Below are 107,345 nucleotides of genomic sequence, written 5' to 3'. Positions count from 1 at the left end.
CCCAGCTTCCCAAATCAGGAACGGATGAACAACCTATCGGAACGTCACAGCTAGCTCCCGATCACCCCCCCGTCCCGCCTCCGCACCACCAGCGTCGCCGACCGCGGCCGGCCGCCCGCGCCATGCTCCTGCGGCCAGCTCGAGTGCCGCGTCGGCGCTCCCGGATCGCTGCGATCACCCGGCGACTCGCCCGGGTGCTGGATGTTGACGAACAGCGTGCGCAGGTCGGGGGTCATCACCGCGCCGGCGATCTCGCTACCCACCGGCCCGGTCAGGAAGCGCCGCACTTCGCCGCTCACCGGGTCGGCCGCCAGCATCATGTTGTTGCCCAGGCGCGCGTAGTCACCGCGGCCGAGCGCGGTGCTCGAGGCGTCGGTCTGGATCCACAGCACGCCGCGCGGGTCGACGTACAGGCCGTCGGGGCTGCCGAAGGCATCGCCGCGCACGTTGCCGCGCGCCTCGGGCCGTTCGTTGGCCGGGTCGCCGGCCAGCACGAAGTGCTCCCAGGTGAAGCGCGTGCCGGCGAAGCCGCCGTCTTCCTTCCAGCGCAGGATCTGGCCCATGCTGTTGCCGGCGCGCGGGTTGGCGGCATCGACCGGCGGCTGGCCGGCCTGGCCGCGCGCGCGGTTGTTGGTGAGGCTGCAGTAGACCTCGCCGGTGCGCGGATCGCCGGCCGTCCACTCGGGCCGGTCCAGGCGCGTCGCGCCGACGCGGTCGGCGGCCTGGCGCGTCTTCACCAGCAGCTCGCCCTGGCTGCCGAAGCCGGCCTCGGCATCGAGCCCGCCCTGCCCGGCGACCAGCGGGATCCACTCGCCGCGCCCGTCGGCGTCGAAGCGCGCGACATGGAGCGTGCCGTGATCCAGCAGCGTGCGATTGGCGGCGTAGCCACCGGGCCGCACCGCGTCGCGCGAGACGAACTTGTAGAGGTACTCGAAGCGCGCGTCCTCGCCCATGTAGACGGCGACGCGGCCGTCGGGCGCCTGCGCGACCCAGGCCCCCTCGTGCGCGGCGCGGCCGAGCGCGGTGCGCTTGACCGGCGTGCTGTCCGGATCGAAGGGATCGATCTCGACGACCCAGCCGTGGCGGTTGAACTCGTTCGGATGGCGGCGCGCATCGAAGCGCTCGTCGTGCTCGTGCCAGCGGTACCAGCCGCCGCTGCTGGCGCGCAAACCCCAGCGGCGCTGGTGCGCATCGAGCGGCTCGGGCGCGCGGAAGTAGTCGACGAAGTTCTCCTCGCAGGCGAGGTAGGTGCCCCAGGGCGTGACGCCGTGGGCGCAGTTGTTGAACGTCCCCAGCACCTGCGTGCCGCCGGGGTCGAGTGCGGTCTGCATCAGCGCGTGGCCGGCGGCCGGGCCGGCGATGCGCATCGGCGTCGTCGCGGTGATGCGGCGCGCGTGGCGCGAAGGCCGCAGCACGTGCCAGCGCCCGCCGCGCCTGCGCACGATCTCGATCACCGACACGCCGTGCGCCGCCTGCGACTTGCGCACCTTGTCGGCGCTCCAGTTCGCCAGGCCGTCGGCGTGCAGCAGGCCGTCGTCGACGTACTCGTGGTTGGTCACCAGCAGGCCGCGCGTGGCCGAGACCGGAAAGAAGTGCATGCCGTCGTGGTGCATGCCCGACTGCAGCGCCTGCTCGTCGGCGCCCTGGCTCGCGTCGGACGCGAAGGCCGGCTGACCGGCCGCTGCGCCGATCGGGTCGCCCCAGGCGATCAGCACCTCGGCCACGTAGCCGGGCGGCACGACGACCGTGTCGGCGACGGACGTCGGCACCGAGTCGAAGCCCAGCAGGGGCCGCCGGCGAGCCGCCACGGCGCCGGCCGACGCCAGCCCGGCCAGCGGCGCCAGCACGCGCCGCAGCGCCGCCGCCAGACCGCCGCCCACGACGACGCGGCGCGCCGGATCGCTCAGCGCGTGGAGGTCGGGCGCGGTCGACGGATTCGAATCCTCCATCGACGCAAAGTCCTTGGGCATCGCCGCTCCGTCGTCGGCCGCGCTACCCTCGCGGCCATGAAACCCGTGTTGCTCGTCACCGGCGCCAGCCGCGGCATCGGTCGCGCCGTCGCCGAACTCGCCGCGGCCCGCGGCTGGGCCGTGGCCCTGAACTATGCCCGCGACGAGCGCGCCGCCGCGGCGCTGGTCGAGCGCCTGCGCGCCGCCGGCGCCGAGACCGCGGCCTTCCGCGCCGACGTCGCCGACGACGCGGCCGTGGTGCGCCTGTTCGCCACGGTCGACGCGCACTTCGGCGCCGGGCCCGACGGGCGCTCGCGCCTGCGCGGCCTGGTCAACAACGCCGGCGTCGTCGACGTCGCCGCGCGCGTCGACGAGATGGACGCCGCGCGCCTGCAGCGCATGTTCGCGGTCAACGTCTTTGGCAGCTTCGCCTGCGCGCGCGAGGCCGTGCGGCGCCTGAGCACGCGCCACGGCGGCGCGGGCGGCGCGATCGTCAACGTCTCGTCGGCCGCGGCGCGCCTGGGCTCGCCGGGGCAGTACGTCGACTACGCCGCGGCCAAGGCCGCGATCGACACCTTCACGCTCGGCCTCGCGCGCGAGGTGGCGGCCGAGGGCGTGCGCGTCAACGCGGTGCGGCCCGGCATCATCGAGACCGACATCCACGCGTCCGGCGGCCAGCCCGATCGGGCCCGCGAGCTGGCGCCGCAGCTGCCGATGCAGCGCGCCGGCACCGCCGACGAAGTGGCACGCAGCATCGTCTGGCTGCTGTCGGACGAGGCGAGCTACGTGACCGGCGCGGTGCTCGACGTCGCCGGCGGCCGCTAGCGCGCGAGCCTAGCGCCGCTCGACGATCACCGGCACCAGCTGCAGCGCCTCGCGCACGCGCTGCGCGGCGCCCTGGGCCTCGTCGCGCGAGGCATAGGGTCCCGCCTGCAGGCGGAACAGCGGCGCGTCGCTGAAGACCGCCATGCGCGGCGCCAGCCAGTCCAGCTCGACCGCGACGCGCTGCTGGAAGTCCTCGGCCCCGCCGCGTTCGCGGAAGGCGCCCAGCTGCACCCAGAAGCCGCGCGCGGGCGGCGTCGCGGCGGGCGGTCCGCCGTCGCCGGCCTCGGCCGTGTCCGGCGTGCGCGGCAATTCGATGGCGGGCGGCGCGACGGCCACCTCGGCCGGCGCCGGCTCGACCGGCCGCGGCGGTCCGTCGCGCCGCCACGCACCGCTGCGGATCTCGTCGAAGCGCAGGCGCTCGACCTCGACCGGCGCCACGCCGCGCAGCAGGTCGAGCTTGAGCGCCGCGGTGTAGCTCAGGTCGATGATGCGGCCGGCGACGAAGGGCCCGCGGTCGTTGACGCGCACGATGATCTCGCGGCCGTTGGCCGGATTGCGCACGCGCGCATAGCTGGGCAGCGGCATGGTCTTGTGGGCCGCCGTCATCGCGTGCATGTCGTAGATCTCGCCGCTGGCGGTCTTGCGACCGTGGAACTTGCGGCCGTACCACGAGGCCAGGCCCTTCTCCCGGAGCGGCACGTCGCGCGCCAGCGGCGTGTAGCTGCGGCCCAGCACCTCGTAGGGCTTGTTGGGCCCGCCGCTGCGGATCGGCTCGACGCGCGGTTCGGCGTCGGGCACGCGGGCCAGGTCGGCCGGGATCTCGGCGGCCGGGCCGTCGCGGCCGGGCAGCGGCGCCGGCGACTTCGGCCCGGATGCGCAGCCGGCGATCAGCGCAGCGCCCAGCACGGCCAGGGCGCGATGCGACACGCTCACGAACATTCGCATGGCGCGCACCATACCCGAGGCCGCGCCTGCGGGTGTGTCCGGTGCCGAAGCCCCGCGCGGCTGCGGCATCATCCGCCCGCGCCTGCGGCGCCGCCAACCGACCCCGCCTCCATGGACCTCACCATCGCCAGCATCCTGGCCCTCGACGGCCTGACCAACGGCGCCGTCTACGCGCTGCTGGCGCTGGCCACGGTGCTGGTGTTCGCGGTGACGCGCGTGATCTTCATTCCGCAGGGCGAGTTCGTCGCCTTCGCGGCGCTGACCGTCGGCGTGTTCCAGCTCGGCAAGGTGCCGGGCACGGTGTGGCTGCTGCTGGCGATGGCCGCGGCGGTGGTCGTGCTCGACGCCGTCGCCGGCTGGCGCCGCGGCGCGGCGCCGCGGCGCCTCGCGCTCGGTGCGCTGCGCACGCTGGCCGTGCCGCTGCCGGCCGCGGCGCTGTCGATCTGGCTGGCGCCGCAGCAGCCGCCGCTGATGCTGCAGGCGCTGCTGACGCTGGCGCTGATCACGCCGATGGGGCCGCTGGTCTATCGCCTGGCCTACCAGTCGCTGGCTGGCGCCAGCGTGCTGGTGCTGCTGATCGTCTCGGTCGGCGTGCACTTCGCGCTGACCGGCATCGGCCTCGTCGCCTTCGGTGCCGAGGGCTCGCGCAACCCCAGCTTCTGGGACGCGCGCTTCGCGCTCGGGCCGCTGGCGATCAGCGGCCAGACCGTCATCATCTTCGGCGTCTCGGCGGCGCTGATCGTGCTGCTGTTCCTGTACTTCGAGCGCTCGCTGCAGGGCAAGGCGCTGCGCGCCACCGCGGTCAACCGGCTGGGCGCCCGGCTGATGGGCATCTCCAGCGACACGGCCGGTCGCCTGTCGTTCACGATGGCCGCCTTCATCGGCGCGCTCTCGGGCCTGCTGATCGGGCCCAACCTGACGATGGTCTACGACAGCGGCTTCCTGATCGGCCTGAAGGGCTTCGTCGCCGCGGTCTTCGCCGGGCTGGCGAGCTACCCGCTGGCCTTCGTCGGCGCGCTCGGCGTCGGGCTGCTCGAGAGCTTCGGCTCCTTCTGGGCCAGCGCCTACAAGGAAGTCATCGTCTTCACCGCGATCCTGCCGGTGCTGCTGTGGCGCTCGCTGCGCGACCGCCACTCCGATGAAGAGTAGTTCGATGCTGCGCACGCGCTGGCCCCTGCTGGCCTTCCTCGCCATCGTCGCGGCCCTGCCGCTGCTGCCGGTGCCCGAGTTCTGGATCACCCAGCTCAACTACATCGGCCTGTACGCGCTGGTGGTGCTGGGCCTGGTGCTGCTGACCGGCGTCGGCGGGCTCACCTCCTTCGGCCAGGCGGCCTTCGTCGGCATCGGCGCCTACACGACGGCCTGGCTCAGCACGCAGACGGGCGTCTCGCCGTGGCTCGCGCTGTGGGTCGGCCTGGGCCTCACGCTGCTGGCTGCGCTGGTGCTGGCCTGGCTGACGCTGCGCATGTCGGGCCACTACCTGCCGCTCGCGACCATCGCCTGGGGCCTGTCGATCTACTACCTGATGGGCACCAGCGAGGCGCTCGGCAAGTACGACGGCCTGCTGGGCGTGCCGGCGCTGTCGCTCGGCGGCATCGACTTCAACCAGGGCCGCAGCATCTACTACCTGATCTGGGGCCTGGCGCTGCTGGGGGCGCTGGCGCTGACGCGCTTGCTCGACTCGCGCGTCGGCCGCGCGATCCGCGCCAGCAAGGCCGGCCCGGGCGGCAGCGCGGTGATGGCCGAGGCGATGGGGGTGTCGAGCTTCCGCTGCAAGGTCGTGATCTTCGTCATCGCGGCGCTGTTCGCCGCCGTGTCGGGCTGGCTGTTCGCGCATTTCCAGCGCACGGTGAACCCCTCGCCCTTCAGCCTGAAGATGGGCATCGAGTACCTCTTCATGGCGGTGGTCGGCGGCGTCGGCCAGGTCGGCGGCGCCTTCGCCGGCGCGGCCATCGTCAAGCTGATCGAGGAGCAGCTGCAGGTCTGGCTGCCGGCCCTGCTGGGCGGCAGCGGCAGCTACGAGATCATCGTCTTCGGCATCGTGCTGGTGCTGGCGCTGAAGTACGCGCCCGACGGCCTGTGGCCGATGGCGGTGAAGGCGCTGCGCCGCCGCGTGCCGGCGCGCGAACGCGCGCGCGACTGGGCCGATGCACCGCCGCTGCCGGCGCGCAGCAAGCCGACGCCCGGCGAGCTGCTGCTCGACGCGCAGGCGGTGCGCAAGGAGTTCGGCGGCCTGGTCGCCGTCAACGACGTCAGCTTCCAGGTGCGCGCCGGACAGATCGTCGGCCTGATCGGACCCAACGGCGCCGGCAAGTCCACCACCTTCAACCTCGTCTCCGGCGTGCTGCCGCTGACGCGCGGCGCGGTGCGCTTCCGCGGCCAGCCGGTCGGCGCGCTCGGCTCGCGGCAGATCGCCGAGCGCGGCATGTCGCGCACCTTCCAGCACGTCAAGCTGATCCCCGAGATGACGGTGCTCGAGAACGTCGCCCTCGGCGGCCACCTGCGCAGCCGCAAGGGCACGCTCGCGGCGATGCTGCGCCTGGACCGCGCCGAGGAGCGCCAGCTGTTCCGCGAGGCCGAGACCCAGCTCGCGCGCATCGGCCTGGGCGCGCAGGGGCACGAGCTGGCCGGCAACCTGGCGCTCGGCCCGCAGCGCCTGGTCGAGATCGCGCGCGCGCTGGCCACCGACCCGGCGCTGCTGCTGCTGGACGAGCCGGCCGCCGGCCTGCGCCTGAAGGAGAAGCAGGCGCTGGCCGCGGTGCTGCGGCAGCTCAAGGCCGAGGGTCTTTCGATCCTGCTCGTCGAGCACGACATGGACTTCGTGATGGGCCTCGTGGACCGCATCGTCGTGATGGAGTTCGGCACGCTGCTGATGGAAGGCACGCCGGCCGAGGTGCAGGCCAGCCCGGCGGTCCGCGCCGCCTACTTGGGGACGGAACACTGATGGGCGCGCCGCTGCTCGAGGTGCACGACCTGCACGCCGGCTACGGCAAGGCCGAGGTGCTGTCCGGGCTGAGGCTGCAGGCGGCCGAGGGCAGCGTCGTCACCGTGATCGGCCCCAACGGCGCCGGCAAGTCGACGCTGCTCAACGCGCTGATGGGCGTGCTGCCGGCCCGCGGCCGCATCCTGCACGGCGGCGAGGACATCGCCGCGCTGACGCTGGAGGAGCGCGTGATGCGCGGCATCGCGCTGGTGCCCGAGAAGCGCGAGCTCTTCGCCACGATGCCGGTCGAGGACAACCTGCTGCTGGGGGGCTACCGGCAGATGCGCCTGGGTCGCCAGGACTGGCAGGGCGAGATGGCGCGCGTCTACGAGCTGTTCCCGCGCCTGAAGGAGCGGCGCAGCCAGCTCGCCGGCACCTTGTCGGGCGGCGAACGCCAGATGCTGGCGATCGGCCGTGCGCTGATGAGCCGGCCGGCGCTGCTGATGCTCGACGAACCCAGCCTGGGACTGGCGCCGCTGGTCGTGAAGGACATCTTCCGCACCATCGCGCAGCTGCGCGAGACCGGCGTCACGATCCTGCTGATCGAGCAGAACGCGCGCGCCGCGCTCGAGGTGGCCGATCACGGCTACGTGCTCGAGACCGGCGAGATCGCGCTCGAGGGGCCGGCCGCCGCGCTGCGCGACGACCCGCGCGTGGTCGAGACCTACCTCGGCGCAGCGGGACGCTAGGGCCTCAGGCCGCCAGCGGCGCGATCCGCCAGGCCTGCGGCGCGAGCGGCCGGATCTCGACCTCGGGCAGGTCGGCCACCGCATAGAGGTCGACCGTCGCGCGCAGGTGATCGTCCAGCGCCGGCAGCACGCCCCAGGCCAGCTTGTCGGCCACCGCGGCCTCGATGGCGGCCTGGATCGCCGGGGCCAGCTGGCGGTCGCCGCGATAGGCCTCGACGAGCCGGTGTGCGCGCCGTGCGCTGCCGCTGCCGTTTCGTTCCCAGAGTCTCATCGTGCTCTCCCCGATCGTCGCTTCGCCGTGAACGAAGCTTCGGCGACGAAGCCGGCTGTCGCCATCCACCGGATGAGCTAGGTCGAACGGGGGGGTCGGTGCTCGCGGCGTGATGCAGTTGGCAACAGCGACGCTCCAGGCCCTAGCGCAGGCAGACCGCCTCGACGTTGTTGCCGTCGGGATCGATCAGGAAGGCCGCGTAGTACTGCGGGCTGTAGTCGCTGCGCAGGCCGGGCTTGCCGTTGTCGCTGCCGCCGGCTTTCAGGCCCAGGGCATGGAAGCGATCGACCGCGGCGCGGTCCGGGGCGCTGAAGGCCACGTGCGTGCCGCGGCCCGGCGCCTTGCTGCGGTAGAGCCACAGCGCCGGCGCGCCCGGCGGGCCGAGGCCCGCGCCGTCGTCGTCGCGCGAGGCCAGCTCGTGGCCCAGCGCCGACAGCGCGGCCTCGTAGAAACGCACGCTGGCGTCGAGGTTGCCGACTTTCAATCCGAGGTGGTCGTACATGCTCGTCTCCTTGAGTGGAGACGATGCTAGGCAGGGTCGGCCAGGCGTTCTTGGAGAAAATTGCGCTCGCCGCGCGACAGCCGCGTGAACTGCCGCGGCGACAGGCCGGCCGCACGACGGAAGCTGCGCACGAAGTTCGACAGGTCGGCGAAACCGACGTCGAGCGCGATCTCGGTCACCGGACCGGCATCCTCGGCCAGCAGGCGCGCGGCGCGGCGCAGCCGGGCCCGCACCAGGTACTGGTGCGGCGTGACGCCGAGCGCGCGGCCGAACACGCGCAGGAAGTGATAGGGGCTGAGCCCGGCCTCGCGCGCCGCGGCCTCCAGGTCGATGGGCTGGTCGGCGTGCGCGTCGATCCACAGCGCGGTGCGCGCGGCGCGGCCGCGGTCCTGCGCGCTCGCGTGCAGCGGCGGCTTGTCGGCGCCGGTCATCAGCTCGACGTAGCGGCGCGCCAGCAGCAGACCGGCCTCGTCGAGGCCGATCTCGCTGCGGCCGTCGGCCGCCGCCTGGGCCAGCTCGCCCAGCACCATCAGCTCGGGCAGCGGCGGCAGCGCGGTGCTGCGCCAGCGCCCGCGATCGCCGCCGACCGAGTCGATCACCTCGGGCGCCAGCCGGAACGACAGGCATTCGTCGCCGCAGCAGTGGTGTTCGTGGCTGCAGACGAACTCGTCGCCGGCGCGGCCCGCCAGCACCGAGCCGGCCACCAGCTCGTAGGACCGACCGCGGCTGCGGTAGCCGAAGCCGCCGCGCCGCACGTAGGACACGGCATCGCCGCCGTGCAGCTCGGTCTCGGGGCGGTCGTCGGGGCCGGCGCTGCAGCGGTACTCGCTGACCGCGATCGCGCCCTGCCTCAGTTCGGTGACCTTCAGCATGGACGCATGATGCCGCGGCCGGGCCGCCACGGGCGCTACAGGGTCTGCAGGTAGAACCGGTAGTCCAGGTTGTCGTGCAGCATGCCGAACGCCGACAGGTCGCTGTTGGCCGGCGTGCCCACCAGGGTCAGCATGGGGATCGAGTTGAAGGCGTACTGGTAGGCATTGGCCGCGCGGTTGAACGAACCTTGATAGAACTCGGTGTTGCTGCCGAGCCTGAAGGCATAGATCCGGTAGGCCAGTCCGTCGTGCAGCATGCCCCAGCGCGACCAGTCGGTGTCGGGCGGGAAGCCGGTCACCGGGATGACGGGCAGGGAGTGATGGCCGTGGCGGTAGGTCGTGCTGCCGGCCACCCAGGCCGCCTGGTAGAGCGTGCGGCGGTCGCCCAGGCGGCGCATGTAGAGCCGGTAGTCGGCGCCGTCGTGCAGCATCTGGAAGCTGCTGGCATCGGTGTCGGCCGGAAAACCGGCGAGCGTCAGGATCGGAATGGAGTTGTGGCCGAAGGCGTAGGACGCGCCGTTGAAGCCGAACTGGTACAGCGTGTCGCTGCTGCTGCCGCGGAAGCAGTAGAAGCGGTAGGTCGTGCCGTCGTGAAGCATGGCCCAGCGCGCCAGGTTGGCGTCGGCCGGCGCACCGGTGATCGGGATGTTGGGGATCGAGCGGTGACCGTAGCGGTAGGTCGACGTTCCGCTCACCCACGCGAACTGGTTCAGTGATGGCATGGTGCACTCCTCGGTTCGCCCGTACAGGGCGGGCACGTCCAAGCTAGCAGAGCCGTGCCGGCGCCACCATCACCACCCGCGCTTCCGTGCGCTTCAAACTGGGGAGGCTGCTGTGTTCAGCCTTCGAAGGGCAGGCCCACGTAGTTCTCGGCCATCACCGTCTGCGCAGCGCGCGAGCCGGCCAGGTAGTCGAGCTCGGCCTGCTGCAGCTTGTGGCCGATCTCGCCGCCGTCGGGGAAGCGGTGCATCAGCGAGGTGAACCACCACGAGAAGCGCGAGGCCTTCCAGACGCGGCGCAGGCAGCGGTCGGAGTAGGCAGCCAGCCCCGCTTCGCTGCGCTCGGCGTAGTGCTCGACCAGCGCGCGGGCCAGCGTGCGCACGTCGGCGGCGGCGAGGTTCAGGCCCTTGGCACCCGTCGGCGGCACGATGTGCGCGGCATCGCCGGCGAGGAACAGCCGCCCGAAGCGCATCGGCTCGGCGACGAAGCTGCGCAGCGGCGCGATGCTCTTCTCGAGCGACGGACCGGTGACCAGGGCTTCGGCGGCCGCCGGGTCGAGGCGACGTCGCAGCTCGTCCCAGAAGGCCTCGTCGCTCCAGCGGTCGACGTGGTCGTCCAGCGCGCATTGCAGGTAGTAGCGACTGCGCGTCGGCGAGCGCATGCTGGCCAGCGCGAAGCCGCGTTCGTGGTTGGCGTAGACCAGCTCGTGCGCGACCGGCGGCGTGTCCGACAGCAGGCCGAGCCAGCCGAAGGGGTAGACGCGCTCGTAGGTCGTCAGCGCCGCGGCCGGCACGCTGGCGCGGCTGACGCCGTGGTAGCCGTCGCAGCCGGCGATGAAGTCGCACGCGAGCTCGTGCGTCGTGCCGCCGCTGGCGTAGCGAATCCTCGGCCGGGCGCCGTCGAAGTCGTGCAGGCTCACGTCGTCGGCCTCGTAGACGGTGGGCGCCTCGGCGGCGCGGCGCGCGTCCATCAGGTCGCGCGTCAACTCGGTCTGGCCGTAGACGACGACGTGCTTGCCACCGGTGAGCTGCCGCAGGTCGATACGGTGGCGCATGCCACCGAAAGCGAGCTCGTAACCCTCGTGCACCAGGCCCTCGCGGTGCATGCGCGCGCCGACCCCCGCCTCGTCCAGCAGGTCCGCGGTGGTCTGCTCCAGCACGCCGGCGCGGATGCGGCCCAGCACGTGTTCGGCGCTCGATCGCTCGACGATCAGGTTGGCGATGCCGGCGCGCGTGAGTAATTGGCCGAGCAGCAGCCCGGCAGGCCCGGCGCCAATGATTGCGACTTGAGTGCGCATCAGAGCAGGGTGCGCAGCTGCGCCTGCGCATGCAGCAGCGGCGGCAGGCACTGCTCGACCAGCTGCTCCATGCGCATGCGCGTCGCGTGGACGCTGACGTTCATCGCCGCGACGGTGTCGCCGCGGTAGTTCTTCAGCGGCACGGCGATCGTGCGCAGGCCGAGCTCCAGCTCCTGGTCGATCGTGGTGTAGCCGTTGGCGCGCGTGCGCAGCAGCTCGAGGCGCAGACGCTCGCGGTTCGTCACGGTGTGCGGCGTCAGCGGCTGCAGCGACTGGCGCGCCAGCCAGGCGTCCATCGCCTCGTCCGGCATCGCGGCCACCAGCACGCGGCCGTTGCTGGTGCAGTAGGCCGGCACGCGCGTGCCGGGCTGCAGCGTCGCCGACACCACGCGGCCGGCGCTCGCCGCCGCCACCGCGATCACGTCGTCGTGGTCCAGCACCCCCGCCGAGCTGGCCTCCTGCAGCGCATACGCCAGCTTCTGCAGCAGCGGCTGGATCACGCGCGGCAGCCGCGCCGAATGCATGTAGCTCTGCCCCAGCCGCAGCACCTTGGGCGTCAGGCCGTAGAGCTTGCGGTCCTGCTGCACATAGCCCAGGTGGGCCAGGGTGATCAGGTAGCGGCGCGCGGCGGCGCGGGTCAGGCCAGTGCGCTCGGCCACCTCGGTGATCGACAGGCGCGGGCGTTCCTGATCGAAGGCCTCGATCACCGCCAGGCCCTTCTCCAGGCCGGCGATCAGGTCGCGCTGCAGCGGCGCGCCGCCGCCCGGCAGCGGCGATGGCGGCGCGTCGGGCTCGGCCGGGTCGGCGGCCGCGGGGTCCAGGCTCATGACCATGTGAAGTTCGTTGATCGCACGATCTGCGCGTTTACCGCGCACACCGGCATTCATTGCCTTGTTTTGCAGCAGCTTAGCGATAAGCTCCAGCCTGACAAGCCCGACGATCCCGCAATCAGTGCGGCAATCGCACAAACCGGGCGAGGAGACACCTGCGATGGACTTCCAGCCCCTGCCTGCCGGAACCGATGCGGACCTGCTGCACCCGGCCTACCGGTCGACCGCCCGGCGCGGCCCGCGCCAGCCGCCGCTGCGCGTGCGCCTGCCGGCCGCCACCGAGGCCGGCCTCGCACTGCCGCCGTCGTTGCTGCTGCCCCGCGACGCCGACCTGACGGCGCGCGGCGCCTCGGCCCCGCTGGGCGAGAAGATCGCCGTCGTCGGCCGCGTCGTCGACGAGGACGGCCGGCCGGTGCGCGACTCGCTGATCGAGGTCTGGCAGTGCAACGCGGCCGGCCGCTACTGGCACGCCAAGGACCAGCACGACGCGCCGCTGGACCCCAACTTCTTCGGCTTCGGCAAGTGCTTCACCGACGGCGACGGGCGCTTCCGCTTCGTCACCATCAAGCCCGGCCCCTACCCCTGGGGCAATCACGACAAGGCCTGGCGGCCGGCGCACATCCACTTCTCGCTGTTCGGCAACGTGCTGGCGCAGAGGCTGGTGACACAGATGTATTTCGCGGGCGATCCGCTGCTGGCGCTGGACCCGATCGTGCAGAGCATCCCCGACGCGACGGCGCGCACGCGGCTCGACGCCCACCTCGACATGGACGCGACCGTCGGCGCCGAGATGCTGGGCTGGCGCTTCGACATCGTGCTGCGGGGCCGGGGCGCCACGCCTTTCGGACTGTGATCATGAGCGGACCCACCCCTTCACAGACCATCGGCCCGTTTCCTCACGAGGGCTGGCGCTGGGCCTTCGACGGCGGCGAAGGCGCGTTGCTGCTGGACGGCCGCGTGCTCGACGGCGACGGCCAGCCGGTCGGCGATGCCGTCGTCGAGGCCTGGCCGAGCGGCGCCGAGCGCACGCACTTCCTGCGCGTGCCGACCGACGAGCAAGGCGCCTTCCGCCTCGCCTTCGCGTCGCGTCCGGCGCCGGGCGAGCCGCTCGCGCACCTCGTCGTGTTCGCGCGCGGTCTGCTGCGGCATCAGTTCACCGCGGTCTTCCTCGCCGACGACGCCGGCCTGGCGTCGTCGCCGCTGCTGGCCCAGGTACCGGTCGCGCGCCGTGCCACGCTGCTGGCGCTGGCGGAGGTCGAGGGCCGCTACCGCTGGGACCTGCATCTGCAAGGCCCGCAGGAAACCGTGTTCTTCGATCCCGCGTAGTTGCGCCTCACCCCCATGTCCGCCTTCGACGGCTTCCTGATCCCGCGCGACGTCGCCGCGCTGTTCGACGCGCCGGCCATCGCGCAGGCGATGTTCGACTTCGAGGCGGCGCTGGCACGCGCGCAGGCCGCCGAGGGCCTGATCCCGGCCGCGGCCGCGCAGGCGATCGCCGGCGTGTGCAAGGCCGAGCTGCACGACCTGGACGCACTGGTCGCGGCCAGCGCGCGCGCCGGCAGCCTGGCGATCCCGCTGGTGGCGGAGCTGAAGAAGACGGTCGCGCTGTTCGACGCGCCGGCCGCTGCCTGCGTGCACTTCGGCAGCACCAGCCAGGACGCGATCGACACCGCGCTGGCGCTGGCGACGCGGCGCGCGCTCGCGCTGATCGACGCCGAGCTGGCGCAGCTCTGCGAGTCGCTGCTCGCGCTGGCCGAGGCGCATGCCGCCACGCCGGTGCTGGCCCGCACGCTGATGCAGCCCGCGGCGGTGACGAGCTTCGGCCTCAAGTGCGCGAACTGGCTCGCGCCGCTGCTGCGCGCGCGGCTGCGGCTGCGCGAGGCGGCAGCGCGTGGCCTCGCGCTGCAGCTCGGCGGCGCGATCGGCACGCTGTCGGCGATGGACGGCCGCGGCCCGGCCGTCGCGCGCCGCATGGCCGATGCGCTGGGCCTGGCCTTGCCGCCGGCGCCCTGGCACACGCAGCGCGACGACTGGGTGCGCCTGGGCCTGGAAGCCGCGGTGCTGACCGGCAGCCTGGGCAAGATCGCCACCGACCTGGCGCTGATGGCGCAGGGCGAGGTGGCCGAGCTGGCCGAGCCGGCGGCGCCCGGCCGCGGCGGGTCGACCGCGATGCCGCACAAGCGCAATCCGGTCGCCGCGCTGACCGCGCTGGCCGCCGCGCAGCGCGCGCCGCAGCGCGCCGCCGCGTTGCTGGCCGCGATGCCGCAGCAGCACGAGCGCGGCCTGGGCAACTGGCAGGCCGAGCTGGCCGAATGGCCCGGGCTCTTCACCGGGGCCTGCGCCGCCGCGCGCGCGCTGGCCGAAGCCTTTGCGGGGCTCGAGGTCGATGACGCACGCATGCGCCGCAACGTCGTCGAGGTCGGCGGCCCGGCCTTCGCCGACGCGCTGCAACCCGACGAGGCCGCGGCACCGGCCGCCGCGCTGGCGCGCGAGCGCCTGCCCGGGCTTCGCGCGACACTCGCGGCGATGCCGGCCGCGCCCTGGTCGGCCGCCGACCCTGTTGCAGACTGAACCCATGGATCCCTACGACCACGACCTCGAACGCGGCCTGCGCAACCGCCGCGCCATCCTCGGCGACGCCTGGGTCGACAAGTCGGTCGCCAACGCGAACGCCTTCAGCGCCGACTTCCAGAACTTCATCACCCGCTACGCCTGGCACGAGGTCTGGGGCCGGCCCGGCCTGCCCGCGAAGACGCGCCGCGTCATCGTGCTGGCGATCACCTGCGCGCTGGGCCGCTGGGAGGAGTTCGAGCTGCACCTGCGCGCCGCGCTGGCCGGCGGCTCCGGTGCCAGCCTGGGCGCCGGCGACGACGCGAGCACCGCGCTGACGCCCGACGAGGTGAAGGAAGTGCTGATGCAGGCCGCCATCTACGCCGGCGTGCCGGCCGCCAACACCGGCATGGCGATCGCGGCGAAGCTGCTGCGCGAGCTGGGCCACGCGCTGCCGCCGCTGCCGGCCACCGAGGTGGCGCACACCGGCAGCGGCCGCTCGTTCCGCTCGGCCGGCACGCCGGCGCTGCACTACACGGTGCGCGAGGCGCGCAGCGGCCTTGCGAAGCACACGATCGTCTTCAGCCACGCGCTCGGCTGCGACGTGAGCATGTGGGACCCGGTCGCCAACGCGCTGGCCGCCGATCACCGCGTGATCTGCTTCGACCACCGCGGTCACGGCGACTCCGACGCGCCGGCCGGCCCGTACTCCATGACCGCGATGGCCGACGACGCGGCGCGGCTGCTGGACGAACTGAAGGCGCTGACAAACAGCGGACCGGTGGTCTGGGTCGGCCTCTCGCTCGGCGGCATGGTCGGCCAGGAGCTGGCGCTCGCGCGGCCCGATCTGCTGAAGGCGCTGGTCATCGCCAACTCCACCTCGGGCTACGACACGGCCGGCCGCGAGGCCTGGGTCCAGCGCATCGCGGCGATCGAGTCCGGCGGGCTGGAGGCGATCGCCGACGGCGCGATGCAGCGCTGGTTCAGCGAGAGCTTTCGCGCCGCGCAACCGGCCGCCGTGGCGCGCTGGCGGCGCCGCGTCGTCAGCAACACGGCGACCGGCTACATCGCGGCCTGCCACGCCGTGGCCGCGCACGACGCCACCGCGCGCCTGCCGCAGCTGAAGCTGCCGACGCTGGTGATCGCCGGGGGCCTTGATCTGGGCACGCCCGTCGCCATGTCTCAGACCATCGTCGAGAACCTGCCCGGCGCCCGCCTGGTCGTCATCGACGATGCGGCGCACCTGAGCGTGCTGGAGCAGCCCGAGGTCTTCGGCGCCGCGCTGCGCGACTTCATCGATGCTCTGAACTGACCAAGGATCCCACTGCCGCATGGAAGCCCTCACCGCCCTGATCCCCGGCATCCCGCCGCTCGTGTGGTGGCTGCTCGCCGCCGGCATGGTGCTGACCGGCCTGGCCGGCACCATCCTGCCGGTGCTGCCCGGCACGCTGCTGGTGCTGGGCGGGCTGTTCGTCGGCGCGTGGATCGACGGCTTCGCCAAGGTGGGCGGCTGGTCGCTCGCCGTCATCGCGGCACTCGCGGTGTTGGCGTGGGCCACCGACTACGTGGCCGCGCTGCTGGGCGCCAGGAAGGTGGGGGCCAGCCGCTGGGCGCTGATCGGCGCCGCGCTGGGCACGCTGCTCGGGCTCTTCATGGGCCTGGTCGGCGTGCTCTTCATGCCCTTCGTCGGCGCGGTGGCCGGCGAGCTGTACGCGCGGCGCGAGCAGGCGACCACTGCGGGCGCCTATGCGACCCAGCAGGCGCTGAAGGTCGGCACCGCGACCTGGATCGGCATGCTGGTCGGCACCGCAGTGAAGATCGCGCTGGTGTTCCTGATGATCGGCGTGTTCGTCGCCGCGCTGCTGGTGAAGTGAGGACCAGGTGAGCCGCGATGATCGACAAGATCTGCCCCAGCGTCGAAGCCGCGCTCGCCGACGTGCCCGACGGCGCCACGGTGATGATCGGCGGCTTCGGCACCGCCGGCATCCCGACGCAGCTGATCGACGGCCTGATCGCGCAGGGCGCGAAAGGGCTCACCGTCGTCAACAACAACGCCGGCAACGGCGAGACCGGTCTGGCCGCGCTGCTGAAGGCCGGCCGCGTGCGCAAGATCATCTGCAGCTTTCCGCGCCAGGCCGACTCGCAGGTCTTCGACGCGCTCTACCGCGCGGGAAAGATCGAGCTGGAGCTGGTGCCGCAGGGCAACCTGGCCGAGCGCATCCGTGCTGCCGGCGCCGGCATCGGCGCCTTCTTCACGCCCACCGGCTACGGGACCGAGCTGGCGAAGGGAAAAGAGACGCGCGAGATCGATGGTCGCCCGTACGTGCTGGAGCATCCGATCCACGCCGACTTCGCGCTGATCAAGGCCGAGCGCGCCGACCGCTGGGGCAACCTGAGCTACCGCATGACCGCGCGCAACTTCGGCCCGGTGATGGCGACCGCCGCCAAGTGCACCGTGGTCGAGGTGCCGGAGATCGTGGCGCTGGGCGCGCTCGATCCGGAGACGGTGGTGACGCCGGGCCTCTTCGTGCAGCGCGTGGTGAAGGTCGAGCGCAGCGTGACGCAGGCGGGTGGGTTTGCCGCGGGCAAGACCGAGCGAGGTGCCGCATGAAGCGCTGGACCCGCGACCAGATGGCGCAACGCGTGGCCCGCGACATCGCCGACGGCATGGTCGTCAACCTCGGCATCGGCCTGCCCACGCTGGTGGCCAACCACATCCCCGCCGACCGCGAGGTGGTGCTGCACTCCGAGAACGGCGTGCTCGGCATGGGCCCGGCGCCCGCGCCCGGCGCCGAGGACTACGACCTCATCAACGCCGGCAAGCAGCCCGTGACGCTGCGGGCCGGCGGCTGCTACTTCCACCACGCCGACAGCTTCGGGATGATGCGCGGCGGCCACCTCGACGTCTGCGTGCTCGGCGCCTTCCAGGTCGCCGCCAACGGCGACCTCGCCAACTGGCACACCGGCGCGCCCGACGCCATCCCCGCCGTCGGCGGCGCGATGGACCTGGCGATCGGCGCGAAGAAGACCTTCGTGATGATGGAGCACCTGACCAAGTCCGGCGAGAGCAAGCTGGTCGAGCGCTGCACCTATCCGCTGACCGGCATCGGCTGCGTCAGCCGGGTCTACACGGACCTGGCGGTGATCGATCTGGGGCCGGACGGCGCGCGGGTCATCGATGTGGTCGAGGGGCTGGACTTCGCGGCGTTGCAGGCGGTGACGGGAATCGCGCTGGTCGACGCCCGCTAGGCGCAAGGACTCCCTAGCGCGTCGAGCGCCAGCCCAGCCCTTCGCTCGTGCTCCCCCGCGGCCGATACTCGCACCCGATCCAGCCATCCCAGCCGAGCTCGTCGATCACGTCGAACAGGTAGCGACAGTTCAGCTCGCCGACGTCGGGCTCCTGGCGCTCGGGCACGCCGGCCACCTGCAGATGACCGACGCGGCCGGTCGGCAGGTAGCTGCGCAGCTTGGTGGCGACGTCGCCCTCGACGACCTGGCAGTGGTAGAGGTCCATCTGCACCTTCAGGTTGGGCGCGCCGACCGCGGCCACGATCTCGTGGGCGTGGTCCTGGCGGTTGAGGAAGTAGCCGGGGATGTCGCGGCCGTTGATCGGCTCGATCAGCAGCGTGACGCCGGCGGCGGCGGCGCGCGGCGCGGCCCAGGCCAGGTTGGCCACGAAGGTGGGCTGCAGCGCGGCGCGCTCGGTGCCGGGCGGCATGCGCCCGGCCAGCACGTGCACGCGCGGGCAGCGCAGCGCCTCGGCGAGGTCGAGCGCCTGCGCGATGCTGCGGCGGAAGTCTTCTTCGCGCCCCGGCAGCGCGGCGAGGCCGCGCTCGCCGGCGGCCGCATCGCCGGGCGGCGCGTTCATGAGCACCAGCGGCAGGCCGCCCAGCGCGCTGCGCAGCGCGGCCGGCGCGTGCTCGTAGGCGAACTGCCACTCGACGGCCTCGAAGCCGTCGCGTGCGGCGGCGGCCGCACGTTCGAGGAAGGGATGCTCGGTGTAGAGCATCGACAGGTTGGCGGCAAGGCGGGGCATGGCAGCGAATGCTGCCAGAGCTTGCTCGATGCCGTTCGGGCTGAGCTCGTCGAAGCCCTGCGCCGGCGGTTCGACAAGCTCACCGCGAACGGGTGGTTCCGGCCGACGGGAAAGCGCCGGCCTCAGTCGCCCGGCCGCCAGCGCTTCAGCAGCAGCGCATTGCCCAGCACGCTGACGCTGGACAGCGCCATCGCGGCGCCGGCCACCACCGGGTTCAGCAGCCCGAAGGCGGCGAGCGGGATGCCGACCACGTTGTAGACGAAGGCCCAGAACAGGTTCTGGTGGATCTTGCGCGTGGTGCGGCGCGAGATCGCGATCGCGTCGGCCACCAGCGCGGGCTCGCCGCGCATCAGCGTGATGCCGGCGGCGTGCATGGCGACGTCGGTGCCGCCTCCGTCCGGGTTGGCCATCGCGATGCCGACGTCGGCCGCGGCGAGCGCCGGCGCGTCGTTGAGCCCGTCGCCGACCATCGCGACCGGGCCGCCGGCGCCGTGACGCAGGCCGGCGATCACGGCGGCCTTGTCGGCCGGCAGCACCTCGGCACGCACGTCGGCGATGCCGAGCCGCGCGGCGATCGCGCCGGCCGCGCCGCGGTGGTCGCCGCTGACGAGCACGGTGCGCACGCCCAGCGCGTGCAGGCGGTCGACGGCGGCCCGCGCGTCGAGCTTGAGTTCGTCGCCGAAGGCCAGCAGGGCCAGCAGGCGCGGTGCGGCTCCACCGGTCTCGGCCAGCCACGAGATGCTGCGGCCCTGCTGCGCGTGCGCGTCGGCCTGCGGCTGCAGCGGTGCGAGGTCGACACCCAGCTCCTGCATCCAGCGCGTGCTGCCGAGCCGCAGCGCGCGCCCGTCGACCCGGCCCTGGACGCCGCGGCCGGCGACGGCCTGCACCTCGGTCGCGGGCGACAGGGCCAGACCCACGCCGGCCTGCCGCACGGCGCGCGCCAGCGGGTGCTCGCTGCCGGCCTGCAGCGCGGCGGCCAGCGCGAGGGCCTGGTCGCGCGTCGTCCCGGCGGCGGGCCGCAGTTCGGCCAGCGTCGGGCGGCCGACGGTCAAGGTGCCGGTCTTGTCGAAGGCAACGACGCGCAGAGCGTGCGCGGCCTCCAGCGCCGCCGCGTCCTTGACCAGGATGCCGTGGCGCGCGGCCACGCCGGTGCCGGCCATCAGCGCGGCGGGCGTGGCCAGTCCCAGCGCGCAGGGGCAGGCGATGACCAGCACCGCGACGGCGTTGAGCGTCGCCGCCGACCAGTCGCCCACCGCGAGGCCCCAGCCCAGCCAGGTGACGAAGGCGATCGCAACGACGACGGGCACGAAGACCGCGCTCACCTTGTCGACGGTCTGCTGGATCGGCGCCTTGGCGGCCTGTGCCGTCTCGACCAGGCGCACGATGCGCGCGAGCGTCGATTCGGCCCCGAGCGCGGTGGCGCGCACCTGCAGCAGGCCCTCGCCGTTGAGCGAGCCGCCGATGACGCGCTCGCCGACGCCGCGCGCGACCGGCAGGCTCTCGCCGGTGAGCAGCGATTCGTCGACATGGCTGGCGCCTTCGGCGATCGTGCCGTCGACCGGCAGGCGCTCGCCGGGGCGCACGATCACGACATCGCCGCGGGTCAGCTCACCGATCGGCAACGTGGACTCGACGCCGTCGCGCAGCACGCGCGCGGTCTCGGGCCGCAGCGCCTGCAGCGCGCGGATGGCCTCGGTGGTCTGGCGCCTGGCGCGCGCCTCCAGCCACTTGCCCAGCAGCACCAGCGTGATGACGGCCGCGGAGGCCTCGAAGTACAGGTGCGGCGCGCCCTCGTGGCCGGCATGCACGAACAGCAGCCAGACGCTCAGGCCGTAGGCGGCACTGGTGCCCAGCGCCACCAGCAGGTCCATGTTGCCGCTGCCGGCGCGCAGCGCAGCCCAGCCATGGCGGTAGAAGCGCGCGCCGGCCCAGAACTGAACGGGGGTGGCCAGCAGCCACTGCAGCCAGCCGGGCAGCATCCAGTGCGCACCCCACAGCAGCGCGACCATCGGCAGGGCCAGCGGCAGCGTCAGCAGGGCCGCCACCGCGACCGGCCAGCCCAGCGCTGCCTCGGACGGCGCGCGCGCGGCCGCGGGCGCGTCGGCGGCCTGCAGGTGGGCGGCGTAGCCGGCCGCCTGGACCGCGGCCTCCAGGTCGCTGGGCAGCGTGCCCGGGGCCGCCTGGACGCTGGCCGTCTCGGTGGCCAGGTTCACCGCGGCGTCGGTCACGCCCGGCACCTTCTTCAGCGCCTTCTCGACGCGCAGCACGCAGGAGGCGCAGGTCATGCCCTCGATGGCCAGGGTCAGCGGGGCAGCGGCGAGGGTGTTCATGGCGGGCAGTCTCGACCTTGCCATCATGTCAAAGTCAAGGCCCCGGGGCTTGACCCTGAGCAAGGCAGGGCGTGCTTGACCTTGCCACCATGGCAGGGACGATGCTGCGTGCATCCATGCATTCCACGGAGATTCCGATGCTCGAGTTCGAGATCCCGGCCATGAGCTGCGGCCACTGCGTCCAGGCGATCACCCGCACCATCGCCGCGCTCGACCCGGCGGCCAAGGTGCAGGCCGAGTTGCCGACGCACCGCGTGCGCGTCGAGACGACGATGCCGCGCGCCCAGGTCGAGCGAGCGCTGCGCGAGGCGGACTATCCGCCGACGCCGGTGTTGTGAATCCAGGGGGAGTGAAGCTGCTGCGAGGGGTGGCGCGCCCGGCTGGGATCGAACCAGCAACCCCTGCCTTCGGAGGGCAGTACTCTATCCATTGAGCTACGGACGCAGCGCTCTGATTCTATCAGCGGGGTCCCGTGTGCAGCCCCATGTGCAGGCGTTTGCGAGTGGGTCGCAGGGGGGCGGCTCATATAATCGCGCGCCCTTGACGGCGGCCGCTCGACGCAGCGGCCGCGCCCCGCACCGATAGCCCGAGGACCCCATGAGCGACGCGCACCACGACGACCACTACGAGGCCAACCACGAAGGCCCGATCCGCACACCGAAGCAGCTGATCGTCGCGGTGATCCTGGCCTTCGTGGTGCCGATCACGATCATCGTGCTGCTGGCCGGCTACGTGTCGTCCAGCACCAAGCCCTCGGCCGGCAGCGACGGCCTCGGCCCGCAGGCCACGGCGGCGCGCATCGCGCCGGTCGGCCAGGTGACGGTGAAGGATGCTTCGGACACCAGCGCGCTCAAGAGCGGCACCGAGGTCTACACGGCCGTCTGCGCCGCCTGCCATGCGGCCGGCGTGGCCAACGCACCCAAGCTCGGCGACGCCGCGGCCTGGGGCCCGCGCATCGCGACCGGCTACGAGACGCTGCTGACGTCCGCGCTCAAGGGCAAGGGCGCGATGGGTGCGCAGGGCGGCGGCGACTTCAGCGACGTGGAGATCGCGCGTGCGGTCGTTCACATGGCCAATGCCGGCGGTGCGAAGTTCGAGGAACCCAAGGTCGCGGCGACGCCGGCCAGCGCGCCGCAGTAAGCGCCCCGCACCATCGACACGAGCCGGTCCGCGCGACCGGCTTTTTCTTGCGCGCGGCTCGGCGCGGCTTGCGCTCAGGCCAGGTCGCGCTGCGGGCTGAGCCGGTAGCCGAAGCGGCGCGGCAGCTCGGCGAAGGCGATCTCGGCGGGCTGCCACAGGCCCTCCGTCACCGCGTCGGCGGCAGCGTCCATGTCCAGCGATCGCAGCAGGCCGAAGCCGGCCGCGGTGTCGAGGAAGAGCCGGCCGTGCTCGTCGACCCAGGCGCTGCGGACCGCGCCGGCGTCGCCGTCGACGTGCGTGCGCACCGCGTAGCCGTCGGCGCCGTGCTGCACGCCCAGCACCAGCGGCGCCGCCTCGAGCTCGACGTAGACGCGCTGCGGGCCGTTCTGGAAGAACCAGGCACCGTCCGCGTCGGCCTCGTAGTTGCGGGCGATGAAGTCGCACAGCTTGCGGTGCAGCAGCCGGCTGCCCTTGACCTGCGGAAAGGGGCCGGCGGCCTGCACGCGGTCGTCACGCATGTACCAGTCGCCGCGCGCATCGAGGCCGAGCCAGCCGTGGCAGGCCGGCACCTGCGGCCACTTCTTCAGCGCGGCACGGACGATCTCATCCATGCGGGCATTGTGAGCTTGCGGGCCGGCCGAAGCTCAGACGCCGGCGGCGGCGCGCATCCAGGACATCACGGCCTGCGGCAGGCCCAGCACCTCGCCGGGGAAACCGCCGCCCGGGAAGCCGACATGCCCACCGTGCGCCGGTTGCCACAGCGTGACGTGGCGGCCGACCTCGTGCACGCCCGGCAGGCAGGCGGCCGGCACGAAGGGGTCGTTGCGCGCATTGAGCACCAGCGCCGGGATGCGGATGCGCGCGAGATGCGGCTTGGCCGAGCCGCGCGCCCAGTAGTCGTCGGTACCGGCAAATCCGTGCAGCGGACCGGTGAAGACATCGTCGAACTCGTAGAGGTCGCGCGCGGCGACGAGCCGCTCGCGGTCGAAGAGCCCGGGGTGCTGGCGCAGCTTCGCCAGGGCCTTGGGCTTCATCGAGCGCAGGAACATGCGGTTGTAGACCTGCCGGTTGAAGCCGCGGCAGATGGCCCGGCCGCCGGCGGCCAGGTCGATGGGCGACGAGATCGCGCACACCGCGCGGGCCGTCGCCGCGGCGCTGGTCTCGGCCTCCTCGGCCCAGCGCAGCAGCGCGTTGCCGCCGAGCGAGACGCCGGCCGCGAGCAGCGGTGCGCCGTGCTGCGCACGCAGGCGATCGAGGATCCAGCCGATCTCCTCGTGATCGCCCGAGTGGTAGGCGCGCGGCCCGAGGTTGAGCTCCCCGGAGCAGCCGCGAAAGTGCGGCAGCGCGAAGCGCCAGCCCTGCGCACGCGCCCAGTCGGCGAAGGCCTGCGCGTAGTGGCTGCCCGACGAGCCCTCGAGGCCGTGGAACAGCACCAGCAGCGGAGCTGCCGGCGGCGCATCGAGAAAGTCGACGTCGATGAAGTCGGCGTCCGGCGTCGTCCAGCGCTCGCGCCGGAACGCCAGCGGCGGCCCGGCGCGGCGGCGCGAGAACAGCGCCGGCCAGATGGTCTGCGCGTTGCCGCCGGGCAGCCACCACGGGGCGGCCCACTGCGCGGCGTTCGGCGTCACGGGTTCGAGGACGGCCGACATCCGCACCGCGTTCAGTGCAGCGTGGCGGGCGCTTCGGAGATCTCCTGCAACTCGCGCGCCATGCCCGGGCTCGCGTGGTGCAGCACCATGCGCCAGCCCTGCGGCGTCAGGATGTAGACGTTGGTGACGATGGCGTAGGCCTTCTGCGGTCCTTCGTCGCCCATCACCTGCACCTGCTCGAGCACGTGATGGATCGCGCTGGCATGCGTGTGCAGGCGGCGGACCTTCTCGGGCTGCACGTCGATCGCGCCGTTGGAGAAGATGGCCTCGAAGGCAGCGCGGATCGCGCCGGCACCGACCATGCGCGGCCCGCCGGGGTGCACGCAGGCGATGTCCTCGTCGTCGGACCAGACGGCCATCAGCTTGTCGATGTCGGCCTGCTGCAAGGCCTCGTAGAACTGCGCCTCGATGTCGTCGGGCGAAGAGGGTGGGGCCTTGGGCTTGGGCGACATGCGGATGCGGGGCGGTCTTCGACAGCCGGTGGATTGTAAGGAGCGTGCCCTCGGCGCGACGCAGGATCGCGGGCTTGCATCGCACGCGACCCTATCGCTCACTAGAATCCGCAACCCATGGCCACCTCGCCCCAGGACTGGACCGAACGCAGCCGCGAACTCGCCGCGGTGCTGTCGCGTGTGGCACTCGGCGATCGTGCGGCATTTGCCACGCTCTACCAGCGCACCAGCTCGCATCTGCTGGGCGTCGTGCTGCGTATCCAGAAAGACCGGGCCCAGGCCGAGGACGTGCTGCAGGAGGTCTACGTGAACGTCTGGCGCGCCGCGCAGGGCTTCGATGCCACGCTGAGCCAGCCTCTCACTTGGCTGACCAGCATTGCCCGCAACCGGGCGATCGACAGCCTGCGCCGGCGCCAGAGCGAGCCGCAGACCGTCAGCACCTCGGTGGGCCTGGGCGACGACGACGAACACGACATGCTGCAGGACTTCGCTTCCCCCGATGCCGGCCCGCTCGACCTGCTGGGCCAGGCCGCGGATGCGCGCGCGCTTCAGGGCTGCATGAAGGCCCTGAGCGGCGAGCAGCAGCAGAGTCTCGCGCTGGCCTTCTACCAGGGCCTGTCGCACGCCGAGGTGGCCGACCACCTGAAGCAGCCGCTCGGCACCGTGAAGAGCTGGGTGCGGCGGGCATTGATCTCGCTGAGGGGCTGCCTGGAGCGGGCCCACGGCACCGCAACCTGAAGCATGGACTACGGCCGCCCTTCCCTCGTCGACCGCCTGGCGGCCGAGCACGTGCTCGGCACGCTGCGCGGACCGGCGCGGCGCCGCTTCGAGTCGCTGCTGCCGGCCCACCCGGCCCTGCGCGCCGCCGTGGCGGCCTGGCAGGCGCGGCTGATCCCGCTGAGTGCGGCAGTGACGCCGGTGCAGCCGTCGGCCACGGTGTGGTCGCGGGTCGAGCAACGGCTGTTCGCCAGCGCAGCCGCGCCGCTGCGCTGGTGGCAGAAGCTGGGTCTGTGGCAGGGCGTGTCGGCGTTCGCGACGGTGGCGGCGCTGGCTTTCGGCCTGGTGCTGTCGCAGCCGCAACCGGTCCAGCCGCCGATCGTGATCGTGATCGCCCCCAACCCCGAAGCCGCCGGCGTGCTGCAGGCCGGCTTCGCGGCCGGCCTCACGCGCGACGGCCGGGCGCTGGTGCTGCAGCCGATCCAGGCGGTCGCGCCCGGTGCGGGACGCGCCTTCGAGCTGTGGGCGGTGCCGCCGCAGGGGGCGCCGCGCTCGCTGGGCCTGGTCTCCGGCCAGCAGGCGACCACGGTGCAGCGCGCGCTGCTGCTGAAGGACACCGCGGCCTTCGCGGTGAGCCTCGAGCCGAGCGGCGGCTCGCCGACCGGCGCGCCGACCGGGCCGATCCTGTCGGTCGGCAAGCTGCAGATCTGATCTCGATCGGCGTGCCTCCAGGGGTGCATCCGCGCGGGCGGTCCGTCCCGTAGTGGATGGCAGAAGGCATGGGCCTTCGCGCAAGTCATCCAAGGAGAACTCGCTATGCACACCCCCCTGACGCTGGGCACCGCTGCCCTGGCCCTGGGCCTCGCCGCCTGCAGCGGCATGCCGACGGCATCGATGAAGGTCGACAACGCCGCCCTGCCCGAAGCCGTGCGCGTCCCGGCCGGCGAAAGCCAGAAGCTGTGGACCACCACCGACGCCGGCCAGATCACCTACGAATGCCGCGACAAGAAGGACATGGCCGGCCAGCACGAATGGGTCTTCGTCGGCCCGGTCGCGAAGCTCAAGGACGCGAGCGGCAAGGAGGTCGGCAGCTACTTCGGTCCGCCGGCCACCTGGGTCTCCAGCGACGGTTCGCGCGTCGTCGGCAAGCAGGTCGCGGTGGCGCCCAACGCGGGCACGCCGGGCAGCATTCCGCTGCAACTGGTGAAGGCCGACCCGGCGACCGGCAACGGCGTGATGCAGGGCGTGAGCTACATCCAGCGCCTGAAGACCGTCGGCGGTGTCGCACCCGCCCAGGCCTGCGCCGAGGCCAACAAGGGCGAGAAGAAGATCGTCAGCTACGCCGCCGACTACGTGTTCTACGGTCGCTGATCGACGTCCGACCCCGGCCCGGGTCTCAGATCGCGGCAGGCGTCTCGCTGGCCGCCTTCGCGAGCGCGTCGCCTAGCGCGGCGTCGACGCGCTCGGGCCGGATGTCGACCAGGCAGCGCAGATGGCCGTAGCGACAGTCGCGCTCGAAGCAGGGCTGGCAGTCCAGCTCGGCCTCGCCCCGCATCGTCTTGAGCCACAGCACGCGCGCGCGCGGATTGAGCGGCGGCGTGTGCTGCGGACTGGTGGATCCGAACACGGCCGCCTGCGGCTTGCCGAAGGCGGCCGCCACGTGCATGAGGCCGGAATCGTTGCTGACCACGCCGCGTGCCGCAGCGATCAGCGCCATCGCGTCGTCGAGCGAGGTGCGGCCCGCCAGCACGCGGCAGGCGCCGGGCGCCAGGGCGGCGATCTCCTCGCAGATCGGCGCCTCCTTGGCCGAACCGAGCAAGAGCACCGGCAGCCCATGGAGTTCCTGGAGCTGCCGCGCCAGCGCGGCGTAGTGCGGCGCCGGCCAGCGCTTGGCCGCGCCGTACTCGGCGCCGGGGGCGAACACCCAGTAGCTGCCGGGTTCGAGGTCCAGACGACCGAGCGCCGTCGTGATGGCCGACGCCGCCATCTGCAGCCGGGGCCGTGCGCCGGCCGGCAGCCCACCGGCCAGGGCGCCGTAGAAGTCCACCATCGGCGGCTTGCCGACCGGGTTGGCGGTGCGCTCGTTCAGCAGCACGAAGCGGCCCTCGCCCTGGTAGCCGACCCGGCGCGGCACGCGCGCGAGCCACGGCACCAGCGCGGACTTCAGCGAGTTCGGCAGCACGTAGGCCGCGTCGAAGCGATCCTTCAACGTGCGGGCGAGCGCGCGGCGAGCCGCCCAGTCGAGCTTGCCATGCGCGAAAGGCACGTCGATCACGGCGCCGACCTGCGGCATCGCGCGCAGCACCGGGGCCACCCACGGCAGGGCCGCGACCGTGAGCTGCTCGCCGCGTGCGGCCAGCGCCGCCAGCAGGGGCTCGGCCATCACGGCATCGCCGATCCATTGCGGCGCGATGACGAGCGAGCGGGTCATCGCAGCGACGCGGCCGGGCGGGGGCGTCAGCGCAGGCGCATCAATGCGCGTGCAGCTTCTCGCCGGCCTGGAGGCGATAGACCGTGCCGCAGTACGGGCACTTGCCCTCGCCATCGGCGACGGCGATGAAGACGCGCGGGTGGTTGCTCCACAGCGGCATCTTCGGGTTCGGGCAGAACACCACGCCCGGACCTTGCAGGTCCGCGGCAGTGACCTCGACGACGGCCTTGGGTTCGTTCATGGCGCTCAGACCGCGGTCAGCCATTCGGCGTACTTGGGGTTGCGGCCGTTGACGATGTCGAAGAAGGCCGACTGGATCTTCTCGGTGATCGGGCCGCGTGTGCCCACGTAGGAGCCGGCGCCCAGCTCGATGCGGTCCAGCTCGCGGATCGGCGTCACTTCCGCAGCCGTGCCGGTGAAGAAGGCCTCGTCGCAGATGTAGACCTCGTCGCGGGTGATGCGCTTCTCGACCAGCTTGAGGCCCAGGTCCTGGCAGATCGCGAACACGGTGTTGCGCGTGATGCCGTTCAGCGCGCCGGCCGACAGGTCGGGGGTGTAGACCACGCCGTTCTTGATGACGAACAGGTTCTCGCCCGCGCCTTCGGAGACGAAACCCGATGCGTCCAGCAGCAGGGCCTCGTCGTAGCCGTCGTCGGTGGCTTCCATGTTGGCGAGGATGGAATTGGTGTAGTTGCTGACCGCCTTGGCCTGCGTCATCGTGATGTTGACGTGGTGGCGGGTGTAGCTGCTGGTCTTGACGCGGATGCCGCGCTTCAGGCCCTCTTCGCCGAGGTAGGCGCCCCAGGCCCAGGCCGCGACCATCAGGTGGATGGTGTTGCCCTTGGGGCTGACCCCCAGCTTCTGGTCGCCGATCCAGGTCAGCGGACGCAGGTAGCAGCTCTCCAGCTGGTTGGCCCTGACCACCGCGCGCTGGGCGTCCATCACCTGCTCCAGCGAGAAGGGAATCTTCATGCGCAGGATCTTGGCGCTGTTGAACAGGCGCTCGGTGTGCTCGCGCAAGCGGAAGATCGCCGTGCCCTTGACCGTGTTGTAAGCGCGCACTCCCTCGAAGGCGCCACAGCCGTAGTGCAGCGTATGGCTCAGCACGTGGATCTTGGCGTCGCGCCAGTCGACGAGCTCGCCGTCCATCCAGATCTTGCCGTCACGGTCGGACATCGACATCGCAGTTCCCCGGTTCGAAAGAGCGCAAATTCTACGAGTCCGCGGACTGTGGCCTGCCGGTCACAGCCTGCCCGTCGGCGCCCCCCGGATCGCGGGGGTTGGACCCCGATGGGGGATTGCTGCGGCGCATGGCGGCGCATAAGTTCACCTCCTCCGCAGCCACCCGTGCTGCTGGATGCCAGTCCGACCGGACGCTCCTTCTCGCCCATGAAGCCTCTGCCCAAGATCCTGCTGAGCCTGCTGTCGAACCTGCTGTTCGTCGGCCTGGTTCAGGCGCAACCCGAAGCCGCGGCCCCGACGCCGTCCTGGATGGGCGTCGACAGCTTCGCTGGTACGGCCGAGCTCCGCTCCGCGACGCCGACCGATGTCGATGCCGGCCGTTCGCCCTTCTCGACAACGACCCCGGTCTCTGCGGATGCGATGGGCTCCTTCCGGATGCTCAGTCTCCAGGGCGCCGCGGTCCTCCCTGGCGACGACGCGAGCGAGGGTGTCGCCTTCGAGGCCAGCACGTCACCCGTGCCGGAACTGCACACCTACGCCCTGATCCTCGCCGGGCTGGGCGTGGTCGGCTTCATGGCACGGCGCCGCAGCGGACAGTAGCGCGAGTCGCCTCCACTCAAGCCGTCCGCGAAGGGCCCTCATCGGGTCCTTCGTTCGTTTCAGGGCGCTGCAAGTCCCAGGACTGCAGACGCGCGCCGCCGAAGATCGCGACGACCGCACTGCCACCGGCATCCGTCCAGCGGTAGTGCTCCCCGGCGACCCCGCTCACCGGCTCGCCCAGGCTGCCCGCCAGCGGCAGCACGTCGACCATCGTCATGCCGGGTCGCAAGCGGGCCGCCAGCATCACGGCGCTCGGCACGCTGCCCTTGGGTGCCGTCGCGGCGCGCCGCATCGCACGCATCGCGCGGCTGAAGTCGAGCAGCAGCCAGAACACGATCACGGTCCCGGCCAGCGCGACACCCGGCCAGCCATACGACGCGTGACCCGCGCCGATCGCCGCCACCGCCAGCACCCAGGCGATCCAGCCGCGGCTCATGCCGGTGCGGCCCCTGCCTGCGTGGCGCGCGCCTCGCGCCCGGTCCGCCCGACGCGGCCGGTCCGCAGGGCATCGGCCCAGTCGCCGCGCGCGTTGCGCTCGGCCTGCCGCGCCGCAGCTTCCCAGTCGTAGGCGGTGGCCATCAGCGCCACGTTCCAGTCGGCACCGGGTCGCGGGCGCTCGATCAGCGCCCAGCGTGCATGCGGGCTGCCGATCTCGACCCAGTGCTCCGCCGGCTGGTCGTCGTCGTAGGCCTGCAGCCCGACGCTGCCCGGGTTGACGACGAGCATCCCGCCCGCCAGCCGCAGCGCACGCGGTACATGGCTGTGCCCACACAGCAGCAGGCCGGCGTCGACGCCGGCGCAGCGCGCCGTCACCTCGTCGAGGCTCGCCGCACGCACGCCGCGCGACCCCTCGATGCCGAAGCCGGCCGTCACCGTCTCCAGCAGGTAGTGCAGGTCGCTCGCCGGCGTGCCGTGGCAACAGGCCACGTCGTCGGCAGGGCGGCATGCCGCCGGCAGGCCGCGCAGCCAGCCGCGCTCTGACTCGCCCAGCGCGGCTGCAGCGTGAGCGTCGCTCGCAGACTGCCGCTCGCGCGGCGTCGTCAGCAGCTGGCGCTCGTGGTTGCCGGCGATGGTCGGCAGGTCCAGCGCCATCAGCCGCTGCGCCGTCTCGCGCGGCCACAGCGGACCGCTGACGATGTCGCCGAGGTTGACGACGACGTCGGCACCCAGGCGCGCCACCTCGGCCAGCACGGCCTCCAGCGCCGGCAGGTTGCCGTGGATGTCGGACAGCGCGGCTACGCGCATGGCGATCCCGGCATCACAAGCCCCGCAGCAGCTCGACCGCCTGCTCGACCCGGTCGACCGCATGGATCGTCAGCCCTTCGATGGCCTTCCTCGGCGCATTGGCCTTGGGCACGACCGCGACGCTGAAGCCGAGCTTGGCCGCCTCCTTCAGGCGCTCCTGGCCGCGCGGCGCCGGCCGCACCTCGCCGGCCAGGCCGACCTCGCCGAAGGCGATGAAGCCGCGCGGCAGCGCCCGCGCGCGCAGCGAGCTCTGGATCGCCAGCATCACCGCCAGGTCGGCCGCCGGCTCGCTGATGTGCACGCCACCGACCGCGTTGACGAACACGTCCTGGTCCATGCAGGCGATGCCGGCATGGCGGTGCAGCACTGCCAGCAGCATCGCCAGCCGGTCGCGTTCGAGCCCGACCGACAAGCGTCGCGGGCTCGGCCCGCCGCTGTCGACCAGCGCCTGGACCTCGACCAGCAACGGCCGCGTGCCCTCGAGGGTGACCATCACGCAGGACCCCGGCACCGGCTCGGCATGCGTCGACAGGAAGATCGCGCTCGGATTGGCGACGCCCTTGAGGCCGCGTTCGGTCATCGCGAACACGCCGATCTCGTTGACGGCGCCGTAGCGGTTCTTGATCGCTCGCACGAGGCGGAAGCTCGAGTGCGTATCGCCCTCGAAATACAGCACCGTGTCGACGATGTGTTCCAGCACGCGCGGCCCGGCGATCGCGCCTTCCTTGGTGACGTGGCCGACCAGCACGATGGTCGTGCCGCTGGCCTTGGCGGTGCGCGTCAGCTGCGCCGCGCACTCGCGCACCTGGGCCACCGAGCCCGGCGCCGAAGTCAGCTGATCCGAGTAGAGCGTCTGGATCGAGTCGATCACGCAGAAGGCCGGACGCTCGGCGTCGAGCGTGGCCTGGATGCGCTCGAGCTGGATCTCCGCCAGCACCCGCACCCGCGCGCCCTCCAGCCCGAGCCGCCGCGCGCGCAAGGCGACCTGCGCGGCGCTCTCCTCGCCGGTCACGTACAGCACCGACAGGGTTGCCGACAGCGACTCGGCGGCCTGCAGCAGCAGCGTGCTCTTGCCGATGCCCGGGTCGCCGCCGATCAGCACCACGCCGCCGGCGACGATGCCGCCGCCCAGCACGCGGTCCAGTTCCTCGAGCCCGGTCGGCGTGCGCGCCACATCGGCGGCGTCGATCTCCGACAGCGTCGTCACCAGCTGGGTCTTTGCGAGCGACTGGAAGCGGTGGCGCGTGGCCGACGCGGCCTCGGCAACGCCCTCCTCCAGCGTGTTCCAGGCCCCGCAGGCCGGGCACTTGCCCAGCCACTTGGGACTGGTGCCGCCGCAGTCGCTGCAGGTGTAGACGGTCCTCTCTTTGGCCATGCGGAGATTGTGCGTGCTAGTCCCCGGTGACCTTGGCCCGGGCCCGCTTGACCTCGCCGCGTGCGCTCTTGCCTTCGAGCCGGCGCCGCTTGGCTCCGAGGCTGGGCTTCGTGGCAACGCGCTTGCGCGGCGGCGTCGCCACGCTCGCCACCAACTCCAGCAAGCGCTGCAGCCCGTCCTCGCGATTGCGCGCCTGCGTGCGCTGCTCCTGCGCCTTGATGACGATCACGCCTTCGTCGGTGAGGCGCTGGTCGCGCAGCGCCAGCAGCCGCGCCTTGTGGGCCTCGCCCAGCGACGAGGCCGGCACGTCGAAGCGCAGGTGCACGGCGCTCGACACCTTGTTGACGTTCTGCCCGCCGGCGCCCTGCGCGCGCACCGCGGTGAACTCGGACTCGCGCTCCAGCAGCGCGAGCAAGGCCTCGCGGTTCACGCCACGACGTCGATGACCGGCGCCGGCAGCTGCGGCAGGACCTCGCGCACGCGGCGGCACTGCTCGATGTGGCGGTCGCACAGGCGCTTGAACATCCAGCCCGACAGCGCGGCCGACGCCACCTGCCCCGCCACCGGCGCGAACTTGGCGGCCTGCTGTGCACTCAGCCTCAGGCCCAGCGCCCGCAGGGCCGCCAGCAGCGCCGCCTGGGTCACCAGCCGTCCGATGAGGTAGCTACCCATCTCGAGCGCTAGGTCGTCGACGCGCGTGCGCAACGCCGGCGGCAGCTTCTCGATCTGCTCGCGCGACAGGCCGTGCGCGAGGCTGATGCGTTCGATCGTGCCGGCCAGCAGTTGCGCGTTGACGAACAGGTCGACACCGGCCACCGGCAGCGCCGACACGCCGGCGGCCTTCAGCGCCTGCCGGCGCACCAGCCGCCGGCAGTGCCGCAGCAGCGCGTCATCGGGTGCGCGCGGTTCGCGCGACCCGGCCAGCACGCTCAGCTCCCCGACGAGGAACTGCCGCCGGCCACCTTGCTGTACACGAACAGCAGCACGATGGCACCGACCACCGAGCCGATGAAGCCGGCCGGCTGCCCGACCGCGTACAGGCCCAGCGCCTGGCCGGCGTAGCCGGCCGCGAAGGAACCGGCGATGCCCAGCAGGCAGGTCATGATCCAGCCCATCTTCTGCTCGCCCGGCAGCAGGAAGCGCGCGATCGCGCCGACGATCAGTCCGATGACGATGGTGGCGATGATGCCCATGCAAAGCTCCTAGCGGGATGGTGGAGGGGACGGCCGATCATAGACATCCGGACCGCCGCGGTGATGAAGCTCATCGAGCCGCCGGCGCGGCGTCGGCCAGCCGGACCGGCACCCGCGGCGCCAGCGCGCACATCAACTCGTAGCCGATGGTGCCGGCCGCGTGCGCCACGTCGTCGATCGGCAGCGTGCTGCCCTGCGGGCCGTGGCCCCACAGCGTGACCTCGGCCCCGACCTCGGCGTCCGGCAGCGCGCTCAGGTCCACGGCCAGCATGTCCATCGAGACGCGGCCGACCAGCCGCGTGCGCCGACCGTTCACCAGCACCGGCGTGCTGCGCTCCGCCAGCCCCGGCGCGTGGCGCGGGTAGCCGTCGGCATAGCCGCAGGCGACGATGCCGATGCGCATCGGGCCGGTCGCGGTGTAGGTGCTGCCGTAGCCGACGCAGTCGCCGGCCGCCAGCTGCTGCGTCGCGATCAGCCTTGAGCGCAGCGTCATCGTCGGCCGCAGGTCCCAGTGCGCGACGTCGTGCGACGGGAAGTCGGGCGCCGACCCGTACAGCATGATGCCGGCGCGCACCCAGTCGGCCCGCACCTGCGCATCGGCGGCATGGCGCAGGGTCGCGGCGCTGTTGCTCAGGCAGCGTTCGCCCGGCAGGTCGCGCGTCGCCTCGACGAAGGTCTGCAGCTGGCGCGCGATCCCGCGCTCGCCGTCCGCGTCGGCGAAGTGCGTCATCAGCGCGATCTCGTCGACCTGCGGCAGCGCGTCCAGCCGCGCCCAGGCACCGCGGTAGGCGGTCGGCGTGAAGCCGAGCCGGTTCATGCCGCTGTTCATCTTGAGGAAGACGCGGTGCGGCGCCTGCGTCTTGTGCATCGCCAGCCAGTCGATCTGCGCGACGTGGTGCACCACGTGCCACAGGTTCAGGCGCGAGCACAGTTCCAGGTCGCGCGGCTCGAACGCGCCCTCGAGCAGCAGGATCGGGCCGCGCCAGCCGAGCTCGCGCAGCAGCTGCGCCTCGGCGAGGTCGAGCAGCGCGAAGCCGTCCGCGCCGCGCAGCGCCTCGTAGGCGCGCGCGATGCCATGGCCGTAGGCGGCGGCCTTGACCACCGCCCACACGCGCGCATCGGGCGCGGCAGCGCGCGCACGCGCGAGGTTGTGCGTCAGGGCGTCGGCGTGGACCAGCGCTTCGATCGGGCGAGGCATGGCGCGAGTTTGCCTGCCGCCGCGCGCACCGCAAGGCTCGCCCTCGCGATTTCATCGAGGATCAGCGCCACTGATCCCTGGGGGCGCGCCACGGTGTCCCGAGAGACCCCCATGCTATAACCCGCGCCGCAGAGGAGACCGCATCGATCCACCGCCGCACGACGGCGGCGCAGCCGACACGCGATGAAAAAAGGTTTCTACACCATCATGTCGGCGCAGTTCTTCAGCTCGCTGGCCGACAACGCCCTGTTCGTCGCTGCGGTCGAGCTGCTCCGGACCTCCGGCGAGCCCGAATGGCAACGCGCCGCGCTGGTGCCGATGTTCGCGCTGTTCTACGTGGTGCTCGCACCCTTCGTCGGCGCCTTCGCCGACGCCGTGCCCAAGGGCAAGGTGATGTTCGTCTCGAACACCATCAAGGTGGTCGGCTGCCTGATGATGCTTTTCGGCACCCACCCGCTGCTGGCCTATGCGCTGGTCGGCCTGGGCGCCGCGGCCTACTCGCCCGCCAAGTACGGCATCCTCACCGAGCTGCTGCCGCCCTCGCAGCTGGTCAAGGCCAACGGCTGGATCGAGGGCCTGACGATCGGCTCGATCATCCTCGGCGTGCTGCTCGGCGGCCAGCTGGTCGGTCGCGCGATCGCACCCGCGCTGCTGTCGATCGACCTGCCGATGATCAACACCGGCATCGACACCGCCCCCGAGGCGGCGATCGCCGCCATCACCTCGCTGTACGTCGTCGCGGCGCTGTTCAACCTCTACATCCCGCGCACCGACGCGCCGCTGCAGCCGCTGTCGCTGAGCGTCGCCTACTTGGTGCGCGACTTCTCGGCCTGCAACGCGCGCCTGTGGAACGACAAGCTCGGCCAGATCTCGCTGGCCACGACCACGCTGTTCTGGGGCGTCAGCGGCAACCTGCGCTACATCGTGCTGGCGTGGTCGGCGGCCGCGCTCGGCTACAGCACGACCCAGGCCTCGACGCTGGTGGGCGTGGTCGCGATCGGCACCGCGGTCGGCGCGGTGCTGGCCTCGCGCATGCGGCTCGACCAGGCCACGTCCGTGATCCCGCTCGGCATCGCGATGGGCATCCTGGTCATCGGCATGAACTTCATCTCCAACGTCTGGGTCGCGGCGCCCTTCCTGATGATCCTCGGCGGGCTCGGCGGCTTCCTCGTCGTGCCGATGAACGCGCTGCTGCAGCACCGCGGCCACAACCTGATGGGCGCGGGCCGCTCGATCGCGGTGCAGAACTTCAACGAGCAGGCCTGCATCCTCGGCCTCGGCGCCTTCTACACGGGCATGACGCGCTTCGGCCTGTCGGCCTTCGGCGCGATCACGATCTTCGGCCTGGTGGTCGCGGGCGTGATGTGGCTGATCCGGCGCTGGCACCGCGACAACACCGTGCGCCACAAGGACGAGGTCGACCACCTGCTGGCCATCGCGCGCAGCGACCGCCACTGAGCGCCCGGCCCGCGATCCATGCACGGTGACTCCGCCGCCGGCCGCGCCGGCCTGCCCGCGCCCGGATCGACGCTCGCCCTGCTGGCCCTGGTGCTGAACGCCTTCGTCTGGGGCGTCTCCTGGTGGCCGCTGCGGCACCTGCAGGGCATGGGCCTGCATCCGCTGTGGTCCACGGCGCTGATCTACGCCGCCGCGGTCGTCGTCATCGTCTGGCGCTGGCCGCGAGCGGTCGGCCAGCTGCTGCGCACGCCGGTGCTGTGGATCCTGGTGCTGGCAGCCGGCGGCACGAATGCCGGCTTCAACTGGGCGGTCAGCATCGGCGACGTGGTGCGCGTGGTGCTGCTCTTCTATCTGATGCCGCTGTGGGCGGTGCTACTGGCGCGCTGGTTGCTGCACGAGCGATTGACGCGCTGGGCGGCATTGCGCGTGCTGCTGGCCCTGGCCGGTGCGGCCATCGTGCTCAAGCCGGCCGGCGCCGGCTGGCCCGTGCCGGCCAGCCTGCCCGACTGGCTGGGCATCGCCGGGGGCTTCTGCTTCGCGCTCAACAACGTGATGCTCAAGCGCGAATCCGCCCGCCCCCGCGAGGCGCGGGCGCTGGCGATGTTCCTGGGCGGCATGCTGGTGGCTGGCGCGCTGGCCCTGGTGCTGGGCCTGACCGGCGGCGTGGCGCCGCCGCCGGCGCCGCGACCCGACTGGCTGCTGCCGGCGCTGGCCCTGGCGGCCGCCTTCCTGGCTGCCAACCTGGCCCTGCAGTACGGCGCCTCCCACCTGCCGGCCAGCGTCACCGCCGTGGTCATGCTGGTCGAGGTGGTCTTCGCCGCCGGCTCAGCCGTGCTGCTGGGCGACCAGGAACTGACCGGCCAGGCACTGCTCGGCGGCGGCCTGATCCTGGGTGCCGCCCTCCTGTCGGCCCTGGAGCCAGACCGGCCGGCCTGAGGCCTGTTGTGCAGGCGCATCAGAAATGCGCCAGCGACGGTCCGAAGCGCTGGCGAGACAGTGGCGGCGGGGCCCCTTTCATTAAACTTCGATGACGCTTCGACCGGGTCCCCGTCTTCGATCAAGACGTCGGTCGCAGGCCTTCCCCCACTAAAGGAAAGACACGCTCATGAAGAAACTCGCTCTCGCCGCCGCGCTCGCCGCGGCCTTCACCGGCAGCGCCTTCGCGCAAAGCAGCGTCACGCTGTATGGTCGTATCAATACCTCCGCCGAAGTGCAGAAGGTAGGCAGCCAAGACGAGAAGTACGTGTTGCAGAACAACGCCTCCCGCTGGGGCCTGCGCGGCAGCGAGGATCTTGGCGGAGGTCTGAACGCATTCTTCGGTTTGGAATCTGGTTTCAGTTCCGACACCGGCGCCGGGGCCGGCGGCTTCAGCCGCGACGCCTACGTCGGGCTGAAGAGCGCTTCGCTCGGGCAGGTCAGGATGGGGCGCTTCTTCAGCGCGATCTACTACGCAACCGCCGACTACATCAGCAATCACAATCACGACACCGGGACGTCGTCAGACGTGCTGTATGCGTATCGGATCGACCTCACGAACGCGGTCCAGTACTCGACGCCCAGTTTTGGTGGCTTCGTCGGCACGGCGACCGTAGCCGCCGGTGAGGGTACGACTGACAAGACCTATGAGTTGGTCGGCAACTACTCCGCGGGGCCGCTCCACGTCGGTGGTGGCTATTCGGAAACCGAACGCCGCCTGACGCAGGCCAAGGACAAGAGCTTCTCCGTCAGCGGCTTCTACAGTTTCGGCGCGTTCTCGATCGGGGCGCTCTACGAGCGGGACGATTTCGAAACGCTGGCCGCAGGCGGCCAGCAGCTGGGCTCGCGCGACTATGGCCGGATTGCCGGTATCTATACGCTAGGTGCTGCCGAGTTCCATCTGAACTACGGTCAGGCGAAAGCCTGGGACGGTTTGCCCAACAGCGGGGCCAAGCAGTACACGGCCGGCATCAACTACAACCTGTCAAAGCGCACGAAGGTGTACGGCTTCTTCACCAAGATCGATGACGGCGCCGCGGGCTTCTACGGCGGCGACTTCCGCTCGCTGGCGGCTCTCGGCATTCGCCATAACTTCTGAGTCCGACGACACTGCGAACAAGCGGCCCCCGGGCCGCTTTTTTGTATCCTTGCGCCGCGTGGCGCCGCGTGGCGCCGCATCGACCCTCGCGCCCCGCCGCCCACCGGCCCCCACAAAGGAACCCGTCATGACCCAGCTCTCCACCCGCCCCTTCCTCCAGACCCTCGGCCTGCTCGGCGCCGGCCTGCTGCTGGCCGCTTGCGGCAAGAAGGAGGAGCCCGCGCCGGCCCCCGCCCCGGCCCCTGTCGCCTCGGCCCCCGCGCCGGCGCCCGCCAAGGTCTACGTGGTCGGCACCGATGCCGCCTACGCCCCCTTCGAGTCGCAGAACGAGAAGGGCGAGATCGTCGGCTTCAGCATGGACCTGCTGAACGCCGTCGCCGCCAAGGGCGGCTTCGAGATCAAGTTCGTCAACACGCCGTGGGAAGGCATCTTCAATTCGCTGGGCCAGGGTGACCGCGACCTGCTGATCTCGTCGATCACGATCACCGACGAGCGCAAGCAGACGATGGACTTCTCGGCGCCCTACTTCGACGCCTACCAGCTGATCGCCGTCAAGGCCACCAGCAAGGTCACGAAGTTCGACGACCTGAAGAAGCTCAAGGTCGGCGTGCAGACCGGCACCACCGGCGACGAGACCGTGACCAAGCTGCAGGGCAAGAACAGCACCAACGTCAAGCGCTTCGAGTCCACGCCGCTGGCGCTGAAGGAACTCGAGGCCGGCGGCGTCGACGCGGTCGTGGCCGACAACGGCGTGGTCGTGAACTACGTGACCAACAACCCGGCCGCCAAGTTCAAGACCGTCAGCGACAAGGCCTTCGCGCCCGAGCAGTACGGCATCGCCGTCAAGAAGGGCAACGCCGAGCTGCTGGACAAGGTCAACAAGGGCCTGGCCGCCGTCAAGGCCGACGGCGCCTACGACCAGATCTACGCCAAGACCTTCGGCGCCGCCCCGGCGCCGGCCGCCGCGGCGTCCAAGTAAGGCACTGACCGGCGCCGGGACGAACGATGGACCTGCGCTGGGAGATCCTGGCCGGCTACGGACCGCTGTTCGCGGCCGGCATCTGGATGACGATCCAGCTGACCATCGTCGCCATCGGGGCCGGGCTCGCGCTCGGCCTCGTGCTCGGCCTGGTCAGCAGTTCGCGCTTCGGTCCGCCGCCCCAATCGCCGGTGGCGGCGGCGCTGCTGAAGCTGGCGCAATGGGTGACCATCGCCTACGTCACCTTCTTCCGCGGCACGCCGCTGTTCGTGCAGATCCTGCTGGTGCACTTCGCGCTGATGCCGACGCTGGTGCATCCCGACCACGGCCTGCTGCTGGCCGGCGAGACGGCGCGCGAGTTCCGCCAGGAGTACGGCGCCTTCTTCTCCGGCGCGCTGGCGCTGACGCTCAATGCCGGCGCCTACATCTCCGAGATCTTCCGCGCCGGCATCCAGAGCATCCACCGCGGCCAGACCCAGGCCGCCTACAGCCTGGGCCTGACGCACGGCCAGAGCATGCGCCACGTGATCCTGCCGCAGGCCTTCCGGCGCATGGTGCCGCCGCTGGTCAACGAGGCCGTCACGCTGATCAAGGACTCCTCGCTGGTGTCGGCCATCGGCCTGGCCGAGCTGGCACTCGCGGCGCGCACGGTCGCCGGGGCCTATTCGCGCTACTGGGAGCCCTACCTGGCGATCTCGGTCGTCTACCTGGCGCTGACGCTGCTGCTGTCGACGCTGGCCAAGCGGCTCGAGTCGCCGGAGCACCAGCGGGGGCACTGAGTCGGCTTCAGTACGGGCCTCGAATCGCGCCCGCCGTTGCGCAGCAAGGCACGCGCGGTCACTCCCGGCTCTCGCTGCTGCCTGCGGGCCGTCGCGACACTAGAGCTTCAGCGGCAGCTCCCGCTGCCTCACGCCCGTCAGCGCGAACAGCGCGTTCGCCAGCGCCGGGGCGATCGGCGGCAGGCCCGGCTCGCCGACGCCGGCCGGCGCGTGGGGGCTGGGCACGAGATGGGTCTCGATCACGGGCGTCTCGGCCAGCGTCAGCAGCTTCTGGTCGGGATAGTTCTTCTGCTGCACCTCGCTCGCGACGATGTCGATGCGGCCGTACAGCGCCGCGGTCAAGCCGAAGACGATGCCGCTCTCCATCTGCCGCACGACGATCGCCGGGTTGACGACGGTGCCGCAGTCGACCGCGCAGACCACGCGGTGCACGGCCAGCTTCGGCGCCACCGACACCTCGACGACCTGCGCGACGATGCTGCCGAAGCTCTCGTGCAGCGCCACGCCGCGCGCGCGGCCGGCCGGCGGCGGCTTGCCCCAGCCGGCCTTGTCGGCCGCCAGTTGCAGCACCGCCGCATGGCGCGGCATGCCGGCCAGCAGCGACAGCCGGTAGGCCACCGGATCCTGGCCCGCGGCCTGCGCCAGTTCGTCGACGAAGCCCTCGCTGAAGAAGGCGTTGTGCGAATGCCCGACCGCGCGCCAGTAGCCGACCGGCACGCCGCTGCGCGTGGCTGCGTGCGCGATGCGCTGGTGCGGCACGTCGTAGGGCAGGTCGAACAGGCCCTCGGCCGTGCTCTTGTCGGGCGCATCGACCGGGCCGGTCAACCACGGCAGGCCGCGCTCCATCCAGCGCGGCGTGATCGCGTCGCCGGCGCTGGCAATGCGCAGCGTCTGCGGCTTGCCGTCGCTGCCGAGCCAGGCCTTCATCACGGCCGCGGCGGCCGGTCGGTAGTAGTCGTGCGTCATGTCCTCGCTGCGCGACCAGAGGATCTGCACCGGCCGTCCGCCGGTCACCTGCGCCACCGCGACGGCCTGCGTCACGAAGTCGGCATCGAGGCGCCGCCCGAAGCCGCCACCGAGCAGCGTGACGTGCACGGTGACGGCCTCCTCCTTCACGCCGGCGGCGCGCGCCGCCAGCGCCCGCGCGATGCCCGGCACCTGGGTCGAGGCCCAGACCTCGACGCGGCCGCCCTTCACGCGCGCGGTGCAGTTGATCGGCTCCAGCGCCGCATGCGCGAGGTAGGGCGCGCGGTAGCTCGCCTCGACGGCGCGCGCGCCGCTGCCGGCCGCCGCCTGCTCGGCCGCGGCCAGGTCGCCGCGCGCATGGAAGGGCAGGCCGCCGTCGTCGGCGAAGGCCTCGCGCGCGCGCGTCTCCAGTGCCGCGGCGATCGCGACGCTGTCCACGGTGCCGGCCGGCGGCGGCGCCCAGTCGATGGCCAGCGCGTCGACGGCCTGCTGCGCGTGCCAGCTGCTGCGCCCGACCACCGCGACCCCGGCCGTCAGGCCCGCCAGCGCCGGCAGGCGCACCAGCCGCAGCGCGCCGGGGCGCTTCAGCACCTCGTCCTCGTTCGTGATGCGCTGCGGCGCGCCACCCAGCATCGGGCACATGCGCACGGCCGCGTACAGCAGGCCCTCGGGCCGCACGTCGAGGCCGAACACCGCGCTGCCGTCGGTCTTGGCCGGCACGTCGGTGCGCGGCGCCGGGCGGCCGATCAGCGTCCAGGTCTCGCGCGGCTTGAGCCGCACCTCGCCGGTCGGCGTGGCCGCGGCCGCGGCGGCGAACTCGCCGAAGTGCCCGCTGGCCCCCGAGGCCGCATGCGCGATCACGCCGCGCTGCACCGTGATCTCCTCGCGCGGCTGGCGCCAGCGCAGCGAGGCCGCGCCCACCAGCTGCGCGCGCGCCGTGGCCGCGGCCAGGCGCAGCGGCTCCCAGGCATCGGCGATCGTGGTCGAGGCGCCGGTCGCGTTGATGCCCAGTTCGCGCGCCAGCTTGCCGACCAGATGCTCGCCGAGGCGCACGCCGTCGGTCTCGTGCCCGGGCTCCTTGTCGCGCGGATGGAAGGGCAGCGCCGCGACGAACATCGCGACATTGCCGTAGATGCTGTCGTGGCCGGCCTGCTCGAGCCGGATCCGGTCGAGGCCGATGTCCAGTTCCTCGGCCACCAGCATCGCCAGCGCGGTGTGCACGCCCTGCCCCATCTCGCTGCGGTGCATGGCCAGCGCGACCGAGCCGTCCGTGGCGACCTTGATCCAGCCATTGAGCGCCACCTCGCCGGCCTGCAGCGCCATCAGCGTCCTGGCACCCAGGCGCGAGCGCGGCGGCAGCAGCCCCCAGCCGACCAGCAGCGCGCCGCCCGCCGTCGTGGCGCCCAGCAGCCAGGTGCGGCGCCTCATGTCGCTTTCCTTGCAGCGGGTGCGGCCACCGGCGCGCGCGGCGCCTCCTTCTTCTGCAGCGCCCGCGCCGCCTCGTGGATCGCGGCGCGCACGCGCGGGTAGGTGCCGCAGCGGCACAGGTTGGTGATGGCCGCGTCGATGTCGGCATCGGTGGGACGCGGGTTCCTCTCCAGCAACGCAGCCGCCGCCATCAGCATGCCGCTCTGGCAGTAGCCGCACTGCGGCACCTGGTGCTGGATCCAGGCGCGCTGCAGCGCGTGCGGCGTCTCGGGCGAGCCCAGGCCCTCGATGGTCTGGATCGCCTTGCCCTGCACCTGCGACAACGGCGTCACGCAGGACCGCAGCGGCTCGCCGTCGACGCGCACCGTGCAGGCACCGCAGGCCGACACGCCGCAGCCGAACTTGGTGCCGGTGAGGTCGAGCACATCGCGCAGCACCCACAGCAGGGGCATCGCCGGATCGACGGCGTCGTCCGGAAGCGGCCGGGGCTGGCCGTTGATCAGCAGGTCCATCGGGCGGGTTGGGAAGCGTCGATGGATCCGATTCTGCGCGGCGCCGCCAGGCGCCGCCCGTCGGCGGCGGTCGCGGTCCTCAAGGAAACACGAAGTCGCGTGTCAGGTTGCCGGCCGTGAGGTCGATGTCGGCGTTCTGCGTCGTCAGGCCCTCGGCGCGGGCCTCCAGGCGATAGCGCGCCGCCACGGGCGCGTCGGGCACGAAGGTGTAGGTCACGGGCGCCGATGCCGCATAGGCGGCCCGGCCGGGTGCCGCGACCGGCAGGCTCAGGCTGTAGGCCCCCACCAGGTCCACCTGACGCGCGCCGATCTCGACATCCGGCCCGCCGGTCAGGCGCTGCACGGCGTGCACGGTGGCATCGGGAATCGCCGTGGTTCCGGCACGGGTGACAACGCCGGTGACGCTCGCCGGCGCGCTGGCGGCGGCCAGCGGCAGCGCCGCGCCGGTCGTGCTGAGGGTCGTGCGTGCGGTTTCGGTGACAGGAACGCCGGTGACGACGGCGGTGGCACGCCCTTGCGCGCCCAGCACGACGTCATAGCTGCCCACCGCCAGCGGCGACAGCACGAAGCGCCCCGTCGCGTCGGGCACGGTGGAGCGTCGCACCACCCCGCCCTGCTGAGCCGATACCGTCGCGCCGACCAGGCTCGCGTCCACATAGCCCTGGATCGCGTTGCCCGCCGCCGCGAACACCGGCGTCGCGCTGATCACCGGCTTGAGCAGGATCTGCCCCGAGTTGCCGGCGACCACCAGCGAGCGACAGGCGTCGAAGTCCAGCACCAGGTCGGCGACCTGGTTGGCCGCCACGCTGAAGTTCGCCTGGATCTTGCTGCCGCTCTGTTGCGCGCTCGGCGTTGTCAGCGGCTGTTCGCTGCCGCCGGTCGGCCAGACCGAGTTGGCCAGCGGACTGCCGCCCGTGTTGGGCGCCAGCACCAGGCGCACCTGGGTGTAGCTGCCGGCCGGCAGCGACAGCGTGCCGAGTTCCTCGAGCACGCCGTTGGTCAGGTCGAGCAGGTCGATACGGCGCGCCGGTGCCAGCACCAGCTCCGACCATCCGGCATCGTTGACGCCGGCCGTGGCGCTGCGGTGGACGCGCACCCGCTCGACGGTGACGTTGACCTCGTCGTAGCCGCAAGCCGGCGCATCGGTCAGGTGGAAGCGGACGCTGCCCGTGCCGCTGTCGCCGGAGCCTCCGCCGCCGCCACAGGCGGCCACCAGGGCGGCGCCGCCGATCAAGGCGGCCGCGACGAGTCGGGCAGGGCGGTTCGGTGTCTGGCTGGACCTCATGGCTGGACTCCTCGGTATCGGGCCCTTCGACGGCTGGGCCTTGCGCAGGGAGCTTAGTGGCGTCCGGCGCCAGCCATGTAGGCGTTTGCAACCGTCACCCCCGCGGCCGCGGGAGCTACAAACCCCTGAACAAGCCCTGGAAATGCCGCGACACCGCCAGCCGCTCGCTGCGTCCGCGCAGCGTGACGACCATCTGGCCTTCGTCGACGCGCAGCGCGCTGGCGATGCAGCGCTGGTTGACGATCACCGAGCGGTGGATCTGCCAGAAGCGCTCGGCATCCAGCTGCGTCAGCAGCTCCTTCAGCGGCAGGCGGATCAGCGCGTCGCCGTCGGCATGGACCACGCGCGTGTAGCGCGCATCGGACTCGAAGTAGACGACGTCCTCGACGCGGATCAGCTTCACCTCGCGCCCGACGCCGGCCTGGATCACGTCCAGCGGCGCCGGCTTGCGCAGGCCGCCGAGCAGCGACCCGATCAGGCCCTGCAGGTCGGCCGGCGGCTGGTTCAGGCGCTGCTGCAGGCGGTCGACCGCGCGGCCGAGACGCTCGTCCTCGACCGGCTTCATCAGGTAGTCCACCGCGCCGGCATCGAAGGCCTCCAGCGCGTGGTCGCCGTGCGCGGTGACGAAGACCACGTGCGCGCGGCCGCGGATGCGCTGCGCGACCTCCAGGCCGGTCAGGCCGGGCATGCGCACGTCGAGGAAGCAGACCGCCGGCTCGTGCTCGAGGAAGGCGTCCCAGGCGTCGCTGCCGTTGGCCGCCGCGGCGACGACGGCCAGCGCCGGCCAGCGGCGCGCCAGCGCGGCGAGCAGCTGCTCGCGCGGGGCCTCTTCGTCGTCGGCGACCAGCGCGGTCGGGGTCGTGGCGTCCATCGTCATGGGGCGTTCGCGTCGGGCAGCCACACGCGGGCCAGCGTCCCGCCCTGCGGGTCGCGCAGCAACTCCAGCCGGGCCTGCGCGCCGTGGCGGCCGACCAGCCGCTCGCGCGAGTTGCGCAGGCCCACGCCTTCGCTCACCGGCAGGGCCAGCGGCACGCCGCCGTTGCGCACGCGCAGCTCGACGCCGCCGTCGCCGCGCTCGGCCTCGATGCGCAGCAGGCCGCCGTGCAGGGCCGGCTCGATGCCGTGCTCGATCGCGTTCTCGACCAGCGTCAGCAGCAGGCCGGGCGGCAGCACGATGTCGGCCGCCTCGACCGGCAGTGCGATCTCGTGGCGCAGCCGCGGCCCCAGGCGCGCCTGCATGATGCCCAGGTAGGTCCGCGCCAGCTCGGCCTCCTGGGCGAGCGTCGTGCTGTCCTTCTCCAGCAGGCCGACCGACTGGCGCAGGAAGCTGGTCAGGCTCTTCAGCAGCGGGCCGCCGCGCGCATCCTGGGTGTCGACCCAGTGCTGCAGCGTCGCCAGCGTGTTGAACAGGAAGTGCGGCTGGATCTGCACCTGCAGCAGCTTCAGCCGCGCCTCGGCGGCCTGGCGCGCCGCGGCATCGCGCTCCTGCTCCAGCCGCGACTGCGCCAGCTCCTGCTGCAGCGCGTAGCGCCGCGCCGCCGCCGTGCCCCACATCACCAGCATCAGCGCCAGCCCGGCCAGCAGCTGGAAGGGCGTGGCACGCCACAGCACCGCGCCCAGGGCCTGCAGCCACTGCTCGCCCGACATCGCGCTGCGCCAGGTCGAGCCGATGACCGAGGCGAACACGCCGGCATAGGTGCCCAGCATCATGATCAGCGCGATGCGCCACAGCCGGCGACCCGAGTAGCGCTGCGGCATCAGCCACACGCTGACCCCGCCGACGACGAAGCAGAAGGCCAGCACCAGGCTCACCAGCAGGGCCGACGCGAAGGCAACGCCGGCCGCGGCCAGCCCGGCGGCGGCTCCGGCCACGCCGAGCGCCACGCCCAGCCAGACCCACAGCCCGCGGCGGCTGTAGAGCAGCCGGTCGATGGCCTCGGCCTGCGCACGCACCTCCGGCGCCATGCGCGCGTAGTGCGGCGCCGCCCAGCGGAAGTACCAGCGCTGGAAGCGGTTGTGCGCAAGGGGCAGGGGCACGGTCATCGGGCGCAGTCTAAGCAGGCCGCAGACCGGTGGCCGGCCGCGCGCGGCGAACGGCAGCCTGCCCGACGCGAACGGCCCGCCCGCCGTCATGAACGGCGGCCTCAGGCCGCCAGCAGCTCGCCGCCCTGGAAGACCTTCAGCTCGCCCGGCGCGAAGGCGGCCCAGGGCTCGTCGGTGGTCAGCGGCTCGGTCACGACGACGGCCACGCGGTCCTGCGGCGTGGTCAGCTCGGCGAAGTTGACGGTCAGGTCCTGGTCCTGCAGGCGCGCCTCGCGGAAGGGATGGCGGCGCTGCAGCCAGTGCAGCGCGGTCGAGCAATGGGCCCACAGCGCGTCGCCGTTGCTCAGCAGGAAGTTGAAGCTGCCGTGCCTCGCCACCGGCGCGACCAGCTCGCGCAGGGTCTCGGTCAGGTCGCCCACGCTCGGCACCGAGGCGTGGTTCTTCGCCAGCTCCTGCAGCAGCCAGCAGAAGGCGCGCTCGCTGTCGGTGTCGCCCACCGGCCGGAACGCGGCATGCAGCTTGGGATGGAAGTCCTTCAGGTCGCCGTTGTGCGCGAACACCCAGTAGCGGCCCCACAGCTCGCGCACGAAGGGGTGGGTGTTCTGCAGCGCGACCCGGCCCTGCGTGGCCTTGCGGATGTGGGCGATGACGTGCTCGCTGCGGATCGGGTAGCGGCGCACCATCTCCGCCACCGGCGAGCTCGCGGCGCTGTGATGGTCGACGAAGCAGCGCACGCCGGGACCTTCGAAGAAGGCGATGCCGAAGCCGTCCTTGTGCTCCACGGCGCGCGTGGCAAAGCCGGTGAAGCTGAAGACGATGTCGGTCGGCGTGTTGCCGTTCATTCCGAGCAGCTGGCACATGCGGCCAGTATCGCAAGCGCGCGACTCTGCCGGCCGGCATGCCAGACTGCGGCCACGGCCCACCGCCCCGGGGGTCGCCCAGGGAGTACAGCGATGCCGGGACTCTTCGATCTGGTCAGCGCCCTGCTGCAGCGGGCGCGGGCACCGCAGCGCGAGCCAGCGCGCGGCACGCGCAGCTACCGTTGCCGCTGCGGCCGGCCGGTGTTCTTCCGCAACAGCGCCTGCACCCGCTGCGGCGCGGCGCTGGGTTTCGACCCGGACTCGCAGCGCCTGCTGCCGCTCGAGCCCGGCCCCGCCGCGGGCGAGTGGCGCATCGACCCCGCCGCCGGCGTCGCCGCCGACACCCCCGTGCGCCGCTGCGCCAACCTCGACACCCCGGCCGGCTGCAACTGGCTGATCCCGGTGGCGCCGCCGGGCCGGGCGACGCCGCTGCTGTGCCGCGCCTGCCGGCTGAGCCGCACCATCCCCGACCTGTCGGTGCCCGAGAACGCCGACCTGTGGCGCCGCATCGAGGTGGCGCGCCGGCGCCTGGTGTCGCAGCTGATCGCGCTGGGGCTGCCGGTCGCGTCCAAGGTGCCCGCGGCCGCCGAGGACCCCGAGCGCGGGCTGATGTTCGACGTGCTGCGCGCGCCGCCCGGTGGCGTGCCGGTGCTGACCGGACACGCGGGCGGGCTGATCACGCTCAACCTCGAGGAAGCCGACGACGCGGTGCGCGAGCACGTGCGCGCGCAGATGCACGAGCCCTACCGCACGCTGCTGGGTCACTTCCGCCACGAGGTCGGCCACTACTACTGGGACCGCCTGGTCGCCGGCACACCGTGGCTGGACGACTTCCGCGCGCTGTTCGGCGACGAGCGCGCCGACTACGCGGCCGCGCTGCAGCGGCACTACGCGAACGGCGCGCCCGCCGACTGGGCGCAGCGCCACGTCAGCAGCTACGCCAGCACCCACCCGTGGGAGGACTGGGCCGAGACCTGGGCCCACTACCTGCACATGGTCGACACGCTGGACACCGCGCTCAGCTTCGGCCTCGACGCCGACGACCTGGAGCTGGAGTTCGACCGCTTCGGGTCCGATGCCCTGTGGCGCCCCGACGACCCGGGGGCCGGGCAGTTCGTCGGCTTCGTCAATGCCTGGGTCGAGCTGACCAGCGTGCTGAACGAGCTGTCGCGCAGCATGGGCCAGCACGACTACTACCCCTTCGTGCTGCCGCGACCGGCGATCGGCAAGCTGCAGTTCGTGCACCTGGTGGTGCAGGGCGCGAAGTGAATCCTCAGCCCGGCGTCGCGAGCTTCAGGCCGACGATGCCGGCGACGATCAGCCCCAGGCTCAGCAGCCGGCCGGCGCTGGCCGACTCGCCCAGCAGCACGATGCCCAGGATCGCCGTGCCGACCGCGCCGACGCCGACCCACACTGCGTAGGACGTGCCCACCGGCAGCGTCTTCATCGCCTCGCCCAGCAGGCCCAGGCTGACGATCATCGCCGCCACCGTGGCCGCGGTCGGCCAGGGCCGCGTGAAGCCCTCGGTGTACTTCAGGCCGATGGCCCAGCCCACCTCGAACAATCCGGCCACCACCAGCAGCAACCAGGCCATGGAGCGTCTCCCTTCGATGCGTGGATGAACCTGCCGCGCCTCAGCGCGGGCAGTCGCCGCCGTAGCGGACCGTGCCGTCCTTGCACTCGGTCAGCACGGGGGCGTCGCGCCGCGCGGGGGCGGACGCCGGCGGGGATGTCGACGAGGCGGCCGGGACTGCGGCCGCGGCGCCGGTGGAACGCGCGTAGACGATCCTGCGGCTGCCGCGGTCGCAACTGCCGACCACCTTGCCGTCCGCCGGTGCATCCGCATCGACGACGGCGAGCGTGAAACTCGCGACGCCCGAGGCACGGATCTTCGCTTCGATCTGCTCGCGCAGCGCGTCGCAGTTGCCGGGCGCCGGGTTCGCCGCGGCCGCCCCCGGCGCGACGGCGGCCAGCAGCGCAGCGGCCAGGCAGGCGATCGGGAGGCCGGTGGAGCGCATGGTGCCGGGCCGCTCGCCGATCAGGCCGCCGGTGCGCGCCGGGCGCCCGATGTCGGCGCATCCCGCCGCGGATCGCCCAGCGCCCGGTCGAGCGCCACGGCGGCCTCGGCCAGCGCGACCACGGTCTCGCGGCTCAGCGGCGTGTCGGGCCCGATCGCCAGCGTCGCCATCTCGTACTTGCCGCCCGGCTTGAGCCGCGGCTCGATGTCGCGCAGGCGCTGGCCGCGCCAGAAGCCGAACAGCACGCGCGCGGGCTCGGCCCGGATCAGCAGCACCGGGCCACTGCGGAGGTAGACGAGGTGGCCCCACTTCAGCTGCTCGTCCAGGCCGGGCGCGGCCTCGCGGACGGCGCCGCGCAGCGCCTCGGCATAGCGACGCTGCCAGCCGGCGAGCGCGGCGATGTACTCGTCGGGGCTGCGGGCGGGCGTGAGGATCATCGTGTCGGGTCCGGCGGGCTCAGGCGGCCGTGCCGCCAGCCGACGGCTCCACCGCCGCCACCTCCCGCGTCTGGAACTCGCCGGGCATCACGATCTCGAGCATCTCGACGTCCGGGCTGTGCCCGATCTCGCGATGACGGATGCCGGGTGGCTGGTGCACGCACGAGCCGGCTTCCAGCCGGACGATGCCTTGCCCTTCGTACTCGAACTCGATCCAGCCCTTGAGCACGTAGACCAGCTGGAAGGCGATGTCGTGAACATGCGGCTGGCCCGAGAACTCGGTCCCTGCGGCGGCGCGGATGACGTGGGCCACCACCTGCCCGTCGGTGGCGTCCTTGATGCCGAGGTCGCGGTACTCGAAGAAGGACCGGAGCCCGCGCTCGAAGCGGGCGTCCTTCGCATGCGTCGCGACGAATCCGCGGGGGGTCATGGCGCGTCTCCTGCAAGCCTTGGAATCGGTTCGAGTATGCGACGGTGCCGGGCCTGCCGTGGCGCCCGCAGGAGCGGCTACTTCGCGAAGAACATCGCGATGCAGCACGCGAGCCCGATCGCCCAGAGCACCGACCGCAGGTTCGCGCGGTCGGCGAGATAGGCGCCGATGTAGCCGACCCGCGCCGCCACGAAGGCCAGTGCCAGGCCGTCGACCAGCGACTGCGAGGCCTGCAGGCGCTCGGCCACCAGCACCCCGGCGATGAAGAGCGGCAGCGCCTCGAAGCTGTTCATCTGTGCCGCGTGCGCACGCGCCTGCCAGCCCTGCAGATTGCCCAGCCACTGGCGCGGGTTGTGGTTGTCGAAACCGCCCTCGCGACGCGGCTTGCCGAAGCCCCTGGACTTGGCGATCCACGCGCAGGCGATGGGCAGGAGGCAGGCGACCAGGAGGCAGGCGTCGGCGATGGTCATCGTGGGGCAGCGAGTTGGTGGACGCCGGGTGGTCGAGCCTTCGCGCCGGCCCGGGGATGATAGTCAGCCAGCGCCTCGCTCCCGCACGCGCTCACCGCTCGAACAGCAACCTCGCGAAGCTCTTCAGGCTGACCAGGTTGCCCGGCGTGTGCGTCTCTTCCAGCACGCCGCTCATGCGCTGCAGGCGGCGCGGGCTGCGTCGGGCGCTCCACACCAGCAGGTCGATCAGCCAGGGCCGCGCGTTGACGCTGTTGGCTTTCTCGTAGACCGCGAAGCGCGGGCGCAGTGCGTGCAGCGCGGCTTCGTAGCGCTGGCGCACGGTGGCATCGTCGTGGCTCGCGCGGCGGCCGTCGATCACCGCCTCGGCGGCCAGGATGCCGGTCTCCAGGGCCTTGCCGATGCCTTCGCCGGTCAGCGCGTAGGTGCTGCCGGCCGCTTCGCCGGTGACCAGCAGGCCGGGGCGCGACCAGGCGGCGCCTTCCAGGCTGCAGCGCAGCGGCGCACCCTTCAGCTCGCCCAGCAGCTGGCCGCCCTGCATCAGCTCGCGCGCCGGCGGGTGCACCTCGGTGAAGGCGGCAAAGACCTCGCGCAGGTTCACGTCCTGCATGGTGTTGCGGCCGTCGCGGCCGCGGCTGTGGCTGTGCGCGACGCCCACGCCGATGTTGAACACGCCGTCGCGGCAGGGAAAGATCCAGCCGTAGCCGGGCTTGACGCGGCGGTGCCACAACACCTCCAGCTCGGTGATGCGGCCGACCATCGCGTCGTTCTTCACGTAGCCGCGCAACGCCACCGCGCTGGGCGTACGGCGCTCGCACACGCCCGCGGCGATGGCGGCCTGCGGCACCGCGCCGCCGGCCATCACGACCCAGCGCGCGCGGATCTCGTGCGTCGCCTCGCCGGCCTGCAGGCGCGCGCCGACGACGACGCCGGCCTCCTCGATCGGTGCGACGAAGCGCAGCGGCGCGTGCATGCGCGCCCCGGCCTCGGCCGCGGCGCGGCACAGCACCAGGTCGAGCTGCCGGCGCGGCAGCACGGCCAGCGTGCCGGGCACGTCGATGAAGCCGCCGCGCGGGCCGATGCAGCGCACGTGCTTCACCGGCTGCGCCAGCGCCATCACCTCGTCGAGCACGCCCAGCCGGGCCATCGCCCGGTGGGCGTCGGGGATGAGGCCGTCGCCGCAGACCTTGTCGCGCGGAAAGGCCTGCTGGTCGACCAGCACCACGTCGACGCCGGCGCGCGCCAGCGTGCACGCAGCCGCGCTGCCGGCCGGTCCGGCGCCGACGACCAGCACCTCGCAGGACGCCGGCAGTTCGGCGGGCGGGCGGTTCAGCAGCGGGGGCGAGGGCGTGGACGGAGCGGCGACGGGATCCATGGCAGGCGTTGGCGGGGCGCGGGCCGCATTCTAGGAAGCGGGGGCGTCGTGCCGGGGCGCGTCCCTGGCGGCATCCGCCGGCTTCATGCGCACCGCCGCCAGCGTCGCCAGCGCGCACACCGCGGCGACCAGCCAGAAGGTGTCGCCGAAGGCCGCCAGCGCCTGGGCCTCGCCGCGCACCGCGATGCGCCACTGCAGGAAGATGCCGACCACGCTGACGCCCACCGCGCCGCCCAGCTGCCTCAGGAAGTTGATGCTGCTCGACGCCGGCGAGATCATCGCCATCTCCAGGCCGCGCATCGCGCCGAGGTTCAGCGACGGCAGCACCAGGCCCAGGCCGATGCGCCCGACCACCGCCATCGCGGCGATGAGCCACAGCGCCGTGCCGGTGCCGATCAGCGCCATCAGCGCGAACGACACGGCCAGCAGCAGCACGCCGATCGCCACCAGCCGGTGCGGCGGAACGCGGTCGCTCAGTCGGCCGGCCAGCGGGATGGTCACCGCCAGCACCAGGCCGGCCGGCAGCAGCACCGCGCCCGCCTCCGACGGCGGGAAGTGCAGGCCGCTCTGCATGAACACCGGCACGAGGTAGGTCGACCCGAACAGGCCCATGCCGTAGATGAAGGCGACCAGCGCGCCCATCGCGAAGGGCCGCGCGTCGAAGAGCTGCAGCGCCAGCAGCGTCGGCCGGCCGGCGCGCGCGCCGCGGCGCTGGTGCACGATGAAGCCGACGGTCAGCAGCGCCGCCAGCGCCAGCAGCGCCAGGCCGACGCGGCGGTCCGGGTGGTGCAGCTGCACCAGGCCGTTCAGCAGCGCCAGCGTCGCCGCGCTCACCAGGCCCAGGCCCGCGACGTCGAGCCGCCGGGTCGGGTCGGCCGGCACGCCGCCGGGCGCGGTGGTCGGCAGCAGCCGCTGGCCGGCCGCCAGTGCGATCAGGCAGAAGGGCAGCACGACGAAGAAGATCGAGCGCCAGCCGAAATGCTCGACCAGCACGCCGCCGACGCTGGGCCCGATGGCCGGCGCGAGCACCACGCCGAAGCCGAACAGCCCCATCGCCTTGCCGCGCTCGTGCGGTGCGAAGGCGTGCACCGCGATGATCGCCGGGATGGGCTGCAGCACGCCGGCCGCCAGGCCCTCGAGCACGCGCATCGCCAGCACCAGGCCGTAGTCGTTGGCCAGGCCGCCGACCGCACCGCCCAGGCCCAGCAGCGACACCGCCACGCCGAAGGTGCGGCGGTAGCCGTAGCGCGCCAGCAGCCACGAGGTCGGCAGCATCGACAGCGTCATCGCCGCCATGAAGCCGGCCGCGACCCATTGCGCGCGCTCCTGGCCCAGGCCGAAGTGGCGGCTCAGGTCGGGCACCGCGACGTTGACGATGGTCGACGACAGGATGGCCGCGACGGTGCCGAGCATCACCGTGCCCAGCACCATCCAGCGGTAGCGCGGACCGTGGCGCGCGCGCAGCGCGGCCAGCGAGTCCGGATCGGGGGGCGGCGCGTCGTCGACCGGGGGGCTCATGCGCCGATTCTTGTGCAGATCGGCGCGCCCTCCCTGTCGGCTACCAGATCGACACGCGCTGCGCCGGCGGCAGGTACATCGCGTCGCCCGGCTTCACGTCGAAGGTCGTGTAGAAGGCCGGATGGTTGCGCACCGCGCCGTTGGCGCGGAACTCCGACGGCGAGTGCACGCCGGCCTTCACGCGCTCGATCAGCGCGGCCTCGCGCTCCTTGCTGCGCCAGATCTGCGCAAAGCCGTAGAAGAAGCGCTGGTCGCCGCTCAGGCCGTCGATCGTCGGCGCCGGCTTGCCGCCCAGCGACAGCTGGTAGGCCTTGTAGGCGATCTCGAGGCCGGAGTTGTCGGCGATGTTCTCGCCCAGCGACTGCTTGCCGTTGAGCTTGTAGCCGGGCACCGGCTCGAAGGCGCCGTACTGCGCGATCAGCACCTCGGTCCTGGCCGCGAAGCGCGCGCGGTCCTCGGCGGTCCACCAGTTGCGCAGGTTGCCGTCGCCGTCGTACTGGCTGCCCTGGTCGTCGAAGCCGTGGCTGATCTCGTGGCCGATCACCGCCCCGATGCCGCCGTAGTTGACCGCCTCGTCGGCCGCCGCGTTGAAGAACGGCGGCTGCAGGATCGAGGCCGGGAACACGATCTCGTTGAGGCCCGGGTTGTAGTAGGCGTTGACCGTCTGCGGCGTCATCAGCCACTCGTCGCGGTCGATGGGCTTGCCGAGCTTGTCGACCAGGCGCTCGTGCGCGAACTCGCGCGCGCGCCGCACGTTGCCGGCCAGGTCGTCGCGCTGGATCTTCAGCGAGCGGTAGTCCAGCCACTGCTTCGGGTAGCCGATCTTGGTGGTGAACTTCGCGAGCTTGGCCTGGGCCTGCGCCTTGGTGGCCGGCGTCATCCAGTCGAGCTTGTCGATGCTCTGCCGGTAGGCGAGCATCAGGTTGGCGACCAGGCTCTCCATGCGCGCCTTGTGCGACGGCGGGAAGTACTTCGCGACGTAGAGCTTGCCCAGGCCCTCGCCGACCGAGTCCTCGACCAGCGCGACGCCGCGCTTCCAGCGCGGCAGGTTCTCGGGCGTGCCGCGCAGCACGGTGCCGGCGAAGGCGAAGCGCGTGTCGACCATCTCCTTGTTCAGGAAGGGCGCGTAGGCATTCAGCACACGCACCTTGGCGTAGGCCTTCCACGCCGGCAACGGCGCCGTCTCGGCCAGCTTCGACAGGCCCTCGAAGTAGCTCGGCTGGCCGATGATCACGTAGCCGGCCTTGCCCGCCACGCCGGTGCCGGCGAGGAAGGCGTTCCAGTCGATCGCGGGCGCGAGCTTCGGCAGCGCGTCGACTTCGACCTTGTTGTAGGTCTTCACCGGGTCGCGGTTCTCGACCTTGGTCCACTGCACGCGGGCCAGCTCGGTCTCCAGCGCCAGCACGGCGGCCGCCGACGCGGCGGCGTCCTTGTCGCCGGCCAGCGCCAGCATCTTCTGCAGGTGGTCCAGGTACCTGGCGCGGATGTCCTTGAAGCGCGCGTCGTCTTCCTTCAGGTAGTAGTCGCGGTCGGGCAGTCCCAGGCCGCTCTGCGACAGGAAGGTCGCGTAGCGCGTCGAGTCCTTGTCGTCCTGGCCGACATAGAAGGCCACCGGCATGCCGATGCCCGCACGCACCGAGCGCGCCATCAGCGCGCCGAGCTGCCTGCGGTCGGTCAGCGCGTCGACCGCGGCCAGCTCGGCGGCGATCGGCCTGAGGCCCAGCTTCTCGACGGTGGCCTCGTCCATGAAGCTGGCGTACAGGTCCCCGATCTGGCGCGCCTCGGCGTCGCGGCCGCTCTTCGCCGCCTCCTCGATCAGGCCCAGCAGCTGCGGCTGGATGGCGTCGTGGATCTGGTTGAAGGCGCCGGTGCTGGCGCGGTCGGCCGGGATCGGCGTGTTCCTGAGCCAGCTGCCGTTGACGTGGCGGTAGAAGTCGTCCTGGATGCGCACGGCGCGGTCGACGTTGGCCTGCTCGACGCCGGACGCGGCCGGCTGGGCATGGACGGGGGCCAGGACGGCCAGCGCGACGGCGGCGCCGACGACGCCGAGGGCCAGCGCCCGGCGGGGCTTGCAGGAAATACTCACGATCAAGACTCCTCGCGGCGGTGACCGCTTGCGTTGTGGGGTGGGCACCGGTCGGCGCCGGGCGCCACTCTAAAGCCCGGCCACCCGGCGTCGGCAGGGCCGTGCGACGGACGGCGGAAAGCGTGGAATGGACGGGGCACCGCCTGCCCGCGCCGGCGTCCGGGGTAACCCGGGGGGCCGTGCCGGAGCCGGCCCCCCGGCCTACAGTCGGCAGCCGGTTGCCATCCGCCCGACCGATCGGCAGCCGCCCGGCGACCGGCCACCCGCCGCACCGCCTTCCTTATCCAAGAACGATTCAAGGAGACCCACCCCATGCATCCCTTCGCCCGCCTCACGCTGACGGCCGTCGCGGCCGCCCTGCTGTCCGCCGGACCCGCGCTGGCCCAGCAGAACATCGAGAAGCTCAAGCAGTTCAAGGTGTCCGGCGTGGACCTCAACATCCCGCCGGTGCCGCAGACCGGCAAGAACGCCGACGCGATCCGCAGGAACCTCGAGCGCGTGAAGCTGCCGCCGGGCTTTCGCATCGACCTGTTCGCGGTGGTGCCCGACGCGCGCCACATGGCCGTGGCGCCCAGCACCAACATGCTCTTCGTCGGCACCCGCAAGACCACGGTGTGGGCCGTGACCGACCGCAACTCCGACGGCGAGGCCGACGAGGTCAAGGCCTTCGCGCCCAGCCTCAACTTCAAGGTGCCCAACGGCGTGTGCTGGACCAAGGACGGCTTCCTGCTGGTGGCCGAGCACAACCGCGTGCTCAACTTCCCCGCCGCCGAGTTCTTCTACGAAGGCCCGGACGTCGCGGTGATCGAGGTCGTGCCGCAGGGCAAGCTGATCCCGGTGGAGGAAGAGTCCTTCAACCACGGCGCGCGGGTCTGCAAGATCGGGCCGGACGGCATGGTCTACATCTCGCTGGGCCAGCCCTTCAACGTGCAGCCGCGCGACAAGCTCAAGATCTTCAACGAGGTCGGCATCGGCGGCATGGTGCGCATGAACGCCTTCGACGGCAGCAAGCGCGAGGTCTACGCCACCGGCATCCGCAACTCGGTCGGCCACGACTTCAACCCCAAGGACGGCACGCTCTGGTTCACCGACAACCAGACCGACGGCATGGGCGACGACATCCCCAACGGCGAGATCAACCGCATCACCAAGGCGGGCCAGTTCTTCGGCTACCCGTGGATCCAGGGCAAGACCCGCATCACCGACCACGGCTACGACAAGGACCCGCTGCCGACCAACGTGACCGCGGCCCAGGTGCTGACCGAAGCGCATGCGGCCGACCTGGGCATGGCCTTCTACACCGGCAAGTCCTTCCCGGCCAAGTACCAGGGCGGCTTCTTCAGCGCGCAGCACGGCTCGTGGAACCGCACCAAGCCCAACGGCGCGCAGGTGCTGTTCACCTCGCTCAAGGCCGACGGCACGGCCGACAAGACCGAGGTCTTCGCGAGCGGCTGGCTCGACGAGAACACCGGCACCTTCCGCGGCCGCCCGGTCGACGTGGCGACGATGAAGGACGGCTCGCTGCTCGTCTCCGATGACTACGTCGGCGCGATCTACCGCATCAGCTATGTGGGCGACGCGAAGCGCTAGGACCTGGTGCTGGATCGCGGCGCTGTTGATCAGCGCCGCGGTACCAGCGGCCCAGGCCAACGAAGCGGGCCGTACCAAGTCGGCCGCCTGCTCCGCCTGCCATGGCCGGCTGGGCCTGGCGACGTTGCCGGACGCGCCGAACCTCGCCGGACAACCAGCGATCTACGTCGAGGCCCAGCTCAAGGCCTACCGCAGCGGTGCGCGCCAGCACCCGGTGATGAACGTCGTCGCCCAGTACCTGAGCGATGCCGACATCGCGGCGCTGGCGGCCTGGTATGCGTCGTTGAAGGTCGAAGTGAAGGAGCCTTGAGCCTCCTCGCTACTGTGTGACGTCGGTCGCGCGGGTCGAGGACAGCGGGTGACCGGCTCCGTTCATGTCCTCCGACCGGGCTGCGCCCGGCCTCCTCCTTTACTTCACTGCGCCGGTCACCCACTGCCCTCGACCTTCCACCGCCGCAGCATTGCAGGCCTCCGAGCGGCCAGAGCGATGCCAGCAGCGAAGCCGGCTGGGGCGTTGTACGGAGCGAAGTAAAGGAGGAGGGACGGGCATCGCCCGCCCCGGGGGACATGAGCGCAGTACAGCGCCCCAGTCGGTTTCGCTGCCCGCGCCGCGCAAGCAAGCAAGGTGAATCAGAGCTTGACGGTGCGCCCCACGTACAGGATCGGCCCCGTCGGCCGTCCGATCGTCGAGCCGCCTTCGGGTTCGAGGGTCAGCTCGAAGAGCGTCCTGGCCTCGACCGCCGGCAGCTGGCCGACCGGCAGCTCGACGGTCTGGCCGGCGCGCACCAGGCCCAGCGAGGTCGGGCCGGCCGCGCCTTCGGGCTTGGTCCAGAACTGCAGCGTCTTGCCGGCGGGCACCGGCTGCCCCGCGACCGCCGCCACCGGCACCAGGCGCAGCTTGTCGCCGGCGGTGATCTCGACGACCCAGCCGGCGGTCTGGTTGTCGGGCGCCTGCAGCACCGCGAGGTAGCGCACCGGCGCATCGACCGCGGTCGGCGCGCGCAGCACCAGCAGCGTGGCCAGCACCATCGAAGCCGCGATCGCCAGGCCGCCGGTGAGCTGCCAGCGGCGCAGGCGCTGCCACAGCGGGTCGTTGGCGGCGGCGGGCGCGGCGGCCGGTCGTGCCGCGGGCGCGGCGCCCAGCCGTGCGGCGATCTTGGGCCACAGGCCGGCGTCGGGCTCGGCCGGCGCGACGCGGCGCGTCAGGCCGAGCAGGCGGTCCTGCCAGCGGTAGACCTCGGCCTGCAGCGCCGCGTCGGCAGGCAGGGCCCGATCGACCTCGGCGCGCGTCGCGGCATCGAGCGTGCCGAGCACGTACTCGCCGGCGGTGGCGCTGCGTTCCTGCGGATCCTGATCGAGGCTCACGACAGGCACTCCTTCAGCGACAGCAGCCCGCGGCGGATCCACGACTTGACGGTGCCGACCGGCGTGGCGATCTCGCGAGCGATCTGCTCGTGCGTGTAGCCCTCGACGAAGGCGCGCACGATGCAGTCGCGCTTGCGCTCCTCCAGTGCGGACAGGCAGCGGTCCAGCGCCGCGGCGTCGGCGTGCGGCAGGTCGGGCGCGGGCTCGAGCGCGGCGTGCGCATCGGCGACGGCCTCGAGGTCGTCGCCGGCCGGCATCTCGCGCTGCACGCGGCGCGCCTCGTCCAGCGCGCGGTGACGCACCACGGTGTAGATCCAGCCGCGCCCCGAGCCCAGCGCGCGCTGGTAGGTCGATGCGCGCTGCCAGACCTGCAGGAAGGCCTCCTGCAGCACGTCGTGCGCGGTGTCGCGGTCGCGCACGATGCGCTGCGCCACGCCCAGCAGCCAGCGCGACTCGCGCTCGTAGAGGGCGCGCAGCGCGTAGCGCTCGCCGCGCGCGCAGGCCTCGAGCGCCGACTCGTAGTCGAAGCCATCGGGGGAAGTGCTCGTCGGGCTGGGCATGGGGCGGCGGGGCGGGTCGGACGCGATCCTAGCCGAGCCGGCGGCCCGGCCGACGTGGCCGTCGCAGACCACGTCGGCCGCCTCGCCATGATCAGAAGCGGATCGCCAGGTCGACCAGCGGCACGCCGCCGGCGCCGCCGATCTGCGCCGCGTCGGCCGCCAGGCCGCGATAGAAGGTCGCGGCCCCGGTGGTCAGGTTGACGGCGTACAGCGACATCGGGCCGGTCGTGCCGACCCGCAGCGCCGCCAGCGCGAGGCCGTTGCCGCCGCCCGCGATGTCGAAGCCGCCGCTGCCGGCGATGTCGAGGCCGAGCGCGCCGACGTCGACCAGCGTGCCGTTGTTCGGCGGGTTCTGGATCGCCAGCACGTTGCTGGCGGCCTCCAGGTCGTAGAGCACCGTCGTCGTCGTGCCGGCAAAGCTGTTGGCGTAGGCCGCAGCCAGCACCGAGGGCGCGACGCCGACGCGGTTGATGTCGCCGTCGGTCGTGGTGAGGCCGGTGTCGACGTTGATGCGCAGGCTCTGGCCGTTGTCGGCGATCACGCGCAGGCGGTCGGCGGCCGGGTTGAAGTCGACGCTGAGCGCGTTGCTCGCGAGGCCGCTGTAGGGCGCGGTCGCGTCGGCCGGATCGGCGGCCAGCGCGACACGGAAGGTCGCCGCGCCGGTGGCCGGGTCGACGGTGTAGAGCCGCCCGCCGGTGGCCAGCGCGTAGAGCAGGCCGTTACCCGGCCGCACGTCGATGCCGAGGATCACTTCGCCGGTCTGCAGGCCGGTGATGGTGGTCGTGGAGGTGATGGTGTTCGGCGCCGCCGGGTTGAAGGCCAGCAGGCGGTTGTCGGCGGTCAGGCCGATGGCCGTGGGCGCGGCCGGCTGCACCAGCGCCAGCCCGCGGATCGCTTCGCCGCCGGCGATCGCGCCGCCGGCCACGGCGGTCGCGGCGCCGGTCGTGAGGTTGACGGTGTACAGCGAGGTCGTGCCGCCGACCGTCAGTGCGGCGTAGCCGGTGTTGTTGCGCGCGTCGATGTCGAAGCCGTTGGCCGCGGTCGCCGTCACGCCCAGCGGCAGGCCGGCGGCCAGCGTGCCGTTGTTCGGCGGGTCCTGCAGGTGCAGCGTGCCGGCGACCACGTCCAGGTCGAAGAGCTGGGTCGTCGTCGTGCCCGCGAAGCTGTTGGTGTAGGCGCCGGCACTGACCGTCGCGGTGCCGCCGGCGGCCGGTGCGATCAGGCCGTCGGTGATGGTGTCGCCGGTGGCGACGTTGATGCGCAGGTTCTGGCCCAGGTTGCCGATCACGCGCAGGCGGTCCGCGGCCGGATTGAAGTCGACGGCGAAGCTGTCGCCGACCAGCGCGGCGTAAGGGTTGTCGTCACCGGCCGCGGCGCGCAGCGCGACACGCAGCGTGGCCGCGCCGGTCGACGGCACGATCGTGTAGATGTTGCCGGCGCTGCCCAGCGCGTACAGCAGGCCGTCGGCCGGACGGATGTCGATGCCGAGCAGCGTCTCGCCCGAGGCGAGGCCGGTGACCGACACCGCGCCGACCAGCGTGGCCGGCGTCGCGCGGTTGAACGAGACGATGCGGCCGCTGGCGGTCAGCGCGACGGTGTCGCCGACCGCCACCGGTTGCGGTGCCGGCGGCGGCGCATCGCCTCCGCCACCGCAGGCAGCGAGGCCCCCGAGAGCGAAGGCGGCAACGGTGGCGAGCAGGGTCTTGCGATGCATGGCGGGAAGTCTCCGTGGTCGATGACACAAGAGCCCGACGGCCTTTCGGCCGATCGGGTTCGCATGTCGGGGACTACGGACATCCCGCCGCGGCGGATGCAGCGGCTTGCAACAAAAGGCGCACGGCGCGCTCGCGCGCCGGCGCTCAGAGTTCCTCGTAGAGCGGCAGCGTCAGGAACTCGGCGAAGGCCTCCTGCGTGCTCATCTGCTCGAAGATCTCGGCCGCGCGATCCACGGTCGTGCCTTCGTAGCCGGCTTCCTTGATGCCCGCGAGTTCTTCCGCGACCATCTTGCGCACCATCGCCTCGGTGACCTTGCGGCCGTCGTCGAGCACGCCCTTCGGCGACCGGATCCACTGCCAGACCTGCGAGCGCGAGATCTCGGCGGTGGCCGCGTCTTCCATCAGGTTGTAGATCGGCACGCAGCCGTTGCCCGCCAGCCAGGACGCCAGGTAGTACATGCCGACGTTGATGTTCATGCGCAGGCCGGCCTCGGTGATCGGGCCCTCGGGCTTGAACTCCAGCAGGTGCTCGGCCTCGATGTGCGTGTACTTCTTCTGGCGCTCGATCTGGTTGGGCTTGTCGCCCAGCACGTCGACGAACTCCTTCATCGCCACGTCGACCAGGCCCGGGTGCGCGACCCAGCCCCCGTCGTAGCCGTCGTTGGCGTCGCGGCGCTTGTCCTTGATGATGCCGGCCATCGCGACGGCGTTCTTCTCGGGGTCGTTCTTGATCGGGATCAGCGCGCTCATGCCGCCGATCGCCGGCGCGTTGCGGTGGTGGCAGGTCTTCAGCAGCAGCAGCGCGTAGGCGCGCATGAAGGGCGCGGTCATCGTGACCCTGGCGCGGTCGGCCAGGCAGAAGTCGCGGTCGTTCTTGAACTTCTTGATGCAGCTGAAGATGTAGTCCCAGCGGCCGGCATTGAGGCCCGCCGAGTGCTCGCGCAGCTCGTACAGGATCTCGTCCATCTCGAAGGCGGCGAGGATGGTCTCGATCAGGACGGTGGCCTTGATCGTGCCCTGCGGCAGGCCGACTTCCTTCTGCGCCATCACGAAGATGTCGTTCCACAGCCGCGCCTCGAGGTGCGACTCCATCTTGGGCAGGTAGAAGAAGGGACCGGCGCCGCGCTCGATCTGCTCCTTCGCGTTGTGGAAGAAGAACAGCGCGAAGTCGAAGATGCCGCCCGACACGCGTTGCCCGTCGACGGTGACGTGCTTCTCGTCGAGGTGCCAGCCGCGCGGCCGCACCTGCAGCGTCGCGATCTTGTCGTTGAGCTTGTAGGTCTTGCCGGCCTGACCGACGGTCAGCGTGCGGCGGATCGCCTTGGACAGGTTGATCTGGCCCTGGATCTGGTTGCTCCACTTCGGGGAGTTGCTGTCCTCGAAGTCGGTCATGTAGCTGTCGGCGCCCGAGTTGAAGGCGTTGATGACCATCTTGGCCTCGACCGGGCCGGTGATCTCGACGCGACGGCAGTGCAGGGCCTTGGGCAGCGGCGCGATCTTCCAGTCGCCGTCGCGGATGTGCTTCGTCTCCTTCAGGAAGTCGGGGCGCTCGCCGGCGTCCAGGCGCTTGGCGCGCACGGCGCGCGCGGCCAGCAGCTCCTGGCGGCGCGGCTCGAAGGCGCGGTGCAGCTGGGCCACGAAGGCCAGCGCCTCGGGCGTCAGCACGGTCTCGAAGCCGGGCTGGATCGCGCCGGTGATCTGCATGCCGGCAGGGGTTTGAAGGGTCGTCATGGCGGACTCCTGGGGACGGGAAGTTTCAGTTTCGGGGATCAGGACGCGGCGGGAAAGAAGTCGAGCACATCGCGCAGGCTGCTGCCGGTGCGCGTGGGTTCGGTGTCCAGGGCCTCGAGCGGCAGCTTGCCGCGGTTGACCCACAGCGTGGTGTAGCCGAACCAGGTGGCGCCGATCGCGTCCCAGCAGTTGCTGGAAACGAAAAGCACCTGCCGTGCCGGCTTGCCCAGCGCCTGCGTGCCCAGCGCGTAGGTGGCCGGGTCGGTCTTGTAGCGCTGCACGGTCTCGACGCTGATCAGGTGGTCGAGCAGGCTGCGGCCCTGGTCGTCGACATAGCCGGCGCTCTTGACGGCCACCGACAGCATGTCCGGGTCGCCGTTGCTGAGGATGCCGGTCGTCACGCCGCGCGCCTTGAGCGCCTGCAGCACGGCCTTGTTCTCGGGGAAGGACCCGAGGTGGCGGTACTGGTTGAGCAGCTGCGACTCGCGCTCGGCCGTCAGCTCGAGCTTCAGGCGCGCGCAGGCGTAGCGCAGGCCGGCGCGCGTGAGGTCCCAGAAGGGGCGGTAGCGGCCGCTCATCGAGGTGAGCCGCGTGTATTCGATCTGTTTGTCGCGCCACAGCACGGCCAGCGCCTCGCCGCGGCCCGGGAACAGCTGCTCGGCCAGCGTGCCGACGCTGTAGACGTCGAACAGCGTGCCGTAGGCGTCGAAGAGGACGGCCTGGACAGGCGGCAGCGAACCGGCGGACTTCATCGTGACCTGACTTTATTGCGAACCTGGGCGCCGATTAATCGGGCGAATAGCGCTTGATCTTTGACCCAACAACCCCTAATCGCCGCCCGACGCGCTACCCTTCACCGATGGACCGCCTGAAGCAGATCGAATCCTTTGCCGCCGTCGCCACCAAGGGCAGCCTGACCGCCGCCGCCGCCGCCGAGGGCGTGGCGCCCGCGGTCATCGGCCGGCGCATCGATGCGCTGGAGGAGCGCCTGGGCGTGAAGCTGCTGGTGCGCACCACCCGCCGCATCAGCCTGACGCACGAAGGCAGCGCCTTCCTCGAGGACGCCCAGCGCCTGCTGGCCGACCTGGCCAATGCCGAGGCCAGCGTCAGCGCCGGCGGCGTCAAGGCCAGCGGCCACCTGCGCGTCACCGCGCCGGCCGGCTTCGGGCGCCGCCACGTGGCGCCGCTGCTGCCGCGCTTTGCCGAGGCGCACCGCGACGTGTCGGTGTCGCTGAACCTGAGCGACCGCGTGGTGGACATCGTCAACGAGGGCTACGACTGCGCGGTGCGCGTCGGCGACCTGCCCGACTCCAGCCTGGTGAGCCTGCGGCTGGCCGACAACCGCCGGCTGTGCGTCGCCGCGCCGGCCTACCTGAAGCGCGCCGGCACACCGAAGCACCCCGGCGAACTGGCGCGCCACCAGTGCCTGACGCTCAGCTCCAACGCCAGCCAGGCGCGCGGCTGGGCCTTCACGGTCGACGGCGAGATCACGCACCTGCGGCCGGCCGGCCGCTACGACTGCTCGGACGGCCAGGTGCTGCACGACTGGTGCCTGGCCGGCCACGGCATCGCGTGGCGCAGCACCTGGGAGGTCGAGGACGAGGTGCGCGCCGGCCGCCTCGTCAGCGTGCTCGACGACTTCGCCGCGCCGCCGAACGGCATCTACGCGGTGTTCCCGCAGCGCAAGCACCTGCCGCTGCGCGTGCGGCTGTGGATCGACTTCCTGAAGCACACCTACGGCGACGAGGCCTACTGGTCCGGCCCCTGAGCCCGGCCGCCAAAAGAAAAAGCCCGGCGGCGCCGGGCTCATCGAGCGGAAGAGCGGGCCTCAGGCCTTGGCGCCGCTCAGGCAGGTCTTCATGAAGGCCTTGCGGTCGTCGCCCGTCTTGCCCTTGGCGTCGGCATTGCAGGTCTTCATCTTGTCCTGCTGCGTGGCCTTCTTGGCCGACAGGCATTCCTTCATGAAGGCCTTGCGCTCGTCGCCCTTCTTGTCGCCGGCGTCCTTGTTGCAGGTCGCCATCTTGCCTTGCTGGGCGGTGGGCTTCTTGTCGTCGGCGGCGTGGACGCTGACGACGGCGGCCGCCAGGGCCAGGGCAGTGAACAGGTGCTTCATCGGGTCTCCTTCGTTCGACTCGCCAAGGGCGTGATTGCCCGTGGGCATTGAAGCACGGGCCCGGCCCGCGCCACAAGCGCGACAACGGCAGGCCGGCGGCAGCGTTGAGGGCTGTCCGCTTGCCGTCAGCCCCGTCGGCCGGGACGCTCTAGATGATGCGCCGCGGATGCGCCAGCGCCTCGTGCGCGACGTGCAGTCGCCGCACCAGCACGCGGATGAAGGCCTCGTCGAAGAGATGGCGGCAGCCCGGGCTCAGGCGCGCCAGCGACTCGGGCGTGAAGCTGATCGTCGTGGCCGGCTCGACCACCACGACGTCGGTGCTGTGGCGCCGCAGTTCGGGGTTGGGCGCGAGGTAGACCATCTCGCCGACCGAGGTGCCCGCGCCCAGGTGCGCGACGCGCTGGCCGTCGCGGTGCACGTCGACCGCGCCGGCCGCGATGATGTGGAAGGTGTTGCCTTCCTCGCCGCGCCGGTAGATGCGGTGGTCGAGCGCGTGGCGCTGCCAGGTAGCGCGGTGCACCACCTCCCACAGCTCGACGTCGCCGAAGTGGCTGAAGAACTCCAGCGCACGCAGCAGCGTGAAGCGCTCCGAGTCCAGCACCGCCTGGCGCTCGCCGCGCGGCACCTGGCGGTTGGTGACCAGCGCCGACAGCGCCTGCGCGAACTCGTCCCAGCCGGCGTGGCGCTCGCCCGGGTGCTTGGCCAGCGCGCGCTGGATCACCTCGTCGAGCGCCGGGTCCACGCCGCTGCGCAGGCCGCTCAGCGCGGCCGGCTTGGCGCTGTAGATCTGCGCCATCAGCACCGACTGCGCGCTGGCGTCGAACGGCGGGCGGCCGGCCACCAGGTGGTAGAGCACGGCGCCCAGCGAATAGATGTCGGCGCGCGCATCGAGCGTGCCGCCGTCCAGCTGCTCGGGCGACATGTAGGCCAGCGAGCCGACGCGGAACACCTGGGTCGTGTCGGACTGCAGGTTCAGCACGCTGCCGAAGTCGCTGACCTTGACGTCGACGATGTCGCCGGCCGCGTTGGTGCTGGCCAGCAGGTTGGCCGGCTTCACGTCGCGGTGGATCAGCCCCTGGCGCGAGACGTAGCCCAGCGCCATCGCGCACTTGAAGCCGATCTCGACCAGCTGGTCCAGCGGCAGCAGCTGGTCGGGGCGGCAGAACGGCCGCAGCGTGGTGCCGGCGACGTACTCCATCACGACGTAGGGCTCGGTCGGGTCGGGCACCGCGTCGAAGATCTGCACGACGTTGGGATGCTGCAGGCGCCCGACCAGCGCGGCCTCGGCGGCGAAGAAGCGCGCGTGCAGGCCGCCGTCGCTGACGTCGGCCAGCGCGCTGGCGCGCACGCGCTTGATCGCCACGTCGCGGTCGTTGAAGTCGTCGCGGCCCAGGAAGACCTCGCTGGTCGCCCCTTCGCCGAGCTTGCGCAGGACGCGGTACTTCCCGATCTGGTCGGGGACGGAGGATGGGGCGGTGGTCATGTCGGTGCGCGCGGCGAAGCCGCATCTTTCCATCGCCTACGGGCTAGGGCAACCGCCGGATGCGCAGCGGCCGGCCGGGCGTGACGGACTGCCCGCCGGGCCTCCGACGACCGGCCCGTAAAATTGTCTCGATGATCCGTGCCCAGCAAGAGCTCCTGCAGGCCCTCGGCGACGCGCTCGCCGACCTGGCCCCCGAGCAGACCCCTCCCGCCGTCTTCGAAAGCCCCAAGCAGGCCGCGCATGGCGACCTGGCCATCACCGTGGCGATGCAGCTGGCCAAGCCGCTGCGGCGCAATCCTCGCGAACTGGCGCAGGCGCTGATCGATGCGCTGCACCGGCAGCCGGCCGTGCAGCGCTGGGTCGACTCGCTCGAGATCGCCGGCCCCGGCTTCATCAACCTGCGGCTCAAGGCCGCCGCCAAGCAGCAGGTGGTCGGCGAGGTGCTGGCCGCCGGCGAGGCCTTCGGCCGCCAGCCGGCCACGGCCGAGCGCGTGATGGTCGAGTTCGTCTCGGCCAACCCGACCGGCCCGCTGCACGTGGGGCACGGCCGCCAGGCGGCGCTGGGCGACGCGCTCTGCCGCCTGTTCGCAAGCCAGGGCGCGCAGGTCACGCGCGAGTTCTATTACAACGACGCCGGCGTGCAGATCGCCACGCTGGCGACGTCGACCCAGGCCCGCATCCGTGGCCTGAACCCCGGCGAGCCCGGCTGGCCCGACAACGCCTACAACGGCGAGTACATCGCCGACATCGCGGCCGACTTCCTGGCGAAGAAGACCGTCAAGGCCGACGACCGCGAGTTCACGGCCTCGGGCGACCCCGAAGACCTGGACGGTATCCGCCAGTTCGCCGTGGCCTACCTGCGCCACGAGCAGGACCTGGACCTGCAGGCCTTCGGCGTGCGCTTCGACAACTACTTCCTCGAGTCCAGCCTGTACACCAGCGGCCGCGTCGAGGCGACCGTCGAGCGCCTGGTCGCGGCCGGCAAGACCTACGAGGACGGCGGCGCGCTCTGGCTGCGCAGCACCGACTATGGCGACGACAAGGACCGCGTGATGCGCAAGTCCGACGGCGGCTACACCTACTTCGTGCCCGACGTCGCCTACCACGTCGCCAAGTGGGAGCGCGGCTTCCACAAGGTCATCAACGTGCAGGGCGGCGACCACCACGGCACGATCGCGCGGGTGCGTGCCGGGCTGCAGGCCGCGGGGGTCGGCATCCCCGCCGGCTACCCCGACTACCTGCTGCACAAGATGGTCACCGTGATGAAGGGCGGCGAGGAGGTCAAGATCTCCAAGCGCGCCGGCAGCTACGTGACCCTGCGCGACCTGATCGACTGGACCGGCCGCGACGCGGTGCGCTTCTTCCTGATCAGCCGCAAGGCCGACACCGAGTTCGTCTTCGACGTCGACCTGGCGCTGAAGAAGAGCGACGAGAACCCGGTCTTCTACGTGCAGTACGCGCATGCGCGCATCCAGTCGGTCGTCGCGCAGTGGCGCGAGTCCGGCGGCGACGTGGCCGCGCTGGCCGGCGCCGACCTGTCGCTGCTGGCCGCGCCGACCGAGGCCGCGCTGATGCTCAGGCTCGCTGCCTTCCCCGGCATGCTGGCCGCGGCGGCCGCCGACCTGGCGCCGCACGATGTGGCCTTCTACCTGCGCGACCTCGCGGGCGCCTTCCACAGCTACTACGCGGCCGAGCGCTTTCTCGGCGAGGATGCGGCCCTGACGCGCGCGCGGCTGGCCCTGCTGGCCGCGACGGCGCAGGTGCTGCGCAACGGCCTGGCCATGCTGGGTGTCGGCGCGCCCGACAAGATGTGACGACCGGAGCGTTCATGCCTTCTCATTCCAAGCTCTCCCAACGCGGCGGCTTCCTGGTCGGCCTCATCGTCGGCCTGCTGGTCGGGCTGGCGCTGGCGCTCGGCGTCGCGCTGTACGTCACCAAGGTGCCGGTGCCCTTCATCAACAAGGTGCCGCAGCGGACCGCCGAGCAGGACGCCGCCGAGGCCGAGAAGAACCGCAACTGGGACCCGAACGCGCCGCTGCAGGGCAAGGGCGCCGCCTCGGCGCCGCCGCCGCCCGGCACGCCGGCCGCCCAGCAGCCCGGCGGCACCGCCGTCGCGCGCCCGACGGCGCCCGGCGCCTCGGCGCCGATCGGCGCGCCGGCGCGGCCCGGCACCGACCTGTCCACCACCGGCAGCGTCGACGCGTTTGTCTACTTCGTGCAGGTCGGCGCCTACTCCCGCACCGAGGAAGCGGAGGCCCAGCGCGCCAAGCTCGCGATCCAGGGCTTCGAGTCCAAGATCACCGAGCGCGAGCAGGCCGGCCGCCTGATGTACCGGGTGCGGGTCGGGCCGTTCAACCAGCGGCCCGACGCCGAGAAGGTGAAGGACACGCTGGACGGCGCCGGCATGACGACGGCGCTGGTGCGGGTGCAGAAATGAACTTCGCCGGGCGGCACCGACTCCATCGCCCGGTCGACCGAATCGCTGACTGAAAGGGATGCTCATGAACCGTCGTGAACTCACGACCCTCGCGCTCGTCGCTCCGCTGGCCGGCCTGGCGCCGCTGGCCCGGGCCCAGGGCGGCCCGATCGAGGGCCAGCACTACGTCAAGCTGACGCAGCGCCAGCCGACCCAGGACCCGAAGAAGCTCGAGGTCGTCGAGTTCTTCTGGTACGGCTGCCCGCACTGCCACGCCTTCGAGCCCATGCTCGACGCCTGGGTCAAGAAGCTGCCGGCCGACGTGAACTTCCGGCGCCTGCCGGTCGCCTTCCGCGAAGTGCCCTTCGTGCTGCACCAGAAGCTCTACTTCGCGATCGAGACGATGGGGCTGGTCGACTCGCTGCACCGCAAGGTCTTCAATGCGATGCACATCGAGCGCAACCCGCTGAACACGCCCGAGGCGATCGGCGACTTCGTGGCGAAGAACGGCGTCGACAAGGCCAAGTTCCTGGACACGATGAACTCGTTCTCGGTGCAGGCCAAGTCCAAGCAGGCGGCGGCGCTGTCGGCCGGCTACAAGATCGACGGTACGCCGGCGATCGGCATCGACGGCCGCTACTACACGGCCGGGTCGCTGGCCGGGTCCAACGAGCGCTCGCTGGCGGTCACCGAATACCTGATGGCCCAGGCGCGCAAGGCCGGCTGATCCGCCTTTGGCGCCGACGCCACAGCGTCGGGCCCTGCACCGTTTCGGCCCCGGGGCGGGTCGGAAGGGCTCTAGAATCGGCAGCAAGATTCATGCCGATGCGCCCGTGATCCCCGACTTCCCGCCCCGTCTCCCCCTGGCCATCGTCCGCCGCCCCCGCCGAGCCGCCGTGCCGGCCGCGGCCCTGCTGGCCGGGCTGCTGACCCTGCTGCCGCCCGCCTGGGGCGACAAGGCCGACCGCAACCAGCCGCTGTCCTTTGCCGCCGACACGGCCCGGGTCGACGAGCTGAAGCAGCTCAACATCCTGTCGGGCAACGTCGAGATCACCAAGGGCAGCATCGTCATCCGCGCCGACCGGGTCGAGGTCCGCCAGAGCCCCGAGGGCTACCAGCACGCGGTCGCGACCGGCTGGCCCACGAAGCGCGCCTACTTCCGCCAGAAGCGCGACGGCAGCGACGAGTACCTCGAGGGCGAGGCCGAGAAGCTCGAATACGACGGCCGCAGCGACACCGTGCGCCTGCTCAACCAGGCCGTGATGCGGCGCTTTCGCGGCAACACGCTGGCCGACGAGGTCTCGGGCAGCACCATCTCCTACGACAACACGACCGAGGTCTTCCAGGTGGTCGGCGGGCCTGCGTCGGCCGCCGCGCCCGGGCGCGTTCGTGGCGTGCTGACGCCCCGGGAGGCGCCGGCTTCGGCGCCTGCGACCCGACCATGAGCGCCATTCCGGACAAGGCCACGAGCCGGCTCGAGGCGCGTGGTCTGCAGAAGAGCTATGGCGCCCGCAAGGTCGTCAAGGACGTGCACCTGGCGGTGGCGGCCGGCGAGGTGGTCGGCCTGCTCGGCCCCAACGGCGCCGGCAAGACCACCAGCTTCTACATGATCGTCGGCCTGGTGCGGGCCGACGCCGGCGAGATCTCGATCGACGGCGAGCCGATCGAGCGGCTGCCCATCCATCGCCGTTCGCGGCTGGGCCTGTCCTACCTGCCGCAGGAAGCGTCGATCTTCCGCAAGCTGACGGTCGAGGAGAACATCCGCGCCGTCCTCGAGCTGCAGCTCGACGAGCGCGGCAAGCCCTACGCCAAGGCGCAGATCGACCAGCTGCTCGACGGCCTGCTGCACGACCTGTCGATCGACAAGCTGCGCGACAGCCCGGCGCCGGCGCTGTCGGGCGGCGAGCGGCGGCGCGTCGAGATCGCCCGCGCGCTGGCGACGCAGCCGCGCTTCATCCTGCTCGACGAGCCCTTCGCCGGCGTCGACCCGATCGCGGTGATCGAGATCCAGCGGATCATCGGTTTCCTCAAGTCGCGCGGCATCGGCGTGCTGATCACCGACCACAACGTGCGCGAGACGCTGGGCATCTGCCACCGCGCCTACATCATCAGCGAGGGCCGCGTGCTCGCCGAGGGCACGCCGCCGCAGATCGTCGAGAACCCGGACGTCCGCAAGGTCTACCTGGGCGAACACTTCCGCATGTGAGATGAAGCCCGGCTTGCAGCTGCGCTTCTCGCAGCACCTCGCGCTGACGCCGCAGCTGCAGCAGTCGATCCGGCTGCTGCAGCTGTCGACGCTCGAGCTGCACCAGGAAGTCGAGCAGATGCTCGAGCAGAACCCCTTCCTCGAGGTCGAGGAGGAGTCGCCGACGCCCTTCGAGGCGCCGCTGCCCGAGCGCAACGCCACCACCGAGCGCCAGGCCGACGAGGCCTGGGAGAGCGGCGGCGCCGAAGCCGGCAGCGAACCCGCCGAGGCCGCGCCGGCCGAGACGCTGGAACTCGGCGCGACGGAGCGCGACGACTGGGAGAACGGCACCGAGGCCGAGGACTTCGACGGCATCCGCGAGACGCCGGGCAAGTCGTCCAGCAACGACGCCGGCGACGACTACGACCCGACCGAGCGCAGCAGCGCCGGCGTCAGCCTGCAGGACCACCTGCGCGAGCAGGTGCGCGGCATGCGGCTGTCGCCGCCGGATCGCGCCGCGCTGCTGGTGCTGATCGATTCGCTCGACGAGGACGGCTACCTCGCCGACCCGCTGGAGGAGATCGCCGAACGCCTGGCTGCCGGCCTGGACGATGGCGATGCCGACCTGGCCGAGGACCTGCTCGACCGCCTGCGCTGCGCGCTGAAGTGGCTGCAGAACCTGGAGCCGCTGGGCGTCGGCGCGCGCGACCTGTCCGAGTGCCTGGTGCTGCAGCTGCGCGCCGGCCCGCGCTGCGAGGCGCAGATGATCGCCATCCTGATCTGCAAACACCACCTCGAGCTGCTGGCGCGCCGCGACGGCAAGAAGCTGATGGCCGCCACCGGCGCCGACGAGGACCTGCTGAAGGCCGCGCAATCGCTGATCGTGCACTGCGAGCCCAAGCCCGGCCGGCCCTTCACCAGGGCCGAGGCCAACATCATCGTGCCCGACGTGATCGTGCAGAAGGCCGGCCGCGGCTGGCGCGTGGTGCTGAACCCCGACGTGATGCCCAAGCTGCGCATCAACGACCTCTACGCGCAGGCCATCAAGCAGCAGCGCGGCGCACGCACCGAGTCGGGCGCGGGCCTGTCGGCGCGGCTGCAGGAGGCGCGCTGGTTCATGAAGAACATCCTGCAGCGCTTCGACACCATCCAGCGCGTCAGCCAGGCCATCGTCGAGCGCCAGAAGGCCTTCTTCAGCCACGGCGCGATCGCGATGAAGCCGCTGGTGCTGCGCGAGATCGCCGACGAGCTGGGCCTGCACGAGTCGACCATCTCGCGCGTCACCACCGCCAAGTACATGAGCACGCCTTTCGGCACCTACGAGCTCAAGTACTTCTTCGGCAGCTCGCTCAACACCGAGGCCGGCGGCAACGCCTCCAGCACCGCGGTGCGCGCGCTGATCAAGCAGCTGGTCGCGGCCGAGGACGCGGCCAAGCCGCTGTCGGACAGCCAGATCAGCCAGATGCTCGAGGAGCAGGGCATCCAGGTCGCGCGCCGCACCGTCGCCAAGTACCGCGAGGCGCTGAAGATCGCGCCGGCGAACTTGCGCCGCACACTGTGATCGGCCGCGCATGAGCGCCGTCCAGCTCTTCCTGCCCTGCGCCGCCGGGGTCGAGGGCCTGCTCGCCGACGAGGTCGCGCGCCTGCTGCCGCAAGCCGCGACGCAGACGCGCCGCGGCGGCGTCGAGGTGCAGGGCGGCGCCCGCGAGGCGATGGCGCTCAACCTCGGCAGCCGCCTCGCGCAGCGCGTGCTGTGGCCGCTGTGCGACGCGCCCTACCGCAGCGAGGACGACCTCTACGCGCTGGCGCGCACGCCGCGCTGGGACGACTGGATCACGCCGCAGCAGACGCTCAAGGTCGACGTCACCGCCCAGCGCGCGCCGCTCAAGAGCCTGAACTTCGCCGCGCTGCGCATCAAGGACGGCGTCTGCGACGCGATGCGCGACGCCCACGGCGCGCGCCCCAGCGTCGACACGCGCCGGCCCGACCTGCCGCTGCTGCTGCACCTGGCGCCCGAGCATGCGACGCTGTACGCCGACACCTCGGGCGAGGCGCTCTTCAAGCGCGGCTGGCGCCAGGACCAGGGCGACGCGCCCTTGAAGGAGACGCTCGCCGCCGCGATGCTGGCCGCCGCCGGCTGGCAGGGCCGCGAGGCCGACGGCCCGCTGCTCGATCCGGTGTGCGGCTCCGGCACCATCGCCATCGAGGCCGCGCAGATCGCCTGCGGCATCGCACCCGGGCTGCAGCGGCACTTCGCGTTCGAGCGGCTCGGGCCCTTCCGCGACGCGGCGGGCCGGCAGGCCTGGCGCGAGCTGCGCGACGCGGCGCAGGCGCAGGTGCGGCAGAGCGCGGTGCCCATCGCGGCCGGCGACGTGTCCTTCCGCATGACCGACTTCGCGGTGCGCAATGCCGACCGCGCGGGCGTGCGCGGCGCGATCGACTTCAAGACCGCCGACGCGCTGCAGCGCACGCCGGCCACGCCCCGCGGCACGCTGATGCTCAACCCGCCGTACGGCGAACGCATCGACCCCAAGGGATCACGCGGCGGTGAACGCAACGACGCGCGCGGCGCGACCGCCCGCGAAGGCTTCGACGACGGCGCCTCGGCGCCCGAGTTCTTCTCGCGCCTGGCCACGCACTGGAAGCGCCACTACGGCGGCTGGACCGCCTGGGTGCTGAGCCCCGACATGAAGCTGCCGCAGGCGATGCGCCTGAAGGAGAGCCGCCGCGTGCCGATGTGGAACGGTCCCATCGAGTGCCGGCTGTTCCGCTTCGACCTGGTGGCCGGCTCGATGCGCGAGCCGGCCGCCCCGCCCGCCGCCGACGCTAGCGAGTGACCTCCAGGTCGATCGGCGTCGACGCCGACATCGTCTTCAGGTCGGCATTGGCGACCAGCTCGACGCGCAGCTTGTAGCGCCCCGGCGGCGGCGCCAGCCACACCTCGGTCTGGCCCTTGGGCAGGTCGATGGTCTCGGGCGGCGTGCCGGCCTTGTCCGCGCGCTCGGCGACCAGGCGGAAATGGCCGACACCGGCGTCCTTGATGTCGACGTGGCCCACGTTCAGGCCCGAGGCGTGCAGCCGCACGCGCAGCGGCGGCTTCAGCGCGTCGCCGGTGCGCGGCTCGAGGATGGCGACGCCGGGCTTGACGAGGCTCTTGGGATCGACCGCCTCGTTCTTCGCCGTCACCGTGATCTTCATCGGCTTGCTGTAGATGAAATACGGGATGTGCTTGTGGTCGGCCAGCAGCAGGCGCAGCGTGTACTCGCCCGGCTTGAAGCTCAGCACCGTCTCCATCTGGCCCTTGCCGAAGTGGATGTACTGGTCGTTGAAGGGCAGCGGCTGCGTGAAGTCCAGCGGCAGGTCGCGGTTGACCAGCAGGTGGTGGTGGCCGGCCCCCGGCACCGGCTTCACGATCGGCGCCAGGCCGTAGCGCGCCAGGCCGAACTTCAGCACGAAGGGCGTCTCGATGCGGTCGCCGTCCTTGAGGTTGGTGAAGTAGGTCTCGGGCTGCTGGCTGCGCAGCGGGGCGCTGAGCCAGGGGTGGTCGGCGGCGAGGGTGGGCAGGGCGGCGCTCAGCAGGGCCAGGAGCCCCAGCATGCGACGGGTCATCGGTGATCCTCCTTGATGTCGTGCTCTCGTTCGATGCGGACACGCCGCCGTGTCGCGATCTCAGCCGACCAGCGGTGCGTCCGGCAGCTCGTTGGGATTGCGCGCCCCCGGGGCCAGTGGGAAATGCTGCCGCAACAGCGCATCCACGGCATCGACCGCCGCCGCCAGGCCGTCCTCGAAGCGCCGCTCGCGGAAGGCATCGCCCATGCCGTCGACGATGGCCTGCCAGCGCGCCGCGCCGACGTGGCGGTCGAGCCCGCGGTCGGCAACGATCTCGATGCGGTGCTCGGCCAGCAGCAGGTAGATCAGCACGCCGTTGTTGTTCTCGGTGTCCCAGACGCGCAGCTTGCCGAACAGCGTGATCGCGCGGTCGCGCGCGTCGAGGTCGCGCCACAGGTAGGAGAAGGGCAGGCCGGCCTCGACGCAGACGCGGATCTCGCCGCTGTGCGCCTTCTCGCTGGCATGCACGCGCTCCTCGATGCGCTCGAGCGCGACCGGGCCGAGGATGCGGCGCGCATCGTCCTCGTCGAGCCAGCCGTGGCGCAGCATGCGGGTGAGCTTGTTCATGCCTTCGTCCTACCAGTCGCCCTACCAGTCGCCCGAGGCGCCGCCGCCGCCGAAGTCGCCGCCGCCGCCCGACGAGAAGCCGCCGCCGCCGCCACCACCGCCGCCCCATCCACCGCCACCGCCGCCGCCCCAGATGATCGGCGGCCCGCTGTCGACGCCACGCCGCCGCGCCGCGCCGATGCCCAGCACGCCGACCAGCAGCAGCGCGATGAAGCCCGCGACGCCGGCGATCGCCAGGCTGGCGGTCGCGACCCAGGCCAGCCCGCCGGCCCCGGCGCCGGTCGCCAGCGAGCCGAGCTTGCGGCCCAGGATGCCGGTCAGCACCGCGCCGATGACCGGCACACCGAGCAGGAAGAACAGCGCCAGGTCCTGCCATTGCGTCCCCGACTGCGCGCCGCGCGCCTTGCTCGTCGGCGCCGGCAGCGCCTCGCCGCGGATGCGCTGGGCCAGCTGGTCCACCGCCGCGTTCAGCCCGCCCGCAAAGTCACCGGCGCGGAAGGCCGGCGTCATCGCGCGCTCGATGATCTGGCGCGCCGCCAGGTCGGGCACCGCGCCTTCCAGCGTCTTGGCGACCTCGATGCGGATCTTGCGATCGTCCTTGGCCATCAGCACGATCAGGCCGTCGCCGACATCGCGGCGGCCGATCTTCCAGGCCTCGCCGACCCGCTGCGCATAGGCCGCGATCTCCTCGGGCTGGGTCGTACCGACCATCAGCACCACCAGCTGCGAGCCGGCCTCGCGCTCGAAGGCCGCGAGCTTGGCCTCCAGCGCGCTGACCTGCGTGGCCGTCAGCGTGCCGGTCTGGTCGATCACGCTGGCGCTCAGCACCGGCACCGGGCGCAGCTCCTGCGCGCCGGCCGGCAGCGCCCAGCCGCAGCCGAACACCAGCGCGAGCGCAGCGACGAACGAGCGCCCGAGGCGCATCACACGACGGGAGTTGCGCGTTGCAGGAGCGTCACTTCGACGCCGGCTTCTCGAACGTGACCGCCGGCGGCGCGGAGATCTGCGCCTCGTTCTGCACCGTGAAGTTGGCCTTGGTCTGGTAGCCGAACACCATCGCGGTCAGGTTGCTGGGGAAGCTGCGCGCCAGCACGTTGTAGTCCTGCACCGCCTTGATGTAGCGGTTGCGCGCCACGGTGATGCGGTTCTCGGTGCCCTCGAGCTGCACGCGCAGGTCCTGGAAGCCCTGGTTGGCCTTGAGGTTGGGATAGTTCTCGGTCACCACCAGCAGCCGGCTCAGCGCGCTGGACAGCTCGCCCTGCGCGGCCTGGAATTTCTGGAAAGCGGCCGGGTCGTTGATCAGCTCCGGCGTCGCCTGGATGCTGGTGGCCTTGGCACGCGCCTCGACCACCTTGGTCAGCGTCTCCTGCTCGAAGTTGGCCTCGCCCTTGACGGTGGCGACGACGTTGGGGATCAGGTCGGCGCGCCGCTGGTACTGGTTGAGCACCTCGGACCAGGCGCTCTTGGTCGCCTCGTCCAGGCGCTGGAAGTCGTTGTAGCCGCAGCCGCCGAGGGCCAGCGTGGCCAGCAGGGTCAGGGCGGCGAAGAGGCGTCGGAACATGTCGGGTCCTTTCGGGTTGAGGCCGCAGGGCGATGCCGGCGACGCCGCGCAGATGCTGCCGGCGCCCCGCCTTTCAAGGCCTGCGTGGCATGCTACCCGCACCCATCGCGCACGCCATGACCCTGGACCCCCTAACGGCCCTGCAGACCGCCGCGCGACCGGCGCCACGCATCTCGACCACGCCACAGCGCCTGCTGATCGCCGGTGCCGGCGGCGCACTGGGCCGCGCCGCGGTGGAGGAAGCACTGGCGCGCGGCCGCTACGCCAGCGTGGGCGTGCTGACGCGCGCGCCGCTGCAGCCCGGCGTGCGTGGACTCGAGCCGGTGGCCTGGACCACCGACGGCCCGCTGCCCGCCACCGACGCGGCGATCGTCGTCTTCGACCGCGGCCGCGACCACTACGGTCGGGACGAGGCCTACCACCTGCCCGAGCCGCCCGACCTGCTGCCGCTGGCGCGCCGCCTGCACGCAGCCGGCGTGCACACGCTGGCCGTGCTGTGCCCGGTCTCGCCGTCGCTGCTGCCGCAGGCGCTGCAGCAGGGCCTGGCCGACCTGGACGAGCAGGCCGTCGCGGCCCTGGGTTTCGAGCGCCTGCTCTTCGTACGGCCCACGCAGGACGCGCCGCTCGCCACGCTGTCGCGCTGGCCCGAGCGCCTGGCGCGCTGGATGCTCTCGCAACTGCGCTACATGATCCCGCAGCGCGAGCAACCGGTGCGCGCTGCGGCGGTCATCGACTTCGTCTTCGAGGTGCTGCGGCAGTGGCCCGACGCGGCGCCGGGGACGCGGGTGGCGGGGGCGCCCGTGTTGTGGCGGGCGGCGCAAGGGGAGGGCGCGGAAGGGGTGGTGAGGGAGTGGTTGGGGTAGCGTTGATGAAGTGATGAAGTCACCCTCCACTGGTCAGGTGTGCATCCAAGTTCACGCCGATGCGACCTCTAGCTATGACTTGGCCTCGCTCAAGACTGCGTGCGAGAGTCTTGCCGCCACGCTTGCCAGCGCACTCGGCGTCCAGTTCGAGGAAGGCGATGATGGCGGTCGGTACCTCAACATCGTCTTCGGCTCGCATGCGCCCGAGGACCTCTGGCCATCGATCAATGCGACCCTGTATCAGTCGGCGGTTCACGGACCAGTGCTGCGAAGCCGGTCAATGGCGCTTCGCACCGGTAGCGATGGATGGAATGACTATGTATTGCTGTATCACTTCGACCCGACCGTGCCGGTCGAGCGAACACAGTGAAGCTCGGCTCAGACGTTCAGACCCATACTCGGTCTCACACCAAACACCTCAGTAACCCAAGCCGTGAGCGAGTTGTCTTCCCTGCCGCAGATCGAGCCAGGTCGCTACCGGCACTACAAGGGCGGCGAGTACGAGGTCCTCGAGGTGGTGCACCACTCCGAATCGCTGGAGCCGATGGTCTTGTACCGACCGCTCTACAACGAATCGGGCTCGTGGGTCCGCCCTCACGCCATGTTCGTCGGAGAGATCGAGATTGACGGTGTCCGGCAACCGCGCTTCGTCCTCCTGGCACGGCAGCCCGGCGCCGAGGTCGAGGGTACGCCCTAGCATCTCAACCGAGCAACCAAGCGACATCAGCTTGCGCCTGCTCGATGGAGCCGAAAGTCAAGCCATGCCCGACCGCTACACACGTTTCGGTGAGTTCTTCATGCGGGGGCTCGCCAGGACGCTGGCCGAAGGCACTCCCATCGACGTGCCTCACGTCGGCGTGTGCAAGGTTCGCAGCGTCGTTGAACCGCGGATGCACCATTCGAACTGGTCGATGCAAGTCAGCATCTCGTTTCCCGACTCTCACAGTGAGATGACGATCGGTATGTACACCTTCGGGTCATGTCTGCTGCCGGATACCGAGGCGATCAAGCTGCCAGCGCCCAGCTACGTCGACGAGAACGACACGCTCTTCCCGAAAGAGCACGAGGAAGCGTGGTTCCGCCTGCTTGGGGCCGTAGAACGGGAGCTTGAGGCGCTCGGGTATCGCTTGGGTTCAGACGATGATTCCGACTTCTACCTGATCACCGACTACATGCCATCCAACGGCATCTCCGTATCGGCGCTCAAACCAGCCGTGCTCACTCCCGACGTGCTCGACCTCTGTCAACGCCTCGCGCGCACCGAGGCGCAGTGGGACCTGTGGATACGACTGGCATTCGAGTTCACCGACAAGCGCAGCACGGGACACGCCGAGAACATCCTCGTCCGGCCGGATCGCATCGTCCACGACTACGATCCTGTTCGCTTGTTCAATGAGCTGGGCGCCGACACGCCGATCGTGGTTCGGCGAGGCAGCGGCTAGCTACCTCTGCCCCGTCATCACCCTCCTCCCCGCCGGCGGCGCCCAGCCGCCGCGCAGCAGCTCCAGCTGCTCCGCCCGCCGCTCCGCCGACAGCGGTCCGCGCAGGCTGCCCAGGACCCAGCCCACGCGCTCCGCGTCGACGTGGCGCTCGCCGTGGGCGCCCGACGACTCGCGCAGCAGGCTGGCCAGCCACGCGGCCTCCAGCGGCGTGAGCTTCGCCGGCGGCTTGCGCAGGTAGTGGCGCGCGGCGGCCTCGGCGCCGCACACGCCTTCGCCCCAGGGCGCGATCTGCAGGTAGAGCTGCAGGATGCGGCCCTTGCCCAGCGTGCGCTCCATCTCCACCGCGTACAGCAGCTCGCGCAGCTTGCGCGTGGCCGAGCGTTCGTCGCCGGTGTAGACCAGCTTGGCGAGCTGCTGCGTGAGGGTGCTGGCGCCTTGCGTCCGCGGCGCGCCGGGCTGCTGGTTGGCCGACCACGCGGCCAGCATCTGCGTGAGGTCGTAGCCGGCATGCTCGGCATAGCGCTGGTCTTCGGCGGCCACCACGGCGCGCGGCAGCCAGCCCAGCACGCGCGTACCGGCGTCGCCCGGAGCCGCCTGCGCAGCCGGTGACGCCACCGCGGCGCAGGCCAGCGCCGGCTCGGCATTGAGCAGGGCCTCGGTGCCCAGGCCGTCCACCGCAAAGCCGCTGAGGCGCGGGCGCAGGTCCAGCCGGCGCTCGGGCAGGCGCAGGCGCAGGCTGGCGCTGACGCGGCCCTCGATGCGCGCGCGCGCCAGCTCGGGGATCGCGTCGCTGCCGAAGACGGCATAGGCGTCGGCCAGCGCGGTGTCGGCCAACATCGCCTCGACGGCCAGGCCGGTGGGGTCGAGCCGTGCCTTCCACGGCAGCGTGACGGTGCGCACGCCTTCGCCCCCATGTCCAACGAGACGCAAGCTGCCCACGTAGCGGTCCTGCATCTCGCGGTGGAACTGCAGCTCCGCGTGCGGCAGCCGCAGCGGCACGGGGCCGACGGCCTCCAGCGTCAGCTCGCAGGGCGAGCAGGTGCCGCGCAGCCGGTCCTGCGGCAGGCGCTGCCAGGTCCAGGCGCCGTAGGCGGTGTCGATGCGGCGGCCGTCCAGCCAGGCCTGGCCCAGCGGGTGCGTGGCCATGCGCAGCAGCGCCGGCACGCTGACCGGCCGAGAGAGCTGCAGCCCGCGCGGCCCGATGCGCAGCGTCGTGCTCCATTCGCCGGGCTGCGGCGCCAGCGCGTGCAGCGCCGCCGCCAGCAACGCGATCGCCACCAGCACCAGCGTCGCCAGCACCGCCAGCGTGCCCATCCACCAGCGCGCGCTGCGCGACGAAAGAGCTTCACGACTCGGGATCTTCACGGTTCACTCCTGAATGCCTGCCACGGGAACATCGACTTCCGCGACGGTCGTCACCGCTTGCCAGGGCCCGGCCGACCGGCCGAGCGCGCTGTCCCAGAACCAGGCCGAGGTGTCGGTCCAGGCCAGGCCCTGCGAGTCCTCGATGCGCTCGCACACGCGCAGGCGCTTGTCGCCGCGGCGCGCCTCGAAGCAGCGCCACAGTCGCTGCTGGCCGTCGCGCTCGAGGCGCGCACCGGCGATCGCATAGCCCAGGCCGCGATAGCAGTCGGCGGCCGGATGCAGCATGCGCGTGGGGCGCCGCACCTCGCGCAGCACCAGCAGGCGCTCACCGTCGCTGAAGCGGCCGATCGCGCCGGGGAAAGCGGCCGCGAAGCGCTGCTCCACGGCGCTGAGGGCCAGCGGGCGCAGCCGGCGGCCGTCGAAGACCTGCGGCCACTCGACGCTGCGGGCGGTGTCCGCGGCGGGGGCCGCTTCACGCGCCAGCGGGGCCAGCGCGCAGGCGCCCAGCACCAGCAGCATCGCCAGGCGTGCCGCGCCGCCCGCGTGGCCCTTCGACAGGCTCAGGGCGACCGGCAGGGTGTGCTCCAGCACACGGCGCCAGAAGCCGGCGCGCTCAGTCGCGATGCGCATCGCCCGCCTCCCGCGTCGTCCAGCACAGCACCGCCGCGCACACGCCGCTCAGCACCAGGAAGCCGATCGCCGCGTGCGTGCCTTCGGCCAGGCCTTGCGGCCGCGACTCCAGCGCCACCAGCAGGCTGTTGCGCAGCACGTTGCCGCCGAGCACGATCACGCCCACCAGCGGCAGACGCTTCAGCAGCGCGCCGTCGCGCAGGCCCAACCAGCCGGCGGCGGCCAGCGCGCAGAAGTAGCCCAGCCAGGCCATCTGCACACCCGAGCAGGGCGCGTCGACGATGACGAGCCGGCCCTGCACCGTCATCGCCGCGCCGCTGGCCACCGCGTCCACCGCCGCCAGCTGCAGCAGGCCGGCCGAGAGCTGCGCCGTCAGCAGCCGCAGCGGATAGCCGGCATAGAACTGCAGCGAGGCCAGCAGCGGCAGCGCCAGCAGCACCAGGCCGGCCGGCGCGAGGCGCGGCGCGTCATCGGGCAGCCAGGCCGCGAGCGCGGTGCCCAGCGCCGCGGCGGCGATCACGCCGGCGGCCAGCGGCGGCAGCGTCCACAGGGCCGCGGTCGCGCCGGCGGTCAGCGCCAGGCTCGCGCCCAGCCAGCCTGCGCGCGGGGCGTCGCGCAGGCCGCTGCGCAGCAGCAGCAAGGCCAGCATCGCGAGTGCGGCGAGGCCCATCGGGTCGTCGGAGCCGTCGCGCATGCGCGCCGCGGCCCAGGCCGCGTGCGGCCACAGCGCGGCGGCCTGCAGCGCCAGCCAGGACCAGGCGGGCAGTGCGGTCAGGCCGGCCGGCCCGGCGAGTGGGAGTCGTTGCTGCATCGTGAGGCTCCGTCGTTCAACGAGCCCGCGCGCGCAGGCCGTGCTGCAGGCGGCGCGGGCGACGCCACAGGCGCTTGACGCTGTCGCCGCCGCGGTGCCAGGCGGCGCCCAGCAGCATCAGCAGCACCACCGCCAGCGCCAGCCAGCCCGACGCCTCCGGCGTGCTGGGCACCTCGGCGCCCAGGCTGCCGACGGCCTTCTCGCTCACGCCCTGCGGCAACGGCGAGGGCTGGTTGACGGCCGCGGCCTCGCCGCCCGGGTTGCGCACCACGCGGTCGACCGCGATGAAGCTGGTGTACTGCGTCAGCAGGCTGTAGCGCAGGCCCAGCGCGGTGATGGCGTCGCGCTGCGCGTCGCCGCCCTGCAGCGCCTCCTGGTCCGACAGCGACTGGATGCGATGCCGGGCCCACAGGTGGCGCAGCGCCGCGGCATCCGGGTCCGGCGTGGCCACCGGCAGCATCGCCTGCCAGGCGCCGTGGGCGGCCTGGCCTTCCACCACCAGCTGGCCGCGCGGCTCGCCGCGCCACTTGCCGAACAGCAGCACCGGCCGGCCGCCCAGCACGTCGGGCAGCGGCTGCGGCTCGACGTCGTAGGTTTCCAGGCCCTCGAAGCGCGCCTTCACCTGCGTGAGCACCGGCGAGTCGATCATGCGGCGCAGACGCTCGGCCTGGGCCTTGGCCTGGTCGGGCCTGGTGACGATGAAGGGCTCGCCCTGGCCGGCGCGCGCGATGCCTTCGATGAGGTGGCGGTTGACCGAGCTGCCGATGCCGAAGGCGAAGACGTTGGTCTTGTCGAGGTTGCGGCGGATCAGCTGGAAGACCTCGCTCTCCACGGTGACGAAGCCGTCGGTGACCACGATCACGCTGCGCGACACCTCGGGCGCCTTGGGCAGCGCGGCCACGCGCTTGAGCGCGGGCACGATCTCGGTGCTGCCGCTGCCACCCATCTGGCCGATGACGCGCAGCGCCTGGTCGATGTTGGCCTGCGTGGCGGGGACCGAGCTTTCGTTCAGCACGCGGTTGCTGCCCGAGAACAGCAGCACGTTGAAGGTGTCGCTGGGACGCAGGCTGCCGATGAGGTGGCGCAGCAGGACCTTGGCGGTGTCCAGCGGATAGCCGTGCATGGAGCCCGAGATGTCGACCACGAAGACGTAGTCGCGCGGCACGATCTGCGCGGTGGCGATGGCGCGCGGCGGCTCGACCATCGCGAGGAAGAAGTTCTCCTCGCCGGGCTTGCCGGGAAAGAGCGTGAGGCCCGACGTCAGCTGCTCGCCGGCGAGCTGCCAGTCGAGGATGAAGTCGCGGTTGTTGCGATTGCCGCTGTCGTCGTCGGCGCCGCCACCGAGCGCGACGCGTGCGGCGTTCGTGCCCTCGCCTTCGACCTCGATCCCGTGCGACGACGAGCGCAGCGCGCTCACCGGCAGTGGCGAGGCGAAGGCGACGCGCAGGTCGAACTTGGTGGCGGATGCTTCGCCGGCACGCAGGTAGGGCACGGCGGTGAACGACGAAGACCCGCCCTCCGCCTTGGGCCGGTGATAGCGCGGACCCACGACGGTGGGAAAGACGAACTGGTAGCGCCCCTCGCTGGGCGGCAGCAGCTCGGTGTAGCGCAGCTCCACCGCCACCTCGTCGCCCGGCAGGATGTTGGCCACGTTCATCGCGAAGACGTTGGGCCGCTCCTGCTCCAGCAGCGCGGTGGTCTTGCCCTCTCTCTTGGCGGCCTCGAACTCGATGCGGGCGCGCTGCTTCTCGCGGATGTCGGCGACGATCAGCCTGCTGCCGATGCGCACCTGCATCGCATGCACCGCCGCGCGCGTCGAGCCCGGGAAGACGTAGCGCGCCTCGATGGGGCGCTGGCCCTCGTTGCGGTAGCGCTGCGTGACCGTGACGTCGGCGATCGCGCCGGCGATGCGCGCGTCGACCTCGGTCGCCTTGAGCGGCAGGCGGTCGGTGCCGGGGTCGTCGCTGCGGACGAAGAAGTAGGGGCTCTCGGCCGGCCGCGCCTCGGCGTCGTCGGCCTGGGCCGGCAGGGCGACCAGCAACAGGGTCGCAGCGCAGGCGATGGCCAGCACGACGGCCCACAGGCGACCCGGCCGCGACAGCGGGCGCAGCGGGAGGCTGTCGGGACGCAGGGAGAACAAGGACATGCGCGACTCCTGACGAGGGTGGCGTGCCGCGGAGTGGGCACGGGGTCAGGATGCGCGGGGGAGGCGAAGCGAGTTCGAAGGGCGCGCGGGGCTGGTGTGAAGTCGGCGTGAAGCCTCGGCGCCGCAGCGCGAGATCGACTCAGACTGTTTATGATCTATATTCAGTTCGACTGTTCCACCGAGAGTCCTCCATGCGCTACTCCTCGCACATCAAGTCCATCAGCTACCTGAAGGCCAATGCGGCCGACGTGCTGGTGCAGCTCGCCGAGCAGGGCGAACCGATGGTCATCACCCAGAACGGCGAAGCCAAGGCGGTGCTGCAGGACGTGGGCAGCTACGAGCGCACGCAGCAGACCCTGGCGCTGCTGAAGTTGCTGGCCCTCGGCCGCGAGGACATCGAAGCCGGCCGCGTGACGCCGGCCGAGGCGGCCTTCGATCGCCTGCTCGCGCGCAAGGCCGCCCCCGCGAGCGGCACCTGATGGCGAAGACCCGGCCCTACCGGGTCTTCCTGACCCGCAACGCCGAGCGCGACCTCGAGGACCTGTACGACTACATCGCGCAAGGCACGTCGCCGCTGCGAGCCGCGCAGGTTGTCCGCAAGCTGCAGAAGGAGGTTCTCGCCCTCGCGCTGCAGCCCGAGCGCGGCAGCTGGCCCGCCGAGTTGCTGGAACTGGGCATCCGCGACTTCCGGCAGATCAGCCTCAGGCCCTACCGATTGATCTACCGCGTGATCGATCGGCAGGTGTTCGTGCTGCTCATCGTCGATGGCCGGCGGGATCTGCGGGCGCTGCTGGAGCGGCGGCTGCTCGGCGCGTGAGGTTGCCCATGTACTTGAGTGGGTCGAATGCGTGGATCGTTGGTGCGGGGTGAAGAACTGACCGATGCAGGCAGGAAGGGTCAAGACTCAACTGGGGCGCGCAACAACCGCAATCAGGCATCAAGGGACGTTCGCGGTGGACTGGGCGAACGTATCTGGATACCGCACGGGCGCGACCGCCGACTCCACACCTGCAATGCCAGCAGCGCAGGGTGCCCGGTTGGTAACGGCTAGACCCTCGCCTCACGATCTCTCTGTCTCTCAGCAACAAGACGCTGTGATGTCGTGCACGGCTCCGATCGAGGGTGAGGGCCTAAACTTGGTCAATCAAGCAATTTCGGAGGCATAGATGCACCGCCTGGCGACAGCGCTCTTCATCTTGACCGTCGCAGGAGCCGTATCGGCGGCCGACACCTTGTCTGAATTTTCGGCCGCTCTCGCAAAGGCTGGCAGAGACTGGGAGTACTCGAAGACCGAGAACGAGATGACGGGAGAGGTCACCGAGACGACTGCCATGTTTCAGAGTCGCGATGCTCCGTACATGCAACTCGTCATCAGGAACAGCAAAGACGACGGGCTTCAGGCGTATGCGTTTCCAGACGGAGAGGTCAATTGTCCGGGTGCGTGCCAACTACTCGTGCGCGCCGACGATGCGGCGCCCAAATCGTTTGCGGTAACGGTCCGGAGGTTTGAATTCGGTAGCTACAGACTGGACTTTGCAGACGTGCCGGCTCTGATCCAGTACGTCCGCAATGCAAAGCGCGTGCGAGTGCAATTGCGATACTTGGACATTCCCAAGAACAGGGAAAAGGGCGAGGTTGTGTGGACCGTCAACCCGAAGACGCCGCTGGTGATTCACCCGCTTCGAAAGGCTGTCGGTCAATAGCAAAGAAGCTCAGCGCTGCCGCCGGTTGCGCGTGCTCCATAGCGCACACAACATCGATACGGTCTTCGGCGAGCACCACTGGCGACGCCGTCGCTTGCCGAAGGTCTGCTTATCGGCATCACTCGCATGCCGAGTTGTCGATGGCCACGGCGGGGACGTGTCCAGATCGCACACGTTAGCTTTCGGCCATAGGCCCATCTGGCCTCTACGGCTTTTTCTTCTTCGGTTTGCCCGGGTTCCTATGGGGAACCGCCTTCTCGGCATCCTTGAAGCTCAAGTGCATGGCGTCGAACGCAGCGCGGGCCCCGTCCTTCTTGCCTTGGGCGTAGACCGCCTCAAGCACTTGGGCGAGTTTCACGCCCTTTATGAGATTCATGTCTTCGATGACGATCTCCATTGCAGCCGAAATCCTCGGTGAGGCATACACGGCGATGCTCTTGTCGCCAATAGGAATCAGGTTCTTCTTGTTCTTGCCCGTTGCCATTGCCATTGCTCCTTACCTGGTTGACGTGGCCGGATTCTCTGTCTGCACCGCCTGTAGCCTCTACCGAACTACCCTTATCGGCAACGACGCCGATGGGAGACATGCGGGTCATCCCCGGCAGCTCGCGCAGCGCCAGAAGCGCTCAGGCGCTATTGTCGCCATCTATACCGAACTTTTTAGTGTCGGGAATCCAGCACCTGGTGCGCCTCTCTCTGGAGGCTCCCCCTCAGCCGGAGAGGCGAGGGGCTGGGCTTTCGGTTGCTGATATGCGGCAGACCTCTTCGGGGCGAGCGCAGCCGTTCATCGCACCTCAGCCACTTGCCTTCGGCAACGACACCGTCGCCACCGCCCCCGCCCCATCCCCCGCATTCCTCAGCGTCACCTTGCCCCGGTGCAGCCCCGCGATCTCCTTGACGAACGCCAGACCCAGCCCCGTGCTCTTCTTCTGCGAGTGCGGCCGCGCCAGCGAATAGAAGCGCTCGAAGACCTTGTCGTCGGCGTAGTCGGGGATGCCGGGGCCGTGGTCGCGCACGCTGATCTCGACCGTGGTCGGACCGTTGGCGCGCAGCTCGATGGTCACGCGGCCGCCGGTGGGTGAGAAGTCGATGGCGTTGTCCAGCAGGTTGCTCACCGCGCGGCGCAGCAGCAGGGGGTCGCCTTCCACGGTCGCTTCGATGCCGGGCTCCAGCTCCACCTCGATCTGCCTCGGTGAGCCGGCGGCCTGGGCGCTGGCGGCCAGCTCTTCGAGCATCGGTCGCAGCGCCACGGGCTCGGGGCGGTCGATCTGGCGGCGCGACTCCAGCGCGGCCAGCTCCATCATGCGGTCCACCAGCTCCTGGATGCGCAGGGTCTCGCGCTGGATGTTGGCCAGGAAGCGCTGGCGGTCGGCGGCAGCCATCGCGGGCTCGTCGTTCAGCAGCTCGGCGGCGCCGCGGATGGCGGACAGCGGGCTCTTGAGCTCGTGCGTCAGCGTCTGCACGTAGTCGGCCACGTAGTTGCGGCCGGCCAGCGCGTCGCGCATGTCGTCGTAGGCGGCGCCCAGCGCGCCCACGGTGCGGCGGCCCAGGCGCCGCAGGTTCAGGCTGCGCTGCGTGCGCACGTGGCGCCACAGGTCCGACACCAGGCCGAAGGGCCGCGCCAGCCAGACGGACAGGATCAGCACGCCCACCAGCACCGCGCCCACCGAGGTGGCGCCCACCAGCAGCGTGCGGCGGCGCGCCTTCTCGACGAACTGCCCGAAGCTCTGCACCGGCTTGCCGACGGAGACCGCGCCGATGACCAGGCCGTCCACCTGCACGGGCGCGGCCACGTACATCACCGAGGTCCGGGTGTCGCCGTCCACGTCGGGCGAGGTGCGCGCGCCGTAGGCGCCCTGCAGCGCCAGCCGCACGTCGCGCCAGCGCGAGTGGTCGGCACCCTCGTGCAGGCCCAGCGAGTCGAAGCGCACGATGCCCTCGCGGTCCATCACCGTCACACGCAGCTCGACGCGCTTCTTGACGAAGCCGAAGATCTCGGCCTCGAACTCGCGCGCGTAGAGATTGCGGAAGACCTGCTGCAGGCCTTCGACGTTGGGGCCGTTGAGGGCGGCCTCGGGGCCGCCGGAGCGGGCCTCGATCAGCGCGGCCATCAGGTGCGAGGTCTCGACCAGCGACTCCTCGGCCGACTCGCGGTAGCGCGGGTCGATGTCGGCCACCAGCCGCCACAGCAGGAAGGCTACGCCCAGCGCGTAGGCCAGCAGGATGCCGACGAAGATGCGGTTGCGCTTCGTGTTCACTGAGCGGGCAGCGTCGCAGGCAGGTCCTCGGCCAGCGCATAGCCCGCGCCGCGGTGGGTGACGATGGCCTCCAGCGTCGGCGCCACGGCCTTGAGCTTGGCGCGCAGCGTCTTCACGTGCGCGTCCACCGTGCGGTCGAAGCTCTCGGTCGCGTCGTCCCACACCAGCCGCAGCAGCGCGTCGCGGCTGTAGACATGGCCGGGGCGCGCGGCCAGGGTCCTGAGCAGGCCGTACTCGTAGCGCGACAGGTCGAGCGCGTGGCCGTAGTAGCGGATGCGGCGGCGGCCGTCGTCGACCTCGACGGGCAGCACCGCGGGTGCGGGCACCGGCACGGCCGGTGTTGCCGGAGCGGGCGCCGCCGCGCCGCGCGCCGTGCGCCGCAGCACCGTGCGCACGCGCGCCACCAGCTCGCGCGGCGAGAAGGGTTTGGCCACGTAGTCGTCGGCGCCCAGCTCCAGGCCGACCACGCGGTCGATCTCGTCGCTGCGCGCGGTGAGAAAGACGACGGGCACGTCGGCGCGTTCGCGCAGGCGCTTGAAGAGCTCGAAGCCGTTGATGTCGGGCAGACCCACGTCCAGGATCACCAGCGCGGGCAGCTGCTGCGCCACCTGCTGCAGCGCCGCCTCGCCGGTGGCGCAGCACAGCGGATCGAAGCCTTCGGTGCGCAGCGCATAGCTCAGGGTGTCGGCGATGCCGGGTTCGTCCTCGACGATCAGGATGTGCGGGCGAGCCATGCTGGGCAAGGATGATAGGGCCGTGATAATCGTCCGATGACGTCCACCGCCCTGCCGCCCCTGGCCAACGACCGTTTCCTGCGCGCCTGCCTGCGCCTGCCGACCGACTGCACGCCCGTGTGGCTGATGCGCCAGGCCGGCCGCTACCTGCCCGAGTACAAGGCGACGCGCATGAAGGCCGGCAACAGCTTCATGGGCCTGGCGACCAACCCTGAGTACGCCACCGAGGTGACGATCCAGCCGCTCGACCGCTATGCGCTCGATGCCGCCATCCTGTTCAGCGACATCCTGACCGTGCCCGACGCGATGGGCCTGGGCTTGAGCTTCGGCGCCGGCGAAGGCCCGAAGTTCGCGCACCCGATCAAGGACGAGGCCGACGTCGCGAAGCTCGCGGTGCCCGACATGGACAAGCTGCGCTATGTGTTCGACGCGGTGGCGTCGATCCGCCGCGCCCTGGGCTCGGGCCGCGAACAGCGCGTGCCGCTCATCGGTTTTTCGGGCAGCCCGTGGACGCTGGCCTGCTACATGGTCGAAGGCGGCGGCAGCGACGACTACCGCCTCGTCAAGACGCTGATGTACCGCCGGCCCGACCTGATGCACCGCATCCTGGAGGTCAACGCCGATGCGGTGGCGGCCTACCTCAACGCGCAGATCGAGGCCGGCGCGCAGGCGGTCATGGTCTTCGACAGCTGGGGCGGCGTGCTGGCCGACGGCGCCTTCCAGCGCTTCAGCCTGGCCTACACCGAGCGCGTGCTGCGGCAGCTGAAGCGCGAGCACGAAGGCTTCCGCATCCCGCACATCGTCTTCACCAAGGGCGGCGGCCTGTGGCTCGAGGCGATCGCCGCGACCGGCTGCGACGTGGTGGGCATCGACTGGACGGTCAACCTGGGCAGCGCGCGGGCGCGCGTCGGCAACAAGGTCGCGATCCAGGGCAACCTCGACCCCAACGTGCTGTTCGCCGAGCCCGAGCAGGTGCGTGCCGAGGTCGCGCGCACGCTGGAAAGCTTCGGCGCGCTGCGGCCCGGCGCCGGCCACGTCTTCAACCTGGGCCACGGCATCAGCCAGCACACGCCGCCGGACAACGTGAGCGTGCTGGTGGATGCGGTGCACGAGTTGTCGCGCCGGCAGCGGGTGGCGCAGGGGTGATCCGGACTGGCTTTCGGCGAGCTTGCACGACAAGCCGGGTTTACCCGTGAAGCAGGTCTTGGGGACTTGACTTATCCCCAAATGCAGGGTTCACGAACGGTGGCATCTAGGCTGCTGCGACGCAGCAGCACAAACTCGATGCATATCCGTAAGTCGTTGATTCATATGCGCTTGTCAGACTGCCCTCAAATGCCTCAGCGTGATGAAGGGCCTTCGGCATCAAGCACTTGGCATCCGTTTGCGCAGGTTTCCCACAATGTTGTCCACACCGCCCGTGGATAGCCTCGAAAACAGCCTCGAATCAAGGACTTGGGGCCGGTCCTTGATGTCGCCTTGAGCTTTCTTGGGCAAGTCGACTCCCCCCCTTCCCGTCGCGCCGCCGGCGGCCGATGACGGCCCGCTGCAGCGCGTCGCGGTCGCCGTCGCGACGCCCCAGCACAGCGGATTGCAGGGCGCGCTGGACTACCTCGGTAAGCGCCCGCTCGCGCCGGGAACGCTGGTGCGCGCGCCGCTGGGCCGGCGCGAGGTGCTGGGCGTGGTGTGGCCGCAGCCGGCCGCGAGCGACGCCGCGGCGCCCGAGCCCGGGGCACTGCGCGAGCTGATCGACGTCTTCGACGCGCTGCCGCCGCTGCCCGCCGCGTGGTGCGAACTGGTGGCCTTTGCGGCCGGCTACTACCAGCGCAGCGTCGGCGAACTGGCGCTGGCGGTGCTGCCGCCCGAGCTGCGCAAGCTGAGCGGCGTGCAGCTGGCGCGGCGTCTGGCGCGGCTGCGGGCGCGGCTCGTCACGCCCGGCGGCGAGCCGCCGGCCCTGCCCGAACCCAGCGCCGAGCAGGCCGCGGCGCTGCAGGCGCTGGCGACCCAGGCCGAGCCGGGCGTGACCCTGTTGCACGGCAGCACCGGCAGCGGCAAGACCGAGGTCTACCTGCGCGAGGCCGAGCGCGTCGTCGCGGCCGGCCGGCAGGCGCTGGTGCTGGTGCCCGAGATCAACCTCACGCCGCAGCTCGAGGCGCGCTTCATCGAGCGCTTTCCGGGCCGCCGCGTGGTGTCGCTGCACAGCGGCCTGACGCCGGCGCGGCGCCTGCAGCACTGGCTGCTGGCGCTGCTGGGCGAGGCCGACCTCGTGCTGGGCACGCGCATGGCGGTGTTCGCGCCGCTGCCGCGCTGCGGGCTGATCGTCGTCGACGAGGAGCACGACCCGTCCTACAAGCAGCAGGAAGGCGCGCGTTACTCGGCGCGCGACCTGGCGGTGGTGCGCGGCCGCCTCGAGGGCGTGCCGGTGCTGCTGGGGTCGGCCACGCCCTCGCTGGAGACCTGGCACAACGCGCAGCCGGCGGCCGACGGCGGTGCCGGGCGCTACCGGCGGCTGAGCCTGCACGCGCGCATCGGCGGCGGCGCGCTGCCGGCGGTGCGGCTCGTCGACATGAGCCGCATCCCGCGCGAGCAGCAGCGCGTCACCCCGCTCGCCGCACCGCTGCTGGCGGCGCTGCAGCAGCGGCTGGCGCGCGGCGAGCAGAGCCTGGTCTTCCTCAACCGACGCGGCTACGCGCCGGTGCTGCATTGCACCGAGTGCAGCTGGAAGAGCGACTGCCCGCACTGCAGCGCCTGGCGCGTCTTCCACAAGGTCGACCGCACGCTGCGCTGCCACCACTGCGGGTTCAGCGAGCGCGTGCCGCGCGCCTGCCCGAGCTGCGGCAACCCCGACATCCAGCCGCTGGGCCGCGGCACCGAGCGGCTGGAGGAGCAGCTCGCGAGCGCGCTGCCCGGCGCGCGCGTGGCGCGCATCGATGCCGACACCACGCGGCGCAGCGGCGCGCTGGAGGCCGAGCTGGCGCGCATGCACGCCGGCGAGGTCGACGTGCTGGTCGGCACGCAGATGATCGCCAAGGGCCACGACTTCCGGCGCGTCACGCTGGTGGCGGCGATCAACCCGGACGCGGCACTCTTCAGCAGCGACTTCCGCGGCCCCGAGCGCCTGTTCGCGCTGCTGATGCAGGCGGCGGGCCGGGCCGGGCGCGACGCGCAGCAGGCAGCCGGCGCCGAGATGTGGGTGCAGACCTGGCACCCGCAGCACGCGCTGTACGCGGCGCTGCGCGCGCACGACTACGTGAGCTTCGCGCAGACTCAGATCGACGAGCGCCGCAGCGCCGGCCTGCCGCCGCACGCCCACCTGGCGCTGCTGCGCGCCGACGCACGCAGCCAGCCGGTGGCGCAGGCCTGGCTGCAGGCGGTGGCCGACGCGGCTCAAGCGCTGGCCGCGCAGGAACAGGTGACGATCTACCCGCCGGTGCCGCTGTCGGTGCAGCGCGTGGCCGACGTCGAGCGCGCGCAGATGCTGCTGGAGTCCGCCTCGCGGCCGGCGCTGCAGCGCTTTCTGGCGGCCTGGCATGCGGTGCTGCAGGAGCGCCGGCCCGAGAGCAAGGGCGTGTTGCGCTGGGCGGTGGATGTGGATCCGTTGGCAATATGAACTCGTTTGGTCATGCTCGCCTCGCGCGGAACGAGGCCGACGCGCGACCGGCTCCGTTCATGTCCCCCGACGCTTGCTGAACGCTCGCGTCTCCTCCTTTACTTCACTGCGCCGGTCGCCCATCGCCCTCGGCTCACCAGCGACTGATTCTGTCGGCCGTCGACAGCCAAGTCGCTGCCCGCTCAAATGAATCAGCCGTGCACCTCGAAGTAGAGCAAGGAGTGATCGGAGAACTGCCCGATCCACGCATCCTTCTTCGCATCGGTGGGCTCGTCGACCCAGCCACGCACCGCGACTTCGGCAGGCTGCCCGTCGTCCGGACGCACGAAGGTCTTGAACGTGAGGTTGGTGCTGGCGAAGACATGGTCCAGGTTGGACGGCGGCAGCGAGGAGTTGCTGCCGTTGAACCAGGTCGCGTCGTGGGTCTTGGCCAGGCGGCGCATGCCGAACTTGACGCGCGCGGCCTCGCGGTCCCACTTGCGCAGCTCGGTGGCGGCGTCGATCGAGCGGTCGAAGGGGTACTTCAGGCCCATGGTGTTGAGGTCGCCGAGGAAGACGTAGCGCGCCTGGCCCGGCCCGCCCTCGGCCTTGTCGAGCGTGCGGCGGAACTCGAGCGCGCGCTCGAGCATGTCGTCGCGCAGGCCCATGCCGCGCGGATCGGTGCTGCTGGCCAGGTGCAGGAAGAGCAGCGCGTAGTTGACGCCGCCCTTCACCACGGTCACCAGCTGGCCCGGCCGCATGTGGGTGGTGCCGGACCGGAATTCGGTGCGCTGGGTGATGAAGGCGGTCAGCGTGCGGCGCACGCCGATCAGGATCTCCTGCGTCTGCAGGCCTTCGGTGATCTGGAAGCTGTAGTCGGGCATGCGCGCGACCAGCTCGTCGAAGATCGCGGCGCCTTCGACCTCGTACAGCCCGAACACGTCGGGCCGCTGGTCGGACACGAACTGCACGACGCGACCGACGCGCGAGAGGTCGTCCTTGAAGTGCTCGACATTCCACGAGGCGACGGAGAAGAGCTTGGCCATGAGGGCTCCGGCAGGAAGCGTGCGGGACCCCAGTCTTGGCGCCGCCGGCGTGCAGCGTCAATCGACAAACTCGGGAGGCGCGGCGCGCCTCCCACGTTCAGGCGGCCTGGCGGGCGTCGATCGCGCGCACCAGCGCGCGCAGCAGCTGCTCGGCGTCGATCGGCTTGGTGAGGAAGGCATCCATGCCGGCGGCCAGCGCCTGGTCGCGCTCGGACACCAGCGCCGCCGCGGTCAGCGCGATGATGGGCAGCGTGCGCGGGTCGTGGCGCTCGCGCAGCCGGCGCGCCGCCTCGTGGCCGCTCATCACCGGCATCTGCACGTCCATCAGCACGGCATCGAAGCGCGTGCCGGCCTGCTCGGCCGCCGTCACTGCATCGAGGGCCTGCTGGCCGTCGCCGGCTTCGCTGACCTGCACCGCCCAGCCCTCGAGCATCGCCCGGACGATCAGCATGTTGACCGCGTTGTCCTCGACCACCAGCACGCGCGCGCCGGCCAGGCGCTCGGCCGGGCTGCGGGTGTCGCCGGTCGTCACCGCGACGGCCTCGGCCGGCGGCAGCGGCAGCTCGGCCCAGAAGCGGCTGCCCTGGCCGGGATCGCTGTCGACGCCGACCTTGCCGCCCATCAGCGTGGCGAGCTCGCGGCAGATCGACAGGCCCAGGCCGGTGCCGCCGTAGCGCCGCGTGATGGACTGGTCGGCCTGGGTGAAGGGACGGAACAGGCGCGCGCGCGTCTCGGCATCGATGCCCGGGCCGGTGTCGGCCACCGTGAAGCGCAGGCGGTCGCCGCGCACGCAGGCCAGCTCGACGCGCACGCCGCCGCGGTCGGTGAACTTGATCGCGTTGCTGAGGAAGTTGCCGAGGATCTGCCGCACGCGCACCGGGTCGCCGCTGACGGTGGGCGGCACGTCGGGCGCGATCAGCCACGACAGCGTGAGGCCGCGTTCCTCGGCCAGCGCCTCGTAGCCGCGCGCGGTGGCGTTGAGCAGCTCGCGCACCGCGAAGGGCAGCGACTCGAGGCTCAGCTTGCCGGCCTCGATCTTGGACAGGTCGAGGATGTCGGAGATGATGTTCGACAGGTTCTGCGCGCTGTCGAGGATCTGCGCCAGGTACTGCTGGCGCCGCGCCGGCGCGAGGTCGGGCTGCTGCAGCAGCCGCGCCAGGCCGAGCAGGCCGTTCAGCGGCGTGCGGATCTCGTGGCTGGTGTTGGCGAGGAAGGCGCTCTTGGCGCGGCTCGCGGCCTCGGCCGCATCGCGCGCCGCCGACAGCGCCTGGTCGACCTGGCGGCGCTCGGTCACGTCGTCGGCGATCCAGATCGTGCCGCCGCGGCTGGGGTCGCCCGGGTCGACCACCTGCGCCTGCAGCCGCGCCCAGAACAGGCTGCCGTCGAGGCGCTTCATCACACGCTCGACCTCGAAGCGCTTGCCGGCCGCCAGCAGCGGCCCGGCGGTGGCGCTGACCTCGTGGTAGTCGCGCTCGCCCGGCCACACGACGATGCCCTGCTGGCCGGCCAGCCCGCCCGGCGGCCAGCCGAACATCTGCTCGAAGCGCGGATTGGCGTGCACGAAGCGGCGGTCGCGCGTGAAGGCGATGCCGACCGAGGCATGCTGCAGGATGGCCTCGCGCTCCATCCGCTCCTGCTCGGCCGCCGCGACATCGCGGCCGACGACCACCAGGTAGTCGACGCCGTCGGCGCTGAAGCTGGCCGCCGACACGCGCAGCGGCACCGGGGCGCCCGACTTGTGCGAGAACATCGCCGACAGGTCGCGGGCGGTGCCCTGCTCGTCGATCAGGCGCAGCAGGCGCTCGCGGTCGGCGGCGTGGCGCCAGATGCCGAGCTCGGTGGCGGTGCGGCCGATCGCGTCCTCGGGCGTCCAGCCCAGCACCTGCGTGAAGTGCTCGTTGAGCATCAGGTAGCGGCCGGTGCGCAGCTCGGTCAGCGACACGGTGTCCGGCGTGGTGTCGAACAGCCGCGCCAGCAGGGTCTGGCTGTGGCCGAGCGCCTGCTCGGCGGCCTTGCGCGCCGTCAGGTCGACATAGATCGACACGGTGGCCGGGCCGTCGTCGAGGTGGATGCGCAGGCCGGTGACCTGCGCGTGCGCGCGGCGGCCGTCGAGGCGGCGCAGGTTGAACTCCTTCAGCGGCAGGCGCTGGCCGACCGGCATGGACTCGACCTCGGCGATGCGCGCCCGCACGCGCGCGACCTGGTCGGCGCCGTCGTCGTAGTGCCAGACGATGTCGACGCCGCGCATCGCGGCCACGTCGGCATAGCCGAACAGCTCGGCCGCCGCCTCGTTGGCATCGACGACGCAGCCGCCGCGGTGGATGAGCTTGGGCGTCGGCGAGCGCGCGAACAGCTCGCGGTAGCGCTCCTCGCTGGCGCGCAGCGCGCGCTGCGCCAGCACGTCGGCGGTGATGGTGCGACCGACGCCCCAGTAGCCGCAGAAGCTGCCGGCGGCGTCGAACACCGGCTCGCCGCTGACGCTGATGTAGCGCGGCTGGCCGCCGACATCGGGCCGGCGCATCACGAGGTCGCGGAAGGGCCGGCGGGCGTCGAGGTCGGCGCGGTGCGCGGCCCATTGCGCGGGCGTCAGCTCCAGCTCGGGGATCTCCCAGCGGGTGCGGCCCAGGTGCTCGTGGGCCGGCACGCCGGTGTCGTCGACGACGGAGTCGGAGATGACGGTGAAGCGCAGCTCGGCGTCCTGCTCCCAGTACCAGTCGACGGCGATGCCGAGGAGGCGGCTGAAGCGGCGCTCGCGCTCGCCCAGCAAGTCGACGGTGTGCGCCAGCGCGCGGCCGGTGGCGACGCCGACCAGCAGGCCCGACGCGAGCAGCAGCAGGTCGAGCACGGTGCCGACCCACTGGGACGACGGCGCCAGCGCGTGGCGCCCCAGCACCGCCACCGCGCACGCCGCCGCCAGCACGACGGCGGCACGCGTGCCGCAGAACACCGCGGCCATCAGCACGAAGTAGCCCAGCAGCGCCAGCGGCAAGGCGCCGGCCGGGGTGTCCATCAGGACCGCGGTCAGCGTCGCGACGGCCACGCCGCCGTAGCTGATGCCGAGCGCGACGCCGCCGATCGGCCGGCGCGCGACCAGCCAGCGCCCCAGCAGGAACAGGCCGCACAGGGCCAGGCAGGACAGCGCGATGACGACGCGCCGCACCGGAGGCAGCGGCCCGGGCAGCAGCAGCGCCGACAGCGCGAACATCACGGCCAGCACCGCGCCGCCGCCGAAGAACGTCCACGCGACCCGACCGTCGACCGGGGTCGACGCCAGCAGGGTGGGACTCGGGGATCGAGCAGGGCTCATGGCGTGGAGCCGATTTTCCCTGTCCACCACGAGGGGCGGCGGACAGGTTTTCCCGCGGCGCGCAGGCCGCTCAGGCGATCGGCGCGCGAGCAGCGGCGAGCGCCAGCCGCGTCGCCTGCGCGACCTGGCGGGCCTGCTGCGCGAAGTCCTCGCCCTGCCCGGCGTACAGCACCGCGCGGGAGGAGTTGACGACGATCGGCGCGGTCGTGCCGCCGGAACCGCCGCGCCAGGCGGCACGCACCGTCGCCGCCGCATCGCCACCCTGGGCGCCGACGCCCGGGATGAGCAGCGGCAGCGTCGGCGCGAGCGCGCGCACACGCGCCAGCTCGTCGGGGAAGGTCGCACCGACCACCAGGCCGAGCTGGCCGTTGCGGTTCCACGGGCCCTGGGCCAGCGCGGCGAGGTGTTCGTAGAGGCGCGGCTGGCCGTCGACATCGGCGAGGCGCTGGTTCTGCAGGTCGCTGCCGCCGGGGTTGGAGGTGCGGCACAGCAGGATCGCGCCCTTGCCGGGCCAGCGCAGGTAGGGCTCGACCGAATCGAAGCCCATGAAGGGCGACAGCGTCACCGCGTCGGCCTGGTAGCGCTCGAAGGCCTCGCGCGCGTACTGCTCGGCGGTCGAGCCGATGTCGCCGCGCTTGGCGTCCAGGATCACCGGCACCTCGGGCGCGGTGCGGCGGATGTAGGCCATCACGCGCTCGAGCTGGTCTTCGGCGCGGTGCGCGGCGAAGTAGGCGATCTGCGGCTTGTAGGCGATCACCAGGTCCTTGGTGGCATCGACAATGCGCTCGCAGAAGACCGCGATCTTGCTGGCATCGCCGGTCCAGGGCGCGGGGAACTTGCCCGGCTCGGGGTCGAGGCCGACGCACAGCATCGACTCGTTGCGGCGCTCGGCGGCCAGCAGGCGGGCGAGGAAGCTCATCCCTTGATCCCGCGCGCCAGCTCGACCGCCTTGCCGATGTAGGAGGCCGGCGTCATCGCCAGCAGCCGCTGCTTCTCCGCCTCGGGCAGTTCCAGCGTGCGGATGAAGGCGGCGATGGACTCGCGGGTGATGGCCTTGCCGCGCGTCAGCTCCTTGAGCCTCTCGTACGGGTTGGGCAGCCCGTAACGCCGCATCACGGTCTGGATGGGCTCGGCCAGCACTTCCCAGGCGTCGTCCAGGTCGGCGGCGAGCGCGGCCTCGTTCACCTCGAGCTTGCCCAGGCCGCGCGCCAGGCTGTCCCAGGCCAGCACGGCATAACCCAGCGCCACGCCCATGTTGCGCAGCACGGTGCTGTCGGTGAGGTCGCGCTGCCACCGGCTGATGGGCAGCTTCTGGCTCAGGTGCGCGAGCAGCGCGTTGGCGAGGCCGAGGTTGCCTTCGGCGTTCTCGAAGTCGATCGGGTTGACCTTGTGCGGCATCGTGCTCGAGCCGATCTCGCCGGCCTTGAGCCGCTGCTTGAAGTAGCCCAGCGACACATAGCCCCAGACGTCGCGCGACCAGTCGATCAGGATGGTGTTGCTGCGCGTGATGGCGTCGAACAGTTCGGCCATCCAGTCGTGCGGCTCGATCTGGATGGTGTACGGGTTGAAGGCCAGGCCGAGCTGGCGCTCGACGACACCGCGGGCGAAGGCTTCCCAGTCGACGTCGGGGTAGGCCGCGAGATGGGCGTTGTAGTTGCCGACCGCGCCGTTCATCTTGGCCAGCGGCCGGACCGCGGCGATGCGCTCGCGCGCCGTGGCCAGGCGCGCCGCGACATTGGCGATCTCCTTGCCCACCGTGGTGGGGCTGGCGGTCTGGCCGTGGGTGCGGCTCAGCATCGGCAGCGCGGCGAGTTCGTGCGCCATGCGCGTCAGCGTCGCCACCAGGGCGTCGAGCGCGGGCAGCAGCACGGTCTCGCGGGCGCTCGCGAGCATCAGCGCGTGGCTCGTGTTGTTGATGTCCTCGCTGGTGCAGGCGAAGTGCACGAACTCGGAGGCGGCCTGCAATTCGGCGTCACCGGCGAACTGCTGCTTGATCCAGTACTCGACCGCCTTGACGTCGTGGTTGGTGGTCTTCTCGATGTCCTTGATGGCCTGGGCATCGGTCTCGGCGAAACCGCTCACCCGGGCACGCAGGCGCTCGCGGGCGCCGGCGGACAGCGGCTTCAGCTCGGGCAGGCCGGCATCGGAGAGGGCGATGAACCACTCGACCTCGACCTGCACGCGCCGGTGCATCAGGCCGAACTCGCTGAGCAGCGGCCGCAGCGCGGCGAGCTTGGGGGCATAGCGGCCGTCGAGCGGCGAGAGGGCGGTCAGGGGGGAGAGGTTCATGGAGGACGGGCGCGGACGGGATGCCCGGCCGACATTGTAGGAACCCGGCCTCGACCCGACCGTTGCGGCCGGCCGCCGCGGGCTCAGCGTGCCGCGGCGGCGTCGCGGAAGCGGGCGATGCGCTCTGCGTCGGCCGGATGGCTGGAGAAGGCGATGCCCAGCGCCGAATCGCTCTCGTCGCCGTGGCCCTTGTCCTTGCGCCACCGGGCGAAGCGCTCGAAGAAGAGCGCCATCGCGGCCGGTGACCGGCCGTCGGCGCGCAGCACCGCGATGGCCTCGTCGTCGGCCTGGCGCTCGAGGTCGCGCGAGTAGCCCAGCGTCCCCAGCAGCGCCGGCAGGCCGGCCAGCACGCCGCTGTAGTCGCCGAAGGCGATGCTGCCGACAGCGCCCAGCACGCTGGCATGCACCAGCTGGCGCATGCCGTGGCGATGCTTCACGTGGCCGTACTCGTGAGCCAGCACGCCGACGATGGCCGACTCGTCGCCGTCCACCAGCTGCACCAGCTCGTCGGTCATCACGATCGTGCCGCCGGGCAGCGCGAAGGCATTGGGCCCGATGCGCGAGGCGCGGAACTCGACCCGCCAGGGCAGCGTGCCGGCCGGCTCGGCGCGCTGCAGCGCGCGCGCGAGGGCGGCGCGCAAGGCGGCCTGCTGCGCGGCCGGCAGCGTGCTGGGCTTGAGCCACTGGCGGTCGATCTGGTCGAAGGCCAGCGCGCCGATCTCGGCATCGACGCGCTGCGGCAGCAAGGTCAGCGTCGCCTGGGCCGCCAGCGGCACGCCCCAGCGCCAGCCGGCCAGGCCGACGACCAGCAGCAGCGCGATCGCCACCAGGACCTGGCCCCAGCTCTGCTGGCTGCGCACGACCAGCGACTCGCGCACGCCGGCCTGCCGTGCGAAGCGGTCCCAGGCCGCGGCATCCAGCGCGTGCAGCTCGCCGCCGCCCAGCGCGTCGGGCAGGTGGGCGACGCGCGCACCGTGGCGCGTGCGCTCGGGCCAGCGCAGCTGCGACAGCGGCAGCGTCAGCAGCACGCGCGTCGGGCTGTCCTCGGCGCGCAGCTGCAGCTCGTCGCCCATCGCCTGCAGGTGCACGCGCCGCGGCCGCGCGCCGCGGCCGTCGAAGTAGTCGACCCGCAGGCCACCGTCGCTCATGGCCTCAGAGCCCGAGATCGATGCCGAAGACGTCGCCGGCCGCATCGCCCGCGGCGTCGCCGCTGCGCGCGCGGGCGCCGGCGCTCAGCTCGTCGAGCGGCCGGCGGGTGCGCAGGCTCACCGCCTCGAGCCGCAGCCGCGCCACGGCGATCGCCGCCCACGGCCAGTAGAGGCCGAGGGTCAGGATGACGAGCAGCCAGTTCTTCAGCAGCAGCCTGGCCAGCGCGCCGAAGCCGACGCGGCTCTTGAAGCGGATGTCCTCGCTGCCGGTGCCGGACCACAGCAGGTTCTGCAGGCGCGATGTGGCATAGGCGCGCGGCAGCACCTGGGCCAGCACGAAGAGCAGCGCGACCAGCGGCGCGAACGCCAGGATCGCGGCGCCGAAGGCGCGCGGGTCGCCGCCGCCGAGCCCGCCGAACACCATGAGTCCGAGCAGGAAGCACAGGCCCGCGACGAGGAAGGCGAGGAAGGCCACGCCCGCGGTGCGCACGAACACGCCGTAGGTGGCGCCGACGCGCGCGTCCAGCGAAGTCTGGATCTGCCCGTAGGCGTAGTGGCCGTGCTGGTAGCGCTTGAGGCGCAGCCAGAAGTACGGGATCAGTCCGTAGACGCCCAGCATGATCGCCACCGGCAGCAGCACCGCCAGCAGGCCGCCGCCGGCCGCGGCACCGGCCATGAAGCCGAGCGCCCCGCCGATCAGTGCGAACGCCACCCAGGGCAGCAGCAGCGCGCCGTAGGCGCCGCCCATGCTGCCGGTGAACTGCATGCGCAGCCCGCGCCAGCTGGTGTTGCCCAGGCGGAACTGCAGCGAGGCCCGCCACAGCGCCGGCCACAGCACGGCCAGCACCAGCAGCGCCAGGCTCTGCGCGATCGGCGACACCTCGCCCGCCAGCGCGTAGGCGCCGGCCAGGCCCAGCACCAGCAGGTAGCCGCGCAGCATCTTCAGCGGCTCGCCGTGGAAGTCGAGCGCATGGCCGGCGACCTGCGTGTTGGTGTGGAAGTAGCGCAGCTTGCGCACCTTGGCCCAGGGGTAGTAGAGCGACAGCGTCACCAGGATCAGCAGCAGGTTGACGATCCAGATGCGGAAGTACTCGCTGCCCGAGCCGCTGAAGCGGATCGCGTGGCGGTGCGGCAGCGGCGCGTCGTCGGCGGCCGCGCGGGGCTGGCCGCGTTGCGCGAAGTCCAGCACGATGGGCGCCGGCCCGGGCGCGTTCATGCCCCCGGCGGTCGATCCGATGTCGGCCATGTCTCTTCCTCCCTGCTGACCCACCGGCACTTTAGGTGCGCACCACCGCGTCGCCGGCCCCCGACACGGGGGTGTGGCATCGTGCCATCAGGCACGCGGCAGGCCTTCTCTAGAATCCTCGCAAACGCTCCCACCCCACCATGAAACTCATCGGTTCCCTCGCCAGCCCCTATGTCCGCAAGGTCCGCGTCGTGATGGCGGAGAAGAAGCTGGACTACCAGTTCGTGCTGGAAGACGTCTGGCAACCCGGCAGCACGATCGTCGAGTCCAACCCGCTGGGCAAGGTGCCCTGCCTGGTGATGGAAGGCGGCGAGGCGGTGTTCGACTCGCGCGTCATCGTCGAGTACCTCGACATGCTGTCGCCGGTGGGCAAGCTGATCCCGGCGTCGGGGCGCGAGCGCATCGAGGTGCGCACCTGGGAAGCGCTGGCCGACGGCCTGATCGATGCCGGCATCCTGGCCCGCCTGGAGCAGACCTGGACCGGCCGCGCGGCCGAGCAGCGCAGCGCCGCCTGGATCGACCGTCAGCTGGACAAGGTGCACGCCGCGCTGGGCGCGATGAGCCAGGGCCTGGGCGATCGACCGTGGTGCGCCGGCAATCACTTCTCGCTGGCCGACATCTCGGTCGGCTGTGCACTGGCGTGGATCGAGTTCCGCTTCCCGCAGATCGCGTGGCGCTCGACTTACCCCAACCTCGAGCGCCTGGTCGACAAGCTGGTGCAGCGTCCGAGCTTCGCCGACACGAAACCCGTCGCGGCTTGAAGCCCTAGGCGGCGGACCGCGCCGCGAGCTGCAGCGTCACCGCCCAGCCCTCGGCGTGCGGCCCGCTCTCGAGGCGGGCCGACAGCGCCGCCGCGCGGCGCTGCATGTTGGCCAGTCCGCGGCCGCCGTGGACCAGCGTCGGCGGCACGAACAGCGGCATCGTCTCCTGCTCGTCGCTGGTGCGCTGCTGCAGGCCGTTGTCGACCACCGACAGCAGCAGGCCCTGCTCGCCCGCCGACTCGAGCTTGAGCCAGACCACCGTGGCCTGCGCGTGCTTGATGACGTTGGTCAGCGCCTCGCGCACGATGCGCAGCACGTGCAGGGTCTCGGCGGCCGGCAGCTCGACCTCGCTGGCCGCGTCGTCGACCTGCCAGACCAGGCGCACGCCGGCGGCACGCAGCGAGGGCTCGACGCGAAAGCGCAGCTCGGCCAGCGCCTCGATCAGCGGGCGCTGGTCGGTCTCGAGCGAGTCGAGCGCGAGCCGCAGCTCGACCAGGCAGTCGTCGAGCGTGAGCTTCAGGTCGCGCAGCGGCTCGTCGACGCTGCGCGGCGCGCCGCCCGGCGGCGGCAGCGACTGGCGCTCGACCTGCGAGGTCAGCGCCATCGCGGCGACCAGGCGACCGCCCAGGCCGTCGTGCATCTCGCGCAGGATGCGGTCGCGCTCGGCCAGCACGGCCTGTTCGCGCTCGTGCTCGCGCTTGCCGTCGAAGACGCCCTGCAGCTCGCGCTCCTTCTGCGCGACGCGCTCCTGCAGGTCGGTGTTGAGCGCGCGCAGCGCGGTCGTCGAGCGCGTGAACTCGTCGACCAGCAGCCAGGCCAGCACCGCCAGCAGCAGCAGGATGGTGTAGCGGCTCCAGGTCAGCGCGCCGTAGTCGGACAGCACGCGGAAGACCCAGAAGTCGCGCGCGCCGACCGCGACCGCGATCGCCGCGACCGCCCCCAGCATCACCGCCGCCGGCGTGTGGTCGCGCCAAGCGGCGCGCGCCAGCACGATCAGCAGCCACAGCACGTTGAGCAGCGTGCCGGCCAGCACCACGGTGCGCAGCAGCGGCGCGTCCAGCATCCAGGCGCCGGCGCTCAGCAGCAGCGCCACCCCGCCCCAGGCCAGCAGCAGCCGGCGCGCGCGCGGCCAGTCGCCGCCGATCGCGGCCAGCGAGTACAGCGTCATCAGCAACGCGAACCAGGCGTAGGAGGCGTGGAAGAGCACGGTCCCGATCGCGGCCCAGGTGCCGTCGGCCCCGCCGAGCTGCATGCCCGACACGCGCCAGGCCCACAGCAGGCTGGCCACGCCGAAGAAGGCGTAGAGCGAGCGCCGCGTGCGCCAGGCCAGCAGCAGCGCCAGCGCCCCCATCACGCTGGCCGCGGAGCTGACGACCCAGGCGCCGAAGACCTGGTTGCGGCTCAGCGCGGCATGGCGCACCGACAGCTCCGACAGCGGGCCGATCCAGACCGGCGACAGCCCGGCCTCGCGGCGCGACTCGCCGCTGACCTCGATCTCCAGCCGGTTGCCGGCCGGCTGCAGCAGGGCCTGCGGCAGCGGCAGCAGCAGCGGCAGTTCGCCGTCGCGCGGCGCCGACGGGCCGACGGCCAGCAGCGTCTGGCCGTTGATCTGGATGCGGTAGGCATTGCCGACACGCGGCACGAAGATCGCCGATTGCGGCGAGCGCAGCGTGGCGTCGGGCAGGTCCAGCCGGTAGCGCACGCTGCCGCGGCGCGACGGCGCGCCGGACTCCCAGGCATCGGGCAGCGCGACCTCGCGCTCGACGCCAGCGTCGACCAGGCGGGCCGAGCGCAGCTCGACGGCTGCGCCCGGCGCGAAGGGGCTGCAAGCACCGAGCCCTGCCGCCAGGGCCAGCAGGGCAACGGTGGCGAGGCGCCTCAAGCCCATCCGGGCCGGGCGTGGGCCTGTTCGGCCACGCGGGCGCGCTGGCCGAGCTGCAGCTTGCGATAGACGTTGCGCACCGCGATCGCGACCGCGCGCGGCGTGGTCAGCAGGCGTTCGGCGATCTCCTCGCCGACATAGCCCTGCGCCACGAGGCGCAGCACCTCGTGCTCGCGCTTGCTGACCTCGTGGTCGCGCTTCGACGGCGACTCGATGTCCATCACGCCGGTCGCGCCGCCGTCCGAGTCGACGAAGCCCGAGTCGCGGAAGCTCGAGTCGGTGAAGCCCTCGTCGCGGAAGCGCTTGAGCAGGTGGCGCGCGATGGCCGGCGAGATCGGCGACTCGCCGCGCGCGGCCTGCTCGACCGCGCGCACCAGCTCGTCGGCGGTGCAGCCCTTGAGGAAGTAGCCGTCGGCGCCGGCCTCGATGGCCTGGATCACGCGGGCCTCGTCGCCGAACACCGAGAACACCAGGATGTGCGGGTGCCAGACGCCGTCCAGCGCCGGCGCGTGGCTGAGCTCGCCGATCAGCTCGGTGCCGTCGCCGTCGGGCAGGCCCAGGTCGGACAGCAGCACGTCGGGGCGGCACTGCGGCAGTTCGACGCGCGCGATCGACAGCCGGTTGGCATGGCCGACGCAGCGGATGCCCGGCGCCTCGTCGAGCGCGTCGCGCACATGCTGCGACACCAGCGGGTCGTCTTCGACCAGATACACCTTCAGCACTCGCGACTCCTCAACGATCGTTGCTTCGCTCTTCGGCGAACCGCGGGCGATTCTCGCCGTGCCCGTCGCCCGAAGTCCCCCGCGACTCCGGGGGAGAGTAGGCCCTAGCCTAGTCGCTGCGGCGGGTCGGCCGCAAGCGCGACCTGTTGCGCCGCGAACGAATGCGCGCTGGCCAGCGGCCAGTACAGCCGGAACACCTGGTGCGGCCAGTCGATGTCGCCGCGCTCGGCGGCCAGCAGCGCCCCGGGCCTGACGAAGGGCACCAGGTTGGCCAGCAGCTTGACCTCGTGGTCGGCGACGCGCCGCACGATGTGCGCGGCGCTGACCTGGCGCGGGTGCTCCAGGCCGGCGGCCTGCACCAGCTCCTTCAGCGCGCGCAGCGTCTCCTGGTGGTACATGTAGACGCGGTCGGCCTTGGTCGGCACGACCAGCGCCTTCTGGCGCAGCGGGTCCTGGGTGGTGACGCCCGTCGGGCAATGCCCGGTGTGGCAGGCCTGGGCCTGGATGCAGCCCAGCGCGAACATGAAGCCGCGCCCGGCGTTGCACCAGTCGGCGCCCAGCGCCATCAGCCGCGCGATGTCGAAGGCACTGACCACCTTGCCGGCGCAGCCCAGCTTGATCTGCTCGCGCAGGCCCAGGCCGGTCAGCGTGTTGTGGACCAGCAGCAGGCCTTCCTGCAGCGGCGCACCGACATGGTCGGTGAACTCGAGCGGCGCCGCGCCGGTGCCGCCTTCGGAGCCGTCGACGACGATGAAGTCGGGCAGCAGGCCGGTCTCGCGCATCGCCTTGGCGATCGCGAACCATTCCCACGGATGGCCGATGCACAGCTTGAAGCCGGTGGGCTTGCCGCCCGACAGATCGCGCAGCCGGTCGACGAACTGCAGCAGGCCGACCGGCGTGTCGAAGGCGCCGTGGCTGGCCGGCGAGACGCAGTCGACGCCGATCGGCACGCCGCGCGCCGCGGCGATCTCCAGCGTGACCTTGGCGCCCGGCAGCACGCCGCCGTGGCCGGGCTTGGCACCCTGGCTGAGCTTGATCTCGATCAGCTTGACCTGCGGCTCGCGCGCCGCCTCGGCGAAGCGTTCGGCGCTGAAGCTGCCGTCGTCGTTGCGACAGCCGAAGTAGCCGGAGCCGATTTCCCAGATCAGGTCGCCGCCGTGCTCGCGGTGGTAGCGGCTGATCGAGCCCTCGCCGGTGTCGTGCGCGAAGCCGCCGCGCCTGGCCCCGGCATTGAGCGCCAGGATCGCGTTGGCGCTGAGCGCGCCGAAGCTCATCGCCGAGATGTTGAAGACCGACGCGCTGTAGGGCTGCGCGCGACCGGCACCGATGGTGACGCGGAAGTCGTGGCTCGCGATGTGCGTCGGCACCATCGAGTGGTTGATCCACTCGTAGCCGTGCGCGGCCACGTCGAGCTGGGTGCCGAAGGGCCGCTTGTCGGGCTCGCCCTTGGCGCGCTGGTAGACCAGGCTGCGCTGCTGGCGCGAGAACGGCGTCTTCTCGCGGTCGCTCTCGATGAAGTACTGGCGGATCTCGGGGCGGATGAACTCGAAGAAGAAGCGCAGGTGGCCGATCACCGGGTAGTTGCGCAGGATCGAGTGGCGCTGCTGGCGCACGTCGCGCACGCCGACACCGACCAGCACCGCGAAGACCAGCGTCCACAGCACCGCCGGCGCCCCGCCGCCGGCCACCCAGGCCAGCGCCGACAGCAGCAGGCCGACGGCACAGGCCAGCCAGGCGGTGTAGCGGAGCGGGAACTGGTCGTTCAGTCGCAGCAGCCAGGCGAGCATCGCAGGTCCTTCGGGCGGGCGGCCCGCCGCATGCTAGCCGCCGGCGCGGCGGCCGGCCACCGTCAATCGGTGAAGAAGGCCGCCAGTTCGTCGGCCGTCAGGTCCGGCAGTTCCTCGGGGATGAAGTGCCCGGCCGCGACCGCGCGGCCCGTCACGGTGCCGCTGCACGCCGCGCGCCAGTCGTCGAGCGGCCGGAACAGGCGCGCCACCACGCCGCGCTCGCCCCACAGCACGTGCAGGTCGCAGCGCACCTGGCTTGCGACCGCGCGCGAGGCGCGGTCGTGGTCCAGGTCGATCGAGGCGGCGGCGCGGTAGTCCTCGCAGGCGGCGTGGATGCCCGCGGCATTGCAGAAGCCGTGCTCGTAGTCGGCCAGCGCCTCGGGCTCGATGAAGTCCAGCCCTTTGCTGCCCCAGCCCGACAGCGTCCAGCGCAGGTACCAGGCCGGGTCGGCGCCGATCTGCCGCTCGGGCAGCGGCGCCGGCTGGATCAGGTAGAACCAGTGGTAGTAGGCCTGGGCGAAGGCCATGTCGGTGCGCTCGTACATCGTCAGCGTCGGCACGATGTCCAGCACGCAGAGCTTGCGCACGGCCTGCGGATGGTCGAGCGCCAGGCGGTGCGCGACGCGCCCGCCGCGGTCGTGGCCGGCGACGAAGAAGCGCTCGTGGCCGAGCGAGCGCATCAGCGCCACCAGGTCGGCTGCCATCGCGCGCTTGCTGTAGTTGCCGTGGTCCGCGTCGCCCGGCGGCTTGGCCGAGCGGCCGTAGCCGCGCAGGTCCGGGATGACCAGCCGGTAGTCGCCCGCGAGCCGCTGCGCGACGCGGTGCCACAGCGCATGCGTCTGCGGGTAGCCGTGCAGCAGCAGCAGCGGCGGTCCGTCGCGGCGGCCGCCGCAGCGCGCGTGGAGGCTCGTGCCGTTGACCGCGTGATCGCCCGCCTCGAAGCCATCGAACCAGCCCATGTCGCGTCCTTTCGCCGGATTTCGCCAGACCGTGGCGTGGCTATACTACCTCCCACAGCGCCGATTTGATCCGGATTGCGGGCGCTCTACAAATGCAGCTAAAGAGGGGCCCCGCGACTCGAACCGTCACCCGGCCTCGCTAGCTACAGCGACGCCGGGTTGTCTTTTTTCCGTGGTTCATCGCGCATGGGTTCCGTCGGCATCGTCACACCGCAAAGCCTCAGGCTCGCAGCGCCTCTCGCGCTGAAGAGCGGCGCCGTGCTGCCCGAATGCACCCTGGTCTACGAGACCTACGGCACGCTCAATGCCGACCGCAGCAACGCCGTGCTGGTCTGCCACGCGCTCAATGCCTCGCACCACGTCGCGGGGCGCCACGACGCGCAGGACAAGAACGAGGGCTGGTGGGACAACCTGGTCGGTCCGGGCAAGCCGCTGGACACCGAGCGCTTCTTCGTCATCGGCGTCAACAACCCGGGCTCGTGCTTCGGCTCGACCGGGCCGACGCACACCCACCCCGCGACCGGGCGACCCTGGGGCGCGGACTTCCCGGTCGTCACCGTCGAGGACTGGGTCGACGCGCAGGCGCAGTTGCTGGACGCGCTGGGCATCACGCAGCTGGCGGCCGTGATCGGTGGCAGCCTGGGCGGCATGCAGGCGCTGTCGTGGACGGTGCGCCATCCGACGCGCGTGCGCCACGCGATCGTGGTCGCCTCGGCGCCCAACCTCAGCGCGCAGAACATCGCCTTCAACGAGGTGGCGCGCCGTGCCATCGTCACCGACCCCGACTTCCACGGCGGTCACTACTACGGCCACGGCGTCGTGCCCAAGCGCGGGCTGCGCGTGGCGCGCATGGTCGGCCACATCACCTACCTGTCCGACGACGTGATGGCCAGCAAGTTCGGCCGTCAGATCGTCAACGGCGAGCTGGCCTACACCACCCAGGACATCGAGTTCCAGATCGAGAGCTACCTGCGCTACCAGGGCGACAAGTTCAGCGACTACTTCGATGCGAACACCTACCTGCTGATCACGCGCGCGCTCGACTATTTCGACCCGGCGCGCGAGC

The 107,345-nt window shown here is 71.8% G+C and carries 109 protein-coding genes and 1 tRNA gene; 44 read left to right on the top strand and 66 right to left on the bottom strand.

Translation table 11 applies throughout. The features are described from left to right. Positions 1–50: 50 nt before the first annotated feature. Positions 51–1,970 (bottom strand): PhoX family phosphatase, encoded by a 1,920-nt coding sequence (locus QZV97_RS06020; protein WP_295640033.1) that lies wholly within the window; start codon positions 1,968–1,970, stop codon positions 51–53. Positions 1,971–2,006: 36 nt separating this feature from the next. On the opposite strand from QZV97_RS06020, the gene QZV97_RS06015 reads away from it, so the two are divergent. Further along, positions 2,007–2,774 (top strand): SDR family oxidoreductase, encoded by a 768-nt coding sequence (locus QZV97_RS06015; protein WP_295640030.1) that lies wholly within the window; start codon positions 2,007–2,009, stop codon positions 2,772–2,774. A 9-nt stretch (positions 2,775–2,783) separates the two neighbouring features. On the opposite strand, the gene QZV97_RS06010 is transcribed toward QZV97_RS06015, so the two are convergent. Next, complete coding sequence (locus QZV97_RS06010) at positions 2,784–3,719, bottom strand: septal ring lytic transglycosylase RlpA family protein (RefSeq protein ID WP_295640027.1); 936 nt, start codon at positions 3,717–3,719, stop codon at positions 2,784–2,786. A gap of 111 nt (positions 3,720–3,830) precedes the next feature. On the opposite strand from QZV97_RS06010, the gene QZV97_RS06005 reads away from it, so the two are divergent. The 3 genes from QZV97_RS06005 to QZV97_RS05995 are packed head-to-tail and all read left to right on the top strand — an operon-like array spanning position 3,831 to position 7,391. Then, positions 3,831–4,868: a branched-chain amino acid ABC transporter permease gene (locus QZV97_RS06005; RefSeq protein WP_295640025.1), complete on the top strand. Its 1,038-nt coding sequence runs from the start codon at positions 3,831–3,833 to the stop codon at positions 4,866–4,868. Continuing rightward, positions 4,858–6,663: a branched-chain amino acid ABC transporter ATP-binding protein/permease gene (locus tag QZV97_RS06000; RefSeq protein ID WP_295640022.1), complete on the top strand. Its 1,806-nt coding sequence runs from the start codon at positions 4,858–4,860 to the stop codon at positions 6,661–6,663. The genes QZV97_RS06005 and QZV97_RS06000 overlap by 11 nt, the downstream gene beginning before the upstream one ends. Continuing rightward, positions 6,663–7,391, top strand: a complete 729-nt coding sequence (locus tag QZV97_RS05995; RefSeq protein ID WP_295640019.1) for an ABC transporter ATP-binding protein — start codon at positions 6,663–6,665, stop codon at positions 7,389–7,391. The genes QZV97_RS06000 and QZV97_RS05995 overlap by 1 nt, the downstream gene beginning before the upstream one ends. A gap of 4 nt (positions 7,392–7,395) precedes the next feature. On the opposite strand, the gene QZV97_RS05990 is transcribed toward QZV97_RS05995, so the two are convergent. From QZV97_RS05990 to QZV97_RS05965, 6 genes are all read right to left on the bottom strand, one after another. Continuing rightward, positions 7,396–7,662 carry a hypothetical protein gene (locus tag QZV97_RS05990; RefSeq protein WP_295640017.1) on the bottom strand — a complete coding sequence of 89 codons (267 nt, stop codon included), beginning with the start codon at positions 7,660–7,662 and terminating at the stop codon, positions 7,396–7,398. A 142-nt stretch (positions 7,663–7,804) separates the two neighbouring features. Further along, on the bottom strand, positions 7,805–8,164 hold the full coding sequence (locus tag QZV97_RS05985; RefSeq protein WP_295640015.1) for a VOC family protein: 360 nt from the start codon (positions 8,162–8,164) through the stop codon (positions 7,805–7,807). A 26-nt stretch (positions 8,165–8,190) separates the two neighbouring features. After that, positions 8,191–9,036, bottom strand: coding sequence for an AraC family transcriptional regulator (locus QZV97_RS05980; RefSeq protein ID WP_295640013.1), 846 nt, complete (start codon positions 9,034–9,036; stop codon positions 8,191–8,193). 35 nt (positions 9,037–9,071) lie between these two features. Continuing rightward, complete coding sequence (locus QZV97_RS05975) at positions 9,072–9,758, bottom strand: hypothetical protein (RefSeq protein ID WP_295640011.1); 687 nt, start codon at positions 9,756–9,758, stop codon at positions 9,072–9,074. A 116-nt stretch (positions 9,759–9,874) separates the two neighbouring features. After that, on the bottom strand, positions 9,875–11,053 hold the full coding sequence (gene pobA, locus QZV97_RS05970; RefSeq protein ID WP_295640009.1) for a 4-hydroxybenzoate 3-monooxygenase: 1,179 nt from the start codon (positions 11,051–11,053) through the stop codon (positions 9,875–9,877). Then, the gene (locus QZV97_RS05965) at positions 11,053–11,880 is read right to left on the bottom strand and encodes an IclR family transcriptional regulator C-terminal domain-containing protein (RefSeq protein WP_295640006.1); all 828 of its coding nucleotides are present in this window, start codon (positions 11,878–11,880) and stop codon (positions 11,053–11,055) included. Before QZV97_RS05965 ends, pobA begins: the two co-directional genes overlap by 1 nt. Positions 11,881–12,043: 163 nt before the next feature. Here QZV97_RS05965 and QZV97_RS05960 point away from each other — a divergent pair, with 163 nt between their 5' ends. From QZV97_RS05960 to QZV97_RS05930, 7 genes are read left to right on the top strand one after another with little or no spacing between them, the layout of a single operon-like run. Next, positions 12,044–12,736, top strand: coding sequence for a protocatechuate 3,4-dioxygenase subunit beta (locus QZV97_RS05960; protein ID WP_295640003.1), 693 nt, complete (start codon positions 12,044–12,046; stop codon positions 12,734–12,736). Positions 12,737–12,738: 2 nt separating this feature from the next. After that, positions 12,739–13,209 (top strand): protocatechuate 3,4-dioxygenase, encoded by a 471-nt coding sequence (locus QZV97_RS05955; RefSeq protein WP_295640000.1) that lies wholly within the window; start codon positions 12,739–12,741, stop codon positions 13,207–13,209. A gap of 15 nt (positions 13,210–13,224) precedes the next feature. Then, positions 13,225–14,454: a lyase family protein gene (locus QZV97_RS05950; protein ID WP_295639997.1), complete on the top strand. Its 1,230-nt coding sequence runs from the start codon at positions 13,225–13,227 to the stop codon at positions 14,452–14,454. Positions 14,455–14,458: 4 nt separating this feature from the next. Continuing rightward, the gene (locus QZV97_RS05945; RefSeq protein ID WP_295639994.1) at positions 14,459–15,745 is read left to right on the top strand and encodes an alpha/beta fold hydrolase; all 1,287 of its coding nucleotides are present in this window, start codon (positions 14,459–14,461) and stop codon (positions 15,743–15,745) included. 19 nt (positions 15,746–15,764) lie between these two features. Further along, the gene (locus tag QZV97_RS05940; RefSeq protein ID WP_295639992.1) at positions 15,765–16,307 is read left to right on the top strand and encodes a DUF456 domain-containing protein; all 543 of its coding nucleotides are present in this window, start codon (positions 15,765–15,767) and stop codon (positions 16,305–16,307) included. 17 nt (positions 16,308–16,324) lie between these two features. Then, positions 16,325–17,044 (top strand): 3-oxoacid CoA-transferase subunit A, encoded by a 720-nt coding sequence (locus QZV97_RS05935; RefSeq protein ID WP_295639989.1) that lies wholly within the window; start codon positions 16,325–16,327, stop codon positions 17,042–17,044. Then, positions 17,041–17,682: a 3-oxoacid CoA-transferase subunit B gene (locus tag QZV97_RS05930; RefSeq protein ID WP_295639986.1), complete on the top strand. Its 642-nt coding sequence runs from the start codon at positions 17,041–17,043 to the stop codon at positions 17,680–17,682. Before QZV97_RS05935 ends, QZV97_RS05930 begins: the two co-directional genes overlap by 4 nt. A gap of 13 nt (positions 17,683–17,695) precedes the next feature. On the opposite strand, the gene otnI is transcribed toward QZV97_RS05930, so the two are convergent. Next, entirely contained in the window at positions 17,696–18,469 is a 774-nt protein-coding gene (gene otnI, locus QZV97_RS05925) for a 2-oxo-tetronate isomerase (protein WP_295639982.1), read from the bottom strand. Positions 18,470–18,591: 122 nt separating this feature from the next. Next, on the bottom strand, positions 18,592–20,799 hold the full coding sequence (locus tag QZV97_RS05920; RefSeq protein ID WP_295639979.1) for a heavy metal translocating P-type ATPase: 2,208 nt from the start codon (positions 20,797–20,799) through the stop codon (positions 18,592–18,594). Positions 20,800–20,936: 137 nt separating this feature from the next. Here QZV97_RS05920 and QZV97_RS05915 point away from each other — a divergent pair, with 137 nt between their 5' ends. Beyond that, positions 20,937–21,137, top strand: a complete 201-nt coding sequence (locus QZV97_RS05915) for a heavy-metal-associated domain-containing protein (RefSeq protein WP_295639976.1) — start codon at positions 20,937–20,939, stop codon at positions 21,135–21,137. Positions 21,138–21,167: 30 nt separating this feature from the next. On the opposite strand, the gene QZV97_RS05910 is transcribed toward QZV97_RS05915, so the two are convergent. After that, positions 21,168–21,243, bottom strand: a tRNA-Arg gene (locus QZV97_RS05910). A gap of 153 nt (positions 21,244–21,396) precedes the next feature. Here QZV97_RS05910 and QZV97_RS05905 point away from each other — a divergent pair. Further along, a complete protein-coding gene (locus QZV97_RS05905; protein WP_295639973.1) occupies positions 21,397–21,939 on the top strand; it encodes a c-type cytochrome in 543 nt (180 codons plus the stop codon). A gap of 74 nt (positions 21,940–22,013) precedes the next feature. Here QZV97_RS05905 and QZV97_RS05900 read toward each other — a convergent pair whose 3' ends face one another. Genes QZV97_RS05900 through QZV97_RS05890 form a run of 3 tightly spaced genes read right to left on the bottom strand, consistent with a single transcriptional unit; the run spans position 22,014 to position 24,040 of the window. Next, on the bottom strand, positions 22,014–22,550 hold the full coding sequence (locus QZV97_RS05900) for a DUF2946 family protein (RefSeq protein WP_295639970.1): 537 nt from the start codon (positions 22,548–22,550) through the stop codon (positions 22,014–22,016). Between the two features lie 33 nt (positions 22,551–22,583). Then, positions 22,584–23,588: an alpha/beta fold hydrolase gene (locus QZV97_RS05895; RefSeq protein ID WP_295639967.1), complete on the bottom strand. Its 1,005-nt coding sequence runs from the start codon at positions 23,586–23,588 to the stop codon at positions 22,584–22,586. An 11-nt stretch (positions 23,589–23,599) separates the two neighbouring features. Continuing rightward, positions 23,600–24,040, bottom strand: coding sequence for a nuclear transport factor 2 family protein (locus tag QZV97_RS05890; protein ID WP_295639964.1), 441 nt, complete (start codon positions 24,038–24,040; stop codon positions 23,600–23,602). 117 nt (positions 24,041–24,157) lie between these two features. Between QZV97_RS05890 and QZV97_RS05885 the strand changes: the two genes are divergently transcribed. The 3 genes from QZV97_RS05885 to QZV97_RS05875 all read left to right on the top strand — a co-directional run bounded on the left by QZV97_RS05885 (position 24,158) and on the right by QZV97_RS05875 (position 26,128). Then, a complete protein-coding gene (locus QZV97_RS05885; protein ID WP_295639962.1) occupies positions 24,158–24,778 on the top strand; it encodes a sigma-70 family RNA polymerase sigma factor in 621 nt (206 codons plus the stop codon). A gap of 3 nt (positions 24,779–24,781) precedes the next feature. Further along, positions 24,782–25,468 carry an anti-sigma factor gene (locus tag QZV97_RS05880; protein WP_295639958.1) on the top strand — a complete coding sequence of 229 codons (687 nt, stop codon included), beginning with the start codon at positions 24,782–24,784 and terminating at the stop codon, positions 25,466–25,468. A gap of 105 nt (positions 25,469–25,573) precedes the next feature. Further along, positions 25,574–26,128 carry a DUF3455 domain-containing protein gene (locus tag QZV97_RS05875; protein ID WP_295639955.1) on the top strand — a complete coding sequence of 185 codons (555 nt, stop codon included), beginning with the start codon at positions 25,574–25,576 and terminating at the stop codon, positions 26,126–26,128. 25 nt (positions 26,129–26,153) lie between these two features. On the opposite strand, the gene waaF is transcribed toward QZV97_RS05875, so the two are convergent. Genes waaF through QZV97_RS05860 form a run of 3 tightly spaced genes read right to left on the bottom strand, consistent with a single transcriptional unit; the run spans position 26,154 to position 28,370 of the window. Continuing rightward, the gene (gene waaF, locus QZV97_RS05870) at positions 26,154–27,188 is read right to left on the bottom strand and encodes a lipopolysaccharide heptosyltransferase II (protein WP_295639951.1); all 1,035 of its coding nucleotides are present in this window, start codon (positions 27,186–27,188) and stop codon (positions 26,154–26,156) included. Between the two features lie 40 nt (positions 27,189–27,228). Next, entirely contained in the window at positions 27,229–27,429 is a 201-nt protein-coding gene (locus tag QZV97_RS05865) for a zinc-finger domain-containing protein (protein ID WP_295639949.1), read from the bottom strand. Positions 27,430–27,434: 5 nt separating this feature from the next. Next, on the bottom strand, positions 27,435–28,370 hold the full coding sequence (locus tag QZV97_RS05860; protein ID WP_295639945.1) for a branched-chain amino acid transaminase: 936 nt from the start codon (positions 28,368–28,370) through the stop codon (positions 27,435–27,437). Between the two features lie 165 nt (positions 28,371–28,535). Here QZV97_RS05860 and QZV97_RS05855 point away from each other — a divergent pair, with 165 nt between their 5' ends. Next, positions 28,536–28,970, top strand: coding sequence for a PEP-CTERM sorting domain-containing protein (locus QZV97_RS05855; protein WP_295639939.1), 435 nt, complete (start codon positions 28,536–28,538; stop codon positions 28,968–28,970). Positions 28,971–28,986: 16 nt separating this feature from the next. On the opposite strand, the gene QZV97_RS05850 is transcribed toward QZV97_RS05855, so the two are convergent. The 7 genes from QZV97_RS05850 to alr all read right to left on the bottom strand — a co-directional run bounded on the left by QZV97_RS05850 (position 28,987) and on the right by alr (position 33,981). Further along, a complete protein-coding gene (locus QZV97_RS05850) occupies positions 28,987–29,406 on the bottom strand; it encodes a hypothetical protein (protein ID WP_295639936.1) in 420 nt (139 codons plus the stop codon). Further along, positions 29,403–30,215 carry a metallophosphoesterase family protein gene (locus tag QZV97_RS05845; protein ID WP_295639931.1) on the bottom strand — a complete coding sequence of 271 codons (813 nt, stop codon included), beginning with the start codon at positions 30,213–30,215 and terminating at the stop codon, positions 29,403–29,405. Before QZV97_RS05845 ends, QZV97_RS05850 begins: the two co-directional genes overlap by 4 nt. 13 nt (positions 30,216–30,228) lie before the next feature. Further along, the gene (radA, locus tag QZV97_RS05840; RefSeq protein WP_295639928.1) at positions 30,229–31,590 is read right to left on the bottom strand and encodes a DNA repair protein RadA; all 1,362 of its coding nucleotides are present in this window, start codon (positions 31,588–31,590) and stop codon (positions 30,229–30,231) included. Between the two features lie 16 nt (positions 31,591–31,606). After that, positions 31,607–32,020, bottom strand: a complete 414-nt coding sequence (arfB, locus tag QZV97_RS05835) for an alternative ribosome rescue aminoacyl-tRNA hydrolase ArfB (protein ID WP_295639925.1) — start codon at positions 32,018–32,020, stop codon at positions 31,607–31,609. Continuing rightward, a complete protein-coding gene (locus QZV97_RS05830; RefSeq protein ID WP_295639922.1) occupies positions 32,017–32,517 on the bottom strand; it encodes a hypothetical protein in 501 nt (166 codons plus the stop codon). Before QZV97_RS05830 ends, arfB begins: the two co-directional genes overlap by 4 nt. 2 nt (positions 32,518–32,519) lie before the next feature. Continuing rightward, positions 32,520–32,783 carry a GlsB/YeaQ/YmgE family stress response membrane protein gene (locus tag QZV97_RS05825; protein ID WP_295639919.1) on the bottom strand — a complete coding sequence of 88 codons (264 nt, stop codon included), beginning with the start codon at positions 32,781–32,783 and terminating at the stop codon, positions 32,520–32,522. 70 nt (positions 32,784–32,853) lie between these two features. Continuing rightward, complete coding sequence (gene alr / locus QZV97_RS05820; protein ID WP_295639916.1) at positions 32,854–33,981, bottom strand: alanine racemase; 1,128 nt, start codon at positions 33,979–33,981, stop codon at positions 32,854–32,856. Positions 33,982–34,164: 183 nt separating this feature from the next. Here alr and lplT point away from each other — a divergent pair, with 183 nt between their 5' ends. The 5 genes from lplT (at position 34,165) to QZV97_RS05795 (ending at position 39,271) form a co-directional block, all read left to right on the top strand. Next, positions 34,165–35,439 (top strand): lysophospholipid transporter LplT, encoded by a 1,275-nt coding sequence (lplT, locus tag QZV97_RS05815; RefSeq protein ID WP_295639913.1) that lies wholly within the window; start codon positions 34,165–34,167, stop codon positions 35,437–35,439. An 18-nt stretch (positions 35,440–35,457) separates the two neighbouring features. Then, on the top strand, positions 35,458–36,375 hold the full coding sequence (locus tag QZV97_RS05810; protein WP_295639910.1) for a DMT family transporter: 918 nt from the start codon (positions 35,458–35,460) through the stop codon (positions 36,373–36,375). 169 nt (positions 36,376–36,544) lie between these two features. After that, positions 36,545–37,513, top strand: a complete 969-nt coding sequence (locus QZV97_RS05805; RefSeq protein WP_295639908.1) for a porin — start codon at positions 36,545–36,547, stop codon at positions 37,511–37,513. 127 nt (positions 37,514–37,640) lie between these two features. Then, on the top strand, positions 37,641–38,492 hold the full coding sequence (locus QZV97_RS05800; RefSeq protein ID WP_295639905.1) for a basic amino acid ABC transporter substrate-binding protein: 852 nt from the start codon (positions 37,641–37,643) through the stop codon (positions 38,490–38,492). A gap of 26 nt (positions 38,493–38,518) precedes the next feature. Then, positions 38,519–39,271 carry an amino acid ABC transporter permease gene (locus QZV97_RS05795; RefSeq protein ID WP_295639902.1) on the top strand — a complete coding sequence of 251 codons (753 nt, stop codon included), beginning with the start codon at positions 38,519–38,521 and terminating at the stop codon, positions 39,269–39,271. Between the two features lie 99 nt (positions 39,272–39,370). Here the strand turns inward: QZV97_RS05795 and QZV97_RS05790 are convergent, their stop codons facing one another. From QZV97_RS05790 to QZV97_RS05765, 6 genes are all read right to left on the bottom strand, one after another. Next, on the bottom strand, positions 39,371–41,665 hold the full coding sequence (locus tag QZV97_RS05790; protein WP_295639899.1) for a molybdopterin cofactor-binding domain-containing protein: 2,295 nt from the start codon (positions 41,663–41,665) through the stop codon (positions 39,371–39,373). Further along, a complete protein-coding gene (locus tag QZV97_RS05785; protein ID WP_295639896.1) occupies positions 41,662–42,177 on the bottom strand; it encodes a (2Fe-2S)-binding protein in 516 nt (171 codons plus the stop codon). The genes QZV97_RS05790 and QZV97_RS05785 overlap by 4 nt, the downstream gene beginning before the upstream one ends. A 79-nt stretch (positions 42,178–42,256) precedes the next feature. Beyond that, the gene (locus QZV97_RS05780; protein ID WP_295639893.1) at positions 42,257–43,462 is read right to left on the bottom strand and encodes a DUF4382 domain-containing protein; all 1,206 of its coding nucleotides are present in this window, start codon (positions 43,460–43,462) and stop codon (positions 42,257–42,259) included. Between the two features lie 115 nt (positions 43,463–43,577). Next, complete coding sequence (locus QZV97_RS05775; RefSeq protein ID WP_295639890.1) at positions 43,578–44,333, bottom strand: LytTR family DNA-binding domain-containing protein; 756 nt, start codon at positions 44,331–44,333, stop codon at positions 43,578–43,580. 2 nt (positions 44,334–44,335) lie between these two features. Beyond that, positions 44,336–45,505 carry a histidine kinase gene (locus QZV97_RS05770; protein WP_295639887.1) on the bottom strand — a complete coding sequence of 390 codons (1,170 nt, stop codon included), beginning with the start codon at positions 45,503–45,505 and terminating at the stop codon, positions 44,336–44,338. A 101-nt stretch (positions 45,506–45,606) separates the two neighbouring features. Then, positions 45,607–46,365 carry a class II glutamine amidotransferase gene (locus QZV97_RS05765; protein ID WP_295639884.1) on the bottom strand — a complete coding sequence of 253 codons (759 nt, stop codon included), beginning with the start codon at positions 46,363–46,365 and terminating at the stop codon, positions 45,607–45,609. A 93-nt stretch (positions 46,366–46,458) separates the two neighbouring features. Between QZV97_RS05765 and QZV97_RS05760 the strand changes: the two genes are divergently transcribed. Further along, positions 46,459–47,634, top strand: coding sequence for a putative zinc-binding metallopeptidase (locus QZV97_RS05760; RefSeq protein ID WP_295639881.1), 1,176 nt, complete (start codon positions 46,459–46,461; stop codon positions 47,632–47,634). Between the two features lie 4 nt (positions 47,635–47,638). On the opposite strand, the gene sugE is transcribed toward QZV97_RS05760, so the two are convergent. From sugE to QZV97_RS05720, 8 genes are all read right to left on the bottom strand, one after another. Then, positions 47,639–47,959 carry a quaternary ammonium compound efflux SMR transporter SugE gene (gene sugE / locus QZV97_RS05755; RefSeq protein WP_295639879.1) on the bottom strand — a complete coding sequence of 107 codons (321 nt, stop codon included), beginning with the start codon at positions 47,957–47,959 and terminating at the stop codon, positions 47,639–47,641. A 40-nt stretch (positions 47,960–47,999) separates the two neighbouring features. Then, positions 48,000–48,383: a DUF1161 domain-containing protein gene (locus QZV97_RS05750; protein ID WP_295639876.1), complete on the bottom strand. Its 384-nt coding sequence runs from the start codon at positions 48,381–48,383 to the stop codon at positions 48,000–48,002. Positions 48,384–48,403: 20 nt separating this feature from the next. After that, a complete protein-coding gene (locus QZV97_RS05745; RefSeq protein ID WP_295639874.1) occupies positions 48,404–48,820 on the bottom strand; it encodes a DUF1801 domain-containing protein in 417 nt (138 codons plus the stop codon). Positions 48,821–48,839: 19 nt separating this feature from the next. Beyond that, the gene (locus QZV97_RS05740; RefSeq protein ID WP_295639871.1) at positions 48,840–49,250 is read right to left on the bottom strand and encodes a cupin domain-containing protein; all 411 of its coding nucleotides are present in this window, start codon (positions 49,248–49,250) and stop codon (positions 48,840–48,842) included. 77 nt (positions 49,251–49,327) lie between these two features. Then, the gene (locus QZV97_RS05735) at positions 49,328–49,720 is read right to left on the bottom strand and encodes an MAPEG family protein (protein WP_295639868.1); all 393 of its coding nucleotides are present in this window, start codon (positions 49,718–49,720) and stop codon (positions 49,328–49,330) included. A 91-nt stretch (positions 49,721–49,811) separates the two neighbouring features. After that, positions 49,812–51,092, bottom strand: a complete 1,281-nt coding sequence (locus QZV97_RS05730; RefSeq protein WP_295639865.1) for an NAD(P)/FAD-dependent oxidoreductase — start codon at positions 51,090–51,092, stop codon at positions 49,812–49,814. A gap of 30 nt (positions 51,093–51,122) precedes the next feature. Then, complete coding sequence (locus QZV97_RS05725; protein WP_295639862.1) at positions 51,123–52,610, bottom strand: DHA2 family efflux MFS transporter permease subunit; 1,488 nt, start codon at positions 52,608–52,610, stop codon at positions 51,123–51,125. 40 nt (positions 52,611–52,650) lie between these two features. Further along, a complete protein-coding gene (locus QZV97_RS05720; RefSeq protein WP_295639858.1) occupies positions 52,651–54,696 on the bottom strand; it encodes a M13-type metalloendopeptidase in 2,046 nt (681 codons plus the stop codon). 312 nt (positions 54,697–55,008) lie between these two features. Here QZV97_RS05720 and QZV97_RS05715 point away from each other — a divergent pair, with 312 nt between their 5' ends. Both QZV97_RS05715 and QZV97_RS05710 read left to right on the top strand, forming a co-directional pair. Further along, a complete protein-coding gene (locus QZV97_RS05715) occupies positions 55,009–56,286 on the top strand; it encodes a PQQ-dependent sugar dehydrogenase (RefSeq protein ID WP_295639855.1) in 1,278 nt (425 codons plus the stop codon). Continuing rightward, positions 56,264–56,596 (top strand): cytochrome c, encoded by a 333-nt coding sequence (locus QZV97_RS05710; RefSeq protein WP_295639849.1) that lies wholly within the window; start codon positions 56,264–56,266, stop codon positions 56,594–56,596. Before QZV97_RS05715 ends, QZV97_RS05710 begins: the two co-directional genes overlap by 23 nt. Before the next feature lie 320 nt (positions 56,597–56,916). Here QZV97_RS05710 and QZV97_RS05705 read toward each other — a convergent pair whose 3' ends face one another. The 5 genes from QZV97_RS05705 to QZV97_RS05685 form a co-directional block, all read right to left on the bottom strand. After that, complete coding sequence (locus QZV97_RS05705; RefSeq protein ID WP_295639845.1) at positions 56,917–57,651, bottom strand: anti-sigma factor; 735 nt, start codon at positions 57,649–57,651, stop codon at positions 56,917–56,919. Continuing rightward, positions 57,648–58,211: a sigma-70 family RNA polymerase sigma factor gene (locus QZV97_RS05700; protein ID WP_295639841.1), complete on the bottom strand. Its 564-nt coding sequence runs from the start codon at positions 58,209–58,211 to the stop codon at positions 57,648–57,650. Before QZV97_RS05700 ends, QZV97_RS05705 begins: the two co-directional genes overlap by 4 nt. 91 nt (positions 58,212–58,302) lie before the next feature. Continuing rightward, positions 58,303–59,925, bottom strand: a complete 1,623-nt coding sequence (locus QZV97_RS05695) for a DUF4394 domain-containing protein (protein ID WP_295639838.1) — start codon at positions 59,923–59,925, stop codon at positions 58,303–58,305. 145 nt (positions 59,926–60,070) lie between these two features. Further along, the gene (gene aceB, locus QZV97_RS05690) at positions 60,071–61,657 is read right to left on the bottom strand and encodes a malate synthase A (RefSeq protein ID WP_295639835.1); all 1,587 of its coding nucleotides are present in this window, start codon (positions 61,655–61,657) and stop codon (positions 60,071–60,073) included. Positions 61,658–61,695: 38 nt separating this feature from the next. Continuing rightward, the gene (locus tag QZV97_RS05685) at positions 61,696–62,409 is read right to left on the bottom strand and encodes a haloacid dehalogenase type II (RefSeq protein WP_295639832.1); all 714 of its coding nucleotides are present in this window, start codon (positions 62,407–62,409) and stop codon (positions 61,696–61,698) included. A 107-nt stretch (positions 62,410–62,516) separates the two neighbouring features. On the opposite strand from QZV97_RS05685, the gene QZV97_RS05680 reads away from it, so the two are divergent. Continuing rightward, positions 62,517–63,425 (top strand): LysR family transcriptional regulator, encoded by a 909-nt coding sequence (locus tag QZV97_RS05680; protein WP_295639829.1) that lies wholly within the window; start codon positions 62,517–62,519, stop codon positions 63,423–63,425. A gap of 60 nt (positions 63,426–63,485) precedes the next feature. Here QZV97_RS05680 and QZV97_RS05675 read toward each other — a convergent pair whose 3' ends face one another. Together QZV97_RS05675 and QZV97_RS05670 are read right to left on the bottom strand one after the other, a co-directional pair. Then, a complete protein-coding gene (locus QZV97_RS05675; protein ID WP_295639826.1) occupies positions 63,486–63,770 on the bottom strand; it encodes a PsiF family protein in 285 nt (94 codons plus the stop codon). A gap of 148 nt (positions 63,771–63,918) precedes the next feature. Further along, entirely contained in the window at positions 63,919–65,253 is a 1,335-nt protein-coding gene (locus QZV97_RS05670) for a serine/threonine-protein kinase (protein WP_295639822.1), read from the bottom strand. A gap of 131 nt (positions 65,254–65,384) precedes the next feature. Here QZV97_RS05670 and argS point away from each other — a divergent pair, with 131 nt between their 5' ends. From argS to QZV97_RS05635, 7 genes are all read left to right on the top strand, one after another. Further along, positions 65,385–67,067: an arginine--tRNA ligase gene (argS, locus tag QZV97_RS05665; protein ID WP_295639819.1), complete on the top strand. Its 1,683-nt coding sequence runs from the start codon at positions 65,385–65,387 to the stop codon at positions 67,065–67,067. Positions 67,068–67,081: 14 nt separating this feature from the next. Continuing rightward, the gene (locus tag QZV97_RS05660; protein WP_295639816.1) at positions 67,082–67,690 is read left to right on the top strand and encodes an SPOR domain-containing protein; all 609 of its coding nucleotides are present in this window, start codon (positions 67,082–67,084) and stop codon (positions 67,688–67,690) included. A 64-nt stretch (positions 67,691–67,754) separates the two neighbouring features. After that, on the top strand, positions 67,755–68,396 hold the full coding sequence (locus QZV97_RS05655; protein ID WP_295639813.1) for a thiol:disulfide interchange protein DsbA/DsbL: 642 nt from the start codon (positions 67,755–67,757) through the stop codon (positions 68,394–68,396). Positions 68,397–68,565: 169 nt separating this feature from the next. Next, a complete protein-coding gene (gene lptA / locus QZV97_RS05650; RefSeq protein WP_295639810.1) occupies positions 68,566–69,114 on the top strand; it encodes a lipopolysaccharide transport periplasmic protein LptA in 549 nt (182 codons plus the stop codon). Beyond that, positions 69,111–69,875: an LPS export ABC transporter ATP-binding protein gene (gene lptB / locus QZV97_RS05645; protein ID WP_295639807.1), complete on the top strand. Its 765-nt coding sequence runs from the start codon at positions 69,111–69,113 to the stop codon at positions 69,873–69,875. The genes lptA and lptB overlap by 4 nt, the downstream gene beginning before the upstream one ends. A 1-nt stretch (position 69,876) precedes the next feature. Then, the gene (locus QZV97_RS05640) at positions 69,877–71,415 is read left to right on the top strand and encodes an RNA polymerase factor sigma-54 (RefSeq protein WP_295639804.1); all 1,539 of its coding nucleotides are present in this window, start codon (positions 69,877–69,879) and stop codon (positions 71,413–71,415) included. A gap of 10 nt (positions 71,416–71,425) precedes the next feature. Then, positions 71,426–72,691 carry a THUMP domain-containing protein gene (locus QZV97_RS05635; protein ID WP_295639801.1) on the top strand — a complete coding sequence of 422 codons (1,266 nt, stop codon included), beginning with the start codon at positions 71,426–71,428 and terminating at the stop codon, positions 72,689–72,691. Here QZV97_RS05635 and QZV97_RS05630 read toward each other — a convergent pair. Genes QZV97_RS05630 through QZV97_RS05615 form a run of 4 tightly spaced genes read right to left on the bottom strand, consistent with a single transcriptional unit; the run spans position 72,681 to position 75,591 of the window. Continuing rightward, positions 72,681–73,463 carry a DUF4399 domain-containing protein gene (locus tag QZV97_RS05630; protein ID WP_295639799.1) on the bottom strand — a complete coding sequence of 261 codons (783 nt, stop codon included), beginning with the start codon at positions 73,461–73,463 and terminating at the stop codon, positions 72,681–72,683. The genes QZV97_RS05635 and QZV97_RS05630 overlap by 11 nt on opposite strands. A gap of 60 nt (positions 73,464–73,523) precedes the next feature. Beyond that, entirely contained in the window at positions 73,524–74,030 is a 507-nt protein-coding gene (locus QZV97_RS05625; protein ID WP_295639796.1) for a TPM domain-containing protein, read from the bottom strand. Between the two features lie 21 nt (positions 74,031–74,051). Next, the gene (locus QZV97_RS05620; RefSeq protein WP_295639793.1) at positions 74,052–74,954 is read right to left on the bottom strand and encodes a TPM domain-containing protein; all 903 of its coding nucleotides are present in this window, start codon (positions 74,952–74,954) and stop codon (positions 74,052–74,054) included. A 31-nt stretch (positions 74,955–74,985) separates the two neighbouring features. Beyond that, on the bottom strand, positions 74,986–75,591 hold the full coding sequence (locus QZV97_RS05615; protein WP_295639790.1) for a LemA family protein: 606 nt from the start codon (positions 75,589–75,591) through the stop codon (positions 74,986–74,988). Positions 75,592–75,707: 116 nt separating this feature from the next. Between QZV97_RS05615 and QZV97_RS05610 the strand changes: the two genes are divergently transcribed. The 4 genes from QZV97_RS05610 (at position 75,708) to QZV97_RS05595 (ending at position 77,896) form a co-directional block, all read left to right on the top strand. Continuing rightward, the gene (locus QZV97_RS05610) at positions 75,708–76,454 is read left to right on the top strand and encodes a hypothetical protein (protein WP_295639787.1); all 747 of its coding nucleotides are present in this window, start codon (positions 75,708–75,710) and stop codon (positions 76,452–76,454) included. 13 nt (positions 76,455–76,467) lie between these two features. Further along, positions 76,468–76,824: a hypothetical protein gene (locus QZV97_RS05605; RefSeq protein WP_295639784.1), complete on the top strand. Its 357-nt coding sequence runs from the start codon at positions 76,468–76,470 to the stop codon at positions 76,822–76,824. Between the two features lie 63 nt (positions 76,825–76,887). Further along, a complete protein-coding gene (locus QZV97_RS05600) occupies positions 76,888–77,151 on the top strand; it encodes a DUF1653 domain-containing protein (RefSeq protein WP_295639781.1) in 264 nt (87 codons plus the stop codon). A gap of 64 nt (positions 77,152–77,215) precedes the next feature. Then, the gene (locus QZV97_RS05595) at positions 77,216–77,896 is read left to right on the top strand and encodes a hypothetical protein (RefSeq protein WP_295639778.1); all 681 of its coding nucleotides are present in this window, start codon (positions 77,216–77,218) and stop codon (positions 77,894–77,896) included. Here the strand turns inward: QZV97_RS05595 and QZV97_RS05590 are convergent, their stop codons facing one another. From QZV97_RS05590 to QZV97_RS05575, 4 genes are all read right to left on the bottom strand, one after another. Next, a complete protein-coding gene (locus tag QZV97_RS05590; protein ID WP_295639775.1) occupies positions 77,897–79,261 on the bottom strand; it encodes a biosynthetic peptidoglycan transglycosylase in 1,365 nt (454 codons plus the stop codon). Positions 79,262–79,264: 3 nt separating this feature from the next. Beyond that, positions 79,265–79,780 (bottom strand): hypothetical protein, encoded by a 516-nt coding sequence (locus QZV97_RS05585; protein ID WP_295640038.1) that lies wholly within the window; start codon positions 79,778–79,780, stop codon positions 79,265–79,267. A 94-nt stretch (positions 79,781–79,874) separates the two neighbouring features. Continuing rightward, positions 79,875–80,702: an exosortase Q gene (xrtQ, locus tag QZV97_RS05580; protein ID WP_295639772.1), complete on the bottom strand. Its 828-nt coding sequence runs from the start codon at positions 80,700–80,702 to the stop codon at positions 79,875–79,877. Between the two features lie 16 nt (positions 80,703–80,718). After that, on the bottom strand, positions 80,719–82,848 hold the full coding sequence (locus QZV97_RS05575) for a VIT and VWA domain-containing protein (protein ID WP_295639769.1): 2,130 nt from the start codon (positions 82,846–82,848) through the stop codon (positions 80,719–80,721). Positions 82,849–83,039: 191 nt separating this feature from the next. Between QZV97_RS05575 and QZV97_RS05570 the strand changes: the two genes are divergently transcribed. The 3 genes from QZV97_RS05570 (at position 83,040) to QZV97_RS05560 (ending at position 84,551) form a co-directional block, all read left to right on the top strand. Beyond that, a complete protein-coding gene (locus tag QZV97_RS05570; protein ID WP_295639766.1) occupies positions 83,040–83,327 on the top strand; it encodes a type II toxin-antitoxin system Phd/YefM family antitoxin in 288 nt (95 codons plus the stop codon). Then, positions 83,327–83,665 carry a type II toxin-antitoxin system RelE/ParE family toxin gene (locus QZV97_RS05565; RefSeq protein WP_295639763.1) on the top strand — a complete coding sequence of 113 codons (339 nt, stop codon included), beginning with the start codon at positions 83,327–83,329 and terminating at the stop codon, positions 83,663–83,665. The genes QZV97_RS05570 and QZV97_RS05565 overlap by 1 nt, the downstream gene beginning before the upstream one ends. Positions 83,666–84,014: 349 nt before the next feature. Continuing rightward, positions 84,015–84,551, top strand: coding sequence for a hypothetical protein (locus tag QZV97_RS05560; protein WP_295639760.1), 537 nt, complete (start codon positions 84,015–84,017; stop codon positions 84,549–84,551). Between the two features lie 205 nt (positions 84,552–84,756). Here the strand turns inward: QZV97_RS05560 and QZV97_RS05555 are convergent, their stop codons facing one another. The 3 genes from QZV97_RS05555 to creB form a co-directional block, all read right to left on the bottom strand. Beyond that, positions 84,757–85,035: a hypothetical protein gene (locus QZV97_RS05555; protein WP_295639757.1), complete on the bottom strand. Its 279-nt coding sequence runs from the start codon at positions 85,033–85,035 to the stop codon at positions 84,757–84,759. Between the two features lie 310 nt (positions 85,036–85,345). After that, positions 85,346–86,809, bottom strand: a complete 1,464-nt coding sequence (creC, locus tag QZV97_RS05550; RefSeq protein WP_295639754.1) for a two-component system sensor histidine kinase CreC — start codon at positions 86,807–86,809, stop codon at positions 85,346–85,348. Further along, complete coding sequence (gene creB, locus QZV97_RS05545) at positions 86,806–87,543, bottom strand: two-component system response regulator CreB (RefSeq protein WP_295639751.1); 738 nt, start codon at positions 87,541–87,543, stop codon at positions 86,806–86,808. The genes creC and creB overlap by 4 nt, the downstream gene beginning before the upstream one ends. A 36-nt stretch (positions 87,544–87,579) precedes the next feature. Between creB and hemE the strand changes: the two genes are divergently transcribed. Together hemE and QZV97_RS05535 are read left to right on the top strand one after the other, a co-directional pair. Further along, positions 87,580–88,689 carry a uroporphyrinogen decarboxylase gene (gene hemE, locus QZV97_RS05540; protein ID WP_295639747.1) on the top strand — a complete coding sequence of 370 codons (1,110 nt, stop codon included), beginning with the start codon at positions 87,580–87,582 and terminating at the stop codon, positions 88,687–88,689. Positions 88,690–89,089: 400 nt separating this feature from the next. Then, a complete protein-coding gene (locus QZV97_RS05535) occupies positions 89,090–91,153 on the top strand; it encodes a primosomal protein N' (RefSeq protein ID WP_295640035.1) in 2,064 nt (687 codons plus the stop codon). Between the two features lie 191 nt (positions 91,154–91,344). Here the strand turns inward: QZV97_RS05535 and QZV97_RS05530 are convergent, their stop codons facing one another. The 6 genes from QZV97_RS05530 to QZV97_RS05505 form a co-directional block, all read right to left on the bottom strand. Continuing rightward, the gene (locus QZV97_RS05530; protein WP_295639744.1) at positions 91,345–92,178 is read right to left on the bottom strand and encodes an endonuclease/exonuclease/phosphatase family protein; all 834 of its coding nucleotides are present in this window, start codon (positions 92,176–92,178) and stop codon (positions 91,345–91,347) included. Between the two features lie 97 nt (positions 92,179–92,275). Then, entirely contained in the window at positions 92,276–95,485 is a 3,210-nt protein-coding gene (locus tag QZV97_RS05525; RefSeq protein WP_295639742.1) for a PAS domain S-box protein, read from the bottom strand. Positions 95,486–95,555: 70 nt separating this feature from the next. Continuing rightward, on the bottom strand, positions 95,556–96,404 hold the full coding sequence (gene pyrF, locus QZV97_RS05520; protein ID WP_295639739.1) for an orotidine-5'-phosphate decarboxylase: 849 nt from the start codon (positions 96,402–96,404) through the stop codon (positions 95,556–95,558). After that, positions 96,401–97,774 (bottom strand): adenylosuccinate lyase, encoded by a 1,374-nt coding sequence (purB, locus tag QZV97_RS05515; RefSeq protein ID WP_295639735.1) that lies wholly within the window; start codon positions 97,772–97,774, stop codon positions 96,401–96,403. The genes pyrF and purB overlap by 4 nt, the downstream gene beginning before the upstream one ends. 83 nt (positions 97,775–97,857) lie before the next feature. After that, complete coding sequence (locus tag QZV97_RS05510; RefSeq protein WP_295639732.1) at positions 97,858–98,922, bottom strand: M48 family metallopeptidase; 1,065 nt, start codon at positions 98,920–98,922, stop codon at positions 97,858–97,860. A gap of 4 nt (positions 98,923–98,926) precedes the next feature. Next, a complete protein-coding gene (locus QZV97_RS05505) occupies positions 98,927–100,168 on the bottom strand; it encodes a YjgN family protein (protein ID WP_295639729.1) in 1,242 nt (413 codons plus the stop codon). Positions 100,169–100,308: 140 nt separating this feature from the next. Here QZV97_RS05505 and QZV97_RS05500 point away from each other — a divergent pair, with 140 nt between their 5' ends. After that, positions 100,309–100,929, top strand: a complete 621-nt coding sequence (locus tag QZV97_RS05500) for a glutathione S-transferase C-terminal domain-containing protein (protein WP_295639726.1) — start codon at positions 100,309–100,311, stop codon at positions 100,927–100,929. Positions 100,930–100,933: 4 nt separating this feature from the next. Here QZV97_RS05500 and QZV97_RS05495 read toward each other — a convergent pair whose 3' ends face one another. From QZV97_RS05495 to QZV97_RS05480, 4 genes are all read right to left on the bottom strand, one after another. Further along, a complete protein-coding gene (locus QZV97_RS05495) occupies positions 100,934–102,811 on the bottom strand; it encodes a histidine kinase (protein ID WP_295639723.1) in 1,878 nt (625 codons plus the stop codon). Next, complete coding sequence (locus tag QZV97_RS05490) at positions 102,808–103,533, bottom strand: response regulator transcription factor (protein WP_295639720.1); 726 nt, start codon at positions 103,531–103,533, stop codon at positions 102,808–102,810. The genes QZV97_RS05495 and QZV97_RS05490 overlap by 4 nt, the downstream gene beginning before the upstream one ends. 104 nt (positions 103,534–103,637) lie before the next feature. Further along, positions 103,638–105,320 carry an FMN-binding glutamate synthase family protein gene (locus tag QZV97_RS05485; RefSeq protein WP_295639717.1) on the bottom strand — a complete coding sequence of 561 codons (1,683 nt, stop codon included), beginning with the start codon at positions 105,318–105,320 and terminating at the stop codon, positions 103,638–103,640. A gap of 62 nt (positions 105,321–105,382) precedes the next feature. Then, a complete protein-coding gene (locus QZV97_RS05480; RefSeq protein ID WP_295639714.1) occupies positions 105,383–106,279 on the bottom strand; it encodes an alpha/beta hydrolase in 897 nt (298 codons plus the stop codon). Positions 106,280–106,465: 186 nt separating this feature from the next. Between QZV97_RS05480 and QZV97_RS05475 the strand changes: the two genes are divergently transcribed. Continuing rightward, positions 106,466–107,345: homoserine O-acetyltransferase (locus QZV97_RS05475; RefSeq protein WP_295639711.1), on the top strand; the 880-nt coding region annotated here is incomplete at its 3' end.

The organism is uncultured Methylibium sp. (assembly GCF_902826655.1).
In the GTDB taxonomy this organism is placed as follows: domain Bacteria; phylum Pseudomonadota; class Gammaproteobacteria; order Burkholderiales; family Burkholderiaceae_C; genus Methylibium.
This window is presented reverse-complemented; position numbering and strand designations above follow the sequence as displayed.

Coding starts and splice junctions, on each gene's coding strand:
- QZV97_RS06020 (WP_295640033.1), bottom strand. CDS start 1,970: ATGCCCAAGGACTTTGCGTCGATGGAGGATTCGAATCCGTCGACCGCG.
- QZV97_RS06015 (WP_295640030.1), top strand. CDS start 2,007: ATGAAACCCGTGTTGCTCGTCACCGGCGCCAGCCGCGGCATCGGTCGC.
- QZV97_RS06010 (WP_295640027.1), bottom strand. CDS start 3,719: ATGCGAATGTTCGTGAGCGTGTCGCATCGCGCCCTGGCCGTGCTGGGC.
- QZV97_RS06005 (WP_295640025.1), top strand. CDS start 3,831: ATGGACCTCACCATCGCCAGCATCCTGGCCCTCGACGGCCTGACCAAC.
- QZV97_RS06000 (WP_295640022.1), top strand. CDS start 4,858: ATGAAGAGTAGTTCGATGCTGCGCACGCGCTGGCCCCTGCTGGCCTTC.
- QZV97_RS05995 (WP_295640019.1), top strand. CDS start 6,663: ATGGGCGCGCCGCTGCTCGAGGTGCACGACCTGCACGCCGGCTACGGC.
- QZV97_RS05990 (WP_295640017.1), bottom strand. CDS start 7,662: ATGAGACTCTGGGAACGAAACGGCAGCGGCAGCGCACGGCGCGCACAC.
- QZV97_RS05985 (WP_295640015.1), bottom strand. CDS start 8,164: ATGTACGACCACCTCGGATTGAAAGTCGGCAACCTCGACGCCAGCGTG.
- QZV97_RS05980 (WP_295640013.1), bottom strand. CDS start 9,036: ATGCTGAAGGTCACCGAACTGAGGCAGGGCGCGATCGCGGTCAGCGAG.
- QZV97_RS05975 (WP_295640011.1), bottom strand. CDS start 9,758: ATGCCATCACTGAACCAGTTCGCGTGGGTGAGCGGAACGTCGACCTAC.
- pobA (WP_295640009.1), bottom strand. CDS start 11,053: ATGCGCACTCAAGTCGCAATCATTGGCGCCGGGCCTGCCGGGCTGCTG.
- QZV97_RS05965 (WP_295640006.1), bottom strand. CDS start 11,880: ATGAGCCTGGACCCCGCGGCCGCCGACCCGGCCGAGCCCGACGCGCCG.
- QZV97_RS05960 (WP_295640003.1), top strand. CDS start 12,044: ATGGACTTCCAGCCCCTGCCTGCCGGAACCGATGCGGACCTGCTGCAC.
- QZV97_RS05955 (WP_295640000.1), top strand. CDS start 12,739: ATGAGCGGACCCACCCCTTCACAGACCATCGGCCCGTTTCCTCACGAG.
- QZV97_RS05950 (WP_295639997.1), top strand. CDS start 13,225: ATGTCCGCCTTCGACGGCTTCCTGATCCCGCGCGACGTCGCCGCGCTG.
- QZV97_RS05945 (WP_295639994.1), top strand. CDS start 14,459: ATGGATCCCTACGACCACGACCTCGAACGCGGCCTGCGCAACCGCCGC.
- QZV97_RS05940 (WP_295639992.1), top strand. CDS start 15,765: ATGGAAGCCCTCACCGCCCTGATCCCCGGCATCCCGCCGCTCGTGTGG.
- QZV97_RS05935 (WP_295639989.1), top strand. CDS start 16,325: ATGATCGACAAGATCTGCCCCAGCGTCGAAGCCGCGCTCGCCGACGTG.
- QZV97_RS05930 (WP_295639986.1), top strand. CDS start 17,041: ATGAAGCGCTGGACCCGCGACCAGATGGCGCAACGCGTGGCCCGCGAC.
- otnI (WP_295639982.1), bottom strand. CDS start 18,469: ATGCCCCGCCTTGCCGCCAACCTGTCGATGCTCTACACCGAGCATCCC.
- QZV97_RS05920 (WP_295639979.1), bottom strand. CDS start 20,799: ATGAACACCCTCGCCGCTGCCCCGCTGACCCTGGCCATCGAGGGCATG.
- QZV97_RS05915 (WP_295639976.1), top strand. CDS start 20,937: ATGCTCGAGTTCGAGATCCCGGCCATGAGCTGCGGCCACTGCGTCCAG.
- QZV97_RS05905 (WP_295639973.1), top strand. CDS start 21,397: ATGAGCGACGCGCACCACGACGACCACTACGAGGCCAACCACGAAGGC.
- QZV97_RS05900 (WP_295639970.1), bottom strand. CDS start 22,550: ATGGATGAGATCGTCCGTGCCGCGCTGAAGAAGTGGCCGCAGGTGCCG.
- QZV97_RS05895 (WP_295639967.1), bottom strand. CDS start 23,588: ATGTCGGCCGTCCTCGAACCCGTGACGCCGAACGCCGCGCAGTGGGCC.
- QZV97_RS05890 (WP_295639964.1), bottom strand. CDS start 24,040: ATGTCGCCCAAGCCCAAGGCCCCACCCTCTTCGCCCGACGACATCGAG.
- QZV97_RS05885 (WP_295639962.1), top strand. CDS start 24,158: ATGGCCACCTCGCCCCAGGACTGGACCGAACGCAGCCGCGAACTCGCC.
- QZV97_RS05880 (WP_295639958.1), top strand. CDS start 24,782: ATGGACTACGGCCGCCCTTCCCTCGTCGACCGCCTGGCGGCCGAGCAC.
- QZV97_RS05875 (WP_295639955.1), top strand. CDS start 25,574: ATGCACACCCCCCTGACGCTGGGCACCGCTGCCCTGGCCCTGGGCCTC.
- waaF (WP_295639951.1), bottom strand. CDS start 27,188: ATGACCCGCTCGCTCGTCATCGCGCCGCAATGGATCGGCGATGCCGTG.
- QZV97_RS05865 (WP_295639949.1), bottom strand. CDS start 27,429: ATGAACGAACCCAAGGCCGTCGTCGAGGTCACTGCCGCGGACCTGCAA.
- QZV97_RS05860 (WP_295639945.1), bottom strand. CDS start 28,370: ATGTCGATGTCCGACCGTGACGGCAAGATCTGGATGGACGGCGAGCTC.
- QZV97_RS05850 (WP_295639936.1), bottom strand. CDS start 29,406: ATGAGCCGCGGCTGGATCGCCTGGGTGCTGGCGGTGGCGGCGATCGGC.
- QZV97_RS05845 (WP_295639931.1), bottom strand. CDS start 30,215: ATGCGCGTAGCCGCGCTGTCCGACATCCACGGCAACCTGCCGGCGCTG.
- radA (WP_295639928.1), bottom strand. CDS start 31,590: ATGGCCAAAGAGAGGACCGTCTACACCTGCAGCGACTGCGGCGGCACC.
- QZV97_RS05825 (WP_295639919.1), bottom strand. CDS start 32,783: ATGGGCATCATCGCCACCATCGTCATCGGACTGATCGTCGGCGCGATC.
- alr (WP_295639916.1), bottom strand. CDS start 33,981: ATGCCTCGCCCGATCGAAGCGCTGGTCCACGCCGACGCCCTGACGCAC.
- lplT (WP_295639913.1), top strand. CDS start 34,165: ATGAAAAAAGGTTTCTACACCATCATGTCGGCGCAGTTCTTCAGCTCG.
- QZV97_RS05810 (WP_295639910.1), top strand. CDS start 35,458: ATGCACGGTGACTCCGCCGCCGGCCGCGCCGGCCTGCCCGCGCCCGGA.
- QZV97_RS05805 (WP_295639908.1), top strand. CDS start 36,545: ATGAAGAAACTCGCTCTCGCCGCCGCGCTCGCCGCGGCCTTCACCGGC.
- QZV97_RS05800 (WP_295639905.1), top strand. CDS start 37,641: ATGACCCAGCTCTCCACCCGCCCCTTCCTCCAGACCCTCGGCCTGCTC.
- QZV97_RS05795 (WP_295639902.1), top strand. CDS start 38,519: ATGGACCTGCGCTGGGAGATCCTGGCCGGCTACGGACCGCTGTTCGCG.
- QZV97_RS05790 (WP_295639899.1), bottom strand. CDS start 41,665: ATGAGGCGCCGCACCTGGCTGCTGGGCGCCACGACGGCGGGCGGCGCG.
- QZV97_RS05785 (WP_295639896.1), bottom strand. CDS start 42,177: ATGGACCTGCTGATCAACGGCCAGCCCCGGCCGCTTCCGGACGACGCC.
- QZV97_RS05780 (WP_295639893.1), bottom strand. CDS start 43,462: ATGAGGTCCAGCCAGACACCGAACCGCCCTGCCCGACTCGTCGCGGCC.
- QZV97_RS05775 (WP_295639890.1), bottom strand. CDS start 44,333: ATGGACGCCACGACCCCGACCGCGCTGGTCGCCGACGACGAAGAGGCC.
- QZV97_RS05770 (WP_295639887.1), bottom strand. CDS start 45,505: ATGACCGTGCCCCTGCCCCTTGCGCACAACCGCTTCCAGCGCTGGTAC.
- QZV97_RS05765 (WP_295639884.1), bottom strand. CDS start 46,365: ATGTGCCAGCTGCTCGGAATGAACGGCAACACGCCGACCGACATCGTC.
- QZV97_RS05760 (WP_295639881.1), top strand. CDS start 46,459: ATGCCGGGACTCTTCGATCTGGTCAGCGCCCTGCTGCAGCGGGCGCGG.
- sugE (WP_295639879.1), bottom strand. CDS start 47,959: ATGGCCTGGTTGCTGCTGGTGGTGGCCGGATTGTTCGAGGTGGGCTGG.
- QZV97_RS05750 (WP_295639876.1), bottom strand. CDS start 48,383: ATGCGCTCCACCGGCCTCCCGATCGCCTGCCTGGCCGCTGCGCTGCTG.
- QZV97_RS05745 (WP_295639874.1), bottom strand. CDS start 48,820: ATGATCCTCACGCCCGCCCGCAGCCCCGACGAGTACATCGCCGCGCTC.
- QZV97_RS05740 (WP_295639871.1), bottom strand. CDS start 49,250: ATGACCCCCCGCGGATTCGTCGCGACGCATGCGAAGGACGCCCGCTTC.
- QZV97_RS05735 (WP_295639868.1), bottom strand. CDS start 49,720: ATGACCATCGCCGACGCCTGCCTCCTGGTCGCCTGCCTCCTGCCCATC.
- QZV97_RS05730 (WP_295639865.1), bottom strand. CDS start 51,092: ATGGATCCCGTCGCCGCTCCGTCCACGCCCTCGCCCCCGCTGCTGAAC.
- QZV97_RS05725 (WP_295639862.1), bottom strand. CDS start 52,610: ATGAGCCCCCCGGTCGACGACGCGCCGCCCCCCGATCCGGACTCGCTG.
- QZV97_RS05715 (WP_295639855.1), top strand. CDS start 55,009: ATGCATCCCTTCGCCCGCCTCACGCTGACGGCCGTCGCGGCCGCCCTG.
- QZV97_RS05710 (WP_295639849.1), top strand. CDS start 56,264: ATGTGGGCGACGCGAAGCGCTAGGACCTGGTGCTGGATCGCGGCGCTG.
- QZV97_RS05700 (WP_295639841.1), bottom strand. CDS start 58,211: ATGCCCAGCCCGACGAGCACTTCCCCCGATGGCTTCGACTACGAGTCG.
- QZV97_RS05695 (WP_295639838.1), bottom strand. CDS start 59,925: ATGCATCGCAAGACCCTGCTCGCCACCGTTGCCGCCTTCGCTCTCGGG.
- aceB (WP_295639835.1), bottom strand. CDS start 61,657: ATGACGACCCTTCAAACCCCTGCCGGCATGCAGATCACCGGCGCGATC.
- QZV97_RS05685 (WP_295639832.1), bottom strand. CDS start 62,409: ATGAAGTCCGCCGGTTCGCTGCCGCCTGTCCAGGCCGTCCTCTTCGAC.
- QZV97_RS05680 (WP_295639829.1), top strand. CDS start 62,517: ATGGACCGCCTGAAGCAGATCGAATCCTTTGCCGCCGTCGCCACCAAG.
- QZV97_RS05675 (WP_295639826.1), bottom strand. CDS start 63,770: ATGAAGCACCTGTTCACTGCCCTGGCCCTGGCGGCCGCCGTCGTCAGC.
- QZV97_RS05670 (WP_295639822.1), bottom strand. CDS start 65,253: ATGACCACCGCCCCATCCTCCGTCCCCGACCAGATCGGGAAGTACCGC.
- argS (WP_295639819.1), top strand. CDS start 65,385: ATGATCCGTGCCCAGCAAGAGCTCCTGCAGGCCCTCGGCGACGCGCTC.
- QZV97_RS05660 (WP_295639816.1), top strand. CDS start 67,082: ATGCCTTCTCATTCCAAGCTCTCCCAACGCGGCGGCTTCCTGGTCGGC.
- QZV97_RS05655 (WP_295639813.1), top strand. CDS start 67,755: ATGAACCGTCGTGAACTCACGACCCTCGCGCTCGTCGCTCCGCTGGCC.
- lptB (WP_295639807.1), top strand. CDS start 69,111: ATGAGCGCCATTCCGGACAAGGCCACGAGCCGGCTCGAGGCGCGTGGT.
- QZV97_RS05640 (WP_295639804.1), top strand. CDS start 69,877: ATGAAGCCCGGCTTGCAGCTGCGCTTCTCGCAGCACCTCGCGCTGACG.
- QZV97_RS05635 (WP_295639801.1), top strand. CDS start 71,426: ATGAGCGCCGTCCAGCTCTTCCTGCCCTGCGCCGCCGGGGTCGAGGGC.
- QZV97_RS05630 (WP_295639799.1), bottom strand. CDS start 73,463: ATGACCCGTCGCATGCTGGGGCTCCTGGCCCTGCTGAGCGCCGCCCTG.
- QZV97_RS05625 (WP_295639796.1), bottom strand. CDS start 74,030: ATGAACAAGCTCACCCGCATGCTGCGCCACGGCTGGCTCGACGAGGAC.
- QZV97_RS05620 (WP_295639793.1), bottom strand. CDS start 74,954: ATGCGCCTCGGGCGCTCGTTCGTCGCTGCGCTCGCGCTGGTGTTCGGC.
- QZV97_RS05615 (WP_295639790.1), bottom strand. CDS start 75,591: ATGTTCCGACGCCTCTTCGCCGCCCTGACCCTGCTGGCCACGCTGGCC.
- QZV97_RS05610 (WP_295639787.1), top strand. CDS start 75,708: ATGACCCTGGACCCCCTAACGGCCCTGCAGACCGCCGCGCGACCGGCG.
- QZV97_RS05605 (WP_295639784.1), top strand. CDS start 76,468: ATGAAGTCACCCTCCACTGGTCAGGTGTGCATCCAAGTTCACGCCGAT.
- QZV97_RS05595 (WP_295639778.1), top strand. CDS start 77,216: ATGCCCGACCGCTACACACGTTTCGGTGAGTTCTTCATGCGGGGGCTC.
- QZV97_RS05585 (WP_295640038.1), bottom strand. CDS start 79,780: ATGCTGCTGGTGCTGGGCGCCTGCGCGCTGGCCCCGCTGGCGCGTGAA.
- xrtQ (WP_295639772.1), bottom strand. CDS start 80,702: ATGCAGCAACGACTCCCACTCGCCGGGCCGGCCGGCCTGACCGCACTG.
- QZV97_RS05575 (WP_295639769.1), bottom strand. CDS start 82,848: ATGTCCTTGTTCTCCCTGCGTCCCGACAGCCTCCCGCTGCGCCCGCTG.
- QZV97_RS05570 (WP_295639766.1), top strand. CDS start 83,040: ATGCGCTACTCCTCGCACATCAAGTCCATCAGCTACCTGAAGGCCAAT.
- QZV97_RS05565 (WP_295639763.1), top strand. CDS start 83,327: ATGGCGAAGACCCGGCCCTACCGGGTCTTCCTGACCCGCAACGCCGAG.
- QZV97_RS05560 (WP_295639760.1), top strand. CDS start 84,015: ATGCACCGCCTGGCGACAGCGCTCTTCATCTTGACCGTCGCAGGAGCC.
- QZV97_RS05555 (WP_295639757.1), bottom strand. CDS start 85,035: ATGGCAACGGGCAAGAACAAGAAGAACCTGATTCCTATTGGCGACAAG.
- creB (WP_295639751.1), bottom strand. CDS start 87,543: ATGGCTCGCCCGCACATCCTGATCGTCGAGGACGAACCCGGCATCGCC.
- hemE (WP_295639747.1), top strand. CDS start 87,580: ATGACGTCCACCGCCCTGCCGCCCCTGGCCAACGACCGTTTCCTGCGC.
- QZV97_RS05530 (WP_295639744.1), bottom strand. CDS start 92,178: ATGGCCAAGCTCTTCTCCGTCGCCTCGTGGAATGTCGAGCACTTCAAG.
- QZV97_RS05525 (WP_295639742.1), bottom strand. CDS start 95,485: ATGAGCCCTGCTCGATCCCCGAGTCCCACCCTGCTGGCGTCGACCCCG.
- pyrF (WP_295639739.1), bottom strand. CDS start 96,404: ATGAGCTTCCTCGCCCGCCTGCTGGCCGCCGAGCGCCGCAACGAGTCG.
- purB (WP_295639735.1), bottom strand. CDS start 97,774: ATGAACCTCTCCCCCCTGACCGCCCTCTCGCCGCTCGACGGCCGCTAT.
- QZV97_RS05510 (WP_295639732.1), bottom strand. CDS start 98,922: ATGAGCGACGGTGGCCTGCGGGTCGACTACTTCGACGGCCGCGGCGCG.
- QZV97_RS05505 (WP_295639729.1), bottom strand. CDS start 100,168: ATGGCCGACATCGGATCGACCGCCGGGGGCATGAACGCGCCCGGGCCG.
- QZV97_RS05500 (WP_295639726.1), top strand. CDS start 100,309: ATGAAACTCATCGGTTCCCTCGCCAGCCCCTATGTCCGCAAGGTCCGC.
- QZV97_RS05485 (WP_295639717.1), bottom strand. CDS start 105,320: ATGCTCGCCTGGCTGCTGCGACTGAACGACCAGTTCCCGCTCCGCTAC.
- QZV97_RS05480 (WP_295639714.1), bottom strand. CDS start 106,279: ATGGGCTGGTTCGATGGCTTCGAGGCGGGCGATCACGCGGTCAACGGC.